Here is a 112,206-nt window from a genome sequence, read left to right as displayed (position 1 = left end):
GGTGGGGGCGCATTATTTTTCCAGTTATGAGTAAAGGAGGCGCGCATTATGAAAACCTGCATCAAAGCCCTGCTGTCCTACGCCCTGGCCACCGTATCGGGACTCTGCCTGGTCGGCGGCGTCACCATTTTGTCCAGGAGGTAAGCGGTATGGAGGGATTTGCAAATCTGGTGTCCATGCTGGACTACGCGGTCAACACCAGAAGAAAACGCCACATCACCGGCGGGCTCCTGATCAGCGCAGCGCTGCTGTTCGGGGGCCTTGCCATTACCGTCATGAGCACTAAAGACGAAGAGGAGGACTACAATGAGTAAACTTGGCACAGCGCTGGCCTTTCTCGCAGGCGCCGCACTGGGGGGCGTTTCCGCATGGTATGTCGCCAAGACGCGGTACGACGAGCTTTCCGAGCAGGAGATTGACTCCGCCAAGCAGGCCTTTTATGCCAGGGAGCAGCAGCTGAAGGAGGAGATCGCCGCTCTGAAGGAGCATCTGGCCAAAGAGGACGAGCCGGAGGAGGCGCCCAAAACGGTTTTGGCGGCCAACAAGAACCAGGAGAAGGGCGACATCAACGACTACGCCAAGATGGTCAGCCGGGTTGGATATTCCCGCACCTCGGTGCCCCCGAAGCCGGAGCATGAGGTGGAGGCCCCCTATGTCATCTCCCCGGGGGAATTTGGGGAGATGGATGGCTACACCCAGATCAGCCTGACCTATTTTGACGACGGCATCCTTTCCGATGAGAACGGGGTCATCATCGACGAGCCGAAGGATATTGTTGGGGACGCTCTGAACCACTTCGGGGAGTACGAGGAGGATTCCGTCTTTGTCCGGAGCGACCCCAAGCGGTGCGACTACGAGATCCTGCGGGACCTGCGCAGCTACGCGGAGTTCCGATCCACCCTTCCTCCGAAAATTTGAAAGGGAGGTCTGACGCTTGACCCGGGATGAACTGATTGACCAGTATTTTGACTGGATGTATCAGCTCGTGGTCGACGACCGATATTCTAACAAGTCCTATCGTAAGCTGTTTGCGCGGCTTTACGATACGGAATTCACCTATACGATTCCGATGGACGGCAACCGGGCCGAAGACGGCATCGACCTTAGATATCGGTTCGGTCGCGAGCAATTATATTCTGACGCCATGGTCGCGTCCTGCCTGGACGACCGCCCGTGCAGCATTCTGGAAATGATGATCGCCCTCGCCATCCGCTGCGAGGAGCACATCATGGACGACCCCGACGCCGGAGACCGGACGGGGCAGTGGTTCTGGAGTATGCTGGTGAGCCTGGGGCTCGGCTCCATGGACGACCGGAAGTTTGACCGATATTTTGTTGATCAGACGCTGGAGCGGTTCCTGGAACGCGGGTACGGACGCAACGGCGAAGGCGGGCTCTTTACCGTGGACAACGGCCGCGACATGCGGAACACGGAAATCTGGTATCAGATGAACTATTACCTGCGCGAAATCATCAGGGAGGGAGGCATTTAGCATGAGTAAAAAGGGAAAATTCGTGGATATCTGCACGCTGGAGGACTTGACGGCCCTGGTAAACCACAACTTCCAGGCCTTTGAGAAGCGGGTGGCCAAGCTGAGCCGTAAAAGCAGCATGTTGACCGTGCTCGCCGTTGCCGCAGTTGTGGGCGTTTACGCCCTGGCGGCGGAGAACCGGAAGCGGGAGGAACAGGTCTACCAGCTTTCGGTCCGTGTGAAAAAGCTGGAGTATGATAAAGGAGAGTAAGTGACCCGATGCTGGACTTCTTGATGATTTCAACGCGCAGCGGGAAACGCGGCATCATCGAGATCTATCCCAAGTTTATCATCAAGAAAAGTAGCGACCTCATGATCAGAGGCGGCGACTTCTATGCAATCTGGATTGACGAACGGGGTATGTGGTCGACTGATGAACAGGACGCGGTCGACTTGATCGACCGTGAGCTGGACCGATACGCAGAAGAAAACCGCACGCGCTTTGACGGCAACATTCGCGTCCTCCATATGTGGGACGCGGAAACTGGCATGATCGACACCTGGCACAAGTATTGCCAGAAGCAGATGAAAGACCAGTTCCATATGCTCGATGAAAAGCTGATATTCTCCAACACGAAAGTGACCAAGCGCGACTACGCCAGCAAGTCCCTCCCCTACCCCCTGGAGCCGGGGGAGACTCCGGCGTGGGAGCGTCTGGTCTCCACATTATATTCTCCCGAGGAGCGGCACAAGATCGAGTGGTGCATCGGGGCTATCGTTACCGGGGAGTCCAAGAAGCTGCAAAAGTTTCTGGTCTTCTACGGAGCGGTGGGCACCGGAAAGAGCACCATCATCAATGTGATCATGCAGCTCTTCGAGGGATACCACACCAGCTTCAGCGCCAAGGACCTGGGCTCCTCCAGCAACGCCTTTGCTCTGGAGGCCTTCCGCGCCAATCCGCTGGTGGCCATTCAGCATGACGGCGACCTCTCCCGCATCGAGGACAACACCCGCATCAATTCGCTGGTGTCCCACGAGATGATGACTGTCAACGAAAAGTTCCGCTCCGCCTACTCCAACCGCTTTAAGAGCTTCCTCATCATGGGAACCAACAAGCCGGTCAAGATTACGGACGCGAAATCCGGCGTCATCCGAAGGCTGATCGACGTGACGCCCACCGGGGACAAGGTTCCGCCGGACGAGTACCGGAGGCTGACCCGGCAAATCCCCTTCGAGCTGGGCGGCATTGCCTATCACTGTCAGGAGGTCTATCTGGAGGACCCGGACTACTACAACGATTATATTCCCATCGCCATGATGGGGGCCTCCAATGACTTTTATAACTTCATCGTGGACTCCTATCATGTGTTCAAACGGGACGATGGCGTGTCCCTGAAGTCGGCCTGGGAGATGTATAAGGTCTACTGCGAGGACGCCAAGGTGCCCTACCCCGTCTCCCGCATGATATTTAAGGAGGAGCTGAAGAACTACTTCCGGTGTTACGAGGAGCGGTTCAGCATGGGGGACGGGTCCCGCGTTCGGAACTATTACAGCGGGTTTCGGACGGAAAAATTTGAGGAACAGGCGCCGGAGGACAAGCCGGTGTCGCCCCCTCACCCCACCATCGACTTTGTGGAGGGGCAGGCTTCGGCGTTTGACAAGGACTGCGCCGACTGCCCCGCCCAGTATGCAGGCGGAGAAGGCACGCCCCGTAACAAATGGGAGCGTGTCCGGACAAAGCTGTCCGCCCTGGACACCAGCAAGCTGCACTACGTCAAGCTCCCGGAAAACCACATCGTCATCGACTTTGATATTCCGGACGAGCAGGGCCAGAAGTCCTTTGAGCGGAATCTGGCCGAGGCGAGCAAGTGGCCGGCCACTTATGCGGAGGTAAGCAAGAGTGGCTGCGGCATCCACCTGCATTATATTTATTCCGGAGACCCGGCGCGGCTCAGCCGGATTTACGACGACCACATCGAGGTCAAGGTCTTTACCGGCAACAGCTCCCTGCGCCGCAAGCTCTCCAAATGCAACAACCTGCCTATCGCTACGATAAGCTCTGGATTACCGTTGAAAGGAGAAAACAATGTGGTAAATTCCAAAGTCATTCAAAGCGAAAAAGGGCTTAGAGTTCAGATCAAGCGAAACCTCAATAAGGAAATCCATCCGGCTACTAAGCCCTCTATCGACTTTATCCACAAGATTCTGACGGACGCCTATGAGAGCGGTATGCCCTACGACGTCACCGATATGCGCAACGCGGTCCTGGCCTTCGCCGCCAACAGCACCAACCAGGCGGAATACTGCATCAAGCTGGTGAATAAGATGCCCTTCAAATCCGCCGAGGACGGGCAGGGGGTGAAAAACGACGAGGCCAAGCTGGTCTTTTATGATGTAGAGGTATTCCCCAATCTGTTCCTGGTGAACTGGAAGATCGAAGGCCCCGGTCAAACCGTGGTCCGGATGATCAACCCCAAGCCCACGGAGATCGAGGAGCTGATGAAGTTCCGTTTGGTGGGGTTCAACTGCCGCCGGTACGACAATCATATTTTGTACGCCCGGCTGATGGGTTACACCAACGAGCAGCTCTACAACCTGTCCCAGAAGATCATCAACAGCGAGAAGAAGGCCCGAAGCGCCAACTGCTTCTTTGGGGAGGCCTACAACGTCTCTTATACGGACGTGTATGACTTCTGCTCGGTCAAGCAGAGCCTGAAGAAATGGGAGATCGAGCTGGGTCTTCATCACCAGGAGCTGGGTCTTCCCTGGGACCGGCCGGTTCCGGAGGAGATGTGGCAGAAGGTCGCGGAATACTGCGACAACGATGTCATTGCTACCGAGGCCGTCTTTAATGCCCGGAAAGCCGACTTTGTGGCCCGGGAGATCCTGGCGGACGTGGCCGGGATGACGGTGAATGACACCACCAACTCCCTCACCACCAGAATTATATTTGGCGGCAACAAGCGCCCCCAGGACCGGTTTAATTATCGAAACATGGGCGACACGACGCAGATCCATGATCCAAACCGGGACCTGCCCTTTACCATGGGAGAACCCGAGTTCGACGAGTTCACCGCCTTTGACAAAAAGGGACGCCCCATCTTCCCCGGATACAAATTCGAGGGCGGGAAGTCCCTCTATCGCGGTGAGGAGGTTGGCGAGGGCGGCTACGTCTATGCCGAGCCGGGTATGTACGGCGACATCGCCCTGCTGGACATTGCCTCCATGCACCCCTCCAGCATCATCGCGGAGGAGCTGTTCGGCCCCGAGTACACCAAGCGGTTCCAGGAGATCAAGGACGCCCGTGTGGAGATCAAACACAAGAACTTTGAGAAGGCCCGGAAGATGCTGAACGGCGCACTGGCCAAGTATCTGACGGATGAGGGTTCGGCAGACGCTCTGGCCCAGGCACTGAAAATCGCCATCAACTCGGTCTATGGCCTGACCTCGGCCAACTTCGAGAATCCCTTCCGGGACAACCGGAACAAAGACAATATCGTCGCCAAGCGCGGAGCCCTGTTTATGGTCAACCTCAAGCACGAGGTCCAGAAACGGGGCTTTACTGTTGCCCACATCAAGACGGACTCCATCAAAATCCCGGACGCAACGCCGGCCATCATCGACTTTGTGATGAAGTACGGTGAGAAGTACGGCTATACCTTTGAGCACGAGGCTACCTACGACCGGATGTGCCTGGTGAACAACGCCGTTTACATCGCCAAGTACGCCACGGCGGAGAAATGCCAGCTGGCTTACGGCTATGTGCCCGGTGATATTCGGAAACACCCCGGCGAATGGAACGCCACCGGCACCCAGTTCCAGATCCCCTACGTGTTCAAGAAGCTGTTCTCCAGGGAAGAGATCGTGTTCGAGGATATGTGCGAGACCAAGTCGGTCACCACCGCGCTGTACCTGGATACGAACGAGACCCTGCCGGATGTATCCGAGTATGAGAAAGAGCTTGAAACACTGCGGAAAAAATGGCCGGACAAAGAGGGACAGTACCCCATGGATTATGACGAGGTCGTTGCGGATCTGAAAGCCAAAATCGAACCGGGCCACAATTATATTTTCATCGGCAAGGTTGGCTCCTTTTGTCCTATGAAACCCGGCTGCAACGGCGGTCTGCTGCTGCGGGAGGTCGTGGACAAAAAGACCGGCGAAAAGAGCTATGCCTCTGCTGGCGGGGCCAAGGGCTACCGTTGGCTGGAGTCCGAGATGGTCAAGCATCTGGGTAAGGAAGACGGCATCGACCGGGGGTACTACGATGCCATGGTGGACGCCGCCGTTGCGGATATTTCCCAATACGGAGACTTCGAGTGGTTCGTATCCGACGACCCCTATGTGAAAGCGGACGATGACACGCCACCCTGGTTCGGCCCCGGGGAGCCCTATGGCGATGACGCTACCGCCTTTGATGTGAGGTGAAGACGATGAGCATCGTGCTGATTATATTCTGGTTCGACGTTCTGGCTGCGTTCATTTGCGCCGCCACCAAGCGGTTCTTCCTATGCGGCGTCAATGTCGTGTTGGCGGTTTTGCTGGCTTTCATAGCCATGGTTTATGAGGGCCGTCTACTGAACCGCGTCAAGAAGCTGGAAGAGGAAGTCGCATTGCTCCGCAGGGGCACGATTATCTGCGAACACCTTTCCCAAATCAACGATAAATAAAGGAGAGTTTTATTATGGCTAATCCCAGAGTGAATGAGAACCTTGTGATCGAGAACGCCCGCCTGCTCTTCCGGAACTTCTCCGGCAGAGAGAGCAAGTACAACCGCGCCGGACAGCGGAACTTCTGCGTCTACATCGAAGATGCCGCAGACGCCCAGAAGCTGATCGATGACGGCTGGAATGTCCGTGTTCGTCCGCCCCGTGAGGACGGCGAGGAGCCCCGCTATTATATTCAGGTGGCGGTCAGCTTTGAGAACATTCCGCCCACGGTCTACATGATTACCAAGCGCAAGAAGGTAAAGCTGGATGAGGAGTCCATCGACACCCTCGACTTCGCGGAGATCCGCAATGTGGACCTGACCATCCGCCCCTACAACTGGGTGATTCAGGAGGGCACCAAGAACGAGAAGAGCGGCGTTAAGGCCTACCTGCGTTCGCTGTACGTGGTCATCGAAGAGGATGAGTTCGCCGAGAAGTACGCCGGCGACGAGTATCCGGAGGAGTAAGACCAATGTGGGGGCGTCGGTGAATAAGGAGATAGCCGGCGCCCTCTCCTATTTTTGAAAGGAGAAAAACCATGGCAAATGAGGTAAATTGCCGCATGATATTTAAGGAGGGTGTGGAATGAAGCCATTCTGGAAAAATTCCCGGAAGAAGAAAACGAAGAACCCTTCCACGCCTCCCCAGCAGAAACCGAGAACACGGGCAAAACCGAAGTCCATGGAGGAACCGTGGAAACCTCCCATGGCTGTTCCGCCCAAAGCGATTGGGCAAGAAAGAACACCCATCACACAGATGCTGGAATCGGCTCGTCCCGTCCGGAAAGAGTACATTCCAGCCAGGCCGTCGACGCGAAAGAGCGAGTATTATCACGAGTTTCGCTCCAATTTTCAGCAGCTGCTTTCTCCAAAATGTCGCCCGATTGATATTTGGAGGGATTTCATCGTCATGGTGGCCTGCGCAATGTCCAATACCGTGGATAAAGCCCATTATGATGAGCGGGAGAAACGGTATCTGGAAATCATCAACAAATACGAAGAATCTCAGCAGCATATTTTCCCCAAACTCTATGCCGCTGTGGTCCTGGCTCTGGATGAAAACCCGGAACAGGACTTTCTCGGCGAGATGTTTATGGATCTGCACCTCGACTATGAGGAGCTGAAACAGATATTTACGCCATACCACGTGTGCCAACTGATGGCGGACATCACGATGGACGACCTTGTTGAGCAGATTGACAAGCAGGGCTATGTTTCCATCAATGACTGCTGCTGTGGAGCAGGAGCAAATCTAATTGCCGCAATCAATTCCGCCCGACGCAAATTGGAAGATGCGGGCCTGAACTTTCAGAACCACATTCTGATCATCGGACAGGACATCGAGGAACTGGTGGCACTGATGTGTTATATTCAGATCTCCCTGCTCGGGGTCGCTGGCTATATCAAGGTCGGAAACGCCCTTACGAAGCCAATGACCCCTGGCGACAGCATGGAAAATTACTGGTTCACGCCCATGTATTTCTCTGATGTATGGCACACAAGAAGAACCATTCGGACGTTTATAGATTTGTTTAAGGAGGATGCAACATGAATAAATGGCCAAGATGCAAGGACTGCGTGCGCGACAATTATCTTAGAGCACCCGTCTGTCAAACCTGCGTTGCTGGAAGCAACTTTCTGCCCCGGGGGCGCAGCAAGATTTACTACGAGTCTGTCCAGGAGATGAATCAGCCGCCGGCAGCTTATCGCGCTATGGTTCAGGCCTTGCGGAGGTTTGACGATAGCGCCCTTGTCCCGGAGATTCTGGACGTGATGTTCAACGAGCCTGCCACTATCGTCTTCTGGGCCGACGGCACCAAGACTGTGGTCAAAGCCGTTTACGACGAGTTCGATCCGGAGAAGGGGCTTGCTATGGCGATTGCGAAGAAAGCTCTCGGCAACAAGGGCAACTACTACAATGTCATTGCAAAGTGGACGGACGAGTATCTTGAGAAAGAGGATAAGTGATGCCCCGTGGCCATCCAGTTATATGACTACCAGCTCGAAGCGCTGAATCGGATGAAAAACGGCTGTATCCTCTGCGGCGGGGTTGGTTCGGGGAAGTCCCGGACCGGCCTCGCTTATTACTATGTGCAAGAGGGCGGCAAAGTGGGTACGGACGATTATATTCCGATGAAGAATCCCAGAGACCTCTACATCATCACCACTGCACGAAAACGGGACACCTGTGAATGGCAGGGCGATTTGGCTCCGTTCCTGCTCTCCCCCACTCTGGAGGCCAACTACTACAAAAACAAAGTGGTCATCGACTCCTGGAACAACATCGGTAAGTACGTTGACATCAAGGATGCCTTCTTTATCTTTGATGAACAGCGGGTGGTGGGGTATGGCGCCTGGACCAAGGCGTTCCTCAAAATCGTAAAGTCGAATGACTGGCTTCTGCTCTCGGCCACGCCTGGCGATACCTGGCAGGATTATATTCCGGTCTTCATCGCCAACGGGTTCTACCGCAACAAGACCGACTTTGTGGACCAGCATGTGATCTACGATTGGAGGGCCAAATACCCGAAGGTTGATGGCTACCGCAATACCGGAAGGCTAATCCGGCTTCGGGACAGGATTCTGGTCAACATGGATTTCAAGCGGCAGACAGTATCCCATCATGAGGACATCCGGGTTTCGTATGATATTTCCAGGTATAAGGACATCATGCGGACGCGATGGAATCCCTGGGAGGACAGGCCCATTGAAACCGCAGCCGAACTCTGCATGGCGCTTCGCCGGGTGACCAATTCGGATGAATCCCGGTCTGTTGCGATACTGGAAATCATGGAGGACCATCCCAGGGCCATCATCTTTTACAGCTACGACTATGAGCTGGATATTTTGCGTTCACTCGGGTATCCGGAGGGTACGGAGGTTGCGGAGTGGAACGGTCACAAGCACCAGGAAATCCCTACCGGAAAAAAGTGGGTGTACCTCGTCCAGTACACCGCCGGCTGTGAGGGTTGGAACTGCATTACCACGGACACCATTATATTCTACTCGCAGCAGTATTCCTACAAGGTTGCCACGCAGGCGGCCGGACGGATTGACCGGCTGAACACACCCTACCGGGATCTCAACTACTACCACCTGAAGAGCTTTTCCGGGATTGACCTCGCCATCAGCAAGGCTCTGTCCAAGAAGAAGAACTTCAATGAGGGCAAGTTTGTCGGTTGGGCCACAAAGCCGTTGGAGGTGAACCCCAAGAGTCATGAACAGGAAAGACGTCGCAGAGCTGCTTAACCGCAGGCGGAGACAAATTCTCGTTCACAGCATCATTTATTACAAAATGGATGATAACCTCATTTCGGATAGCACCTGGTCGGCATGGGCTACGGAGCTGGAAGAGCTTCAGAAGAAGTACCCCGACATCGCCGCCAAGGTTCCCTATGCAGAAGAATTCAAAGACTTCGACCACTCGACTGGTATGAACCTGCCTTTGGATGACCCCTGGGCAGTCAATAAGGCCCGACAGCTGCTTGCGATGAAGGACAGAGGATTCTGCATCCAATGTGAGCAGCTTGAAATTAAACTCTAAAAGAAGAAAGACGATGAATGACGAAATTAAATTTGCGTCAGACCATAGCGATGTTGAAAGTCGCGTTTTCGCTTTTCGCAGTTGCATGGAGCCTGCTCTGCATCTGTTTCCGGAGAGCATCGTTGAGAGGTTGAAAGGAGGCGGCTTCTTTACGGCCCCGGCCAGCACCAAATACCATGGAGCATACGAGGGCGGTCTGTTCGAGCACAGTCTGAATGTGACCATCTCTCTGGTAGAGCTCACAAAGCGGAATGGCCTGCTGTGGGGACGCCCGGAATCGCCTTACATCATCGGCATGTTCCATGATATTTGCAAGCAGGATCAATACCGGCATCCGGTTGACGCGACTTTCTATGGTGGCAGTGCCCCGATCCCTCTTGTTGATGAAAGCGAGTGGGAGTACGACCCCGATGCGGTTCTCAAAGGGCACGGGGAGAAGTCGGTGATGCTGCTTTCTCAGCATTTGTCCCTTACCATGGAAGAAATCCTGTGCATCCGTTATCACATGGGCGCCTTTGTAGACCAGAAGGAATGGAATGACTACACAAGAGCTGTTCACATGTGCCCGAACATCCTCTGGACGCATACTGCCAACATGATCGCGGCGCACATCCTGGAAATTGACAAGTGACCTTACCTTATTATATTCTACTAGGGTTGAGCAAAACTCCATTTCGCTTATAGAGAGGCACAATATACGGTGTAGAAAATCGCACACAGTTTCTATATATTGCGTTAGCGTTTTATAAAACACGAGTTTTGCTCATCCCTATATTCTACTGAACAAGAGGTGAAAGTACATGCTCGGAGCAATTATCGGCGACATTGTCGGTTCCCGTTTTGAACGGCATAACCACAAGTCAAAGGATTTTGAACTGTTCACGGACCAATGCGGGTTTACGGATGATACCGCCATGACGGTTGCCATTGCGAAGGCTCTGCTGGAATGCAACGGCGACTATACTGATCTCAGCAATCATGCTATTCGGTGTATGCAGGAGATTGGGCAAAAGTATCCTAACGCCGGGTACGGACAGATATTCTACCTCTGGCTTCACCATAAGAACCCGGGGCCCTACCGGAGCTACGGAAACGGCTCCGCCATGCGGGTAAGCCCGGTGGCTTATGTTGCCAAAACGGAAAAAGAATGTATCCAACTTGCCAAAGCAGTAACGCAGGTCAGTCACGATCATCCAGAGGGGATAAAAGGCGCGGAGGCTGCGGCTTTGGCTACTTGGGGTGCACTGAATGGCGCGACAAAAAGCATGATCCAAAAGCGAATCGAAGATCAATATTATATTCTGGACTTCGCAATCGACGAGATCCGCCCAAAGTACCGCTTTGACGCAAGCTGCCAGGGATCTGTCCCTCAAGCAATCGAGGCATTTTTGGAGTCGGAAAATTTTGAAGATACCATCCGCATCGCGGTCTCCCTCGGTGGGGACAGCGACACGATCGCGGCCATTGCCGGCGGGATCGCGGGAGCCTATTACGGCGTCCCGAACGACCTTAGACTGAAAGCAATAGAGTATCTGCCGGCAGAGTTCATTGATATTCTGGAAGACTTTGAGAAAAACTATTGTTGAAACGCAAATCGGGGCCACCCTCATCTTTGGGGGTGGTCTTTTCTTATTATTAGGAGGCACTGCCAATGGATAAAAAGCAGCTACAAGAGTTTATCAGCGCCATTGGGTCGATTGCGGAAACGGCCCTTCTCTTTTATCGGAGCACCCTGGCGGCGAAAGCAACCCCGGAAGAGGCTATGCGGTTGACCCAGGCCTTTATCGCGGCCATATTTTACGGCAACAAAAACAGCAGCTCCACTCCGGAGCAATGAAAGGAGAACATTATGACGATTCAGGGGTGGGTTCTCTTTGGGATTCTTGCTCTCTTTATTCTTTCGTTTGGCATCTTTGGCGCAATTATATTTGAAAAGATTGTCTGGAAGGTCTTCAGCGTTGTAGCAGCCATGCTCCTTATCATCGGACTCTTTGCCGGGATGCGCTGGTATTATCAGAATACCGCCAGCGGTCAACGGGCAATGACTGACCAGAAAAGTGAACTGGACAACGGGCTCGAACGGACGGTGACGATTTATACGGCAGATGGTGAGATCATTGCACAGTACACTGGGAAAATTGACATTGAGGGCAATGACGGCGGCTACGTCCTCTTTGACTATGAGGGGAAGCGCTACACCTACTATAACTGCTTTGTGGAGTCTATTGCGGACATTAAGTAGGGTACGGACGAAAAATTATATTTAAGAGGTAAGACTATGGCTGGATTGAATTGTGAAATCAGATGGGAAACCCGGCTCTGTGAGGTAGATGGCGAGCTTGGATATTTCCATTGCTGGGAGCATTGGTCCAATGTGATAGATGCGAGTCCGCTGCGGGGTGGTCACCCTGGAGGCCAGATTGGGCAGGTCTACGGTATCGTCGAGTTTACGGACGGCGTCCGGAGGGTAGACCCGTCGAAGATCAAGTTCTGCGATGAGGAGAATGCCTTGTTGACAGAGATGGCAAAACACCATCAGGAGGGAAACACATGAAAGTTTGTATTTTATCGAATGATGACCCTGCGGCCTTTCAAAGCTCGATCAATGCTTTTATCGCTGACAAAAAGGTCATCGACATCAAGTATCAGAGCATGAACCTGACGCTCAAGTTTACGAATGGGGTTCCTTCGGAATCAATCATCGTGGATCGTGCGCTCATCATCTATGAAGAATGAGCAGATAGCAGCAGTTCGTTGCAAATGCGGACGCCCGGCACATATTTGGCATTCGCGGGATGGATATTTATGCGGGTGCATCAATCCGGACTGCCCCATCTCTTTAGAGAGGTCACGGAAGTCTAGAGCGGAATCGATCCAAAAGTGGAATGCGAAGATGAAAGGAGAATCTCATGAATAACGAATGGCATCCCTGTCGGTATGTTGATTGTAAGTTGGAACATGATGGCTCCTGGGTAGACGGAAAGTGGTATGAATGGGAAGATATTTACGGCAACCGTGAAGTCGCTCGAATGAAACTCGACGCCATGGACCACTTTTATCCTAATACCAAAATCATCAAGGAAGAAAATGTCCGTCGTTACAGAGAGATTATGGAAGGAGAAAACTGATGTTCGTTGTGAGAGACTGGACGCGAAACCCTTCTTACACCATGGTAAGCAACGACGTTAAAGACGTCCGCGATATTGTTATCGGCATTACCGGAGATGAAACGATTGGCGACCATGTGCTTCTTCATCTTGGACATATGATTTTTGGACAATTTTTAGTATGGGGTCCGCTTGTCATTAGGCGCGTTCCGGATGAAGATGCTCAGGCATTATATTTGAAAGGAGAAAACGATGCTGATCATTAAGACAGCGGAAGACCGAGAACGCTGCACGTCTTGTTATGGCAACATCATCGTTGAGTTGACCATGGAAGAAGTCGTTGCCCTGTTCTCAGGAGCAACGCTCGGCGATCCGAACTTTAATGAATATGGGATATTCATTCGATTAGAAGGCTCTACGCCTGTTTGAAAGGAGAAACTAATGGGTATTAAGTTTGAAGGTCAGGTCTTAAAATTTGGCACCGTGGATAAATGCAATAGAAAATTTGCCCCGGACTGCAAGATCACGTTCCCCGAGAAAATCCCGGTAGCCTACAACTTCGATATGGATGAAATAATCGGACATGCTGATATTTCCAAGGTGGAGGACGGACTCAAAGGCGTGGTATCATTGTTCGATACGAATATTCTCCCTGGAAACGAGTATTTCGTTGGCGGATATTATACCAGGATCAAGACGCATGTGGAGGACCATATCACTGTTGTCGATTCTGGTAGGTTGGTCAGTATGAGTATCATTCCGGAGCATAATGTCGCTGATGAAAATTTGAAAGTTAGGAGAGTTGAACCCAATGCTGAAAATTGAAAACACCGAAGTCCTTGGCTGGGAGCACGCTATTCGAGGTATGCGCAATCCGATGAACTCTTGGGAGAAGAGTGATTCCAGTTGGAGATATGTTGCTCCAGCTCAGAGGGAAAGTCATATTCTGGCTTCGTATTTTGATGATTCTGAATTTTGGATCGGCCCTAATGATGCGGATTTGATGAGCCGTCTTCGCAACGCCGGCACCGACCACCGGAAGTTCATGCGGATGATTACGGTCTATGTGGACTTGACGGCTCCGCTGTACTGGTGGAAGGAGTTTGATACTTACAAGGTAGGAACGGTGGCCAATTCTTGCTCCACCATGCACAAAATTGCAGCGAAGGAGTTCACGCTGGAAGATTTCTCGTGTGAGCATTTATTCGATTCCGCGAATGGTGAAGATACGGATTGTTGGACCTATTCCACAGAAGGTATCTGCGAAATTGAACCGATTGATATTCTCAACCTCACCATTGCTATGCTTAATAAGGCCAGAGAATTGTATCTGGATTATCAACAAAAGGCATCTACTGGCGATCAATTTGCTAAAGATCATGTCAAAGAGTATTGGTGGCAGATGATCCAGCTTCTCCCTTCCTCCTACAACCAGCGGCGAACGGTCATGCTCAACTATGAAGTGCTGGCCAACATCTACAAGAGCCGGCGGAACCACAAGCTGGACGAGTGGCACACCTTCTGCGACTGGATTGAGGGTCTGCCGTACAATGAGCTGATTACTGGCCCCAGCTTGAAAGATATCCCCATTAGTAATGAGATCATGGAAGAGGCAAAACGAAGAGTCCATGAGGAACTGAATGCACAGTTCGATCATTTCTGTAAATTACACGAGGGTTAAATGATGAATAAGGAACAGAAGTGGATCGAAAAGCACCCCATAACGTGGCTTTTGATGCAGAAAATAGGGGAGTTTCTGTGGTTCTTTGCCAAGTTCTCTGTCTGTATGCTTTTGTGGTGGGCGATACATCACTGAGGAGTTGCCGCACAGCGAGTTGATTACCAAAGAAGGAGAATGATATTTATGGAAAAGAGTAATTTCATCACCTCTTGGCAGGAGGTTCACACCATCGTGGATGACGCTATGTCGAAGGGGAATCGGTCGGTGTCCATTTATATTTCGCCGGATGGTGGAATGTCCATTAGCGTATCCCCTTGGCCCGATGAGGAGTCACTTCGAGTTGCCTATGAACAGGGCAAAATCTCCTACAATGATTACCGTAAGAGCATTGGACTTTCCCCTGTCAAGACCTAATTGACACTCTTCGGCCAAGCATGGTATCATGAAGTCGAAGATACAGCATCAACTATGCGCAAAAAGTGCAGCTCCTATTATGGAAGGAGGTTGTTAAGCTATGGCTGAACGCAACAATTCTCACCTTCTGGATGGTGGTGATGATCCCATGGGCATGACAGACAACCAGTATAAGGGTATGCTTCTGGACCAGTTGGAAGACTGGCAGGAAGTCCTGGATCTGGCAATCAAGGCCGGGAACACCGAAATCCAGGAAAAGGTTGAGAAACAGATTCGCAAAATCAATGAAAAGCTGAAGTTCTAAACCTCGACCAAAGGGAGAGCCTACGGAAACGTGGGCTCTCTTCTTTTATATTTGAAAGGAGTCGATCAGATGGAAAAAATACTTCGACTAAACGAACAAGATATTGTCCAGGCACTTGCAGACCACTTCAATGTGGATCGCGCCAAAGTAAACCTGACGGTCAAAATTAGGACAGAGGGATACGGCCCGACCGAGCATCAGTTTCCGGAAGTGAGCGCTGATATCAAGGAGGGTTGAGCATGGACATTCCAGGAATACGATGCTTGACCTGCATCCACATCAAAGTTTGCTCGCTGAAACCCACCCTGCTCATGTATGAAATGATGGCGAAAGAAATGGGCATATCTCTGCACTGTCCAAACTATATTGATATTTCACGGCTTCGCCCGGAGAAAGGACAAAAAGATGACGCTTCATGAAAAAGTTGTTCTCTCTGCTTACACCGGCATTTTGATGTGCGACTTTTCCGAAGTGCACAAGTACATCGAAAAACTCCTCGGCAGGCCGGTCTGGACGCATGAACTGGCCAGCGAGGCTCTGTGGTCCGAAATCAAGGAAAAAGCAAAGCCTGATTTTCACAAAATCATCGAGCCATAGGAGGGGTTCCAATGCGAAAGCTCAATTCTGGCGACAAGCTCTATGTTTGCGATCGTAAGCGATGCGGCGACCGGTGTCACTATCCTGATTGCCGGCATACCACTGATATTTCCCATGCAATCAATGCTCCAACCTTCCCCAACGGCTTTGAGAAGGTGGAGCACAACGGCAACGTCTATTTTGTAGAGAGGGAGGATTGATACTTTGACCTTTAAGGAGTTCACAGCCTGTGACGGACGGTGGGGCATGGTAGAGGCAATGGTCTGCATCGACCTGATGGCGGAAATCCGAAAACTATCCTTCTGGAAAAGGGAAAAATTTTGGCGGGAGCTGTATGAAAAGCATGTTTTGGATGAAATTGTCGAGCCGATCAACCAAAAGATCCTCATCGACCAACTCGCCGCCAGAATCCCGCATACTGACCAAGCAACTACACACGAAAAGGAGCATTCTACAATGACCATCAATGAATACCAGGCGCTTGCGCTGCGCACGGAGTCACGCATCACCACCGACCCCGTCCCTTATATTCGCGTTCTGGAAGGGCTTATGGGCCTGAACGGCGAGGCCGGCGAGGCCATTGACCTGATGAAGAAAGTGCTGTTCCAAGGCCACGAGTTCGACCGGGAGCACATGGCCAAAGAGCTGGGCGACATTGCCTGGTATCTGGCTGTCAGCGCAGACGCCATTGGCTACGACCTGGAGAGCATCTTGCAAATGAATGTGGATAAACTCAGGGCACGGTATCCGGACGGTTTCAGCATGGAGCAGAGCCTGCATCGTAGCGCTAATGATATTTAGGAGGTGCCGTCATGAACGTCCAAGATGACTACCTGTTTGTCCGGTTTGACAAATACTGCAAAACCTGCAAGCATGAGAAGCTGGAGGAAAACGAACCGCCCTGCGACGAGTGTCTGGAGCATCCAGTAAACCTGCACTCGCATAAACCTGTTTGTTACGAGGGTACGGATGAGTAAGAAAGACCGTTCCGCAGCATACACCACTTAAAACACAGGAGGGCAATATGGCACAAAAGCGAATCAGGATGGTTCAGCGTGATATTTTGAACGATCGGCTGCGGCTTCTCTACGACGACGGAACGCAAGGTGTTCTGGAGTATGGGGAAGCCGTTTCCCGTTCCAAGGCGCCTGCCATCATCAAACCGAACGACTTTGTTGGGCTGACGCTCAAGCAGGCCAAACTGAAACTTGGCATCAAGAATTGAGGTGCGGCCCGTGAGTTACCAATACGATTTATATTTACAAAAGCACAAGGCCAACGTGAAAAAGGGTTTTGACTGGCTTCAGACCAACATGCCCTGGCTCTTTGAGGGGAAACCGGACGCTGCTTGGCAGACCGAGTTCGAGCATGATGCGTCCAAATCAAAGCCGGATGAGTACGAGGCCTATGACGCTTATTTCTATGGAGGCAACCGCTCCTATGCTGTTGTCCAGGCGTTCCAAAGAGCCTGGCTCCTGCACATCCACCGCAATCCCCATCACTGGCAGCACTGGGTTCTAATCAACGATGACCCCGGTGAAGGCGAAGTCCTGCTGGAGATGCCTTACAATTATATTATTGAGATGATCTGCGACTGGTGGGCCTTCAGCTGGGCGGAAGGTAATCTGAGCGAGATCTTCTCGTGGTATGATGAACATAAGGACTATATCAAACTGAACCCGAAGACCCGCGAAACCGTGGAAGATATTCTCTGGGAACTCCGGGGACGGCTTGGATTTAATGTCCTTGCTCATCATGGCGTCAAAGGTCAGAAGTGGGGCGTTCGTAATGGGCCGCCGTATCCGCTTGATAAAAGCAAGAAGTCTGGTAGAATAGTAACAAAAACCATCAAAGGACATGCTGGACCAACTAAACAGGATGAACCCGACAGTGTCGTTGATCACATTTCTTCTGATGGAAAAGTGAAAACACGCGCATTTTACGATGGTGACGGATGGAAAGTTTCAGAAATACACACGAGCGATCATGGTAATCCCAAACACCATTCGTATGGAAGTCATGGCGAGCACATTCATTATTATGAGTGGGATCGTGAAACCGGAAAACGAATTAGTAGCACTCAGGAAGAGATACCGGAGGATTTAAGGAAGGAGAATGATGATATTTTATGACTTTAGAAGAGTTTGTAGCGATTCTGAGCGATGAGTATGCCACGGCCGAGTTTGAGTACAACGGCAAGCGATGTGGCATCGAGCCAGAAACCAGCGATTCAAATACCACCTATGCGATGTGGTATGGCGAGACCTGGAAAGACTATTCAGACATAGATGACCTTCTTTCGGACGACTTCTTCGATGGACGCTCCCTTCGTGATATTTTCGATTCGGTTGACGTGCAGTTCTAACTCATGATTTAACGAGCATTAGTCTGAACCGGAAGGTGAAAAGGAGTTCACATGGTTAAAAAGTATGACAAAGTCCGCCTGAAGGACGGAAGGACAGCAACCATTGTCGAGGTCTTGGAGGAAGGTGTTGCCTATCTGGCCGATATTGACTTACCCGGTCCTGATTGGGATACGGAGGAGATTCGCCAGGAAGACATCGAAGAGGATTGATATTTGAACGCTATGAAAGTACGCTGGAAAGGCGAAACCGAGTTCCTGATGCTTACACACGATAAAGTTTATACCGTTCTTGGCATGGAAAAGGGTTGGTATAGGCTGGTCGACGACAGCGATGAAGATTATCTGTACCCTCCTGAGAACTTCGAGATCGTGGAAGAGTAATTATATTTATGAGCCTTTAGAGTTCTAAGCCCACAGGAAAGGAGAAAAACTGTGATAACAATTCAAGGGCAATACAACACTGCTATTTGCTACACCAATGAGCTGGAAGGAGCGGCTCGGGAGCAGATTCAAGCTGTTTGTGACCGGCCTGAGTTTGCAGGCTGTAAAATCCGCATTATGCCCGATGTCCATGCGGGTAAAGGCTGTACCATCGGCACCACTATGACCATTCAGGACAAGATCGTCCCAGGTATGGTAGGCGTGGATATTGGCTGTGGTATGGAAACTGTGGAACTGGCCGAACGCGAGATTGACTTCGCCAAGCTGGATGCGCTGATTCGGGAGAAGATTCCCTACGGCCGAGAAATCCGCGATATTCCCCATCCTCTCAATTCGGAAATCGACTTGACCCAGCTCCGTTGTGCCGACCAGGTCAATCTTGACCGAGCAGTTCACAGCATCGGCTCTTTGGGAGGCGGTAACCACTTTATTGAGGTAGACCAAGCCGGGGACGGGCGGCTGTTTCTCGTGATTCACTCCGGGAGCCGACATCTCGGAACGGAAGTGGCCGACTATTATCAAAACGAAGGCCGCCGGGCACTCTGGGGCGGAGCCCGTCATCAGATTCAGGAGACCATTGCCCAGTTGAAAGCGGAGGGGCGTTTCCAGGAAATTCAGAAGACCATTACGGCGCTGAAGAAAGAGCGCGTGTTGGATATTCCGAAAGACCTGGCCTATGTGGAGGGTAAGTTGTTCGACGACTACATCCACGACATGAAGTTGACCCAGCGCTTCGCCGTTCTGAACCGAAAAGCTATGGCGGACATCATCGTGTCCGGGATGGGATTCACGATTACGGACGAATTCACCACCATCCATAATTATATTGATACGGACGCCATGATCCTTCGCAAAGGCTCCGTTTCTGCCAAAGCTGGCGAAAAGCTGCTCATCCCCATTAACATGCGTGACGGAAGCCTGATCTGCATTGGCAAGGGAAATGAAGAGTGGAACTGCTCCGCTCCGCATGGCGCGGGAAGACTGATGAGCCGGCGAGCTGCGCTCAATACGTTGTCTATGGAAACCTTCCGGTCGGAAATGGAAGGCATCTATACGACCTGTGTGGTGCCGGATACATTGGACGAATCTCCCATGGCGTATAAGAGCATGGATGAGATTATCGCACAAATCGGCCCCACAGCGGACATTGTGGAGCGTATTCGCCCGGTCTACAACTTCAAAGCCTCGGATTAAACAAAATACGAAAAAAAAAGAATGCCTCGAATTGTGTAACAGCAGTTCGGGGCATTTATGTTTTCTGGAAAGGGGCGGCATGAAAGGGATTTATCAGAGTGTGCCCGACTGCATCGCTTGTATGAATTTGGGGTGGGCTCCCGAAGGAGCCTGTTCGGGATGCCTCAGATTGGCAAAAGAGCGCGCCGAAGAGGTTGGTATTTTACAGCTCGGCGTTGGTCTCTTCGCAGACAAGGCCGTTATCAAGAAAACGAACGGAGCACTGGCAACCGTTCCGATGAGCGAACTCACCATTATCGATTGATATTTTGAAAAGGAGAAAACACCATGAACGAAATGAATGCAAATGCAGTCGAAACCAAGGAACCCGAGAACGCTACGGCGGCTACCCCTCCGAAGATCATTGCTGTGGACTTCGACGGCTGTCTTGCAGTCAACAAGTGGCCGGAGGTGGGAGAGCCCATCTGGAAGAACATCAATCGGCTGAAAGAGGAGCAGGCCAATGGTACCAAGGTCATCCTCTGGACCAACCGTGTCGGCGAGCCCCTGGAGAAGGCTGTGAGCTTCTGCAAGGAGCATGATATTCACTTGGACGCAGTCAACGAGAACCTGCCCGAGATCATCGAGGCCTTTGGCGGGGACTGTCGGAAGGTCTTTGCCAATGAGTATTGGGATGACCGGGCGATGCTGATGGATGAAGAGGAAAACCGCTGGGCCTCTCAGGAAGTCGAGATGGCCTGTCAGCGGGAAAAAGAGGCTTCGGAGGATACGGATGACTGGGCATATGGCGTGGCCTGCTATAAGAGCGCTCTGAGGGCCTTCGAGTGCCTGTACCGGGATGGTCACAGCGGGTTCAGCATCCAGATCACCAAGAGCATTCTGAACCGTCTGATCGACGGCAAGTGCCTGACGCCCATTGAGGACACTCCTGACATTTGGAGCGACATCACCAGTGAGTGCAACTGGAAAGAAGGATATCAGGAGTACCAGTGCAAGCGCATGTCCTCCCTGTTCAAGGAGGTTGCTCCGGATGGCACAGCCACCTATTCCGATACCGAACGGGTCTGCGGCATAAACATCAATACTCCGAATGCGGCCTTCAGCAATGGCTTTATGACCCGGCTCGTGGATAAGATCTTCCCCATCACCATGCCCTATCTGCCTGCCGGCAAGAAGTATCGCGTGTTTTCGGAGGACTTCCTGGTCGATCCTAAGAACGGCGACTACGATACAGTTGGCTACCATTATATTCTTACGCCCGATGACAAGAAGGTGGAGCTTAACCGCTACTTCAAGGAAGAGGACGGCAAGATGGTCCAGATTGAAAAGGCCGAATATGAGGAGCGGAAGGCGAAGCGGGTGACCAAGAAATGAAAAACGGCTGGGATGATATTCTAAGGTTCATCTTCAACTTGGTCACTGTTCTGGCCATCCTCGGCGTTCTATTCCTTGTAAAACTTCTGTTCGACTTTTTGAGGTGGATTCTATGAAAAATTTCGACACTATGCTGGTGGGATTTGACCACAGCCACGGCGACCCTGCGGTATTGATCGTTGGGAGGAAAGCACCTGGCGATAATGTTCGCATCATCAATCAGTTCCAAGGCAAAGAGGCGGAAGAGCTGTACCGGAAACTGGTCGGAGAGGAGGATAAAAATGATTGAGAAAAGACTGGGTAAAATTGACTTTGTCGAGTTTGGTAGTATGAAAGATTACCCGTTTCAGCTGGGGCTCCAACTCGGTTTCTCGATGTCTGGCAGTGGCGTCATGGATGGTGGCAAATACACTGTAAACATGTCTCCAGACTGCCACTGGGAAATTGGAACTCGTCATACCAATCTTGCGGAATCCCTCGACCGCGTGGCAAAAATCCTCAATGATGCGAAGGTGAATTATATTTCCGAGCTGTTGGGGAAGCCCGTTGAAGTAACTTTGGAAGATGGTATGTTCAAGGAATTCCGGATTCTTACGGAGGTCCTTTGATATTTTGAAGGGAGGACACATGAAACGCATTTACGTTGGCACACTCTTGTGCATTATTTTGTCGTTGGGACTTTTGACCGGATGTGACCAAGGCGTCGCTCGCTCTCTCGGTGGCGATATGACATTAGAACTTGAACCCGGGCAAAAACTGGAGATGATTACCTGGAAAGAGGATTCCTTGTGGTATTTGACCAGACCCATGCGGGATGACGAGGAGCCTGAAACCCACACGTTTCAGCAATCGTCTGAATTCGGCGTGTTTGAGGGGACCGTAACCATCGTCGAATCTGTTGTCGAAGGAGAAAACGCATCATGACTATTTATGTTTCAGGAAGACAATCGGGCAAAACCACATTTCTGATTCGGCAATCCGCAGATACAGGCGCGGTCATTGTGGCGCCGACCTGCCAGATGGCGAGATACATCGATAGTATGGCTCGCGACCTTGGTTTGCAGATTCCTCCGCCCGTTACTGTCGCCGATTGGATTCGAGGCCTGGTTCGTCAGCCTAAAGACCATGACAAAACCTACCTGGTGGATGAGCTGCAAATGGCTCTACATCAACTGAATGTCAAAGCGGCAACGATTGATAAAAATCATGAGGAGATGGTTCGTATGTTTAGAGCAAAGGAAACCTGCTGTACCAGATGCAGCCATAGGGGCGTGTGTCAGTACAAGTCGGAGTATCTGGCGGCACAAACTGCTGTGGATGAGGTAAGCGTCCGCCGACCCTCGAAGGATGACGAGTCTATCAGGAGCATTCGCCTGCATGATATTCCCTGGATCGAGCCGGTGGAGTTGAAATGCACATACTTCCGCCAGGACACAGGGGCAATTCGATAACTACTATTCGGGAGGAATAAACCAATGAACAAAAAAGTGATGCGCCATAAGGCGATCTGCGACGAGCTGAACAGCTTGTACGAACGAAAGAACCATGACTACGGCGACAGCTTCCATCAGACCTTTGTAGAGGAGGGACTGGCTATGACCCGGATTCGGCTGGGAGATAAGTTCTCCCGATTTAAGACCCTCTCCCGCCTCTCTGCAAATGACGCCGGTCAGCAGCAGGTTACGGACGAATCCATTCGGGACACCCTGATGGATCTGGCCAACTACGCCATCATGACCATTCTGGAGATGGATGAGGAGAAAGGGATGGAAACGCCCGACCCCAATGCTGCCTCTATGGCGATTGGTGCTTGCTCAGCCCGCAGTGATATTCGGGCCGGTCTTCGCTGAAACCAACGGAATGATGGGAGACAGCTATGCAGGTCAAGAAAGCCGGAGGAAAGGTGTACGGGGCCGTACTTACCGCAGCGGAGAAGAAAGCCATGGACTTGGAGATCCAGCGGGAGCTGGCAGAGTACGACCGAAAGCATATCGCCGAGATCGACGCGACTATTTTATGGGTGCTGCATGAGCAATTCGGGTTCGGGGCTCAGCGGCTCCGAACTTATTACGACGCCTTCCACGACCGTATCAAAGAATTGGTCAGCCGCTATGAGATGGAGGATCAGGATGATATTTGGCTCTGCACTCAGATGCTGAAGAGAATCGGCGTCGATGTGGAGGCGTGGCACAAGGAGAGTGAGCATGGGACTTGATGATTTTGGAAGAGCAGTACGGAACATCCGCTTAGTCAGGGCACTCCTGCTCTATGACATGGCAAAGGACCTTGATATTTCATCGGCTGAGCTGTCTGCCATCGAGTGCGGGAGAAAACCTGTTCCCGATTGGTTCGTCTCCAAGCTGCAAGAAAAATACGGCATCAGCGACATGCACGCTCAATCGCTTATCAAATTTATGAAGGAACGGGGTGACAGTGATTGTCCTGGAACGACCGAAAAAACGCAGAGGGATATTCTGACCCGACCGCCTATCAGGCCCTGAAGAACATTGAGACCGAGGAGGAACGGTTCCACAAGCTGCTCCATATGATCTTTGATATTTGCGCTTTGTCGGACTTCGAGATCGAGGGGCGGATCGTTCTTGTGGATAAGCGTTCCGGCAAGGTTTGGAGGTGAGTGGAATGGGTCTATCAAGATTGGCGAAGAAATGCCAAGCGTGTCCGTACGTATCCACCTGCGACCATAAGCGAATGGAGGCGCTTGGATATTTACCACTGCCGGAAGCAAATGTCGAAGTGAAGGTAGATTTGTCAGCCACACCAACAGCAGAACTGATTGATCAGTTGAGTCGAGCCGTACAGATTCCAAAACACGCATTACGTGGAGGTGAATGGAATGGGTATGACACTTGAACAGACTTTGGAAACAGTCGCTAAGATACAGAAGGCCTGGGACGCCTTGGCTCTGTCGATATCGGATGCGGCCGAAACATTTGTAAAGATGTGGGAGGAGGTCTTCTCCAGCCCTGATATTTGGCCCGGACGGAAGTCTGTCCCGCCGAAAAAGTACGGCATGTCCCTGCTTAAAAGCGTCCGTACCAGGCGTTTCCGGCTTATCATTACCACCCCATTGCCCCTCGAAACAGGCCTTACCAGCGGCGTTCCTATTGAGAATGAGGCTGGATATTTCTAATCTAAGATGGAAAACGGGCTAACTTAGAATAGAATTCGTCCGTACACGGCTTGAAAATCTCTGCCCAGATGGTCAAAAGCTGCTACTATTACTGTTAGTAGCAGGTCATTTTGCTGGCCACTTTTGGTCTGTAAAACTGGCCATTTGCCCACTTTGGGTTCGGATTTTGCGAAAATTTGGAGGTTGGATAGCCGTGTACGGACGGAAAATTGGTGAAAAACTGGCCATTTGCCCACTTTTTGCCCACTTTTATTTCAAAAGTGGGCAGGCTGAAACCCTTGCGCCCCAAGGGTTTGCGGGTTTTCTGGCCATTTGCCCACTTTTTTTCTTAATTAAATGCGAAAAAAATATTAAAAATTATATATAAGTGGAAGAAAAAAGTGGCCAACTGGCCAGCAAGGGCAAAATAGTGAGTTTTGAGGCTGTTTCGAGCCATTTTCACAAGATGACGTGACTGCAAAGTTCACTCTTCCATTTCACGATGCATTGTGATATACTGAATCCGCCACACAATCGTATAAAGAATTATTCGGCTACGGAGAACACATCTTGGCAACAAGTGTCTTCTCTCTATACTCATGCGCCCGTAGCCGGGTAACGAGATTGTGTGGCAACAATGAGAGATGCGCTTTAGTTGCAGAGTGCGTCTCTTCATTGAGGCGCACTCTTTTATTTTGCCCAAAGGAGGGAAGGCTGATGGGAAGATCTAACAAACCGAATCCCAATATTGGCGGGAAGCTCGGACTTGTCGCCGGAATCGTTAGTGCTGTGACTCCAGTTGCGATTGAGTTTATAGACCGAATCCCCAGAAAAGACGAAACGGAGCCCTCTGAAGAATTGATATCCATGCCGGAGCTCTGTTCCAAAAAGTTCCCTTTGAAACTGGACGAAGCTAAAGAACTTATAGAGGGCCACGGTCTGAAAGCGCTGCCTATCGAAGTTCGCATCAGAGATGCGCATGTTAGATACAAGGATTGTTTTGACCTTCAGGTCGTTGCCTGCAATAAAAAGGCCAACTCAAAACTTAAGCCTGGAGAGGTTGTTATTATCCAGTATGTGACTCGTGAGGTAATCGATGAGAGTCTACGGATATTTGAAGAAGCTGAGCGGCAGAAAGCCGCCTTGAAGCAAGAAAGAGCCGATAGGCGGGCCGAGAAATGGGAGCACATAAAAACCCATGCTGGTGATACTGCCGTCAAAGCAAAGGCCGGCGTTGAGAAGATCATTCATCGAGACAACAAAAAGAAAGAGTTTGACGAGGAGGATTCTTATGAGTAGTGGAAAGAAACGCAGCGGCGGCGGATTGCTGCTGGACCTTATCCTGACCATCTGCACGGGAGGTCTTTGGCTGATTTGGATTCTGATTCGGTATCTGCGGAACAACAGCTGATGGAAAACAAATTGATATTCTGCGTTTAGCCGAGGTGCCTACGGGTGTCTCGGCTGTTTTTGTTTTCGCAGGAAAAACCGTCGCCTTTATGAGGAGGCGATGTTATGAAACCGAACATGAAAGACTCGACCCAACTACTGATAACGTTTACCACTTCGATGGCGGCGGCGATTGGATCATGCGCCGGAGCCACGATTTGGCAATCGTTTGGCAAACCAAAGGTCGAGGAGATTGCCGAGAAGAATAGCAAGCCAAAACGGAAAATAGGATTTAGTATCGATTAAAGATTAGAGCCGCCAGCCGCGGCTCTTTTCTTTTTGCCCAAATTGATATTTTAAGGCTGTTTTTCTTTCCGCGAAAAAAACAGACTCTTTTATGGAGAGGAGAGAGATATGTCGCGCATATCTTGTTCTTTCTATCACTTTTATCGGAAAGGAGGCCGTTCGATGGCCCGAAGCGCAAGACTGGAAAGCGGTTTTCAAGACCGGCTCATCAGCACGCTGAAAGCACGATTCCCTGGCTGCATGATATTTAAGATGGACCAGCGCCAGGGCATTCCCGACCTGTTGATTCTTTACGGCGAGAAATGGGCCTCCCTTGAATGCAAGAGATCTAACAAAGCCAAGAGACAGCCGAACCAGGAATATTACGTTGGGAAGATGAACGAGATGTCGTTCTCCAGATTCATCTCCCCGGAGAACAAGGAGGAAGTGTTGGATGAACTTTGTAAAGCATTCCAACCTTGAGGGTCAACATGCTTTTCTTGGCGCGAGCACCTATCACTGGATCAACTACACGGAAGAGAAGGTGGCCGACGCCTACGCCAAGTATCGTGCGGCCCAGCGCGGCACAGTCCTTCACTCTTTTGCCGCCCAGTGCATCAAGCTGGGTCAGCGGCTACCCAAGTCGCAAAAGACATTGAACATGTATGTCAACGATGCAATCGGTTACAAGATGACGCCGGAACAGATCCTCTACTATTCCCCGAACTGCTTCGGCACCGCTGACGCGATTTCATTTCGAGGCGACATACTCCGGATTCATGATTTGAAAACTGGAGAAAGTCCGACACACATGGAACAGCTGATGATTTATGCGGCGCTCTTTTGCTTGGAGTATAACTACAAGCCGAACGAGATTCAAATGGAGCTTCGTATTTATCAGAATGACGGAATCATTTGTCACCAGCCCACGATCGAAGATATTTTCCCCATCATGGACCGGATCATAACCTTCGATAAAATCATCAACAGTATCAAAGAGGAGGAGTAAGCCATGAACCCCATCGCGGAAGATATTTTGATGCACTATGGCGTCAAGCGGCGCTCTGGGCGCTACCCCTGGGGTTCTGGTGAAAACCCCTATCAGCATGGCGGCGACTTTCTGGCCAGAGTGGAAGAACTCGAAGCCATGGGAAAGAGCCAAAAAGAAATTGCCGAAGAACTGAAGATGTCCACTACTGACCTTCGTATGCAGGTTCGGGTGGCAAAGCATGAGCGACGGGCTCTCCAGGCGGAACGGGCCAAGTCCCTTCGTGAAGAAGGAAAGACTCTCGATGAGATTGCCAAAATCATGGGGTACAACAACGACTCCTCGGTTCGTGCGCTTCTCAATGAAAACACCGCCAGCAACAAGAACAAGGCCCTTGCTACCGCCGAGGCATTGAAGAAAGAGCTGGCAGTAAAAGGGGCTCTTGATGTTGGCGAGGGCGTAGAGCAGCAGCTTGGCGTCTCGAAAGGAGTTCTTCAGGAAGCTCTGTTCATTCTGGAAACGGAAGGCTATAACCGATATGGCGTTGGCGTCCCTCAGGTGAACGACCCCAAGAAGCGGACAATCACTCCGGTTATTTCGGTTCCCGACATCGAGCAGAGAGATGCCTACCAGAACCTCGACATCATCAAGTCGGTGGGCGACTATCACTCTTCGGATGGAGGCGCATCTTGGGATAAGCGCGAGTATCCGGCAAGCATCGATTCAAGCCGAGTCAAGGTGCTCTATGGGGATGAGGGCGGCTCGAACAAGGACGGAGTCATTGAAATTCGTCGTGGCGTTGCAGACCTCGACCTGGGAAACGCTCACTATGCGCAGGTACGCATTCTTGTGGATGGGACGCATTACCTCAAGGGCATGGCCATGTATTCTGATGACATGCCGGAGGGGTGCGACATCGTGTTTAACACGAACAAGCACTCCGGAACGCCCAAGATGGATGTATTCAAAAAGATTCAGGACGACCCCGACAATCCTTTCGGCGCATTCATCAAGGCCAACGGTCAGAGCTACTACCCCGACCCGAATGGCAAGTACACAGACCCGATTACCGGCGAGAAAAAATCTTTGTCGGCCATCAATAAGCTGAAGGAGGAGGGTGACTGGGACAAGATGAGTAAGAACTTGTCCTCCCAGTTCCTATCCAAGCAGCCCATCAAGCTGATCCAGAAGCAGTTGGATTTGACCTATGCCGATGCGGCCGATGAATTCGCCGAGATTTGCTCTCTGAACAACCCGACTATCAAGCGGAAGCTTCTTATGGACTTTGCAGATGAATGCGATTCTGCCGTTGTCCATCTGAAAGCGGCCGCCCTCCCCCGGCAGAGCACACAGGTCATCTTGCCTATCACAGCGATGAAGGAAACGGAAATCTATGCCCCCAACTATCGTAACGGTGAGAAAGTTGTGCTGATCCGCTACCCCCATGGCGGAACCTTTGAAATTCCGGAGTTGACGGTCAACAACAAGAATCAGACGGCCATTTCCGTTCTCGGCAAGAACATCAGGGATGCGGTCGGCATCAATCCAAAGGTGGCAGAACGGCTGTCCGGCGCGGACTTTGATGGCGACCAGGTCGTTGTCATTCCTGTCGGCGGAAAGGTTTCTGTAAAATCTACCCCCGCCCTGGATGGGTTGAAGGATTTTGACCCAAAAACAGAATATTCCACCGAGGGCAAGACTGGCGTCCGGCTCCTATCTAAAGCTGGCACCCAGATTGAGATGGGGAAGATTTCCAACCTCATCACCGACATGACCTTGAAAGGGGCCCCCCAGGAGGAGATTACAAAGGCCGTCAAGCATAGCATGGTCGTCATTGACGCTGCCAAGCATAAGCTCGACTATAAGCGGTCCGAAGTCGAAAACGACATCCCCACCCTCCGTAAACGGTGGCAGGGCTACACAGACCCCGAAACCGGTAAGGAAGTGGGCGGAGCCTCCACCCTACTCTCCAGGCGCAAGCAGACCGTCGAGGTTCCGGAGCGTCAGGGCAGTGGGCGCATTGACCGGGAGACAGGTGAAGTCGTCTATAAGGAGTCTGGTCGAACCTATGTAGACCCTAAGACTGGTAAAACGGTCAAGGCCACAACCAAAATCAAACTATTAGAGGCAACCGATGACGTCCGTAAGCTGTCTTCCGGCACTGTTCAGGAAGATGCCTATGCCGACTATGCCAATCGTATGAAAGCGCTTGCCAACAAGGCGAGACTTGAGTATCTGGATACGCCGACATTAGTACGGAACGCCAGTGCAGCAAAAACCTATGCGCCTGAAGTCGCAAGGCTGACCAGTGCACTGAAGACTGCGCAGCTTAACGCCCCTAAGGAACGTGAGGCCCAGCGCATCGCCAATGCTCAGGTAAAGGCCAAGGTTCAGGCGAACAATGTCACCGACAAAGACGAAATCTCTAAGATTCGTCGTGCGGCGATCAGTGACGCTCGCGTTTCCACTGGCGCAAGCGGAAAAGGAACGCGCATTACGATCTCCGATGGAGAATGGGAAGCAATCCAAGCTGGCGCGATCTCTGATACAACCTTGAAAGAGATTCTTCGTTACTCTGATCCCGATGTCGTCCGAGAGCGCGCAACCCCAAGAGCATCGACGCAGTTGTCTGAAGCTCGTGTCAATCGCATTAAAGCGATGGCCAATTCTGGAAGCACCAACTCCGAAATCGCAGATGCTTTGGGCATTTCGCCTTCTGTCGTTTCCAAGTATCTCAATGAGTAAGAAAGGAAGTGAGAGCGAATGGAAATGTGTATGCTTACTACTACCGATAACCCCTACGACCCTTTTACACAGTATGAAGCGTGGTATCGGTTTGATGAAGACAACGGCTATCATTCCTGCGCTTTCTTAGCGCGCATCGCCCGTACTTCCGATCAGCTTTCTGACAAGGAGAACCAGGAAGAAATCGAGCGAGCAATCAACGACATCATCAAGTACGACCCCCTGGGCATCTATAAAAAGGTTAAGAAGATCGTGCAATCCGAGCCTGCCGTGACCGCATGATGGTAAATCGATGGTAGCCATTGGGAAAGAAACGTTCTCTCATCAGGAGTGCGTTTCTTTTTGTCATTTATGGGACACATTCAACCCACCGGTTGCGGATCACGGCCTCGAACTCATTCAAAGGGTATAGGGGGTCCCTCCGAAATGGTACCCCCTCTGCATCGCACTGGTCTTTGAAAATTCTCCGGGGGATATTTTTGAAAAATGGGTTCGGTTTGGGGCGGCGTTTGAACAAGCCCGCAAGACGAGCACTCACTGGCAAGGACTCTTTTTATCTGGTTGGAACCTCCTTTTTCCTCCAGAGGCATTGCATTACCTCCAATGTCATTTTTCTCCACTTGCCGGCGGATCGTTTGTGCGGGCTTCTTCAAATGCCGCCCTGAACTACCCATAAACACATGGAAAACAAAACAGAAGTTATGGAGAGGGGGCGTCAAGCGTGGCAAAACCCATCAAGTCTTCCGGCAGTCAGGCAGGGAAACGCCGCGCCGCCTTGACGCCGGAGGGCCGCGAGAACCAACTAATCGACCTGGCGGTATCTCTTGTGGAAAAGCGGCTGCTGGAAGGGACCGCCTCCTCTCAGGAGGTCACCACCATCCTGAAGCTGGGGACCACGAGGGCCCGCCTTGAGAATGAGCGGCTGGCCAAGGAGGTGGAGCTGGTCCAGGCCAAGACCGAGGCTTATAAATCCGGAGTCCGGATGGATGAGCTTTACGAGAAGGCCATGGCCGCGTTCAAGCGATACAGCGGACAGGAGGAGGACGAGGATGAGTATTAGGTGCTACTCCGAGCTGATCCAACTCCCCACCTTCCTGGACCGCTATCAGTACCTCCGTCTGGATGGCGTTGTCGGAGAGGAGACCTTCGGCTTTGACCGGTATATGAATCAGGCTTTTTACAAGTCGCCGGAGTGGCGGCGGGTGCGTGACGCGGTGATCGCCCGGGACCTGGGGTGTGATTTGGGTGTGGCCGGACGGGAGATATTCCGCCGTCCCATCATTCACCACATGAACCCCATCAGTCCAAAGGACATCCGGGATCGGGTGGAGATGATCCTCGACCCGGAGTACCTGATCACCACCATCCACGAAACTCATCTGGCCATTCACTACGGCGATGAGAACCTGCTGCTTCCGGAGCCGGTCGTACGAAGGCCCAACGACACCTGCCTCTGGAAAATGTAGAAAAGAGGGACGACACTCCGCCCTTCTTTTCCGGCTTGCTAAGTCTTGATCTTGGCTTTCCCGTGACCGTTGTTCCGCTGGAAATGCGGACTGTGACAACCTTCACGCTTCCGGCCTGACTTTTGGACTTAGCAGCTTTTGCGCTTAACCGTTTCATGTCGTTTCTACCTCCTTTCGCAGGGATGAATCAATCATGTGGCCCAGGAGCGGCATGGAACGGGCGCACCTTATGACAACACAACTTTTCGCTATAAGCAAGGAGGCGGCGCCATGGAAGGTAATCCGGGAAGGGCACCCAGGCTCGTGGGAGTCGTGGTGAACTGCCTCGACCTGACCATCCGTAAAAGCCCCGGCAATGAGGCGGAGGTCACAGGACATCTATCGGTCCTGACCGAAGTTCTGGTCGATATGGACAAGTCAACGGAGGACTTCTACCGGGTGCTCGCCAGAAACGGCGTCGCCGGGTTCTGTCCGAAGAAGTACGTGGCGATCCGCCGGTAAGGAGAGTGCTATGGAGATCACAGAAAGCGTCCTGACATCTGTCAAGAAACTGCTGGGGATCGACGAAGGCTACACGCACTTTGACGCCGACATTGTAATGCACATCAACAGCGTGTTTTCGATTCTGACACAGATGGGGGTCGGGCCGGCAAACGGATTCTCCATTACGGGGAAAGACGAAGGCTGGTCCGATTTCATTTCTGGCGGGGCCGTCCTGCCCCTGGTCAAATCTTATGTCGGCCTGAAGGTGCGCCTGCTGTTTGACCCGCCCCTCAGCTCTGCGGCCGTCGAGTCTATGAACCGGCAGATCAGCGAGTTTGAGTGGCGGCTTTTCGTTGCGGCAGACCCAGTCGAACCCACCAGCGGGAAGGAGGAACTTCAAAATGGAGCATGATGCATTACTGCACTACGGAATCAAAGGAATGAAGTGGGGCGTGCGCCGTTACCAGAACAAGGACGGTTCGCTGACCCCCAAAGGAGAGGCGCGCTACGACCGTGACAAGCGGGAGAACGCGGCCAAGAAGAAGGAAAACCGGATTGACCTCTCCCAGCCTGATCCGAAGCGCTGGGCAAAGGAGGACCTGGAGCGCACCAAGCGCACCGTGGACGCCAGCGCCAACCTGGCCAAGGAGCTGAAGAAGCTGGACGAGAGCACCACTTCCAAGCCGACACCAAAGCGGATGGACCTGTCCAAGATGAGCGACAAGGAGATGCGGGATCAGATTAACCGGGAGCTGCTGGAACGGCAGTATAACCAGCTGTTCGCGGAAGTGCCTGCCGCTCAGGTCTCCAAGGGCCGCGAAGCGCTCAAGACCACGCTGGAAGTTGCCGGCAGCGTTCTGGCCATTGGCAGCAGCGCACTGGGCATCGCGTTGGCCATCAAGGAACTGAAGGGCTGAGGTGAGTCGGTATGGAGCTGCGCCACCACGGCATTTTGGGCCAGAAATGGGGCGTGCGCAACGGCCCGCCCTATCCATTGAGCGGCGGTGACTATACTCCGTCCCAGCGGAAGGCCATTTCCAACAAACGCAAAAGCGGCAACAGCATCTACAACAAGAAGCACTTCGATGAGGTGCTGAAGGTTGATAAGACCACGCTGAGCACGCTGTCCTATGATAAGGACCGGACCAAGAACGCCGATATGTTCTACGCCACCCACCATGCTCTGGATAAACACCAGTACAACGCCCTGTTCAACCGGCCGATTCCCCAGACGGTCTATGATAAGGATGGAAAGGCGATCGGCACAGGTTCGTTCATGAAGTACCGGATCGACAATTCCCTCAAGACCGACCTGAAGGTGGCCAGCGAGGATTCCGGAGCCAAGGTCTTTATGGACCTCTATAAGAAGGACCGGGATTTCTACAACTTTGTCACTGACCGGGAGCGGATGCAGGGGTACTTTGTAAACGACAAGTACAAGTTCAAGGGCTACCGCGAAGCAGCGGCCGTCCTTGGGAAGATGCGGGAGCCGGACTACAAGCCGACCTCCGATGACCTTCAGACCGTGTACCGGATGTTCAACTACGTCATCCCCTATGACGGTCAGGGCGACAGCCGAAAGGGACGCGATATGTATAACCAGCGCACCAAGTTCTTCCATGCGTGCAAGGAGGCCGGTTATGGCGCAGTTCTGGACACGAACGACGCCATATACGGCGGGTTCAAGGCCAAGTCACCCATTATCGTGTTCGATATGGAGCAGGTGGTCCCGAAAGACGTCTACCGCACAAATCTGACGGATCAGAAGTTTTCCACTCTGGTCCTGGTCGGCCGGAAGCTGCTGGGCTTGTAACGGGAGGCGGGTGCGTACATGTTATCCAACACCGCCGTCCCCCGTTATTATGGAGCATTTCGGGACGCCGTTCTCCGAGGGGATATTCACGTCTGCAAGGAAGTGGCGATGGAGATGTGGCGGATCGACCGCCTGATCGAGTCACCGGGATATTACTACGATGACCGGGCGGTGGAGGGATGGATTGAGTTCTGCGAGAACGAGCTGACCCTAACTGATGGCTCCGACCTGCATCTTCTGGATACCTTCAAGCTCTGGGGCGAACAGGTGTTTGGATGGTACTATTTCGACGACCGCTCTGTCTATGTGCCGAACCCGGATGGACGGGGCGGCCGGTATGTGACGAAGCGGGTCAAGCAGCGGCTGACCAAGAAGCAGTACCTCATTGTGGGAAGAGGCGCGGCCAAGTCCCTCTACGACTCCTGCATCCAGGCCTATTTCTGTGTGGTGGACGGCTCGACGACCCATCAGATCACGACGGCCCCCACCATGAAGCAGGCGGAGGAGATCGTCAACCCCATCAAGACCGCCATCACCAGAGCGAGAGGCCCTGTGTTTCAGTTCATGACCGAGGGTTCCTTGCAGAACACCACCGGCTCCAGAGCCAACCGCGTCAAGCTGGCCTCTACAAAGAAGGGGATCGAGAACTTCATCTCCGGCTCCCTGGTGGAGGTCCGTCCCATGTCGGTGGACAAGCTCCAGGGACTCCGCTGCAAAGTGGCCACGGTGGATGAGTGGCTTTCTTCGGCGGACGCCCGGGAGGATGTCATCGGTGCCATTGAGCAGGGCGCATCCAAGCTGGACGACTACCTGATCATCGCCACCAGCTCCGAGGGCACGGTCCGAAACGGAGCGGGCGATACCATCAAAATGGAGCTGATGAACATTCTTCAGGGTATCGGCCCTCCCCAGGAGCACGTGTCCATCTGGTGGTACAAGCTGGACTCCGTGGAAGAGGTCGCCTATCCGGACATGTGGATCAAGGCAAACCCCAATCTGGGAAAGACCGTGACCTACGAGACCTACCAGAAGGACGTTGACCGGGCAGAAACGGCCCCCGCCACCCGCAACGATATGCTGGCAAAGCGGTTCGGGCTGCCCATGGAGGGCTACACCTACTACTTCACCTATGAGGAGACTCTCCCCCATCGCCGGCAGAGATTTTGGCAGATGCCCTGCTCCCTGGGGGCAGACCTTTCCCAGGGCGACGACTTCTGCTCCTTTACCTTCCTGTTTCCTCTTCGGGATGGCTCCTTTGGCGTCAAGACCCGAAACTACATCACATCGCTGACCCTGCACAAGCTGCCGGCGGCCATGCGGGTGAAGTATGAGGACTTCATGGCGGAGGGGAGCCTGATCGTCATGGAGGGTACTGTTCTGGACATGATGCAGGTCTACGATGACCTGGACGAGCACATCATCAACCGGGGCTATGACGTGCGCTGCTTTGGCTACGACCCATACAACGCCCAGGAGTTCATCAAGCGGTGGACAGATGAAAACGGCCCCTTCGGCGTAGAAGTGGTCCGACAGGGTTCCCGGACGGAATCTGTCCCTCTGGGCGAGCTGAAAAAGCTGGCCGGAGAGCGTATGCTGCTCTTTGACGAGGAGCTGCTCACCTTCTCCATGGGAAATTGCATCACCATGGAGGACACCAATGGAAACCGGAAGCTGCTGAAGAAACGGTCCGACCAGAAAATCGACGCTGTGGCGGCCATGATGGATGCGTATGTGGCCTATAAGCACAATCCAGAAGCATTTGAATAAAAAAAAAGGGGGGGTACTATGAAGCCCTATGAAAAGCCTCTCTCCCCGCAGGAGTACCTGATGCACTACGGTGTCAAGGGTATGAAATGGGGCGTAAGACGCTACCAGAACTACGACGGTTCTTACACCCGCAAGGGTCTGGAACGGTATCGCAAAGCGGAGTCGGACTACGAAACCGCTAAGTCGAAAGCAGACGAAACCAGGGCCGCCTACAAATCCGGTCAAGCTACCCGTCAGCAGGTCAAGGATGCCAAGAGCGCTGTTAAGACCGAGAAGCGTAAAATGGAAAACGCTTATGAAAAGCTGAAAACCGACAAACTGGCCGATGAAGGAAAGAAGCTTTACCAGAGTGGAAAAACTATTTCGGGAAACACCCAAGCGACCTATTTGGCCGAGGGCGTTATCATTGCTGGAAGCACCGTGGTGTCCAGACTTCTCGCGAACCAACTGAACAACCAGGAGGTTGCCAATATTGCCGCATCGACCATCGCGATCGGCGGAACGATTGTCAATGGTTTACTGGCGGCAAAGACGAGCAGGGAGAACAAACGGCTGAGAGCGTACTACGCCCACTAAGCGAAGGAGGAAAAGTATGGGTCCTTACGACAAACCTTTTTCTCCCCAAGAATACCTGATGCACTACGGCGTCAAGGGTATGAAATGGGGCGTACGTCGTTACCAGAACAAGGATGGTACATTGACAAAAGCCGGAAAAGAACGGTATAGTCAGAACCAGCAGGACGGGGTTGATTCTTTTCTGAAGAGTGTGGGTTCCAAAAAGGTTTCCGAATTGACCGGTTCTGTAAATGAAGATCTCGCAATCCAGGCGGTTACATATGTTTCCGCATTTGCCGCTGTTCTCGCCGTGAAAGCGGTACAAAACCGAATGCTGCGGAAAGGCCGGATGAAAGAGCTGGATAGGCTCAACCGGGAGAAGGATATTAAAGACTTTGACGAGTGCCCCCGCCTCCCCCGGAAGATGAAAGCGGAAGAGAGCGTCAAAGTAACCAATCCGGATTATCCTGATTTGGGCACCACCATGAATTGCACCTTCTGCACAACCGCCATGGCCCTTCGAGAGAAGGGATATGACGTGCAGGCGACAAAAGTCAGTGATGGATTCTTTTCTGATGACTTTTTCAAAGCCACTTTCAATTCCCCTGAGGTCAAAATGGGAAGGAAAAAGTCGGGGCAAGCCGTTCTCGATACGCTTTCGCAGACCGGCGACGGGTCCTATGGCAATCTGACCGTGGCTTGGAAACTCGGGGGTAAGCATAGTCTTTTCTGGAAGAATGAGGGCGGCAGAACTCGAATCTATGACGGTCAGAGCGGAGAAGAGATTACTCAATCTCCGTCGAAAACCATCACATATAACCGCCTTGATAATTGCGAGCCAACCACCTATGCCTTGGCCGCGGTTGAACGACCTAAAAAGATGTAAAGAGGGAGGATAAACATGACCGTAAAGGAAGCCATTGTTATTTTCGCAAAGCAGTTCCCCGATAAGGCGGTTGTCGGGTATTGGGACAAGCCGAATGGCATCGTTCTTAACACCCAGTCTATCACAGCGGGACTGACAGCCCCTGCCCAGTATCTCGTCACAGACGATGGACAGATTTATGGGACCAACCCCATGAGAAGCAACCTCAGTCCTGGAGACATGAAGAAACTGTAATCCCATGGACCATGCCGCAGACTCTTAACCGGGTCTGCGGATTTTTTATGCCCAAAATTCAACACACAGAGCAACGACATAATTTCATCAAGCGCGGACTGGAGGTGAGAGATTATGGAAATTGCATTTGGTTCCAGGCTGAAACATGCCTGGAACGCTTTTTTGGGTAACGAAACCTTTGGGTTCCGATACCCGCTTGGCCCAAGCTCCTCCTACCGTCCGGACCGGCCCATTTTCAGCCGGGGCAATGAGCGGTCCATCATCACATCGGTCTACAACCGGATCGCGCTGGACGCGTCCTCCATCGCCATCCAGCACGCGAGGCTGGATGAGGACGGGCGGTTTACCGAGGTGATCGACTCCTCGCTGAATTCCTGCTTGTCCCTGGAGGCGAATCTGGACCAGACCGGACGGGCCTTTATCCAGGACGTGGTCATGTCCATGCTGGACGAGGGCTGCGTGGCCATCGTGCCCACGGACACCGATATCGACCCGGAAAACGGCTCCTACAAAATCGAGAAGCTGCGGGTCGGCAAGGTCCTGGAATGGTATCCACAGCACGTAAAGCTGCGGGTCTATAACGAGCAGCGGGGTGAAAAGCAGGACATCATCCTGCCCAAGAGCACAGTGGCCCTGGTGGAGAACCCGTTCTTCGCAATCATGAACGAGCCCAACTCCACCATGCAGCGGCTGATCCGGAAGCTGAACATTCTGGACGCCATCGACGAACAGAGCGGCTCCGGAAAGCTCAATCTGATCATCCAGCTCCCCTACGTCATCAAGACGGAAGCGAGACGTCAACAGGCGGAAAAACGCCGTAGAGATATTGAGGAACAGTTGTCCGGCTCCAAGTATGGCGTCGCTTACACCGACGGCACGGAGCATGTGGTGCAGCTGAACCGGCCCATCGACAACAATCTGATGTCCCAGATTGAATACCTGACGAGTATGCTTTACAGCCAGTTGGGAATCACCCAGGGGATATTGGACGGCACTGCTGATGACCGGACGAAGCTGAACTACGACAACCGGACTATCGAACCCATCCTGTCCGCCATTGTTGACGAAATGAAGAGGAAATTCCTCACCAAAACTGCTCGGTCACAGAAGCAGTCGATCCTGTTCTTCAGAGACCCGTTCAGGCTGGTGCCCATCAACGACATCGCCGAAATTGCCGACAAGATGACTCGCAACGAGATCATGACCTCCAACGAGATCCGGCAGAAGATCGGTATGAAGCCGTCGAAGGACCCCAAGGCGGACGAGCTCCGGAACAGTAACCTAAGCGCCCCGAAAGGGGAGGGCGAACAGCCACCATCTGAATCCGAAGGAGGAAATGTTCAAAATGGATCTGAAGTTTGACTTTAGTGGCTGGGCTACCCGAAACGATCTTGTCTGCGCTGATGGGCGAACCATTCGCCACAACGCATTCGAGCACTGCGACGGGAAGACGGTTCCTCTTGTTTGGAACCACCAGCACAACGAACCCACCAACATCCTGGGCCACGCCCTCTTGGAGAACCGCAAGGACGGCGTCTATGCATACTGCACGTTCAACGAGAGTGAGAGCGGCAAAGCGGCCAAGGAGCTGGTGCAGCACGGGGACATTGTGTCCCTCTCCATCTATGCCAATGGGCTCCGGCAGACGCCGAACAAGGACGTCATGCACGGCGACATCCGCGAGGTCAGCCTGGTAGTGGCCGGTGCGAATCCCGGCGCCTTCATTGACTTCGTGGACATGGCTCATGGGGAAGGCGGTGAGCAGGAGATGATCCTGTCCGCTTACGAGCCTATTTCCCTGTACCGTCCCGATGAGAAGCCCCCGCTGATCCACAAGGCCGATACCAAGGAGAAGCCTGATGACAAGCCCAACGCGGGCGAAGACGGGGACAAACCTAAGGATGGCGATAAGCCCAAGGGCAAAGAGAAGCCCGAGGACGAGGAGACCATCGAGGATGTTGTCAACACCATGAACGAGAAGCAGAAGAAGGTCATGTACGCTCTGATTGCTGCTGCCGCGGAGCAGGTGAACGACAACGCCGAGGATGACGAGGAAGAGGACCCCGATGACCCCGACAACAAATCCGACAAATCTAAGGGAGGAAACAAGACCATGAAGCACAATGTGTTCGACACCGAAGACACTCAGGACACCGTTCTGAGCCACTCCGACTGCGCTGACATTCTTGCTCTGGCCAAGAGCAGCAGCGTGGGCAGCCTTCGGACTGCTCTGAAGATCTACGCTGATCAGAACGAACTCAAGCACGGCATCGACAACATCGAGAGCCTGTTCCCCGACTACAAGGATCTGCGCCCCGGCGCTCCTGAGCGGGTCGCTCGTGACCAGGGCTGGGTGAGCGTTGTCATGCGCAAGGTTCACAAGAGCCCCATCAGCCGCATCCGCACCCGCCAGACGGACACCCGCAAGGACAGTATCCGGGCCCACGGCTATCAGAAGGGCAAGCGTAAGCAGCTCTCCGGCAACATGAACGTCATCACCCGGACCACCGATCCCCAGACCGTGTACCGCACCGATGCCCTGCACCGGGACGACATCATCGACATCACCGATTTCGATGTGGTGGAGTACCAGTACGCCGTTATGCGGGAGAACATCAATGAAGATGTCGCTACCGCCATCATGGTGGGCGATGGCCGTGAGCCGGATGATGAGATGAAGATTTCCGAGGATCACATCCGCTCCATTTGGAACGACAACGACCTCTACACCATCCACTACGACGTGGACATCGAGGCCGCCAAGGCCGAGCTCCAGGGCAGCAAGACCAGCATGAGCTTCGGCGAGAACTATATCTATGCTGAGGCAGTCATCGCCGCCGCCCTCTATGCCCGTGAGAAGTACAAGGGCACCGGCACCCCCGATTTCTTCTGCACGCCCCATATGGTCAACGTGATGCTGCTGGCCCGGGACATGAACGGCCGCCGCATTTACACCTCCAAGGCCGACCTGGCCGCCGCCCTGAATGTGGGCGAGCTCTACACTGCCGAGCAGTTTGAGGGTCTGGTGCGCATGGATGACGAGGGCCACAAGCACAAGCTGCTGGGCATCTTCGTCAACCTGACCGACTACACCGTGGGCTCCACCAAGGGCGGCGAGATCGCCCGGTTCGACCAGTTCGACATCGACTTCAACCAGCAGAAGTACCTGATCGAGACTCGGCTGTCCGGTGCTCTGACCCGCGTCTACTCCGCCATCGCTCTGGAGGAGCCCGTGGCTGCCTTCGCCTCCGGCGGTACTGGCGGCGATGGCGGCGGGGCCGGCACTCCCTGAGGAGAAGATTCAAAATGGCGAAATTTTATGGATCGGTAGGCTATGCTGAGACCCTCCAGACCGCGCCTGGCGTGCATGAGGAGCAGATCGTTGAGTATCCGTACTACGGCGATTTGACCCGGAATGCACGCCAGCTTCAGTCTGGGGAGTCGCTCAACGATGACATCAATGTCGCGAACGAGATCAGCATAGTCGCCGATCCGTTCGCCAGGGAGAATTTCCACAAAATGCGGTATGTGACGTTCATGGGGGCGAAGTGGAAGATTTCAAGGGTCGAGGTAGGTTATCCGCGGCTGATCCTGACCATCGGAGGGCTGTACCATGAATAGGCGTTATGAGCTCCAGGCGGTTCTGGAGGGCATTCTCGGCTCCGGGAATGTGTATTTCCAGCCGCCGGAGAACCTGGAGATGCGGTATGACTGCGTCGTCTATGAGCGGAGCGAAATCGAAACTGTCCACGCGGACAACGCCCCTTATCGCCTGCTGGACCGCTACCAGGTGACGGTCATCTACAAGAACCCGGACAGCGACCTCCCTCACCGCCTCGCCATGCTGCCCATGTGCACCCATGACCGCCATTTTACAGCGGACAACCTGAACCACGATATTTTCAACCTGTACTATTAAAGGAGGAAATCCGAAATGAGTAGAATCGTATGGGACAAGACCGGTGAGCGTTTTTACGAAACCGGTGTTGATCGCGCTGTCCTTTACCCCATCAGCTCCGCCGGCCTTTACAACAAGGGCGTGCCCTGGAACGGCATCACCGGCATCACCGAGAGCCCTTCCGGCGCGGAGCCCAACAACCTCTATGCCGACAACATCAAGTACCTGGTGCTGGTGGGCGCTGAGGACTTCGGTCTGACCGTCGAGTGCTATACCTACCCCGATGAGTGGGAGGAGTGCGACGGCTCCGCCGAGATCGCCCCCGGTGTGGTCGCCGGCCAGCAGAACCGCAAGGTCTTCGGCCTGAGCTACCGCACCAAGCTGGGCAACGATGTGGACGGTCAGGACCACGGCTACAAGCTGCACCTGGTCTACGGCGGCCTGGCCTCTCCCTCTGAGCGGGGCTATCAGACCGTCAACGACTCCCCCGAGCCCATCAACCCCAGCTGGGAGATCACCACCACTCCCGTGGACGTTCCCGGCTACAAGCCCACTGCCCGCCTGATCATCACCTCCACCAAGGTCGATCCCGCCAAGCTGAAGGCCCTGGAGGACATCCTGTATGGCACCGAGGATCAGGACGCCCGCCTGCCTCTGCCTGAGGAGGTCATTCAGCTGCTCAAGCCTTCCGTGGCTGTGACCGCCTCTCCTGAGAGCGCCGACGCCACCCTGTTCGGCAAGAAGGCGTCCGACCTTCAGACCAATGTCGCAGTGGGCGCGGACAGCATCACCGGTACGCTGAAGAACGTGACCGGCTACACCGAGTTCAGCAGCAAGCCCGCCGAGCAGTCCGGCCATTACCTGGCCCTGAAGTTCGACGTGACTCCGGCTGACGCCGTCACCACCGTGGAGCTGGTGGGCGGCACCAAGGGCCCCGTGACCCTGGACGCCGACAAGAACATCGTCCTGCCGATCAAGAACAACACCCAGAGCGTCAAGGTGACCTCCACCAAGGGCGGTTCCTCCGTCACCAAGACCTACGCGCTGACCAACCTGACCCTGGAATCCTAACCACCCCAACCCAAAAGCGGGGCTCTTTCTGATATGTACCCCCTTTACTGGACACCCAGTAGAGGGGGTATTATTATGCGGTACACATATGAGTACAAAAGGAAATGTGTAGAACTGTATCGAGAAGGAAAATGGCCAGAAACGCCGGAAGGTGTTAGCGATAAATCCTTTCGGGATAAAGTGAGACTATGGGTAAGAGCAGAGGATAGCCGCGGTCCAGAAGCACTGAAACACAAAAATTTCAACAGGAACTGGACACCAGAAGAACGGCTGGAACTAGTATCCCAAGTAATGTCCGGAAAATCCTGTGTGTCAGTGGCAATCGAGGCCGGTATTCAAGATAGACTATTGTATCAATGGGTTCAAAACTATAAAACAAAGGGGTATAATGGCCTGGTAGAAATGAAAAAAGGTCGTCCAAGTAAAGGGGTACCCCAAATGAAAAAGGAAGAAGCAAGGCCACTGAATGAATCCGAACGAGAAGAATTGATCCGGCTTCGGGCAGAAAACGAGTATATAAAGGCGGAGAATGAAGTTATAAAAAAGAGATCGCCTTGAGAGAAGAGAGGCACGCAGCGCAACTCAAGGCGAGAAAGCAGCGATCATCAAAGAGCTGCGTGAAAAAGGATACCAATTGAAATATCTGTTGAAATCTATGCAGATGGCACGGTCTACCTATTATTTTGAGTTGAGCAAGGCCGATCAAGTTGCTGTTCGAAACCATTGCTTGGCAGATGAAATCAAAGACATTTTCTCACAGCATAAAGGCCGCTACGGTGTGCGAAGAGTATATCAGGAACTGATAAAGCGCGGCCACAAGGTCAATCATAAGCGGGTACAACGGCTTATGCACACTATGGGGTTGGCAGGAAAGCGCCCAAAGGAAAAGTATCATTCCTACAAGGGCGAGGTCGGCAAGGTTGCTGAGAATATCCTTGACCGGGATTTCAGCACGACAGCTCCTATGCAAAAATGGACTACCGATGTATCTCAGTTCGGTTTTTCGTGGGGGAAGTGTTATCTCTCTCCTATACTCGACATGAACACAAACGAAATCATTTCTTATGATTTATCTCAAAGTGCCAATATGGAACAGATCCAGAGAATGTTGGCCGGCGCCTTTACGAAGTTTCCCTCTGTAGATGGCCTGATCTTTCACTCTGATCAAGGGTGGCAGTACCAGCACGTGTACTTCAGGCAGGCACTTAAAGATCACAAAATCATTCAATCCATGTCAAGGAAGGGCAACTGTTACGACAATTGCATCATGGAGACCTTCTTTGGACGGATGAAAAACGAGATGTTCTACGGGCATGAAAAAGAGTATTCCTCTTTTGAAACATTTGCCAAGGCTGTTGACGGCTACATAAATTACTACAACAACGAAAGAATCCAAGAGAAAACAAAATGGATGCCTCCTACAAAATTCAGAGAGGCATCCATGTGCACCTAATTCAATTTTTTATGTGTCCAGAATTCTGGGTACATATCATTCACCGAGGGCTCCGCTTTCTTTTTATTTTTGAAAGGAGAAAACTGCAATGTTGAAGAAAACCATGACTTACGAGGACTACAACGGTGTTTCCCGCACCGAGGACTTTTACTTCAATCTGACCCCCGCTGAGGTGACGGAGATGGAGCTTTCCGTGGACGGCGGTCTGGTGGAGATGATCAACCGCGTGGTCGCGGCCCAGGACGGAAAGCAGATCATCAACGTATTCAAGGACATCATCCTGCGGGCCTATGGCGAAAAGTCCCCCGACGGCAAGCGTTTCGTCAAGAATCAGGAGATCCGGGACGCCTTCGCCCAGACCAACGCGTACAGCGACCTGTTCATGGAGCTGGCCACCGACGCCAAAGCTGCGGCCGCATTCGTCAACGGCGTCATCCAGCAGCCGAAGAAGGCCCCCGCGCCCGCCCCGCAGAACTGAGTTTGAACAGGGGGACCGGAGATGCTGGAACTTGTGGTGCCTAAATCAGAGCAGTATGACGACGACAGCGGCTGCTTTATTACGACCAAGGAACAGACCCTTCGTCTGGAGCACTCTCTGGTCTCCCTTTCAAAATGGGAGGCAAAGTGGCACAAGCCGTACCTGTCCACCAAGTCGAAGACGGTGGAGGAGCAGATCGACTACGTCCGCTGCATGACCCTGACCCAGAATGTTGACCCCAATGTCTATACCGCCATTACACCCCAGCTGCTGGCGGTGGTCAAGGACTACATCGAGGACTCCATGACGGCCACCACCTTCTCGAAGGAACAGAGAGGCCGCCGGGGGAGGGAAATCGTGACGGCGGAGATCATCTACTACTGGATGATCTCCCACCAAATCCCCTTCGAGTGCCAGAAGTGGCATTTGAACCGGCTGATGACGCTCATCAACGTATGCAGCGCCAAGACTGGCCCGCAGAAGAAGATGAGCCAGAAGGATATTTTCGCACAAAACCGCGCCCTGAACGCGGCGCGAAGGAAGAGAGGAAACACAAGGGGGTGACGCCATGTATGAAGAACGGATCTGGAGATTCCTGAAGGGAAAGCTGCTTTCCGACTGCGGAGCCGCCGGACTGATGGGAAACCTCTACGCCGAAAGCGGGCTGAACCCCGTCAATCTCCAGAACACCCATGAGAGGAAGCTGGGGCTCTCGGACAAGGAATACACCCAGCAGGTGGATTTCGGACTTTACGCTGACTTTGTCCATGACGGAGCGGGTTACGGCCTTGCCCAGTGGACCTTCTGGAGCCGGAAGCAGAACCTGCTGGCCTTTGCCAAAAGCAGGGAGAAGAGCATCGGCGATCTGGAGACGCAGCTGGAGTTCCTGTGGAAGGAGCTGACGGAAAGCTACGCCTCCCTGGCGCAGATGCTGATGTCTGCCAGTTCTGTCCGGGCTGCCTCCGATGCGGTCCTGCTCCAGTTTGAACGCCCGGCCGACCAGAGCGAGACGGCCAAAGCCCGCCGGGCTGCCTACGGGCAGAAGTATTACGACCAATTTGCAGGAAAGGAGGCGGCCGCCATGAGCAACAGTCCATTGGTCTCCTACACAAAGCTGTCCCCTAACCATTCCGGTAGGCGCAAGCACGCCATCGATACCATCTCCATCCACTGTATGGCCGGTGATTTGACGGTGGAGAGCTGCGGAAACCTGTTCGTCAGCCCAAGCCGGAAGGCCAGCAGCAATTACGGGATCGGGAGCGACGGCCGGATCGGACTCTATGTGGAGGAATGCAATCGCTCCTGGTGCACCTCCTCCAGCTCCAACGACAACCGGGCCATTACCATCGAGGTGGCGAACAACGGGGGAGCCAACCAGGGATGGCCGGTATCTGACGCGGCTTATCGGTCCCTGATCGCCCTCCTGGTGGACATCTGCCAGAGAAACGGGATTAAACGGCTGCTCTGGAAGGGGGACAAGTCGCTGATCGGGCAGGTGGATAAGCAGAACATGACCGTCCACCGCTGGTTTGCGGCAAAGGCGTGCCCAGGGGACTGGCTTTACAGCCGCCACGGGCAGATCGCCGATGAGGTAAATGCAAAACTGTCTGAGGAGGACGAGGATATGGACCAGACAAAATTCAATGAGATGTTCTTCGCCGCCATGACGGATTATCTCAAAGGTCTTCAGAACAACAACTGCGGCGACTGGTCCCAGGAAGCGCGGGACTGGTGTATAAGCGTCGGGCTGTTTGCCGGAAACGGAACCGCAGTGGACGGAAAGCCGAACATGATGTGGCCGTCCGGGCTGACCCGCGAACAGGCCGCCCAGCTCTTCTACCGGCTTGCGAAGATGGTGGGGCTTGCGTGATGAGAAATCGTACAAGCCGAACCAGAGGCAAAGCTGGAAGAAAGCCGGACCTGTCGCAGTTTTCAAAATGGATGATCGCCGACATTCGTCCCCTGCTGTGGGTCGTGACTGTCGGCGGTTTTTTACTGGCCTTTTACTGTGTCTACAAGGGATACACCGGCGCACTTCCGTGGATCGGCGCTATGGTGGGGCTCCCCTGGGCGGCCCATGGCATGGTGTGTACCTTCTATCTGAAGCTGTGCGAATCCGACCACCGGGAGGGCGGAATTACCTTTGAGACGGCAAAGGCCGCTAATTTTAACTTAAATGTTTCACAGACGCCGGTAGGCTCCGTAGAGAGCCCGGCAATTTAAGGAGGAGTATCGATGACTGCGGAAATCATTTCCTCGCTGCTGATGCTTGTTGGCGGAATCACCATCCTGACCAACATCATCGTGCAGGTGGTCAAGAGCATCACCTGGGACAAAATTCCCACAAATCTGGTTGCGCTGTTCGTATCGGAGGCGCTGACGCTGGCCCTGGGAGGGGCCTATGCCTCGGTAAAGGGCGTCGACATCGCCTGGTACATGGTGGCGGCCGCCATCGTGGTGGGGCTGATGTCCGCCTATGCGGCCATGTTCGGCTTCGATAAATTCAAGGAAGCCATCGAGGGCTGGAAACAGAAAAGCTGATCTTGAAGGAGGTGGCCGAACGTGATCCATTTCAGACATACGGGGGATTTCTCGAAGCTGACCCGGTTTATGGAACGGGCAAAGGAGGCCGTCCGTCTCGGCGATCTGAACAAGTATGGCCGGGCGGGGGTGGCGGCCCTCTCGTCCGCAACCCCGGTTGACTCCGGAGAAACGGCCGCCTCCTGGTATTACGAGATTACCAACAAGAACAACACCATCACCATCTCGTTTCACAATTCCAACATTCAAAATGGAGTCCCCATCGCCATCCTTCTCCAATACGGGCATGGCACGGGGACCGGAGGCTGGGTACAGGGAAGAGATTACATCAACCCTGCGATCCAGCCTATTTTTGACCAGATAGCAGAATACGCCTGGAAGGAGGTGACTCGGTCATGAGCAGGACGATCGACGAGAGAATCGTTGAAATGCGGTTTGATAACCGGCAGTTCGAGCAGAACGTGCAGACCAGCCTGTCTACGCTGGACAAACTCAAGCGGGGACTGGACCTGGACAACGCCGCCAAGAGCCTTGACGGGCTTGGGGACGCGGCGAAGCGGTGCGACATGTCCGTCCTCGGCAAGTCTGTGGAGACGGTCCAGGCCAAATTTTCGGCGTTCCAGGTCGTCGCCATGACGACTCTTTCCAACATCACCAATTCGGCGGTGAACACGGGAAAGCGGCTCGTGTCCGCCCTGACAATCGACCCCATTAAAACGGGTTTTCAGGAGTATGAGACCCAGATCGGGGCGGTGCAGACCATCCTGGCCAACACCCAGCACGAGGGGACCAACCTCCAGCAGGTGAACCGGGCCCTGGATGAGCTGAATACCTACGCGGATAAGACCATCTACAACTTTACCGAGATGACCCGGAACATCGGCACGTTCACCGCGGCCGGCGTCAACCTGCGGACCTCGGTGGACTCCATCAAGGGTATCGCTAACCTGGCGGCCATTTCGGGCTCCACCTCCCAGCAGGCATCCACAGCCATGTACCAGCTCTCCCAGGCCCTGGCCGCAGGCAAGGTCTCCCTGATGGACTGGAACTCTGTGGTCAACGCCGGTATGGGCGGCAAGGTGTTCCAGGACGCCCTGGTGCGCACCTCCGAGCTGCTGGGCACCGGCGCGCAGAACGCCATCAATATGTACGGCTCCTTCCGGGAGTCCCTCACCAGAGGCGAGTGGCTCACCACAGAGGTGCTTACCGAGACCCTGAAGCAGTTTGCCGGCGCGTACAGCGAGGCCGACCTGATCCAGCAGGGATTCTCGGAGGCCCAGGCCCGGGACATCGCCCAAATGGCGAAGACGGCGGAGGACGCCGCCACCAAGGTCAAGACCTTTACCCAGCTCTGGGACACCCTGAAGGAGAGCGCTCAGTCCGGCTGGACCACCACATGGGAAATCCTGGTTGGCGACTTTGAGGAAGCCAAGGAAGTGCTGACCGAGGTGTCCGACGCCATTGGCGGCGTGATCAGCGAGACCTCCCAGGCGAGAAACGAATTACTCAGCGGCGGTCTCAGCTCCGGCTGGAAGCAGCTGCTGGACCAGGGCATCGCCGATGAGGGCGGGTTCATTGAATCCATCCAGGAGGTGGCCCGAGAGAGCGGCGACGCCTTTGACAAGCTGGTGGCCGACTCGGAGAGCTTCAGTGACGCGCTGAAGCAGGGGCTGACGGACGGGGTCGTATCCTCCGAGACCCTGACGCAGGCGGTCCATAACCTGCGGGAGAAGATGACCGGCATGTCCCAGGAGGAGCGCAAGGCGGCCGGATACACCGCGGAGATGATCGAGCAGATTGAAGCCCTGGACAAGGGACTTCAAAATGGTTCGGTTTCCATGGAGGAGTTTACGGAAAAGATCCTGCGCCCCTCCGGACGGGAAAACCTGATCCAGGCGGTCTGGAATGCGGCTAAGGGCCTGGTCAGCGTCATTACCCCCATCAAGGACGCATTCCGCGAAATCTTTCCGCCCGCAACCGCCGACCAGCTGTACTCTCTTACGGAGACTCTCCGCAGCTTTTCTGAGCGGCTGACCCTCTCCGAGGAGACGGCGGACAAGCTGGGGCGCACCTTCAAGGGGCTTTTCTCAGTGCTGGACCTGGTGCGGCAGGGCGCTCTGGCGATTTTCAACGCTTTGGCGCCTCTGGGCAGCGGAGCCGGTTCCCTGGCTGACGGCATTCTCACCATAACCGCAGGGATCGGAGATTTCCTGGTCGGCATCAACGAGGCGGCCAAGCAGGGAGAGTTCTTTGGAATGGTGGCCCAGACGGTCGCCTCGGCGCTGGAGTTTGTTGTGTCCGGGATCGAGCGACTGACCGGATTTCTCGCCGACGCCTTTGCTGCCCCAGGCCTGGAATCCTTCCAGGCGCTTTTGGGACGCATCCAGACCCGCATTGGGCAGGTCGTCGACGCGGTGAGCGGCCTGGGCGGCGGGGTCAGCGACGCGGCGGACACTATGGATTCCGCCCTGGAGAACAGCAAATTCCTGCAAATGCTCCAGACCATTTTCAACGGCGCAAAGACCCTGGTCTCTGGCATCATCGGCGTATTCGGCGGCCTTGCCGGCGCACTGGTGGAGAGCCTGAGCAACGCGAATTTCAGCGGCGTCATCGACCTGCTGAACGGCGTCTCCCTGGGTGCTATCGCCCTGGGCATTAAGAAGTTCCTGGACTCCTTCCGGGAGGTCACAGACAGCGTCGGCAGCATCAAGGAGGGCGTGATCGGGATTCTGGACGGCGTAAAGGGCTGTTTCCAGGCCTGGCAGAATGACGTCAACGCCAAGGCCCTGCTGAAGATCGCGACCGCTGTCGCGGTGCTGTCCGCATCCATTCTCACTATTTCCCTGATCGACAGCGAAAAGCTGACGGCGTCCCTGGGGGCCATCACGGTGCTCTTTACCGAGCTGATGGCGGCCATGGCGGTGTTCGGAAAGCTGGACCTGAATGTCCGCGGAACAATGAAGCGCTCCACGGCGATGATCGCCCTCTCCTCCTCGGTCCTGATTCTGGCCTCCGCGCTGAAAAGCGTTGCCACGCTGGAACCGGAACAGATGGCGGCGGGGCTTGCGGGCATCGCCGGACTGATGGCCGCCCTGGTGGCAGCCGCGAAGGTGCTGGGCTCCGGCTCAAGCTCCATCATCAAGGGTTCTGCCCAGATGGTGGTCTTTGCCGCGGCAATCAAAATACTAGCCTCGGCCTGCGCCGACCTGGCCCAGCTGGACCTTGCCGGACTGGCAAAGGGTCTGACCGGCGTCGGCGTGCTGCTGGCAGAGGTATCGCTCTTCATGAACGCGGCCAAGTTCAGCGGAAGGTCGGTGGTCACTGCCTCGGGCGTTCTGGTACTGGCCGGCGCTATGAAGGTGCTGGCCTCGGCCTGCAAAGACTTTGCCCAGATGGGCGTTGGCGAGCTGGTCAAGGGGCTGAGCGCCATCGGCGCGGTCCTGCTGGAGATCACGGCCTTTACCAAGCTGGCCGGAAGCGCCAAGGGGCTGATCGCCACCGGAGCCGCCATGATCGAGATTGGCGCGGCCATGAAGATATTTGCCTCCGCTATGGCGGACTTCGGGCGGATGTCTCTGGCAGAGATCGGCAAGGGCTTGCTGGCTATGGGCGGAGCCCTGGCAGAGGTGGCCGTGGCCATGCGCTTTATGCCCCGGAATATGGTAACCATGGGGGCGGGCCTGATCGCGGTGGGAGCCGCGCTGAACATCATTGCCGACGCCATGCGGTCCATGGGCGGCATGAGCTGGGAGTCTGTCGCAAAGAGCCTGGTCACCATGGGCGGGGCTCTGGCGGAGCTGGCTGTGGGGCTGAACTTCATGAACGGCACGTTGAGTGGTTCCGCCGCCATGCTGGTGGCTGCCGCCGCGCTGGCAGTGCTGACGCCGGTGCTGGTTACTCTGGGCAGCATGAGCTGGGAAGCCATTGCCAAGGGGCTGGTCACGGTGGCCGGCGCCTTTGCCGTCATCGGAACGGCCGGTGCACTGCTCACTCCGCTGCTGCCGACGATTCTTGGCCTGGGCGGCGCCTTCGCTCTGATCGGCGTTGGTGTTGCCGGCGTTGGGGCAGGTCTGCTCCTTGTCGGAACCGGCCTATCCGCCATTGCGGTGGGCGTTACGGCCCTGGCAACCTCCCTTGGGGCGGGTGTAGCCATTATCGTGGCCGGCCTGACCTCTATTATCACAGGCATTGCGGCGCTGATCCCGGCCATTGCGGAGAAGCTGGGTGAGGCGGTGGTGGCCTTTGCGCAGGTCATTACGAATGGCGCTCCCGCCATTGGCGAGGCCGTCAAGACCCTTGTCCTCACCATGGTGGACGTTCTGGTGGAGTGTGTCCCGGCCATCGCCGAGGGCGCTCTGGAGCTGGTTGCCGGGGTGCTGGACGCCCTGGTGGCCTATACGCCCCAGATCGTGGACTCCGTCATGCAGTTCCTGATCGCGGTGATCGACGGGCTGGCCCGCAACATGCCCACCCTGATCCAGTCGGTGGTGGACCTGCTGATGTCCTTCTTCTCCGGCATCGTATCGGCGCTGGGAAGCATCGACACCGACGCGCTGCTGAAGGGCATCGCCGGAATCGGCCTGCTGAGCGGCATTATGGTGGCGCTGGGCGCTCTGGCCGGACTGATCCCCTCCGCCATGGTGGGTGTGCTTGGTCTGGGCGTTGTTATCGCAGAGCTGGCCATTGTTCTGGCGGCGGTGGGCGCGCTGGCGCAGATCCCCGGCCTGGAGTGGCTCATCAGCGAGGGTGGTCAGCTCTTGCAGACCATCGGGAACGCCATCGGCGGCTTTATCGGCGGCATCGTGGGTGGATTTATGAGCGGGGTATCCGGTTCCTTCCCCCAGATCGGCATGGACCTGGCCGCCTTTATGACCAACATACAGCCCTTTATCGACGGGGCAAGAGGCATCGACCCGGCCATGCTGGAGGGCGTCAAGGCCCTCACCGGGGCGATCATGCTGATTACGGCGGCCGATTTGCTGGAGGGTCTGACCTCCTGGCTCACCGGCGGCTCGTCCCTTTCCACCTTTGCCGAGGAGCTGGTGCCATTCGGCGAGGCCATGAAGAAATTCTCCCACAGCATTACCGGACTGGACGGCGACCTGGTCAGCACGGCGGCAATCGCTGGAAAGACCCTGGCTGAGATGGCCGCGACCCTGCCCAACAGCGGCGGCATCGCGGGATTCTTTGCCGGAGAGAACGACATGGGGACCTTCGGCGACCAGCTTGTGGGCTTCGGCGGCTCCATGATGAAGTTCGCCGCAAGCATCAAGGGGCTGGACACCGACGCGGTTCAAAATGCTGCCATCGCCGGTAAGGCCATGGCGGAGCTGGCTGCCACCCTCCCCAACACAGGAGGGGCGGTAGGCTTCTTTGCCGGCAACAACGACATGGACGACTTCGGCGAACAGCTCGTACCCTTCGGAGCGGCCATCAAAGCCTATTCCGACGCGGTCAAGGGGCTTGATGTGGAGGCGGTCACCAATTCCGCCATTGCCGGACAGGCCATGTCGGAGCTGGCGGCTACTTTGCCCAACACCGGCGGAGCCGTAGCCTTCTTCGCTGGCGACAACGACCTTGCCACCTTCGGCGAGCAGCTGGTGTCCTTCGGGGCGTCCATCAAAAGCTATGCCCAGGAGGTGACGGGGCTGGATACCGACGCAGTCGCCAGCTCGACGGTCGCCGGACAGACCCTGGTGGAGCTGGCAAACACCTTGCCCAACACCGGGGGCCTGGTGGCCTTCTTCACAGGCGACAACGACCTTGAGACCTTCGGGGAACAGCTGGTGCCCTTCGGGGAGGCGATGAAGGCCTACTCCGACAGCGTGACCGGCATGGACAGCGCAGCCGTAACCGCCTCCGCCACTGCGGCGAAGGCCCTTGCGGAGCTGCAAGCCTCGCTGCCCAATATTGGCGGCGTGGTGGATTTCTTTACCGGCGGCAACGACCTGGAGACCTTCGCAAACGGCCTTCTCCCCTTTGGAGAGGGCATGAAGGCCTATGCCGACGCGGTGAGCGGAATGGACGCGGGGGCGGTTTCCGCCTCTATTATCGCCGCCCAGGCCCTGGCAGAGCTCCAGGCATCTCTTCCCCATGTGGGAGGGGTGATGAGCTTCTTTACCGGGGGCAACGATCTTGGCCTGTTCACAGAGGGGATTCTCTCCTTCGGCGAGGCCATGAATTCCTACGGAAACGCCGTATCCGGCATCGATGCCGGGGCGGTATCCGCCTCCGCTACTGCGGCTCAGGCGCTGTCCCGGCTCCAGGCGTCCCTCCCCAATGTAGGCGGCATCATGGAATTCTTCACCGGCGGGAATGACCTTGGGAAATTTTCCGAGGGCATCATCCCCTTCGGCGAAGCGATGAAAGCCTACGGCGAGTCGGTGGCCGGCATCGACTCCAGCGCGGTAGAGGCCTCTGCCACTGCCGCTCAATCCCTGGCACAGCTCCAGGCGGCCCTTCCCCAGGTGGGCGGGCTTATGGAGTTCTTTACCGGCGGCAATGACCTTGGGGTATTCTCGGAGGGCATCGTGCCCTTTGGGGCCGCTATGAAGTCCTATGCCGAAGCGGTTTCCGGCATCAACGCCGACGCGGTCACGGCCTCCGCTGTGGCGGCCCAGGCGCTGGCACAGCTGCAAACCGACCTGCCCAATGTGGGCGGGGTCATGGCATTCTTCAACGGAGGCAACGACCTTGGAACCTTTGCCGCCGGCATCGTACCCTTCGGCGCGGCCATGAAGTCCTATGGGGATGCCGTGGCCGACATCAACACCGGAGCCATCACCGCCTCGGCCACTGCCGCCCAGTCTCTGGCGCGGCTGCAAGAGGCCCTTCCCCTGGTAGGCGGTGTGATGGAATTCTTCAACGGAAGCCAGGACTTGGCCGCTTTTGCGGCGGGCATCATCCCCTTCGGCGCGGCCATGAAATCCTACGGCGACGCCGTGGCGGATATTCGGCCGGAAGCGGTGGAAAGCTCCGGCTCCGCCGGAATGGCCCTGGTGGAGCTGGCAAAGGCCCTTCCCAACACGGGCGGCCTGCTGTCCTTCTTTACCGGAGGGACCGACCTGGCCACCTTTGGCGATGACCTGACGCTGTTTGGCGCGGACCTTTCCGCCTATGCGGAGGCCATCAGCAATGTGAAGGCGGACGCGGTGACGGCCTCGGCCAACGCAGCGGAAGCGCTCTCCAACCTCGCCTCCGGCCTGCCGGACAGCAGTCTGTTTGACAAGTGGTTCGGCGGAGACCAGACGCTGGCCTCCTTTGGCGGGGATATTTCCAAGTTCGGCGCGGCCATGAAGGACTATTACGGCCAAATCTCCGGCATCGACACCGGGCGGATGGCTGACGTGGTCGCACAGGTGTGGAGCCTGCTGGAGCTGGCTGAGGGGGCCGCAGGGGTCAACACCAGCGGTTTGACCGGCTTTGCCGACAGCATGAGGAAGATGGGAGACGCCGGCATCTCCGGCTTTACCAGCGCTTTCTACAACTGCGGCGACACGGTCAACAAAGCCGTGTCCAGTATGCTGTCCACCGTCAGCGGCGCCGTCCTCTCCAACCTCCCCGTGACAAACGGGGCCATGGAGACGGTGGTCCAGTCGCTGGCGAACATTGTGGACGGGAAGGTCCCGGCCATCCGGACATCGACATCGGATATGATGCGGACCATGGGGGCATCCATCACGGCCCACTCCAGAACGGTGGGGGACGCGATGAGGACGGTGCTCTTCACCGCCGTATCCAACATCAACCGCATGAAGCCGGAGTTCGAGACCGCCGGAAAGAACGCCGGGCAGGGCTTTATCAACGGCATCAACTCCAAGCTGGGCGGCGCAAGGTCCGCCGGCCGAAGCCTGGGCCTGGCCGCTCTGGAAGCGGCAAAGAAGGCGCTGGACAGCCACTCCCCCTCCCGGGAATTCATCCATCTGGGCGAAAACGTGGGCGAGGGTCTGGCCATCGGCGTCAACAACAGCATCGTCCCTGCCGCACAGGCCGCCTCCGGCATGATCGACGAGGTGATCGCCGTCAGCGAGAAGGGCGTCGATGCCTTTGAGGATTGGATCAACGAGAAGCAGTATTACGGCGAGCTGAGCCTGATGGACGAGCTGGCCGGATGGGAAAACCTCCAAAAGAAGTACAGGGCCGGCAGTGAGGAGCGGATGAAGATCGACCGGGAGGTCTATCGGGTTCAAAATGAACTGGTTTCCGCCACCTACCAGGCCTCCCTGGACTGGATCGAGGAGGAGAAGTATTACAAGCGTCTGAGCACCGAGGAGGAGCTGGCCGCCTATGAGCGGATGCAGGCCCGGTATCTGGAGGGCAGCAAGGAACGGATGGAGTTAGACCGGAAGGTCTTCACCCTCCGCAACCAGCTTGTGGACGAGTCCTATCAGAACTCCATGGACTGGATCGAGGAGGAAAAGTATTACAACCGTCTGAGCCTGGCCGACGAGCTGGCCGCCTACAAGCGGGTCCAGAGCCGGTACGCCAAGGGCACCGAGGAGCGGAAGAAGCTGGACCGGGAGGTCTACCGGCTGGAGCAGGAAATCTACGAGGCCCAGCAGCAGTACATCGCCGACGTGCAGAGCGTTCAGGAGTCCGCCAACCAGCGGCGCATCCAGCTGGAGGAGGCCTATGCCAACAAGGTCAAGTCCATCAACGAGCAGCTGGAACGGGACATCGAATCCCTGAACCAGCAGTATCAGGACGCGGTGGAGTCCCGGACCAAGAGCCTGTACCAGTCCTACGGCCTCTTTGATGAGGTCACGAAGAAGGAAGCGGTCAGCAGTGAAACGCTGATGCAGAATCTGGAGGGTCAGGTCCAGGAGTTTGGCGAGTGGCAGGATATTCTGGGTCAGCTCTCCGCCAGGGGCGTTGACTCGGACCTGATCGCGGAGCTTCAGGAGATGGGGCCCTCTGCCATCGAAGAGATCCGGGCGCTGAACTCCATGAGCGACGACGAGCTGGAGAAGTATGTCTCCCTCTGGTCCATCAAGCACGCCCAGGCCCGTGACCAGGCGACCTCGGAACTGGAGGGGCTTCGGGTGGAGACCCAGGAGCAGATCGCGCAGCTCCGGGCGGACGCGGCGGTGGAGCTGGAGGAGTACCGGCTGACCTGGCAGAGCGAAATGGCCCAGCTGGAGGAGGATACCAGCCGTCAGCTGGCCTCCCTCCGGCAGGAATTCTCAGAAAATGTGGGCCTGATCAAGCGGGACACGGAAGCCAAGATGGCGGAAATGACCGAGGCGGCCCGGAAAATCCTGTCGGAAGCCGGGTGGACAGAGACGGGACAGCAAATTCCCGCCGGCCTCGCCCAGGGCGTGGCCCAGTCCAAATCCACCTTTATCGACGAGCTGACCAGCATGGCGCTGGCGGGCGTGGAGGCGGTGAAGAGCACGCTGGAGATCAACTCTCCCTCCCGGGTCTTCCGGGAGCTGGGGTCCTTCACCGGCCTTGGCTTTGTCAGCGGACTGGCCGGCTATGCCGAAAGGTCCTTTGCCGCCGGCGCAGACATGGCGGACTCCGCCGTGGACGGCCTTTCCGGCGCCATTGCCGGACTCCCTGACCTGCTGAGCGGCGAGGCGGAGATGCGGCCCACCATACGCCCGGTGCTGGACCTGTCTGACCTCACCGGGGCCTCGACTCAGATCGACAGCCTGTTCTACCCCCTGCGGTCCATCCGCCTGGCGGGACAGGCCAGCCTGGCGTTCCAAAACGCCTCCGGGGAGAACCGGATGACGGTCAAGGTAGACAACGACGACATCATTGAGGAGCTTCGCACCCTGCGCAGTGAAATGGCAGAGATGACGGAGCGCATGGAGCGGATGCGGGTCGTGCTGGACACCGGCACTCTGGTCGGTGAGATGGCGGGACCCATGGACAACGCCCTTGGACAGAGGGCGACACGGAGAGGAAGGGGGAACTGAGCCGTGTATCATTCCATCACCATTGGCGGGAAAAACACCTGGGATGATTGGCGGCTGGTCCCCGCCTCCCGGCCCGTGTTCAATCCGCCGGCCCAGAAGGTGAAGACGCTGGAAATCCCCGGCGGGGATGGGGTCATCGACTTGTCCCAATCCCTGACCGGGTATCCGGTGTACCAAAACCGGACGGGCTCTATCGAGTTTATCGTGATGAACGACTTCAAGCCCTGGCACATGGCCTATTCCGACATCATGGACTATCTGCACGGGCAGAAGCTGCGGGCAGTGCTGGAGGATGACCCGGAGTATTTTTACGAGGGGCGGTTCACCGTCAACGTCTGGAAGTCGGAGAAGGACTGGTCGCGCATCACCATCGACTATGACGTGGGGCCCTACAAGTGGTCAGTCCTGTCCTCCACGGACGACTGGCTGTGGGACCCCTTCAACTTTCAAAATGGCGTCATCCGCCCCGCCGTGTTCAAGGACATCGCGGTGACGACGGAGGTCCGGGCGGTGAAGCTGGCGGCGCTGCTGTTCGGGCGGGCCCCGGTGTGCCCCGTGTTCCGGGTGAGCAGCTCGGATAAGCGGGGAGTACACATCCGCTTTATCAACCCCACGCTGGGACTGGACGAGACCAAGCTCCTCCCCGACGGGGTCATCCAGTTCCCGGAGTTTGTGTTCTTCGGCGACCTGGGCGCCACGCTGGAGCTGTGGTGCGACACGGGAACGGGGTCCGTCTCCGTGGACTTCAGACAGGGGAGGTTGTGACCCATGTATAGCATTTATGCAGACGGCGTGTGCATTTACAACGACGTCTTTTCCCTGGACAACATGAAGGTGGTCAACCCCAAGCTGACTCTGGAGGACAGCGCCGCCGGGTCTCTGGAGATGACCCTTCCGCCCACCAACGCGGCCTACGACACCATCGTCCGCATGGTCACAGATATTTCCGTGAAGAAGAACGGGGAAGAAGTCTGGGCGGGACGGGCCCTGTCGGAGAGCCGGGACTTCTGGAACAACCGGGTGCTCTACTGCGAGGGGGAGCTGGCCTTCTTCAACGACTCGGTCCAGCCGCCGGCGGAGTATGCCGGGAAATCGGTCCGGGAGTACCTCGACCAGCTCATCGCCGTCCATAACGGGCAGGTGGGTGAGAACCGCCGGTTCGCCATCGGGGCGGTGACGGTGGTGGATGAGGCCTTCCCCACCTATTACACCAACTACGGCAAGACCCTGGAGTCACTCAACGCCCTGGTGGAAGCCTATGGCGGCCATCTCCGGGTGCGCAAGGCGGACGGGGTGCGGTATCTGGACTATCTGAAGGACTACCCGGACACATGCAGCCAGGTGATCCAGTTCGGGTCCAACCTGCTGGACTTTGTCCGGAACTGGGACTCCGCCGAGTACGCCACGGCCATCGTCCCTCTGGGAAACCGGCTGGACGACAGTCCCATCGAGGCGCTGGACGCCTATCTGACGGTGGAGAGCGTGAACGGCGGAAGCCTGTACGTCCAATCAGACGAGGCAGTGACGAGCCATGGCTGGATCGCGAAGACGGTGAACTGGGACGATGTGAGCGACCCCCAGGTGCTGCTGGAGAAGGCCAGGGAGTATCTGGCGGACCTTCAGTTTGACAACCTGGAGCTGGAGCTTTCCGCCCTGGACCTGCACTATCTGGACGTGGAGACTGAGGCGGTGAAGCTGCTGGACGAGATCCGGGTCATCTCCCGTCCCCACGGGCTGGACCGGCTCTTCCCGGTGACCAGGCTGGAGATCCCGCTGGACGCCCCGGAGAACACCCAGTTCAAAATGGGGGATTCGGTACAGGTGAGCCTTACCAGCGTGAGCAACCAGACCAACGCCGCCGTGCTGGACAAGATCGAAAACCTCCCCAAGGCCCACAACATCCTCAAGGAGGCCCAGGAGAACGCCACCCACATCATGAATATGGCCACCACGGGCTACATCACCATCACGAGGGACGAGCACGGCTCGGACACCCTCTATATTTCCAACGTCCGGGACTACACCAAGGCTGACAAGCTCTGGAAGTGGAACATGAACGGCCTGGGCTACTCCAACGACGGGGGAAAGACCTTCGGGCTGGCCATCACCATGGACGGGGCCATCGTGGCCGACTACATCACAGCGGGGGTGCTGAACGGCAACGTGCTCCGGGTGGGCGTCATCCGGGACTACAACTCCAACGTGATCCTGGACCTGGACAAGGGCACCCTGACCATGAAGAAGGGCTCCATCAACATCGGAAACGGAAACTTCACCGTGGACGAGCAGGGTAACCTCTACGCCAGGCGGGGTACCTTCGCGGGGACGCTGGCAGGAGCCAAGGGGACCTTCGGCGGCACAGTGCAGGCGGAGGACTTTTTGGACAAGTACGGCAACAGCATGATGGACCTGGCCAAAGAGAAGTTTACCGCCGGATATCTGGACCTGTACGGCCTGACCGTCACCAACAAGAGCACTGGGGCGGTCACCTTCGCCGTGGGGCCGACGGGCCTTATCACCATCAACGGCCAGGTGACCATGGGGGCCGGGAGCACCATCAACTGGGCCCAGGTGAACAACCAGAACCTCCACTCCAACCCGGCGTACAGCCTGGCGAACAACGCCTATAATCTGGCGGACGACGCCTACTATGAGGCGGAGCTGGCCTACGACCGGGCGAACCGGGCTTACAAGCTGGCCGACTCCATCGAGATGCCGGGGTACATCAAGAGCACCTACATCGACCAGACCACGATCCGTTCCCCGGTCATCGAGGGCGGCGAGTTCTACGGCGAGGAATTCAACATCGTCGCCGGGAGCGACTTCGGAAGCTTCAACCTCTACGGCCCTTTCGGGAGCAGCCGTTACCACATGCTGGCCATCGAATATTTCGAGGGCGACGCCCCTCTCATCAACATTTACAGCCCCTGCGGCGGATACATCACCATTGGCCAGCGACGAAACGGGATCGTCTACTTCGAGGGAATCGTGGATTTCAGCGCCGCAGACGTCCAAGGTCTGGATTTAGGAACAGGAGCATGACACAGCCATGAAGAAAATGTTAAAAAATTCCGAAGTGTTTGAGCGGCTTCACTCACTCAAGCCACTGCTGTCCCGGCGGGATCGGATCGGTTACATCGCCGCCCGGAACTACCGCTTTCTCTCCAACTCCCTGGTGGAATATGAGACCATCCGCCTCAGCCTGATCGAGAAGTACGGAGAGGAAGGGAAGGATGAACGGGGGCAGCCCACCTTTGTCCTCAAAATGGAGTCCCCCAATTTCAAGACGTTCTGTGACGAGCTGGCTCCCTTCAACGAGATGACCCATGAGGTGGAGCTGATGACCGCCAAGTACAGCGAAGCGGAGGGGAACCTGACGGGGGAGGAAATTTTGGCCATCGACTGGATGCTGGAAGATTAGGAGGTGGTCCGATTTGGCCGACATCAGCAGTTTTTTGAAGAAGATTCTGGAGGCGATCTACGGTGAGGAGGTGCGGGGTTCCATCCACGACGCCCTTGCCGCCATGAATAAGGAGTCCTCCAGCGCCATGGAGTTTGCCGCCACGGCCAAGGACTCCGCCAAGGCCTCCGCGGAAAAAGCCAAGAACGAGGCGGACACCGCCAGGCAGAAGGCGGCTGAAGCCCTGGACTCCGCCGGGAAAGCCGCCCAGTCTGAAACCAACGCCAAAGCCTCGGAGACTGCGGCGGAGGGGTACGCGGACCTCGCCGTTGACGCGGCGGAGCGGGCCGGCGCCTCGGAGAAAAATGCCAAGGCCTCAGAGCAGACGGCTCTGCAACAGGCCAGAGAGGCGGAGGAGTCCAAGAACGCCGCTGCTCTCAGCGAGGCCGAAGCCAAGGCGGCAGAAGAGCGGGCTAAGGAGGTCCGCAATCAGGTGGAGACCCTGGGTGCCCAAGCCACGGCAGACGCCGCAGCGGCTCAGGAAGCCAGGACCGCCACGGAGGCGGCGCGGGACGCGGCCAAGGTTAGTGAAACCAACGCAAAGGCCTCGGAGACCAAGGCGGAAGACGCCAAAGCGGGCGCGGAAGCGGCGAAGGAAGCCGCCCTGTCCGCCCAAGAGAGCGCCGAGGAGGACGCCCTGACCGCCGCCCAGTCCAAGGAGGACGCAGAAGCGGCCAGGACAGCCGCGGAACAGGCCAAGGCCGACGCCCTTGACAGCGCCGCAGAGGCCGCCGGAAGCGCAGCCAAAGCGGAGCAGTACAGCGGCAAGCCGCCCAAGCCTCAAAATGGAACCTGGTGGATCTGGGACGCGGAGACAGGGGCCTATTACGACAGCCACATCAGCTGTGAGCTGCAAGGCCCCATCGGCGTGGGCATCCAGGACATCCGGCTGACCAAGGGTGACCACTCGCCGGGCACCACGGATATTTACACGGTGCATATGACAGACGGGTCTACCTACACCATTTCGGTCTACAACGGCCTGAACGGTACGGGCGCCGGCGACGTATTGGGTATCTCCTTCGACCTGGTCATCCCCGCCGAGGGGTGGTCGGAGGGGAGCGTCACCATTGCGGACGAGCGGCTTTTGGCCCTGGGCACCCACAAGTATTTCCTCAGCGCGGACGAAGCCTGTAAGGAGGAGTTCCTCGACTGCAATGTGCAGCCCAAGAACATCACCACCTCGGGCTTTCTCACCCTGACCTGCGACACAGAGCCGGCGGCGGACCTGACGGTCAACCTGATCCGGCTGGAGCTGTCGGGGAACGGGGCCATTCAGTAAGCAAGGAGGCGAAGCCCATGGAGATCGCAGTGAAAGCAACCTATGCCCATCTGGTCAAGGATGAGAGTCTGGTACAGAACTCCGACAAGCTCTATATTGTGGAGTTCCGCTTTGATCAGAGCTGGGATGGTTATGCCAAATCGGCTGTCTTTGAAGCCGGCGGCGTACAGCAGCCGCCTGTGGCGTTGACGGATGACCGATGCATTATTCCGGCTGAGTGTTTGAAACGGGCCGGAATCAATCTCAAAATCGGAGTTTCCGGCATTAAGGATGGGGTTCAGAAAGACACGGTATGGTGTCTGGCCAGCAAGATCATGTACGCGCTTGACCCCACACAACTGATGCCGCCCACCCACATCGATGGAGACGTGAAGGCCCAGATCCTTGAGGTCATCCGGGAAAATACTGCTACAGATGCAGAGGTTCAGGAAGTCCTCGACAATGCATTCCAGTCCTCCTGGATACCTCCCGAAAATCCTGAGGCTCCGGACAATACCGCCACTAACGAAGAGGTGGAGGACATTCTCGATGATGTTTTCGGCGAAGAGCCGTAAACAAATATTTTTAAGGAGGACATATTTATGTCTAAGCACACTACTCTCGAACAGCTGAAGCTTCTGGCTCAGCGCACCAAGGGTGAGATCAGCAAGGTCGAATCCAAGTCCCTGGTAGGCGTTAAGGTCAACGGCGTTGCCCTGGCCATCGCCGACAAGATGGTGGACATTCTGATTGCTTCTGGTGCTACCAACGGCACTCTGTCTGTTGCCGGCAAGGATGTTGCGGTGACGGGTCTGGCGGCCCTGGCCTACAAGGCTCAGATCTCTGAGGCCGATCTGGATACCGCTCTGAAGGCTGTGCTGGACGGCAAGGCTTCCGGCGCCGATCTGGCCACTCTGATCGGTACGGATGCTGGTAAGAGCGCCCGCACCATCGCCAACGAGGAGCTGGCCGCTCAGCTGATCCCCGAGGGCGCCCAGGAGGCCCTGGATACTCTGACTGAGATTGCTCAGTGGATTCAGGATCACCCCAATGACGCTTCCGCGATGAACGCCGCCATCACCAAGCTGAACGGTATCGTTGCCGGTATTGGCGGCGACGAGGACGAGTACGCCACCGTAATGGCCGCCATTGAAGGCAAGATCACCGCCGCGCTGAAGGACATTGCCTCCGGCGCGACCAAGGTGGAGAAGTCCGAGGTCAACGGCAACATCAAGATCAATGGCCAGGAGACCGTGGTCTACACTCACCCTGCCGCTGAGGCGGTCGAAGCCGGCTTCAAGAAGGTCGGTAAGGACAATCAGGGTCATGCGGTCATCGGCGACGATGTGACCAAGGAGGATATCGTTGCTCTCGGTATCCCCGCACAGGACACCACCTATCAGCCTGCTACCAGCCAGGCAAACGGTCTGATGTCCAAGGAGGACAAGGCCAAGCTGGACGGCATTGAGGTTGCGGCCGATGAGGAAGTCAATCAGATGCTGGATAAGGTCTTTGGCGCCGCTGTTGGCGTCTGATAACCGCGGAGGGGGATGGGGCATTCCTGTCCCCCTCTTATTTTTTCGGAAAGGAGCTCTAACATGGCAGAGAACAAAGCCACAACCTTAGAGCAGTTGCGGGCTCTGGCAGAAAGGGGAAAACTCGATACCCTGAACCGCGTCGACCAGCTTTTAGAGTCGATCATTCCTCTGCTGGAGGGTGCACAGCATAGCGGTACTACCGTTACTCTGCCGGCCGAGAACTGGAGCGGCAGAGCTCAGACTGTAAAGGACAACATCCTTTTGGCTGACGAAAAATACTGGTATATTGTGTGCGCTGACGCGGATTGCTTTATGGCAGTCAGCGAGACTGGCGTGAAAGCTGACAATATCACCGTTAACGGTCAGGTCACCTTTCACTGCGAGGTAACTCCAACGGAAAATCTGACCATTTATATTTTGCGACTGGAGGTCGAGCAGAATAATGAGTAATGCAAACGTCGGCAAGGTCTTTAACATGACCGGCGGCAACGGCGGAGGCGGTACTCTGAGGCTGGAGACCCTGACGATTACCAAGCCGCCCCAAAAGACCACCTACAAGTCCGGAGAGTCCTTTGACCCCACGGGCATGGTCGTTACTGCGGGCTATGGGTATGGTCTCACTTCGGACGTGACCGGATATTCCGTGTCTCCCCAAGTCCTTACGGATGGGGTGACGGAGGTGGTTATCACCTATACCGAAGGCCGCATCACCAAGACGGCAAGTGTGCCGGTTACTGTGCAGAAGGTGCTGGTATCCATTGCCGTTACCAACAACCCCTCCAAGATGGTCTATCACTATCTGGAGGAATTTGCCCCTGCGGGAATGGTGGTTACTGCCAAATTCTCGGATGACTCTGCGGAGGAGGTTTCGGGATACACCTATCCCAAGACCGCTTTCTCTACTTTGGGGAGCCGTCCGGTGGAGATCGGTTATACCTATGAGGGTGTGACCAAGACCGCCAGCTTGAATGTTACAGTCAACCCCATTGAGGTGGCTGTCCCTGTTCAAAATGGAGTCCTTACCTATGACGGGACTGGAAAAACTCCGTCCTGGACTGGGTATGATCCGTCGAAGATGACCATTTCCGGCACGACCAACGGCGTGAACGCTGGGTCCTATTCCGCACGGTTTAATCTGTCGTATGGATATCAGTTCCCCGGCGGCTTGGACGAGGTCACGGTTGAGTGGATCATTGACCGGGCGGTCATCGCTTCTCTTCCGGCGCAGAACAATGTACTGGCGGCCAACGGCAAACCGCAGGCTCCCACCTGGGCCAACTACGACATCGGTCAGTTGACCATTGGCGGAGACCGATCTGGAACTGACGCAGGCGATTACAAAGCCACATTTACTCCTACCGCCAACTACAAGTGGTGGGACGGTTCCATTGAGGCCAAGGAGGTCAAGTGGACCATCACCAGCGTTATTGTACCCATTCCTACGCAGAAGGGCTCGCCGACCTATACGGGAGCGCCCCAGACACCGGAATGGGATAACTTTGACCAGGTGAATTCCAAAGTGCAGGTGACCGCACAGACCAATGCCGGCACCCACTCTGCCACATTTATTCTTCTGAATGGCATGTGGTCGGACGGTTCTACGACCAATAAAACCGTTCAGTGGAGCATCGGCCGAGCTTCCATCGCCAAGGTTCCCGCCCAGAGCGGAGCTTTGAAGTATGATGGGGACCCCAAAACTCCGGTGTGGGACGCCAATTATGATCCGAGCAAAATGACGGTATCTGTAGAGGCGAAGGTCAACGCCGGCACAGGGTACACTGCCGCCTTTACACCGGATTCCAACCATCAGTGGTGGGATGGCACGGTGGACGCCAAGACAGCTACCTGGGCTATCGGCAAGGGCGATCAGGTCGTATCTGTAAGTCCGACAAGTGTGACGCTGAATACCGGCGCCCGAAGCGCCAAGTTTACCGTGACCCGAAAGGGCGACGGCGTGATCTCTGCCGTTTCCAATAATGTTGGTGTGGCTACGATCGGTAACATCAATCAGCAGACCGGCGAGGTTACGGTGAACAGTGTAAATAACATCACCGGCACGACTACAATTATTGTTAAAGTAGCTGCGGGAGCCAACTATCTGGCTGGGGCCGATAAGCAGGTAGCAGTCAATGCCCAGTTCGTGACCATCTACGGCGTGGAATGGGACTGGACCAGCAGCGGCCCCACCAAGGGTAAGCGCACCGACGGAGCGGCGGGCTTTGGGGACCCCAACCCGGCGGTGAACAACGGCTCCGGCTCCTCGCCCTTTGACGACTTGTACCCGTGGAAGGACATGACCAAGGTCACCCGGACGGGCGGCGTGATGGTCAAGGAGCCCAAGTATTGGTTCAAATGGACCAAGACCGGGAAGAAGCTGAAGCTCCAGATCGCCGACGGCCCCGTGGAAGGGTTCCATGTTGACCCGGTGAATATGGACCGTGGGGACGGCCTTGGAGAGCTGGACCTCTCCTACATCGCCCGGTATCACTGCGCCAGCGGCACCTACAAGTCGGAGACCAACAAGGCCCAGCAGGTGAACATCACCCGGAGCACGGCACGGACCCAGATCCACAACCTGGGGGCCAACATCTGGCAGCTGGACTTTGCCCAGATGTGGTATGTAAACATGCTGTTTCTGGTGGAGTTCGCGGATTGGAACGGCGAGCGGATCGGCCGGGGCTGCTCGGCCAGCAACTCCAAGGAGAACAACGGGCGTACGGACGCCATGCAGTACCACACCGGTACTACGGCGGCCAATCGGGATACTTACGGTTTTACACAGTACCGGAACATCGAGGGCTGGTGGGACAATGTGTACGACTGGATGGACGGCTGCTATTACAACAGTAACGGCCTGAACGTCATCAAGAACCCCAACCAGTTCAGCGACATCACCAACGGCGTCCTGGTGGGCTTGCCGGTAAGCGGCTACCCGAAGGACTTCGCCATCCCGACCCAAAGCGGGCTGGAGTGGGCGCTGTATCCCTCTGAGGCCGGCGGCAGTACCACCACGTATGTCCCGGATTACTGGTATTTCAGCGGTAGTTACCCGTGCCTGCACCACGGCGGTAGCTATAGCCAGAGCCAGGTTCACGGGCCGTTCTGCGTGAGCTACAACGGTGCGTCGTACGCGAGCTCCGGCATCGGCTGTCGCCTCCAGGAACGCCCGCCGAAGGCGGCGTGACCATTCCCCTGGGGAGGAGGGGGTTTGGGGTGAGGGGACCGCAGTCCCTTCCCCCAAGCTCCAGCCTTCCTCGCATTTCAAAATGGAGCGGAAGGGCTCCTTTTCACCTTAATAAGAACAACATTTGAAACCGCTCTTCTTTGGTAAGAGGAGAGCGCGGGGTCGACTTTGCAGCAGACGATGTCCCGGATAACTGGAATTTCAACGGTAGTAACCCGTGCCTGCACCACGGCGGTAACTATAACCAGAACCAGAATCACGGGCCGTTCTACGTGAACTACAACAGTGCGTCGAACACGAACTCCAACATCGGCTGTCGCCTTCTTGAAGCAGACGCAGGCCATTGGGCCTGTCGGGTATGGCTGAACCTCCTATCGGTAGTCAGGGTTCCTCACCCTTTCTATTACGCAGAGTTGACCGCGCAGCACTTGCTGACGATGAGCCGTCAGGACACAGCCTGGTACACTTCGGGCCGGGTTTCGCCCCGGAACCACCCGCGGCGATGGAACGGCTGTGAGGCTACAAGGAGGATATTATCCCTGATGAAACGAGTGAGAGTTTACCAACAAATCCTTTCGGAAGACAATCTGCGCCTGGCCATCCGGGAAGTCAACCGGGGACACCGGCGCAACGGCGACCACAGCCTGAACAAGAAGGTCCTGGAGATCGAAGCGAATATGGATGAATATGTGGCGGAGCTGCGCAGATTCATCGAGGACCTGGTGAGCGGAGACGCGCATATGCACCCGCCGCTGAAACGGCGGCGCTGGGACCGGAACGCGGACAGCGGAAAGGGCAAATGGCGGGACATCAACGAGCCGCTTTTGTGGCCGGACCAGCATGTCCACCATGCGGTGTTACAGCCCATGATCCCGCACATCATGCGGAGCATGGACAAATACTGCATCGCAAGCGTGCCGGGACGGGGAAATTCCTACGGGGTCAAGGCCATCAAGAAGTGGATGAAGGGAGACGCCGCCGGCACACGGTACGGCGCGGAATGCGACATCTACCACTGCTTTGAGGAGCTGGACCCGCCGTATGTCATCCAGGCACTGAAACGGCTGTTCAAGGACCGGGAGACCCTCTGGCTGTGCGACGCCCTGATGGAATACGGCGTACTGATCGGCGCGTTCTTCTCCGCCTGGTTCCTGCACCTGGTGCTCCAGCCCCTGGACCTGATGATCCACCAAAGGGAGTACGGCGTCAGCCACTACCTGCGGCAGATGGACAACTTCACCATCTTCGCCTCCAGCAAGCGGAAATTGCGGAAGCTGATCCGGGATATTCAGGCGTGGCTGGCCGACGTGGGACTAAAGCTGAAAGACAACTGGCAGGTCTTTCGGATCGGCTTTACCCCAAGGGTAGAGAAGGCCAGAGAGCATCTGCCCGAGGTCAAACGGCGCCGGAGACGGCCGAGGATTCCGTCGGCGCTGGGCTACCGGTTCGGGCACGGTTACACCATCCTCCGAAAGCACAACCTGTTTCGGCTCAAGCAGTCGCTGCATTTATATTACTACCGAAGGGATCGAAATCGGGTCATCTCGTTTAAGCGGGCCTCCGGCCTAATCTCACGGCTTGGGCAGCTCCGAAAGTGCGATTGTCAACGGATTTTGGAGCGGTATTACCAGCCGAAGACCATGTTCGATCTTAAGAAAGTCGTCCGAAAAGAGTGCAGACGGCTTCAGAAATTATATCCGCCATACCAGGCGGCGTGAAAGGAGCGGCACCATGAAAGTACAAGGGATGGTTGACCCCGGCAGTTTTACCGTGGAGCGCATTCCCGGAAGCGGAAGAAGCCTTGTGCGGCTTTTTCAGAACGTGACGCCTGTCCAGACCGAGGACTTCACCGGATATGAGTACGACGAGTACCATGTGGAGGTGGAGACCTGGGACGGCATTGCAGCAAATGTGCGGGAGAACTACGACATTTTCCTGAGAAAGGGAATGGACAATGAGATCGACCGCAGCAATCCGGCACTGTATTCCGCACAAGTGGATACGGATGCCATGAACGTGGACCAGGAATTCCGTCTGACTCTGCTGGAGCTGGGTCTGACGGAGCTGGATATTTAAGAAAGGGGAAAACTGCTATGTTGTACCGAACTTTGAAGCGCATGATCGAGAGAGGCCAGACGGAGGGTATCGAGACGAAGCTCGATATTTTCTATGCCGCCGACAAAATCAGCGAGAGCGAGTATCAGGAACTGCTCGGGATGCTGAGCCCCAAAGCCTAAGCTTTCCAAATTTGCCTGCTTTGAAGGAGGTTGGATGATGGCGGAAGAAAAGAAACCCACCTTTGTCGAGGTGGGTGATCGGTTAACATGATCAGCTATATTGAGTACCTGAACATACCTATCGCTTTAGGTCTGGCTATTATCGGCGTTTTTTTTGATCATGCAGATCGTTAGCGAAATTTTGGAGTTTAAGGGGAAAGTCGTTCCCGAGTTCATTAAGATCAGGAAATATTTTGCTCGGAAGAAGCAGGAACGGCAGACCATGCGAGAAATGTCCGCGACGATTCACGATGTGAAGACCGTGTTGAATAGCGTGGAATCCCATTACAGCGAAGATAATATCGCCAAGCGTGACGCCTGGATGAAATGGGTAAATGATAGAGCAGTGGTGTATGATCAGTCCATTGAGGTTCTGAAAGAAGAAATGGATAAGAACACCGAAATCACCATGTCTCTCTACATTGAAAGCAAGCGCAGTTCGATCATAAGTTTTGCCTCGTACTGCGTTTGCCCCGATAATCCTGTGACCAGGGAGCAGTTTAAGCGAGTCTTTCGGATCTATGCGGAATATGAGGAGATCATCAAAGACAACGATCTTCAAAATGGAGAAGTAGACATCGCTATTCGCATCATTCGAGAAGCGTACGAAAACCACTTGAGAAACGGGTCATTTGTCGAGGATGTGCGTGGATACTGATGCGAGTGGATCTGGCCTCTGCTCCTGTATCTAAAGCGGCAGAACGGTGTAAAAAGAGGTGTAGGAGAGTCGATTATTCCTCGATTACTCCTACACCTTGACCGTTTTCACACCGGAAATACGGGATAATTGGTTTTTATTAATAGTAACTTCCCTGTTATGCACAATTATTACAATAATATTAACAATTTTGTTTTTATATCAATGCGTATAATACCGCCTGCCTTCTTCTTGCATTTTATTGGAATCTGGAGTAAGATATCCTCAATATTTGTGTCTATATCCTGACCTTAGGAGGTTTTTTATCATGCGTGACGGATTTATCAAAGTGGCCGCCGGTACCCCGGAGATCCGGGTGGCCGACTGTGCCTATAACGCCCGGCAGTGCATCGCCCTGATCCGGGAAGCTCAGGGGCAGAGCGTCAAAGTCCTGGCCCTTCCGGAATTATGTCTGACCGGCTATACCTGTGGCGACCTGTTTTTCCAGGACACCCTGCTCCGCGGCGCCGAAGATGCGCTGGGGCAGGTGCTGGAGGCCACCCGTCCCGTGGATATGCTGGTGGCCCTGGGGCTTCCGGTGCGGGCGGAGGGCAAGCTTTACAACTGCGCCGCCGTGCTCTGCCGGGGGAAGCTGCTGGGGCTGATTCCCAAAACCTGCCTGCCCAACTACGGGGAATTCTATGAGAAGCGGTGGTTTGAGCCCGGGCCGGAGGAGGAATTTCTCTCTCTGACCCTGTGCGGACAGGAGGTCTTTCTGGGCAAGCGCCACCTGTTCCGGTGCGACACTCTGCCCGATCTGGTGGTCGGCGTGGAGATTTGCGAGGATCTGTGGTCCTCCGCCCCCCCCTCCGTTTTTCTGGCCCAGTCCGGCGCCACTCTGATCCTAAATCTGTCGGCTTCCAACGAGACGGTGGGCAAGGCGGACTATCGACGGGCTCTGGTTGCCGGTCAGTCCGGGCGTCTGATGTGCGGCTATGTCTACGCCGACGCCGGCGAGGGGGAGTCCACCACCGATCTGGTCTTTGCCGGCCACAATCTGATTGCGGAAAACGGGACCGTCCTGGCGGAGCGCCGCTTTGCGGATGGACTGACTGTCAGCGAGGTGGATGTGGCCCGGATCGCCTTCGAGCGCCGCCGCATCACTACCTTCCCCCCCGCCAGGCAGGAGCGGATGGACTGGTCCGAATTCTCGCTGGAGCCGGTGGAAACCTCCCTCACACGCCCCATTGGGACAAATCCCTTTGTCCCCGACGACAGCGGTGACCGGGACCGGCGCTGCCGGGAGATCCTGCATATCGCCGCTCTAGGCTTAAAAAAGCGGCTGGCTCATACTGGGGCCAAAAGCGCCGTGGTGGGGCTGTCCGGTGGGCTGGACTCTACCTTGGCCCTGCTCATCACCGCCAGGGCCATGGATTTGCTAGGCCGGCCCCGCACGGACATCACCGCTGTCACCATGCCCTGCTTTGGCACCACCAGCCGTACCAAGTCTAACGCCCAGCTGCTGGCCGAGCGAATCGGGACCACATTCCAGACCATCGATATCGGCGAGGCGGTGCGAGTCCACTTCCGGGATATCGGCCAGTCTATGGACGACCTATCCGTCACCTTTGAAAATGGCCAGGCCCGGGAGCGTACCCAGGTTCTGATGGATGTAGCCAACCACCAGGGTGGGCTGGTCATCGGTACAGGCGACCTCTCCGAGCTGGCTCTGGGCTGGGCCACCTACAACGGAGACCATATGTCCATGTACGGCGTGAACGGCTCTATTCCTAAAACTCTGGTACGCCATCTGGTGGCCTACTCCGCAGATACGGCGGAGCCCTCCGACCCCGAACTGGCCGCCGTGCTGCGGGATATCCTGGACACTCCCGTCTCTCCAGAGCTGCTCCCCCCCAAGGAGGGGGAGATCGCCCAACGGACCGAGGATCTGGTTGGACCATACGAGCTGCACGACTTTTTCCTTTACTACGCCGTCCGCTGGGGCTTCTCCCCCCGCAAGGTGTTCCGGCTGGCCTTGTACGCCCTGGGGAACTACTATGACCGGGCGGCCATCCTGAAGTGGCTCCAAAATTTCTACCGCCGCTTCTTTGCCCAGCAGTTCAAACGCTCCTGCCTGCCCGACGGGCCCAAGGTGGGCTCCCTGACTCTGTCTCCCCGTGGAGACTGGCGGATGCCCAGCGACGCGGTGAACTCCCTCTGGATGGAGGAGCTGGATCAGCTTCAAAGCTGACCGGAAATAGGCTATCAGCCGCTTTTGAGACCCAGCCCAGATCCGCCTGCAACAGAAAAGGCAAACCGCGGCCCCGGTGTTTCGGGGCCGCGGTTTTTACTGCAGCACTTCCTTTGTAATCTCTATAAACCGCTCGCCAAAATGGGACAAATATCGGTCCTGACGAAATCCAGCTACCAGCTTGCTGAAGGTGGAGGGGTCCGTGAGGGGAAACAGGTCTACCCCACCCGCCGATGCCGTGGGGGATGGAATGGCCCGTAGAAACAGCTCCGGACAAATGGTAATCCCGATGCCAGATTGCGCCATCGCTAAGGTGGTAACCGTATTTTCTGTTTCCAAAATCAGCTTTGGCTTGAAGTAATACCGGCTGAAATACTGATCAATAATATTCCGTGTCCGGTTTCCCCGCTTAATGAGGATAAAAGGCACCTGCTGGAACGCTCCGATATCCGCTCCCTGTGCAAACTGGGCCCGGACCTCCTCCGCTCGCTCGCCAAATAACTCGTCGGTGAAGGCTCTGGGCACCACCATGACTAATCTTTGCTCCGTCAGAGGTTCGGTTCGCACACCATCCATCATGATGGGCTGAAAGCAGATAATCAGGTCCACTCGGCCGTGGGACAGCTCGTCCTCCAACTGGGTAGAGTTTCCCTCAAAAAGAGAAAATTCCACCAAAGGGAACTCCTGTCGAAATTTTGGCAGGATATCCGGCATAAGCGCCAGACCGCAGGTATGGGAGATCCCGACCCTCAGCATTCCTAAGTAGTGGCGGTTGATATCTCCTACTTTGGTCTGATATTGGCTGTACAGGTCCAGGATCTGGGTAGCCGTTTCCACCAGCAGACCGCCGGCATAAGTCAGAGACAGTTTGGGGGAGCGGGTAAAGAGCTTAACATCCAGTTCCCGCTCCATATTGCTGATGTGATTGGACAAGGACTGTTGGGAGATATACAGCCGCTCTGCGGCCCGAGTAATGTTTAGTTCTTCAGCTACCATCAAAAAATATTTTAGATGCAGAAAATTCATACTTAGCCTCCTTGACTTTGACGGAGTTCCTTCACTTTTTTTGTGGTATGCAACTATTTTATCACAGTCAAACAGTTGTGGCAACCATAACCAAAAAAGTGATATTCTTGGCAAAGATTTTGTGGCATAATAGGGATAGTGAAAAAGGAAATCAACAAAAGGTATGTCCAAACATATTTTTAAGGAAGGATTGATCATTTATGAAGTGCCTCATCATTGACGCAGTCCATAGCTCTATTGCCGAGGAGCTCGGCAAGTACATGCAGGTCGATACGAAGATGCTCCCCACCCAGGAGGAGCTGGTCGCTCTGATCCCTGACTATGACGTACTCATCATGCGGGTGGACCCCGCCATTAACAAGGAGATTTTGGACGCTGCCAAGAATCTAAAGGTCATCGGAGTCTGCTCCGTGGGTCTGAACCACATTGATATGGACACGGCGAAGGAGAAGGGCATCCAGGTCATCAACGCCCCCGGCTTGAACGGAAACGCCGTTGCCGAGCTGACCATTGCCAAAATGCTGGATATCGCGCGTCATACCATCCCTGCCTGCTATGACGTGAAGGTAAACAAGAACTGGGACAAGTATAAGTTCGTAGGCTCTGAGCTGCGTGGCAAGACTCTGGGCGTGCTGGGCTTCGGCCGCATTGGTCAGCGCGTGGGTGAACTGGGCCGTGCCTTCCTGATGAACGTGGTCGCTTATGATCCCTATCTGCCCGCCCATGTGTTTGAGGAGCAGAAGGCCACCAGCATGACCATCGATGAGGTGTTGAAGGTGTCTGATTATGTAACGATTCATATGCCTCTCACCGACGAAACCAAAAATCTGTTCAATGCTAAGTCCATCGCCGAGATGAAGGACGGCGCTGTGGTTCTGAATATGGCTCGCGGCGGCATCGTCAACGAGAAGGATATGTATGAGGCCCTGAAGTCCGGTAAGCTGGGTGGCTACGGCTCGGATGTCATGGAGAACGAGCTGGCTGCTGGCGGTTTGACTGAGGGTGCCGGCTTTGACTCCCCCCTGTTTGAGTGTGATAACTTTATCGTCACCCCCCACCTGGGTGCCCAGACAGTGGACGCCTCCCGTGACATCGGCGCTCACATTATCGCCAAGGTGAAAGAGGCCCTGTCCCTAACCTAATCTTCCCTATTTTATTTAAGCTCTCCGGCCAAGCTGGAGAGCTTATTTTTGCCCTGTTTAGGCGAGCAGCAGCTGCTCACCACCGGGGCTGTTTCAATCTCTGTGTTGTCTTTGTTGAAGTCCTTCAGGTTCCATTGTCTGAGCCTGTTCTGGGTGATCCATCTTGTGACGATCCCTTTCATGAAGCGCCGAAAACCGTCCGCAGTGGGACGGTTTCACGTGATTTCCCAAAATGATATGCAAGGCGACTTTTTAACAAAACACTGGGGCTCCCATATAGGTGGGAGCCCCCTCTTTGTTTCTATCAGACGCACTGTTTATTCCAAAATAGCGCCCCTGTCAGCGGACGACACCAGCTTGGCGTACCGGGCTAGATAGCCGGTCCTGATCTTGGGTTCGGGGCAGGACCACTTGGCCTTCCGGGCAGCCAGCTCCTGGTCAGGCACCTTCAGAGTGATGGAGTGGTTGGGGATATCGATGGCAATTAGGTCCCCCTCCTCCACCAGTCCGATGGGACCACCGCTGGCCGCCTCCGGGGACACATGGCCGATGGAGGCGCCCCGGGTGGCGCCGGAGAAGCGGCCGTCGGTGATGAGAGCCACGTCCTTGTCCAGTCCCATTCCGGCGATGGCGGACGTGGGGTTGAGCATCTCACGCATGCCAGGTCCGCCCTTGGGTCCCTCATAGCGGATGACCACCACGTCCCCGGCCGCGATCTTGCCATCATAGATGGCCCGGATGGCATCGTCCTCACAGTCAAACACCCGGGCGGGGCCTTCATGAACCATCATCTCAGGGGCCACGGCGGACTGCTTCACCACACAGCCGTCGGGGGCCAGGTTGCCCTTCAAGACGGCGATGCCGCCGGTCTTGGAGTAGGGATTGTCAATGGGCCGGATGATTTCGGTATTCCGGTTGACCACACCCGCCAGATTTTCCGCCACTGTCTTGCCGGTGCAGGTCATCAGGCTGGTGTCCAACAGACCGGCTCCGGCCAGCTCCGCCATCACGGCGTAGACGCCCCCTGCCCGCTCCAGATCCTCCATATAGGTGTCCCCGGCGGGAGCCAGATGGCACAGGTTGGGGGTCTTGGAACTGATCTCGTTGGCCATGTCAAAGGACAGCTCAATACCGCACTCGTGTGCGATAGCGGGCAGGTGGAGCATGGTGTTGGTGGAGCAGCCCAAGGCCATGTCGATGGTCTCGGCATTGTGGAAAGCCGCCTCGGTCATAATATCCCGTGGGCGAATGTCCTTGGCTACCAGGTCCATGATCTGCATTCCGGCGTGCTTGGCCAGCCGCAGACGGGCGGACCAAACAGCTGGAATGGTACCGTTGCCCCGCAGTCCCATACCGATGGCCTCGGTCAGACAGTTCATGGAGTTGGCGGTATACATGCCAGAGCAGGAGCCACAGGTGGGACAGGCGTTGTTCTCATACTCCTCCACCCCGGCCTCGTCCAGCTTGCCGGCGTAGTAGGCGCCCACCGCCTCGAACATATGGGACAGGCAGGTGCGGCGTCCGTCATTTAGAGTTCCGGCCAGCATGGGGCCGCCGGACACGAAGATGGTGGGGATATTTACCCGGGCGGCGGCCATAAGCAGGCCGGGCACGTTCTTGTCGCAGTTGGGGATCATCACCAAGCCGTCAAACTGGTGGGCCATAGCCATGGCCTCGGTAGAGTCAGCGATGAGGTCCCGGGTGACCAGGGAGTATTTCATGCCCACATGGCCCATGGCGATGCCGTCACACACGGCAATGGCTGGGAACTCCACTGGAGTTCCCCCGGCGGCCCGGATTCCGGCCTTCGCAGCCTCGGCGATCTTATCCAGGTTCATGTGGCCGGGGACAATCTCATTGTAGGAGCAGACTACGCCGATCAGGGGCCGCTCCAGCTCCTCCTTAGTATAGCCCAGGGCATAGAGCAGAGAGCGGTTCGGGGCGGCAGGCACGCCTTTTTTTACAACATCAGAGCGCATACAGTAAGCCTCCTTAAAAATCAAGCCATCAGTTGTCTGATAACTATTGAATTGTCTGACCATATAGTATATCATGGGGGAAAGGATGTCAAGAGGAGGCGGACACAATGGGCTCAAATTTATCCCAGCAGACTGCAGAACGGCTCTATAACCAGATCGTGGCCGAGGGGCGGCTGTCCCCAGGAGACAAGCTGCCCAACGAGGTAGACCTGTCCCATGAGCTGGGGGTCAGCCGGGCCACCCTGCGGGAAGCCATCCGGGCGCTCACCGTCCAAGGGGTGTTGGAGGTCCAGCGGGGCCGCGGTACCTTTGTGTCCCGGCAGGTGGCTGAGATTGAGGATTTTGGCTTTGGCCGCCTGGAAGAAATCAGGGGCCGACTGCGGGACCTGTTCGAGCTGCGGGCTATCTTTGAGCCCCAGGCCGCCCGTCTGGCCTGCGTCCGGGCCACGGAGCAGGAGCTGGCTGAAATTTTGACCCAGGGAGAGCGGGTGGCTGCCCGCATTCAGGCGGGCGAGGATCGGACCCAGGCCGACCTGGAATTCCACGGGGCCATCGTCCGTGCCACCCACAACGCTTTTATGATGCGCCTGCTGCCCATCATCAGCCAGGCAGTGGAAACGGCCATCGGATCCGCCGGAGAAGGCCAGGAGAATCTGGCCCAGGCCACTCTGCGGGACCACGCCCTGCTGCTGGAGTTTTTTGCCCGAAGGGACGGAGTAGGGGCGGAGCACGCCATGGCCATCCACATGGCTCACGCCATGGACGAGATGGGGTTGGAAGCCGGGCAGCATTCCGGATCCGGGTGTCATAGTTGAGAAAATGAGCGCTTTTTCTTGCCTTTTCAGGAAGAATCGTCTACAATGACTTTGAAATATCCGTATTATGCAGTTTGAAAAAGGAGGAATCCAAATGGCATATTGCAGACATTGCGGCGCTCCCATAGCGGATGGAACCATCACCTGCCCCCAGTGCGGTGCCTCTCAGTCCTCCCTTCCCCCGGTGGTAGACAATGGCGGCCTTGGATGGGGGATCCTGGGCTGCTGTATCCCCATTGTCGGCCTGGTGCTGTGGCTGGTCTGGAAGGACCAGAAGCCCCGGACAGCCAAGGCCGCCGGCATTGGAGCACTGGTCGCTGTGGGCCTTGGCGCGCTGTACTATGTGCTGATATTCATGCTTGGGATTGGGATCGTCCTGGGCAGTTGAAATGCTGGACTGGTTTGACAAGTGGCTGCCAATTCTGTTTGGCTGCCACCAACGGGCAGACCGCTCCTTTCACTTCCACGGAAGACAGTTCCCAATCTGTGCCCGGTGTACCGGTGAGCTTGCAGGCATCCTGGCTAGTGGACTCACCTTTGCCCTCTGGCACCCTGGCTGGAAGCCCGCCCTGCTCTTGCTTGTCCCACTGGTGCTGGACGGCGGACTTCAGGCGCTGACCCCTTATGAGAGCGGCAATGGGCGCAGGCTGGTGACCGGGACGCTCTTTGGATACGGACTGACCTGCCTGTTTTTTCTCTCATCCCTGTGGGTACTGGAATTGGGGATGGCATTTGGGACAGGCTGGATGGACAGATAGGGAAATTGGTGTTTGTAAGAAATGCCAGTTCGATTGGAATAGGAAGTCGGTCATCAATGAAAGAAATCGCAAAAAGGCCCAGAATGGGGATCCTTCTTCTGCTGGCTGGTTGCGCCCTTTTCATCGGAGTATTGGGGTTTCTATTCTTCCGCCCCGTTGAAATTGCAGACGGTCAGAACGGCATTTTAGGCGTGGACGTTCTGTATTTCCCCCAATGGAACGTATCTGACGGGGGAATAAGCTATCAGTCCAGTGCGGAGGAAACGGCCCTTCTGTACCGGGCCTTGTCTGAAACCAAATTCCGCCGCAGGCTGTTTTCTGGCCCCTATACCCCTCCAGAAGAGGCGTCCTACTGTTTTGTGGCCATGACGGGAGAGAGGGAGCATTTTTTCCTGGACCTGTATTGCACGGAGGACAAGGTGACCCTCCAGGTCCAGACCTCCTCCGGAACCTACCAGGCCATTGATCCGGAGAAAATTTATGATGTCCTTGCCCCCCATTTCCCTATAGAATGACCGTCAGGCAATCGCGCTTCCGCACAGCGGTCGTTCCTATCTCTCCCCTTCACAGCAGAGAGCATCACGCAGGCTCAGTGGAGTATAGCCTTTATTCAGGGGGAATTGGCATGAAAAAGTTGTATTATAAGCTTCTATGTCTTGGAAACTGGGGTCTGAGCCTCTATTTACTTCTGATTTCCTTTCACTCTGCGGCTCCCCTGCTTGGAGCGAGCGCATTAGAGCATATTCTTTCCTCCATCTCTTGGTATCTGTTGATACTGCTCATCCTTCTTGGTGTACCTGCGCTGTATTGCTGGTATAAGCTCCGCTCCAGCCGGTCGGATGATATCCGCCTGAGTATGTGAAACGCTCCCAACAGCTCCTAAAAATCGTGATAATCCTGGCTCTTGTATCTGCCTTTGCTATTTTTCTTCTCAGGATAAAGGCGGGAATTTGACCGGGCCGCGTGTATCATACAGCTACAACAAAAAGCCGCCCATGGATGAACCATGGGCGGCTTTTTAATAGACACGATCAATCGGTCACATAGGGCAGCAGAGCGATCTGACGGGCCCGCTTGATGGCCTCGGTCAGCTGACGCTGATGCATAGCGCAGGTGCCGGTGGTGCGGCGGGGCAGGATCTTGGCCCGCTCGGAAGTGAACCGGCGCAGCTTGGCGGCGTCCTTGTAATCGATGCACTCCACCTTGTCCACGCAGAAAGCGCAGACCTTACGGCGCTTGCGGCCGCGGGGAGCTCTGTTATCACGTTCCATAGCCATGGGATTGACCTCCTTTTTACGACCATACATGGTCAAAGTTAGAACGGCAACCGGCCGTCATCATCAGAGAGATCGGCAAACTGGTCCCCGTCCGCGGGCGGAGCGCCATAGCCGGAGTTGGAAGCGGGAGCGGACCAGCCGCCGGCGGCAGAGCCGCCCTGGCTATACCCGGAGGAGAAGCCCCCTCCGTCCCCATCCCGCTTGGAGTCGCCGAAGTAGACCTGGTCGGCCACCACCTCGGCGGAGCGGCGCTTATTGCCGTCCTTATCCGTCCAGTCACGGATCTGCAAACGGCCTTCCACCACGGCCATACGGCCCTTGGTGAAGTAGCGGCTGACGAACTCGCCAGTCTGACGCCAGGCCACCACGTCGATAAAGTCAGTGGTCCGCTCGCCGGTGGACTTGTCCTTGAAATCCCGGTCTACGGCCAGGGAGAAGGAGGCCACGGGCGTGCCAGTCTGGGTGCGCCGAAGCTCGGGGTCACGGGTCAGACGACCCATGATGAAGATTTTGTTGAGCATATCCGCTCCCCCTTACTGGTCTTTGCAGACAATCATGGAGCGCATCACACCATCGGTGATCCGGAAAATACGGTCCAGTTCAGCGGGGATAGCGGCGGCGGCAGTAAAGGTCATCAGGACGTAGTAGCCCTCCATCAGATCGTTGATGGGATAGGCCAGACGGCGCTTGCCCCACTCGTCGATCTCGGACACGGTACCATTGGCCTCGACCACGGCCTTGAACTTTGCCACCAGGGCGGCGATCTGCTCCTCGCTCAGGTCGGGCTGCAGGATATAGACCGCCTCGTAGTTCGCGTTGATTTTTGCCATGTTTTGCACCTCCTTATGGACATATGGCCCCTGAAGTCTTATGCCAGGGGCAAGGATGTTGTCTGACGACATCGGCAGACCTAATTATTATACACGCTGCCGTGTAAATGTCAAGACAAAATACAAATTTTGTCCATAAAAATGCCGCCTTCATGTTCCATAGGCGGCATTTTCCCTACAAACAATGGGGCAAAGGGGATCAGCCCTGCTTTTCCGGGAGAGAATCATCCTCCCGAATCCAGTCCTCCACATGGACCACGGAGTAATCCTTATCTGTGTTGCGGATAACCACCCGGTCGATACCCGCGTTGATGATGGTCCGGCGGCACATGGAGCAGGAAGTGGCGTCATGGAGCAGCTCGCCGGTAGACGCCTCCCGCCCCGCCAGGTAGAGGGTGGAACCCAGGGTGTCCCGCCGGGCAGCGGAGATGATGGCGTTCATCTCCGCATGGACGGAGCGGCACAGCTCATACCGCTGACCAGATGGGATATTCATGGCCTCCCGGGTACAGTAGCCCAAGTCCATACAGTTCTTCCTCCCACGGGGAGCCCCATTGTAGCCCGTGGACACGATCTCGTCATTTTTCACGATGATAGCGCCGTAACACCGGCGCAGGCAGGTGGACCGCTCCAGCACGGTCTCGGCAATGTCCAGATAATAATTTTCCTTATCGATGCGCTTCATACGAGGTCCCCCTGTCCTCTGTTTGGATGGTGACAGTATATCCTATTTTTCGCCCGGACGCAAGAGTCTTCGGCCTGATACTGGGTCGTCAGGCGCAAAAAGGCGCCGGAGGGTGGCAAAGGGCTACGGAATTTACATTTTGTTTACGAATGATGCCTTGACGATTACATGGAGAAAGACTATCATAATATCGTACATTGGCAGGCGGACACGCCTGCCTCCTGTTTCCTAAGGGGGCACACATTTATGATCCGCAACGCGATCCAACGGTTTATGTATGGCCGGTATGGTAACGACCAGCTGAACGTCTTTTTGATTGGCACATATCTTGTCCTATACCTTTTGTTCCTGCTCACCAGGTTCGAGATTCTCTATTGGGTTTGCTGTGTGCTGATAGTATTCTCCCTGTTCCGCCTTCTCTCCCGGAACCTGCCCCGGAGGCGGGAGGAAAACGCGCGGTTTTTGAAGCTGGCCGGTCCAACCATCCAGTGGCTTCGCCTGCGCAGGACCATCGCCCGTGATAAGGAGCATCGGTATTTCAAATGTCCCAACTGTGGACAGCAGCTCCGGGTCCCCCGAGGCAAGGGGAAGATTACAGTCACCTGCCGGGGATGCGGAGCCAGTTTCCAGGAAAAAAGCTGATATAAAGCCGTGGAACTTGAGGGATACCCCTGGTAAGGGCAACAGGATATTCCATCAGAGTGTATTTAAAAAGGGTCATCTGCCTTGATATCAAGGCAGATGACCCTTTTTAAATATCTGATTATTAATGTGGGAATTCAAACTACTGATCTCATTCTTCTAGTAGAAATTCAACCCTCTTTTAAATATTTTGTCTGTCATATAGAGCAGATAAGAACACTTAGGGGTTGGTGTCGATCTGTATATTACTCTTTTTTCTTCGAAGTGCTTTTCCAAATCCGAGTATAGCGCGCATAATAGATACCCACAATTACCGCGCAGAACATAGTCCACAAGGTACCTATACCCTCATGGATAGGGATAAAATAGAACAACCCGGCGCAAATGCCTGCTACACTCACTGTACAGCCTGCAATGGCTTGCGCGGCAGGAGAGGGGCTTTTCCGATAAAATCGCTTTCTCATATCGTTCCCTTTCGCTTGAATAACCCAAAAGCATTCTGTCTCAGCCGGAACACTTTTGTTTTATTTTAATGTCTGATTTCTAAGCTGTCCAGTGGGCAGTTCAGAAATCAGATCACTGGACTTTCCGGCCCGCAGCAGATAGCTGTCGGTTCCATGGTTCAGCAGTTGGACGAGCTGGCGGCTGACCTTCATAGCCTGATCCAAATCCACGCCGGTTTTAATCCCTATTTCATCGCACATGTGGACCACGTCTTCCGTAGCCACGTTGCCTGCTGCACCCGGCACAAAGGGGCAGCCGCCCACGCCTGCAAAAGCGGAATCGTACCGGGTGAAGCCCGCCTGCATTCCAGCCATGATGTTGGCGATCCCCAGCCCCCGGGTATTGTGGAAGTGGAGCCACCAGGCTACCTGGGGATAGGTCTTTGCCATATCGGTACAGATTTGATATACCTGTGTGGGGTAAGCCTGACCAGAGGCGTCGGACAGGGAGATCTCCGTCACGCCCACGGCCAGATAGGCGTCCACAATTTCCTTTACGTCGGACAGAGGGATCTCCCGGTCCCAAGGGGAGCCGAAGGCCATAGAAATCGAGCCGGAGACCTCAATTCCCACAGACCTTGCCGCGTCCATACAGCCGTAGAAACCCTCCACTGTCTCCGCCGGAGTCCGATTTAGGTTGGCCAGATTGTGCGCTTTACTGGCGGAGACATTCAGCTTGACCTTTTTGCAACCGCAGGCGGCGGCCCGCTCCACACCTTTTAAATTAGCGACCAACGCGCGGTACTCCACACCTTCTTTGCGCTTCAAATTTTGAAATACCTCATCGGTATTGGCCATCTGAGGGACCGCTTTAGGGCTCATAAAGGATCCCACTTCAATTACGGAGAAACCTGCTTGTACAACACCTTCGATCAGCACTAACTTTTCCTCTGTGGTCAAAATCCTCTTTTCATTTTGCAGGCCGTCGCGAGGTCCAACTTCACAAATTTTGATTTCTTCCACCAGATTCAATGGCATAGAAACCCTTCCTTATCCTGTATCGTTGTTTTTATCCGTTCATCATATTAGGAATAAATGTAATCAGCTGCGGGAACACAACCAAAATGGCAACATCGACCAGCGTAATTAGGACAAACGGGATAATTTCGCGGATAATCCCCTCTACCTTGGCGTTAGAGGAATTGGCCGCTACATACAGACAAACGCCGACGGGAGGAGTCAGGTTGCCTACGGCTATATTGCAGATTACGGTAACACCAAAGGCAACTGTATCAATTCCGGCTGCCTGAACAATGGGCAGTAGAACAGGGATAAACATAATCTGCATGGCGGTGCCCTCCAGAAAGAATCCCCCGATAAAGAACACCAAGTTGACAATAAACATGACCCAGATTTTATTGCTGACCGAATCACCGAACAGATTTAAAATAACTTGCTGGAAGTTATTGCTCTGCAAAATCCAAGCAAAGAGGCTGGATGTGCCAATGATAAACATGACATTTGAGGCACCAATTATTGATTCCACAAACATCTCTGGGAGGTCCTTTATCCTGATGGTCCGATAGACCACCATCGCAACAATCAAGGTATAAGCCACTGCTGTGATGGCAGATTCAGTAGCGGTTACAATGCCAGTCAGGATGCCACCTACGATAATGACCGGAGCGAAAATCGGAAGCAGGGCATGCCGCAACGTCTTCAGAACCTGGGTAACAGAGAAATGGTTGCAGTGGTTTTTATCATAGCCGCGTACATAGCAGGTGATCCCGCAGACCAGCATAAAAGAAACACCAATCATGATACCGGGGATAATACCACCTAGAAATAGTTTCCCAACTGAAATACCAGTAATACTGGCCAATACAATCATGGGCATACTGGGGGGAATAATGATTCCTAGCGTGCCAGAACTGGCCATCAGGGCCGCGGAGTATTCTCTTGGATAGCCGCTGCGCTCCATACTCGGCACCATAATAGAACTCAAAGCCGCGGTATCGGCGGGAGCGGACCCGGAAATACCGCCCATCAGGATGCCGGTAAGAACACCTACATAGCACAGACCACCGCGCAGCCAGCCAACCAGCGAGTTGGCAAAATCAATCAGTTTTTGGGTAATTCCACTGCGCTCCATAATAGAGCCCACCAGCATAAAGAAGGGAATGCCCATCAGTGTCACACTATTTACGCCGTTAAAGATACGCTGGGGCGCAATCATCAGCGGGACCTCTCCCTGCATAACCAGTTCAGCGATTGCGGACAGCCCCAAAGCTACCGCAATGGGAGTACCAGTAAAGATGACTAGGATCAGGAAGAGAACAATCATCAAAATCAACAGGGTAGAAACCATTATTTGCTGCCCTCCCCCTTCTCCTCGTCACCATACAGGTCGTTTATGATCCCGGCAATACTATAAAATAAGCTGAATGCGCCACACAGAGGAATACAGAGATAAACCAATCCATAAGGGATAGACATAATTGGAGAATACATTCTCATGGTACTGGCAGAGTACTTAAAACCATAAATGGTCAATACCAGAAACAGCAGAATAGTCAAAATCTCACTGATTATGGAAAAAGCCCGTTTCAGCTTGGGCGGATATTTTTCCACCAGAAATTCCACACCTAGATGCTTTTTCCGGTACACACCGATGGCAATTCCCAGAAACATGATCCATGTAAAAATAAATCTACTTCCTTCTTCAATAGACGCGACCGCACCGTTGAGAAAGTTTCTAGAAAATACATTGATTAGGAGAATTACAAGCAGTACGGCAAAACTAACTGTAGCAAAGACAAAAAAAACCTTATAAATGCCGCGGGAGATTTTTTGTAGTTTTCGGTTGAACGAATGCATAAAATATCTCCTTTCGATCTTATTGATTTTCAATTCTAACATTGGGAACCGCGGAGCTTCTGGCCTGAACCAGAAGCTCCGCAATCTGGAAGAAAGGAGCGCACATTAATACTGGAAGTTCTTGATTTGGTCAATCAGATCTGCGCCATAGGTATCAGCGAACTGATCATATACGCTGGCAGTTGCCACACGCCAAGCCTCTTTATCGGGGTTCTCATTAATTGTCGTTCCCTTTTCCTTTAAAAACTCAATCTGTTCAGCCTCGCTCTGGCGAATTCCATTCTTTTCCACCAGGCCTGCGTCCTTTGCAGCCTGCATTACAATTTCTTGGTCCTCATCGGTCAACTTTTCCCAGACATTTCCATTCATCAGCAGGCCCATAACTGTGTAAATGTGGCCATCCAGAACCATATACTTCTGCACTTCGTAAAAGTTATCATCACAGAAAGCAAAAATAGGGCCTTCCTGACCGTCTACAGTATTGTTGGAACAAGCCAGATAGACTTCTTTATAGCCCAACGTAGAAGTAGACGCACCCAGAGCGGCAGCTGTGGCAGCCTGAATGGGGTTATCAGGAATACGAATCAGCTGTCCAGCCATATCCTCGGGACCATTGATTTCTCCCTTGTTAGTTGAGTAATGACGGAAGCCGGAATCCCAGTAATCTAGGATCATAACATGATTGCTGTTCCAGATATTGTCTCGGAAAAGCTGCCCTGGTTCACCTGCAAAGACAGCGTCTACATGGTCACTGTCAATAAAAAGATAAGGCAAGCTAAACACATTAAAATTAGAATCCAGTTTTGCTACTGAGCTGGAGCCTACCAGACAAGCGTCTACTGTGCCCATGGCCACACCCTCAGCCATCTCACCCTCGGTGCCCAGAGCCTCATCAGCAAAGACCTCGACCTGAACCGCCCCCTTGGTATTCTCCTCAACCAGCCGTTCAAACTCAGCCAAGCCAGCATAGAAAAAAGATTCCGCATTGTGGCTGGTACCAACCTTGAACGTCACATAGGTTTCACGGCTTCCATCCGCATTGATAGCAGAGGATGAATTGTTATCGCTGTTATTGTTGTTACCTCCGCAGGCTGTCAGTGACAGTAGAAGGACAGCTGCTAACATTGCGCTTATAGTTTTTTTCATTTTTGCGCTCCTTTCTATCGCATATCTTTTGATTACTTCCATTCCATTGCCGCTTTTACGATGTCTCCAGTGTCAATTCCAAGGCACTGGCGAAGGTAAGCACGATTGCCCACCTCACCAAACCGGTCCCGAATGCCAATGCGGCGCATAGGGGCCGGATAGTTTTCCGCCAGTACCTCAGCTACCGCGCTTCCCAGGCCACCGATAATATTGTGGTTTTCCACTGTAATGATCCCTCTAGTTTCGCGGGCAGCCTGAATGATTGCCTCCTGATCTATCGGCTTAATAGTATGCATATTTAGAACCCGTGCCTCAATCCCATTCTCCTTCAGAATTTGAGCCGCTTCCAGGCACTGAGTCAGCATAATACCGGAAGAAATCAGAGTGACATCACTGCCCTTACGCAGTATATCAGCCCTACCAAGCTGATAGCGGTAGTCATCACCGTAAAAACAAGGAGCCACAGCCCGGTCATAGCGAAGATACACCGGGCCGTCCAGATCCAATAGGGCTGGAATCATCTGACGAAGCTGCATACCATCAAAGGGCTCCACAATGGTAGTATTTGCGATTCCTCGTACAGCGGCAATATCGTCGTAGCTCTGATGGGTCCCGCCATTAATTTCAGCGACAATTCCGGGAGACAGGCCTACCAAAACCGCATTCAGTTTACTATACGCCAGAGAAATCGTCAATTGATCCAAAACCCTGCGCGTCATAAAGGGACCAAACGCATGGACAAATGGACGTTTTCCACTGACAGCCAGCCCGGCCGCCACGCCCACCATGTTGGCTTCCGCAATTCCTACATTAAACGCACGGTCAGGATAGGCCTGTTCAAAGTCCCGTGTACCGGAGATCTGTCGGGAATCTGAGTTGACGATACAGATGCGTTCATCCGCTTTTGCCAAGTCGATCAGGGTATCGCAAAAAATTTTTCTCATTTCAACTTTGCTTTCCATGATTTCACCTCCTGATCACCGTTTACTGCAGGTCCTGCAGAGCATCTTTTAGATCTTCCGCAGTCACCGGCATACTATGGGACTTGGTCGTCCCCTCTATTTTTTTCCAGCCTTTTCCTTTTATGGTGTGGAGCACAATCATATTGGGCTTGTCCATACAGGTTTTTGCCTGCTCAATAGCGTCATAGATGGCCTGGAGGTTATGGCCGTCGATTTCCTGAACGTTCCAGCCAAATGCGCGCCACTTAGCTGCCGCATCAATCATGGAGTTGACCTCATCTACCGGGGCGTCAATCTGTTGGCCGTTCAGGTCTAGAAAGCAGGTCAATGAGCCTAGTTTGGCCTGTGCTGCATACATACCAGCCTCCCAGATCTGGCCTTCCTGACTTTCGCCGTCACCAATGATACAATACACTCTGGCGCCGTTCCCATCGATTCGGTCAGCCAGCGCCATGCCTACGGCGGCAGATAGGCCTTGCCCCAGAGAGCCGGTGGTCATATCAATTCCAGGAGTCAAAAGCCGGTCACAATGACTGGGTAGCATAGTACCTGGCTTATTCAGGGTATATATTTCCTTCCGATCAAAATAACCCTTCATGGCCAGAATGGAATAAACTCCGGGACCTCCATGTCCTTTAGAAAGCACAAAGCGGTCTCTCCCAGGCATTTGGGGATTTTTCGGATCGATATTCATTTCCTCATAATAGAGTACAGTAAGTACGTCCACAATATCCAATGCGCCGCCAACATGACCTTTCCCCAGGCTAGCAATCATTTCCATTGTGGTCCGACGAGCCTCCTTCGCCAGTTCAGTCAGCTCCTGAATACTATGTTGCATCACAAAGCTCCTTTCAACAGTTAGATGACCACAGGAAAATAGTCGGATCACTCCTCATCCATGCCATCTTTATAAAATTTACCGAACAGCTCCTGAAGAGAGGGCATATCCTCGGGGATAGGACGGGCCACCCAAGTGGTATTCATATAGTGTTTCAGGGCAATGTTCTCGGAAACGATGTTGCCGCCCCAGGTCCCGCAGCCCATGGAGGACGTGGGAGGCATACCGTTGGTGGCGGATCCGGCATTACCTTTGTTATTGGGCTGGCGCACCATGATGCGGGAGACAGGGGCCGCCTTGCCCAGACGGTCAATGTGGCCGTCATCCCAAGAGTAAATACCGCAGGAGTGGCCCTTGCCGCCTACTTCGAAGATGGCCCGCATCATGTCCAGGGCATTTTCAAACTCTCCCTCATACTTGAACAAAGCCAGCAGAGTGGTCAGCTTCTCAGAGGAGAAGAAGTATTCTTTGCCAATCTGATCAATACCACCACCCGTGACCATAATAAATTTCCGGTCCTCGGGGATCTCAAACCCGGCAGCCTCAGCCAGCTTCTGAGGGCTGATGGCCACAGTGCCGGGAAGTCGGTGCCCCATCTCGTCCCACATGACACTCTTGAGCTTCTCCGCCTCTTCTTCGTTAGCTAGATAGCCGCCCTCGGCCTTAAGCGCGTCTACCATTTTGTCATAGATAGATTCGTGGATGACCAGGTTTCCGTCACAGGAACAACCGGAACCGAAATCAGAGGTCTTGGAGATGCGGGTGTTCTGCGCTGCCTCACGCTGGCGTTCAGGAGTATCAGCAGTATTATCGATAATCACAGTAGCATTGCCCGCACCGGATCCATAGGCGGGCGTGCCGGAGGAGTAAGCGGACTTGACCATGGGCCGGCCACCGGTGGCGATAACCAAATCGCAGCGTTTCATCAGTTCCTGAGTCAGAGCGATAGAGGGTTGCTGAATACCCTGGATGATGTCGGCAGGGGCGCCCTCACGGAGCAGGACTTCACGAATGATGTCAATACACTTGTTGGTCACCACTTTGGCCCGTGGATGAGGGCTGCAGATGATAACGTCTCGTGCCTTGATAGCGTAGATTACCTGGCCGGCAGGTGTCAGACAAGGATTGGTAGTAGGTACCAGAGAGGCAATTACCCCCACTGGCTTGGCATATTTGACCAGCCCCTTCTCCGGGATTTCTTCAATAGCGCCGACGCTTCTGCTCCGCATACAGTCGCGCAGGATCAGCTTCAGCTTGTTGCGTTTGTTGCGCTTCGTCACCTTATCGCCCAAGTTGGTCTCATCCACGGCCTCATCGCTGAGCTGCGCCCAGACCTTCAGATCATAAAGAGCCGCCGCAACTGCCTGGCACAGGTGATCTACTCTGTCCTGATCGTAAGTCTCAATGATTGCCGCAGCCTTACGGGCTCTGGCAACCATTTCTTCCAACATTTCAATCTGTTCTGTAGTGATCTCTTTTGCCATAGTATTCAACACTCCTTTGATAATTTTGCTGTAAATAACTCTTTTATCTAACCTAAATTTAACATTTAGCACAACCTTATGTCTAATACTTGTTTTGAATTGGATTTATAGAGGAAAATCTATAATTATTTCACCTCTGCCTGTCAGGAGCAGTCCCAACACCAGTGATCTTTAACTACTCTTTGCCTGATCCAAGCTTGACAATTTCCCATCTATCCAATATTCTTTATGTATTAATAGATTCTTTTTATAGAAAGGTGGGTTACTATGACGCTGCTCCAGCTGCAATATTTTCAGGTTTTGTCACACAACCTGCACTATACACGCACTGCTGAGCAGTTGTGTATTTCTCAGCCCAGCTTGAGTTACGCCATCAATGAGTTGGAGAAGGAATTGGGGGTCAAGCTGTTCCAGAAGGAAAACCGGAAGGTTACTCAGACAGTCTATGGGCAGCAGTTTCTTCCCTATGTGGAGCAAGCTCTTACTCTTCTGCAGGACGGTTCTAATGTGCTGCGGCAGATGGCCAACAACGCCCCCCAGATTGTCCGATTAGGATATTTTCACAGCGTTTCCGCCTCCATGATCCCCGCTCTGGTGGACGGATTTTATCAGCAGGAGGAAAACCGCCAGATTCGCTTTCATTTTACAGAAAGCGCTTCCTATGATATCCTGAACCAGATCCGTTCTGGCGCACTGGATCTGGGATTCAGCCTTCATCAGGCCGAGTGGGCGGAGTCGGTAGGGGTTATCCGTCAGCCACTTTATCTGGCAGTCCCCGCCAACCATCCTCTTTCCGGCCACAGTTTTGTTTCCTTTGATGATTTTGCTCACGAGCCGCAGATTATGCTGGAACACAGCAGCAACCTGCGGTCCAATATGGATCAGGTCTTTTCTCAGCATGGGATCATTCCTAATATTGTGTTTGAAGTGCGGGAGTGCAATGCCGCGTTGCAGTATGTCGGGTTGGGATTTGGCGTGTCCGTATTGCCGCAGGTACCGGCCATGGATACGGATAAGGTCTATATCGTTCCTATTTCTGATCAGGAGAAGGAGTTCGTGCGTACCATTTACCTTACCTATCCTAAGATCCATCCCATCTCTCCTGCCGCCCAGAAGGTGCGCGATTATATCATTCAAAATTGCGCGCTCAACACTTGATATTCTGACCCCTATGCCGCCTGCGGGCAGATTTTTTCGACGAGTCACGGAAAGATGGCACTCTCTATCTCCGTCTGAGGAAAAAGAGGACTTTCGGCAATGTTGCCGAAAGTCCTCTTTCTGTATTAAGGTTTATTAAATGTTCAGAAGGAGGATCCATTTGCAAATCGAATCATCTTGAACGCAAAACGTCAACGCAGGAATCCAACTCACTGAGGCACAAATGTCCCACAACAGAGTCATCCGGGTAGCGTCTGCGTTTCCACCTAGGCCCACAAAGCTCCGAAGGGCAAGCTGAAAACCTGTATTCCAAAAGAAAATACTGGAGCAGTACGCCGCTGAACGCTACTTACCCAATCCGAAGTTCTGTGTGGATGATGGATACTCCAGATTCGTTTAACCGCCTGGGCTGAAACCCACTGAACATTGGGGAAAGGTCTCCATATTCGGCGTCCGATACACCGCCATTCATGACAATGTGGATACGGACAGACGCAAGGACTGCACGGCCCATCACATCCGGTCGTGTATATCCTGGATAAGATAGTGCCGGATGAGACACAAAGCATAGCAGAACCCGCATAGACGGAAAAACCTTGTAGATACTTCTGATGTAATATCTGTCGGGGCTCCAGATACCTAAGAAGTTATCCCAACTAAGGGAGTCCCAACAGTCACGCGGCATTTTAATGGAAAAATTTTTCTTAGCGTGAAACAAAACCCTTCTATTTTCGTCTAATAAAGTAGAGGGTATTCCTGCGTAGAGGAGGAAAGAACATTGAAAAGGGCGCTGAAAGGTTTGCTGGCTTCCCTGCTGGTACTGGCCTGCCTGGGGATTGCCGCGGTTGGCGTTTTGCAGGCCACAGGCTGGAACCTGATATGGGGTCAGTATCTCCAAGCTGGTGACGGTTCTCATATTATGATTGACCGGCACGGCGATCCCATCATTTTGGGAGACCGCTCTAGAACCGGGAACCTGTTCCATGGATTAAGGGATGGAGACACGGTACTATTCCTCTGTTCTGACATTCAGGAGAGCTATCCTGCCCGCTCACGGGCCTATTGGTGCTTCCGCCTGGAGCGTGGCACTGCCTCCAATCTCCCAGTGGATACGCTGGGCCAGTTGAAGGAACTGGGCTGGCTGCCAGCTACATTTTAAAAAAAGAGGGCAGGCCCCGGTGGGGCCTGCCCTCTTTTTTTGCCATCACTGAGGCAATACCAGGTCTCCCTCGCGGATCCAGCCGATCTTCCGCAGCATCTCACAGAAGAACCAGGACAGGACGGCAGGGAGAATAAAGCAGATCAGAGCCATACCCAGCCAGTCAAAGGGGGTGATGGCCGCCTTAACTCCGAGAGCCACATCGTTGACCCAGCCCGACCATACGCCGATCTGTCCCACGAAACCGCAGGTCCCCATGCCAGAGGCCACGCCGCCAGCGGGGTCGTTCATCTGGAGGTGAAATACACAGGTGGCGATGGGGCCGGTGATGGCGGAGGCCAGCGTGGGGGGAATCCAGATTCGGGGATTCTTCACGATGTTGGGCATCTGGAGCATAGAGGTACCGATGCCCTGGCTGATCAAACCGCCCCAGCGGTTCTCTTTAAAGGACATGACGGCAAAGCCCACCATCTGGGCACAGCAGCCGGCCACCGCCGCGCCTCCGGCCAGGCCGGTGAGGGTAAAGGCGGCGCAAATAGCGGCGGAAGAGATGGGCAGAGTGAGGGCAATCCCCACCAGTACGGCTACGACAATCCCCATCCAGAAGGGCTGGAGAACAGTAGCGTCCTGGATGAGTTGACCAAAAGCTTTGGCCGCGGCGCCGATGGGCGGGGCGATGAGCAGGGACAGGCCCGCGCCTACGAATACGGTGACGGCGGGGGTGACCAGGATATCCACCTTGGTTTCTTTGGATACCATTTTGCCAATCTCAGCGGCGATGATGGCAATGAACAGAACAGCCAGGGGGCCGCCCGCGCCACCCAGTTTGTTGGCGGACCAGCCCACAGCAGTCAGGGAAAAGAGGACCATCGGATCGGCTTTCAGGGCGTAACCGATGGCCACCGCCATAGCGGGACCGGACATATCAAAGGCAAACTGTCCCACATCCACCAAAAAGGAGAGGGACAACTGCTGGCCCAGGGTCTTGATAATGGTGCCGATGAGCAGGGAGCAGAACAGGCCTTGGGCCATGGCCCCCAGGGCGTCGATACCGTACCGTTTGGCGGATATCTCGATGTTTTTCCGTTTTAGAAACTCTCTCATTCGTAACGCGCCTTTCCAACACAAAATAAAAAAGCTGTACAGGTGTCAAGACACCTGTACAGCCCATTATAGCGCGTGAACTCAGTTTGTCAAGAAAATTCCTTCGGCTGGGGATCCAGGCTTCAGTTCTTTCCCCAGTCCGACCAATCAGTGAGGCACAGGTTCAGATCCACCTTTACCGGGATGCCGGGGACCGTGCCGCTGCTAGAATACTGCCACATATGGTAGTGGTAGCGGAAGCTGGTGGGCACCCAGCCGGTGGTGTAGTGGGCCAGCCAGAAGGGCCAGTCCTGGAGCTGGGCCAGGTCCAGGCCGCCAGCATAGATCTTGGAGGGGCTGCCGTAGGTCATGGGGATATAGCCGGCCTCCTCGATGATGTCACAGAAGACTTTGGCGCATTTGGTCACCGTTTCTCCGTCGGTGTCCTTTGTCCGGGAGTCGGAGTCACTGACCTCCTCCCAGTCGAAGACCACGGGGTAGGTGATATCATAGCCCTCGATCCACTCCAGAAGCTGGAGGGCCTCCTCCCGTGCCTCCTCCTCCGTGGTAGCCTGGGAGAAGAAGTAAACGCCCACTTCCAGGCCGTTCCTCAGGGCATTTTGGATGTTGTAGTCAAAATAGGCGTCCTTGTTGATGCTGCCCACAGTATAACCCCGGTAACCCGCCCGGATCATGGCGAAGTCCACCCCGGCACCGGCCACCTGGGTCCAATCGATCTGCTTCTGGTGAGAGGACACATCCACCCCAATGTAGCTGGGGGCGTCCCCCGTATAGGTCAAAAAGCCGTTCTTGACCACAAATCTGCCGCTGTCATAGTCGTTGCTTGGAATGGGGCCAGGCTCCGTTTCCGGTACATGGATGAAGGACAGGTCGTAATTCATCAGGATGACCGCCCCCTGGGCCCGGGTAGCGGTGCCGGTGGGGTCAAACAGGTTGCCCGGCTTGCCGGAGATGAGACCCACGGACCAGGCCCACTCTACCGCGTCGATGGACCAGCTGGCGATGGATTTCCGGTCCGCGAAGGGGGCGGCCACCTGGGACAGCGGCTCCCCCAAGGTATGCCAAAGGATCACAGCCAGCTGCTCCCGGGTCACCTTGTCGTCGGGACCGAACCGTCCGTCATCATAGCCGGTGACTAGCCCCTCCTGCCAGGCCCAGAGGATGGCGTCGGCATCGGGGTCGTCCAGGTCCACATCGGAGAAGGGACTGGTCAGTGCCTGGTCCTGTTGGTCCAGGTCCTCGTCCTCCTCCGTCCCGCTCTCGAACTCCTCCCGCTCCAGGGACACCTGGGGCCGGTCATAGATCTGATAGAGGGCGGCGGCCACCATGGCACGGGTTAGAGGAGCCTCCGGCAGGAACTCCAGCGCATCGGTGGCCTCCATCATCCCCTTCTCCCAGCAGTACTCCACCGCGGCGGTGTACCAGGAGTTCTCGGGCACGTCGGAGAGCTTCGTCCCGGCTGCTGAGGCGGGCAGAGGCAGGGTCATAGCCACGGCCAGCAGGCCGGCGGCAAGGGATCTCAGAGTCTTGTGTTTCATAGCGTTCCTTTCTGTCTGTCGTAGAGTGTGGTGAGTGTTGGGTTAGGTGCAGTATACTCAGCTTGTCGAAAGAGCCCTCCCGCAAGGAATTCCGGTGCCCGCAGGCGGCGGAATAAATTTTGAGGCCGTCATTTCCGGCCACATACGCATTGGAAATAACACTTTTTGCGGGGGTTGGGCTGGGAATGATTCGGGGCCCACCCTGCGCGCGGCTTTTCTCAAAAAAGTGACTATACCACTTTTCGACAGTCTCAGTATACTACGGCAGAGCCAGGCTCTGCCAATGGTATCTTTTGGATGGAGCTCACCGCTCCAGCAGGATGCCCTGCCGAGCCAGCGCCTCTCGTACCCGCTCATAGGCCCCCTGGTCCGGGCAGGCCAGGGTGTGAAGGTGGATCCCCTCGGTGAGCTGGGAAAGGGGGGCAGCGGCCTGACTCCGGCACCGGGCGATGAACTGCCCCACCTGATACCGGTCGGATAGCTGGAGCGGTCCGGTGAGCTGACCGTAGATCGGATGGTCCACGATGACGTCCAGCACCGTGCAGCCCTGGTCTACCATGGCGTTCAATTCCGCCTCCATGGCCTGTCCGTCGTGCTTCACAGCGATCTGCCGCACCAGGCCGGAAGGCGCGTTCTGTACCATATAGCCTCTTGGGGTGGCGGTGATTCCCTGGCCCCCGGCCCGCAAGATGGCCACATCCCCTACAATGATCTGACGGCTGACCGAAAACTCTCTGGCCAGAGCAGTGGCGCTGACCGGGCTCCGGGCCCGCTCCAGCCGTCGGGCAATGGCCTGTCTTCTCTCCTGGGCGTCCATAGCCCTCCCTCCCCTGTCTTGTCATATGCAGTAAGTATATCACTGAGAGGAGAGGTACGCAACGGCACAGACACAGATTTTTCCGGGAACTTTCCGGGAAACCTTGACTTTTCCGCTTGGAATCCATACAATGGACAAGATAAGTCTTCCAATCTCATATCACGATATAAAAGGACTGAAACGACATGGCTCAGAACCCCAACAAAAAGCAGGTGGAACAGATCACCGACATGGAGGTAGACTTCGCCCAGTGGTACACTGACGTGTGTAAAAAGGCGGAGCTGATCGACTACTCATCCATCAAGGGCATGTTCATCTACCGCCCCTACGGCTACGCCATCTGGGAGAACATCCAGCGAGAGATGGACCGGCGCTTCAAGGAGACCGGGCACGAAAACGTATATCTTCCCATGCTCATCCCCGAATCCCTGCTCCAGAAGGAGAAGGACCATGTGGAGGGCTTCGCTCCTGAGTGCGCCTGGGTGACCATGGGGGGAAGCGAGAAGCTGGAGGAGCGCTACTGCATCCGTCCCACCTCCGAAACCCTGTTCTGTGAGCACTACAAAAATGTCATCCACTCCCACCGGGACCTGCCCAAGCTGTATAACCAGTGGTGCTCCGTCCTACGCTGGGAGAAGACCAGCCGCCCCTTCCTGCGCCACCGGGAGTTCCTGTGGCAGGAGGGCCACACCATGCACGCCACCCCGGAAGAAGCCCGGGAAGAGACCATGCGGATGCTCAACGTATACGCCGACTTTATGGAGAATGTGCTGGCCATGCCTGTGGTCCGGGGCCGTAAGACGGACAAGGAGAAATTCAACGGCGCCGAGGAGACCTACACTGTGGAGTGCATGATGCACGACCGAAAGGCCCTTCAGGCGGGCACCAGCCATTACTTCGGCGACGGCTTCGCCCGTGCCTTTGACATCACCTTCACCGGCAAGGACAACCAGCTCCACTACCCCCACCAGACCAGTTGGGGCGTGTCCACCCGGATGATCGGCGGCATCATCATGACCCATGGCGACAACAACGGTCTGGTCCTGCCCCCCCGCGTCGCCCCCATCCAGGCCATGGTCATCCCCGTAGCCCAGCATAAGGAGGGTGTGCTGGAGGCGGCCAACGCCCTGCTGGACCGGCTGAAGGCCGCCGGCATCCGGGCAGGCCTGGACGACAGTGACCAGTCCATGGGCTGGAAGGCCGCCCAGTACGAGATGAAGGGCGTGCCCCTGCGGGTGGAAATCGGTCCCAAGGATATGGAGAAGGACCAATGCTGCGTCTGCCGCCGGGACTCTGGGGAGAAGGTCTTTGTCCCCTTGGCTCAGTTGGAGGACCAGGTGAAGGAGCTGCTGGACTCGGTCCACGACGGACTATTTGCCCGGGCCCAGAAGAACCTGGAGGACCACACCAAGGTGTGCCACACCCTGGAGGAGGTCAAGGCCTTTATGGAGTCTGAGGGCGGCTTCGCCAAAACCATGTGGTGCGGCGAGCTGGACTGCGAGCTGAAGATGAAGGAACAGGCCGGGGTCAGCTCCCGGTGTATGCCCCTGAAGCAGGAGAAGGTGGGCGACGTATGCGTCTGCTGCGGCAAGCCCGCCAAGCACTCCATCCTCTGGGGCGTGGCCTATTGATCGCTGGCATACAGAAAAACAGGGCCGCCGTTTTTCAGAACGGCGGCCCTATTTTATGCCTTTTGCCCCATGGGGCGCGGTCTGTCCGGCGGACGGAGCTTCAGTTCAGCACGATGGCCTGGACCGCCTCGATGATGTCCACGGCCCCGGAACGGGCCACCAGGGAGACCGGCTCCCCGTCCACCACCGCCAGACAGTGCTCGCCGTCCCAGCGGTACAGCTCCACCGCCACCTGCGGGAATGCGTCGTTGTCCAGATAGACGGTCAGGGCAATCTCCTGCCGCTGGGAAGGCCGCTCGTCAGTAAAGCTGTCGGCACTCAGGCTCTCCAGCGCCTCCTGGAACGCGGAGATATCCACTTCCTCCCCCTGGTAGAGCCAGGTCCGGTCCTCGCCCTCGCCCTGGGCGGTAAGGGTATGGCTGGCCCCCTCCAGAGTAACTTCGATCTGCCAGATATCCCCAAAGTCGGCGGACAGCACCTCCTGGTGCCGCAAGTCATCGTAGGAAGCGGCCATCAGCTCCTGGTAATCCTCCGACGTAATTTGATAGACAATCTGGGAATCTCCCACTCGCAGATAGGCGGTAATCGTCTCCTCTTCCTCCGTTTCCCCGGTATCTGCCGCCTCCTGGGCGGCCAAGCGCTCCTCCGGGTCCCGGCTGATGTGGAGTATAAGAGTACCGGAGGCCTTTTCCTCTGCCCTGTCCTCGGCTGTATAGTCCACGGTCACCGTCAGCTCCGGCTCATCCAGGCCATAACTGGCCAGTTCCTCCTCAGTGGCATGATAGGTCACATAGTTGTTGGGGGCCAAGTAGCTGATATTATGCAGGTAATCCTCTACCCGCCCAGTGTCCAGCGGGAGCGTCTTTCCATCCCGCTGGGTAAAGTAAATGTCCTCCTCGCACCAGCTTGCGGAGTTGTCCTCCTCATAGGTGACTGTATAGTTCTCCACCCCGTCAAACCGCAGCCGGGTCACCTGATCCAGCTCCGGGATGTCGTCGTGGTCTATCATGTCGCGGAGCCCCGCGTCAAACTGGTCCAGGGGGTCGCTGGCGGCCAGATACACCTTTCCATCCCCAATGGACACATATCGCTGGGAATCCATGGCGCTGAAGTCGCCGAGCAGTATCTCGTAGTTGTTCTCACCTGTACCCAGTGTAATGGTGCATACTGGGTCATCCAGGCCGTACTGACTTGGGTCCTCCACCTCCTCAATGACGAAGGCCGCCGCGAAGGATTGGAACGTCTCCAGCAGCTCGCCTACCTTTTCTCCGTCCACGGGGAACGTCTCATCTCCATCATAGAGCCAGTCCCCATCCCGGTGAAACGACAGGGTCTCCCCCTCATAGGTCCAGGAGAGGGTCTGGACCGCGTCACTGTCGATCTCCAGGACGACCTCTCCGCTGGTTTCAATCCGCTCCTGGCGCTCTTGTACCTGGAGGGCGGCAAATGCCGCAACGCAGCACACCGCCAGGACAGCTAGTAAAATCACGATCCGTTTAGACCGGTACATTTTGCGCACGCCTCCTCTTCAAGACCACCCAGATCCCGATGCCCAGATACAGCAGGGGGAACACGCCGATCATCACCACCTGAAGCAGAGAGGACACAGCGTCGTTGATAGTCAGATAATTGTAATTCAGGGATTTGCTCCGGATGGCCATGGCCTCGCTCTCTCCAATCAGAGAGGACACCGCGTTCATCGCCAGGTCCCCGTTGGCCCCGGAGGAATAGGCGTTGTACATATCATCCAGGAACGCAGAGGAGGAAAACCAGATGATCTGACCTCCATTCCCACAGTCGATGGACACCGCCAGAGCAAAGGGGCCGTCGATATCCCCCTCCTCCTTCTCGTAGGTGTCCAGGTCATAACCGGCGGCCTTGCTGAAGGAGGCGGCCGAGGTGGTGAGCAGGGAAGTCACTCCGCTCCCCTCCCCGTCAGCCGACACCGTCAGTCCCTGGGCGATGGGCATGATGGCCAGGTAATTCTCCTCGATCAGCGAATCGGTAATCCCGTGGCTGTTCATGTCGGGCAGCAGGATATAGGGGACCTGGAAGGCGTAGTGCTCCCGGTCACCCTCCACCACTACGCCCTCATTGGGTGTCACACCGTAGCTGGCAATCAGCCCGTACAGCTCATCCAGAGGGTCTTCCTGGGTGGGGCCCGCCATGACCAGCAGCTTGCCGCCGCCGCTGGTATACTCGTCCAGCATCTCCACCTCCTTCTGGGACAGGTCGCTATCCGGGCCGTAGATCATGACACAGCCGGCATCCTCCGGCACCGCGTCCACGGTGAGCAGGGAGAGAGGATTGACCTGGATGTTTTCTTTCTCCAGCTGTTCCTGGAAGGTGGCGGGCAGCTCCGCCTCCCCGTGTCCCTCCAGTAGATAGAGCTGGGGCAGCTCCTCCGCGGTCACATAGTCGATGGCGGAGGTGATGGCCCCCTCACCGTCAAAGGAGGTATTGTAGGAGTAAGAGTATATGTCCGCCTCCTGGATATAGATATCGTTGTAGCTGATATAGCGGCTCCGATCCCCACACTCCACGATCAGGCTGTTGTTAGTCACCGTCTCGTCGGTGTACTGCTGGGCGAAGGTGGGGAATACGTCCGGGTTCTTTTTCACGACCTGGATATGGTCAGAGAGGCTTTCGTACTTATTGAGCAGGTTTTCGATTACGTCGTCCTCTTTCCCCGACTGGACCACCCAGTAGATCGTTACATCCTCCTCCAGCGCGTTGACCACCACCTTGGTGTTGCTAGTGATGGAGTAGAGCTTGGTGGCGCTCATGTCGTACTTGGTCAGGTTGGAGGGGAGGGCGGAGACAAAGACATTGACTGCCACCAGAATGGCCAGCACCACCGCGGTGACGACAATGGAATAGGCGCCGCCCCGAAAGGCGTTCTGGTTTCCCTTTCTCTGTGGGGCCGATTGGAAAAGTTTTGGCTTGCGCATCAGTTATACCTCCTCTTCTCCAGGGACTGGACCGACAGGAACAGGAAAAATACGATCACAGCAGCATAGTAGACAATGGCTGTCATATCGAAAACTCCGTTGACAAAGACATAGAAGCGTTCGAACAGTGACAGCTGTGTCATGATCTTGGGGAGCAGACCCTCAAAGGAGGCCGCATCCATCTGATAGGCGACCACGGTGACCGCCAGAAGGAGAAAGCTGACGCCGTAAGCCAGCGTCTCATTTTTGGTGAGGTATCTTATGATCCCCCACAGGGCCAGGATCAGTACACAAATGGCCACCATAGACCCGAATGCGGTGGAGGACACATACTCAGACAGGCTCACGCTATAATAGTTGAACAGGATGACCGCAATGCCGATGCCGGCGGCAAAGCCCTGGTTATCCGTAAGGGAGGAGAGGAACATCCCCAGTGCGATCAGCGCGGCCCCCAGGACCAAAAAGGCCAGGATAGAGCCGTAGGAGGTGGGCAGGTATACGTCCCCGTATTGGGAGAAGATCAGCGGGTACAGGGAAATCAGACACAGGGGGACGGCATAGACCACCAGCAGAGCCAGATACTTGCCCAGGACCACCTGCACCGTGGTAATGGGCAGGGAGTAAAGCAGCTGATCCGTCTTTTGTCTGCGCTCCTCCGCAATGACCCGCATGGTCAGGATAGGCACGATGACCACGAAGATCAGACAGCCATAGCTGAGTACGAACTCAAAATTGCTGACCGCGGCCTGAATGTTGTAGCGCAGAGCGCCCAACCCAATAAAGGCCAACAGAAAAGCGCCGAAGATATAGGCTGTCAGCGAGTGAAAATAGTTCTTCAGCTCATGTTTCCATACTGCTATCATCCCTGCTCCACCTCCCCTTCCGCTCCATTTTCATCATGAGGAGATGCCTCCGTTAGCTCCAGGAACACGTCCTCTAGGCTGGCTTTTTTCAGGCTCATCTCCAGCAGGGGGATTCTCCTGTCGGCAAAGGCAAAAAAGATAGCCCTAGATGCCTCGTGGATGCGCTCCAGCCCGGTGTGGATGCAGGCTGTGACCAAGCCCTGCTCTCCCTCTCTCCAGTCGATGTCCGTAATTCCGGGAACCCCAGACAGGGCGGCCTTGACCTCGTCCTCGGGCGCCTCCGCCGTGATGGTGATCTCGTTTGGCGTCATCAGAGTACGCTCCAGGTGTTCCGGAGTGTCGAAGGCCACCAGCTTTCCGTGGGCGATCATGATGATCTGGTCACAGATGGTCTGGACCTCGGAAAGGATGTGAGAGCTGAAGATCACCGTGTGGGTCCGTCCCAGCTCACGGATCAGGTCGCGGATCTCAATGATTTGGAGCGGATCCAGCCCCACCGTGGGCTCATCCAGGACAATGACCTGCGGGTTTCCCAGCAGCGCCTGGGCAATACCCACCCGCTGCCGGTAGCCCTTGGACAGAGCGGAGATCCGGCGGCCCCTCATCTGCTCTATTCCAGTCTGCTCCATGACCTCCTCTATTTGGTTCTTCAGCTCCAGACCATGCAGCCCTTTGGCCTCCCCCACGAAACGCAGGTACTCCTCCGGGGTTTCGTTCATATACAGAGGCGGCTGCTCCGGCAGATAGCCAATGAGCCGTTTGGCCTGATTCGGCTGCTCAAAAATGTCGTATCCTCCGATTCTCACATGACCCTCCGTCGCTGACAGGCAGCCGGTCATCATGTTCATCGTAGTAGACTTCCCAGCTCCGTTGGGCCCCAGGAATCCATAGATCTGTCCGCTCTCGATCCTAATGCTTAGATCAGAAACCGCGGTGATATCCCCATATCGTTTGGTGAGATGTTCGATCTCGATCAAGGACGTTTCCTCCTTTTCTTTCAATGGAGCCATTATAAAGACAGAACTTAAAACCAAGTTAAAAAAGGTCCGCCGCCTTTTTTAAGTAGATTTTGAGTTTGACTTTTACAATGGCAGGCAGAAACCCGCCTACACGGCGGGCTGACAGGAGGTATGAAAAATTGAAATCGATCTATCGCACGGCATATGTCTTGTTGTTCACATTTTTGCTCTTGTTTTCCGGAGGGTGTACTGATACAGTAGAGGCAGACCATTCCTCCTCATCCTCCGCGCCTCCCCTCGCTTCCTCCGGCGACACCTGGGAAGGAAGCCTTACCATCCTCGCCAGCTTTCAGCGGGAGGACGGCAGTCCCCTGACCGAGCAGTCCATCCGGCTCTCCGCGGGTGACAAAAGCGCGGAATATCCCCTGGATGAGTGGGGGGAGCTGCGGGTTTCCGGCCTTCCGCGGAAAATGACTCTGGAGGTGACCGTTCTGGATAAGGAGTCGGGTCCTCTGGGTACCATCACCATCTCCTTCTCCGAGGGCACTGTCATTGACGCCTCTACCGATCAGGAGGGGGCGGGGTATGTGGTGGTCAAAGAGGACACGGAAGCGGTTGATCTGCTCTTTGTCCTCTGTGACGATGGCTCCATCCAATGTGATCTGGACCTGGGCCGGGACATCGCCTGACTGGACAGCATGCGCAGGGGGATGGCCGCTCCGCATCGAGGTAATTTAGCCGTGGAGCGTATCACTTTGGGCTTTTCTGCCCAAAAGGAGGGATCTGAATGCGGATCTTGGTCGCCGATGATGAAACAGAGATGACAGACGTTCTGGAGGCTCTCTTGAGTCGGGAGCACTATGCGGTGGATATCGTCCATGACGGGCAGGACGCCTTGGACTATGGGCTGACCGGGAATTACGACTGTCTGGTCCTGGATATCATGATGCCGAAGCTGGATGGGCTCCAGGTCCTCCGGGCACTCCGGGACCGGGGCATCTCAACTCCTGTACTCCTACTTACCGCGAAAAGTCAAGTGGCCGACCGGATTGCCGGATTGGACAGCGGTGCGGACGACTATCTCCCCAAGCCCTTTCACCCCGGCGAGTTTACGGCCAGGGTGCGGGCTCTGACCCGCCGGGGCACGGAGTACACCCCCGACCTGCTCTCCGCTGGGAACATCACCCTGGACCGCACCACCTTCGAGCTGCGCCGCGGTCCCTCCTCCATCCGTCTGGGCAGCAAGGAATTCCAGATGCTTGAGCTTCTGATGTGTCATATCGGTTGCCCCATCTCCACAGAGCGGTTCATGGAGCGGATCTGGGGCTATGACAGCGAGGCGGAGATCAATGTGGTCTGGGCCTATATCTCCTATCTTCGGCGGAAGCTGGAGTCTCTGGGCGCTAATGTCCGCATCGTAGCCCGCCGTGGGCAGGGATACCTGCTGGAGGAGATCTCATGATCCGCTCTTTGCGCCGGAGGTTCCTCCTCATCGCCATGCTCTCTCTGCTGGGGACGCTGGCCGTCCTGTGCACTGCCATTGGCCTTGGCGCCCACTACACCGCCACGAGCCGGGCGGACCGCGCCATCACACTGCTTTATGAGAACGACGGCGTATTCCCTGCCCCGGCGGAGACTCACGACCCGGCTGCGGCCTTTGGGTTCCACATTACCCAGGAGACTCCCTTCGAGACCCGCTATTTCATCGTGGAATTGACCGCCGACCAGGAAGTACGGGGCGTCGATATCGACCATATCGCCGCCGTCGACCGACAGGCCGTAGTAGAGAGCATCAACGAGATCCTCTCCTCTGACCGGCCTCGGGGCTATGCCAACTACTACCGCTATGGCATATTTCATCATGAGGATGGAGGAAGCACTATTGTCGTGCTGGACTGCTTTCTCCAGCTCCAGTTCGCCTATAACGCCCTCCGTATCACTGTCATCGTGGCCATCTCCTGCGCCGTAATCGTCTTTCTGCTGCTGATGCTACTGTCCAAACGAGCGGTGAGACCCTTCGTGGAGAATCTGGAGCGGCAGAAACGGTTTGTCACCGACGCCTCCCATGAGCTGAAAACGCCGCTGGCTATTCTGGCGGCGGACGTGGAGCTGCTGCGTCAGCCGAATACCGAACAAAAGTGGATCGACAGCGCCCAGGCACAGATTACCCGGATGGACAAGCTGATTAAAAACTTGGTGGAATTGGCCCGGACAGAGGAAACCATAGAGGACAGCGCCGTTACCTCCTTTTCTCTCAGCGAGGTGGCTCAGGCCAGCGCAGAAGGCTTTCAGCCGCTGGCAGAGGCGGAGGGCAAACGCCTGGAGGCCCACATCCCACCCGCTGTCGAGCTCCGTGGGGTGCAGGAAAATATGTTTCGTCTGTTTTCCATTCTGCTGGACAACGCGGTCAAATACTGTGATCCAGGGGGAACGATCCGTCTCTCCCTGGGCCAGCGGGGACGGAATATATATCTCTCTGTCTCCAACCCCTGCGCGGGGGCGGATACCGCCCAGTTGCCCCGCTGGTTCGACCGCTTTTACCGGGCGGACTCCTCCCGCGCCCGCGCTACCGGCGGCTATGGGATCGGCCTGTCCACTGCGAGGGCAATCGTGTCCCGGCACCGCGGCCGGATTACCAACCGCTGTGAAAACGGCCAAGTCACTTTCTCTGTCGTGATCCCACAGTTTCCAAAGGTTAGAAAAAGCGCAGTACATAGATGAGCATCTGCTCTCCGAGACATAAGGAACAGGGACTTTGATATGCGTGACATATGTATTTTAGGGCGCAGAAACAGTATCACGCCCTCCGGTGGGGCAAGGGCCACATCGGAGGGCGTGAAGGCCATATTTTACGTTTTCTTTCTCAAGTCAGTTGGCATCCATTTTTATCACTAAACATAACTTATATCCTCTCCATTTCAGCAATACCAAGCTCCTCCATGGTATGTGCATCTTGACCGCATCAAGACGACAAATGCATGGAGTATGCGAAACGCTATGATGCTGCCCCTAGAGATCACGATAGTTCTTCTCTATCAATGGAAGTTATCTTTAGCGTATTGAAGCAGTTCCTCCCTGAAGTCAGGGTGAGCAATAGCGGCCATGGCAGCGGCTCTCTCGCCTAAAGACAGGCCATGCAGATGGGCCACGCCGTACTCAGTAGCCACACACTCAACCATGGTGCGGGGGACAGATATGGTGCTGCCCCCCGGAATGGTGGGAACAATGTTGGATCTCAGATTGCCCTCCTTGTCCCTCCTGGAGGAATTGATGCAGATATAGCCCCGTCCGCCCCTGGAGCGGAAGGCGCCCTCCAGAAAGTCCATCTGGCCGCCTATGCCGGACAGCTGCCTGCTGCCTGCCGATTCGGCGTTCTCCTGTCCCATCAAGTCCAGCTGAACACCTCCATTGATGCTGATGAAATTGCTCATCTTCCCCATGCGTTCCGGGGAATGGACATGGTCCACATCGCCGGGATAGAACAGCTCCGGCTCATTTTCCAGCCAGTCATACAGCTCCTGAGAGCCCATCGCCAGGTTCCAGGTAGAGTAACCGGCATCCACCTCCTTGCGGGCGTTGGTCAGCTTTCCCGCCTTGTGGATCGCCAGGAAGGCATCGCTGATAGTGCCTGTCCAGCAGCCCAGGTCCTTCAGGTCGGATTCCGCCAGCATCTTGGCCACAGTGAAGGGAACGCCGCCTACGCCCAGCCCCAGCACGGCCCCGTCCGGGATCTCCGCCACCACATTGCGGGCAATCTGGATATCTACCGGCGAGGGGTCCTTATAGGTACGCAGAGGCAGCGGTTCATGGACCCCCTCCACGACATACGTGGCTTCCAACAGGTGGACGCGGTGGGAGCCGTTGACCCCCTGAAGCTTGGGCAGCCGCTCATTGATCTCAAAGATCACCGTACGCGCGTTTTCAAAAATCGTCCGCCAGGCATAGTTGGAAATTCCCAGGCCGCAGTAGCCGTCCCCATCCGGTTTGGACACAGGGACGAAGGCCACATCGACCCTGATATAGCTCCGGTAGAGCTCCGGCAGGGCCCGGAGCATCATAGGCAGAAACTTCACCAGCCCTCTGCTCTGCAGCTTCCGCTCATAGTCCCCGATATGCCAGCTGTAGTAGGTGAACGCGGACTGCTCCGGGTCGCGCTCCACCACCTCGATCCGGGGCCGGATCACCAGGCCGCCCCGGATCTTGACGTCTTTCAGCTCCTCTTTTCTCGCCGCAAGCGCCCGGTCCATCAGTTCGGGAAAGCCCGCGCCAAAGCCGTAATCTACCCAGTCGCCGGATCGAACCGCTTTTGCCGCCACTTCGGGAGTAACAAATTTACTCATATAGTTTTGTACCATCTTTTCTCTCCTTCCAAAATATACATCGCAATATTTCTGAAGCGCCTCATGAGCCTCGATACTCTCCTTGATCCTCATATCATTATGGTCCAAACATTCTGCCCCCTGTTGTCCCATTTAAGTATAATCAATCTGTCAAGCTCTTTGCTGCCCATGCCTGCCTCAGAAATATTTTTACCTATTTTTCAACAAACACCATTCATTTCTCTAACGCGGAAAAGTCCGGCTAACATGAAGCCGGACTTTTCCGTAAAGTACCCAGACAGAAGAAATTGGGGAACTATTATGGTCAAGAATACTCTAATATTGATAAAAGAGATCAGTCCGCCCAAATTTCCTCATCAGTGGGGATGTACATATCAGGGACCTTATAGGAAATGCGGCTCACATTCATCAGGTGGGTGAACCACAGGTTCTCGCTGATGGCGTTGTTGCCCCAGGTGCCGCAGCCCAGCGTGGTGGTGGGATTCAGACCGTTGTCCATAGCGCCGCCCAGAGCGGTGCCGCCTACCTGATTGACTGCATAGCGGGACACGTTGACGACGGTGGGAACAGCCTCGATATGCTCGGTGTTGTTGGAGTGGATGACCACGCTGTGGCCCATGCCCTCCATCTCCAGGTTGGCCCGGGCGATCTCCATGCACTCCTCCCAGGTGTCGTAGGTGAAGAGCGCCAGCATGGGGAACAGCTTCTCCTTCGCCAGGACCTCCTGACGGGCATAGCCCTTGGTGCAGCATACCAGGACCTTGGTATCCTCAGGGATCCCCTCCAGACCGGCCAAATCAGCCATCTGCTGGATCGTGGTGCCAGTCCACTCCTTGTTGAACACGCCGTCGGGGAAAGCGCTGTTGCGGACCTTGTCGGCATCGGCCTGGTTGTCAATGTAGTAAGCGCCATTCGCTCTCAGCGCGGCCACCATCTCATCTACCTTATCCTTGGGACAGATCACGTTCTGCTCACAGGTACACAGAACGCCATTGTCAAAAGTGCGGCCTGCGATGACCATCTTGGCTACCTCGTCATAGTCCACATCCCGGTCCACCAGGACCTGAACATTGCCCTGGCCGACACCCAAAGCCGGTTTCCCGGAGGAGTAAGCCACCTTTACCAGGCCTGGGCCGCCAGTGCAGATGCACAGATCCACGGTCTTCATCAGGCCGGCGGACAGCTCCATAGTAGGTTCTTTAATAATCTGGATCAGGTTCTTGGGCATACCCAGCTTATCCAGCGCCTCGTTCATCAGCTCAACCGCCCGGACGCCGACGCCCTTCGCGCGGGGATGGGGGCAGATAATGACGGCGTTGCCGCACTTCAGAGCGCACATGGAGTTGTGCATGGGGTTGATGACGGGGTTGGTGGTAGCGGTGACGCAGCCCACTACGCCGATGGGCTTGGCGACCTTCATAATACCGTTGACCTCGTCCCGCTCAATGATCCCGCGGCTCTTCTGGTCCTTCATGCGCCACCAGGTGCTCTTGGATTTGTTCTTGCACTTGGCGATCTTGCTGTCCACGCGCCCCATCCGGGTCTCTTCCACCGCCATCTTGGCCAGNCGCGGCGTCTACCAGCGACTGCAGATATTCCTGTGTATCCACGATAGTGACCTCCTAATTGTATCCTATAATCAGTTTCTCAGCCCTTCAGTGCCGCGGCAATGGACTCATCAATAATCTGGAACACGGTATCCAGAGTGGCCTCATCCACATTCAGCGGGGGGATCAGGCGGATGTTGTTGTGGTCGGCGCCGCAGTTGAGCAGCAGCAGGTCACGTTTCAAAGCCTCAGCCTGGACGGCGGCGCACAGGGCCCCGTCGGGAGCGTTGTCCTCAGGCTTAACGAACTCGATGGCGTTCATCAGGCCCAGGCCGCGCACATCCCCAATGACATCGTACTTCTTCTGCAGGTCATAGAACTTGCCGCGGACAACTTCGCCCATCTTCTTCACATTCTCAAGGACGCCGCCCTCATACAGCTCTTCCAGAACCGCCAGGGAGGCCGCGCAGGAAACGGGGTTGCCGCCGTAGGTTCCGCCGTGAGCACCCTTGGCCCACTTGTCCATGATCTCCTTCTTGCCAAAGACAGCGGACAGGGGCAGGCCGCCAGCGATGGCCTTCGCGGAGGTAAAAATGTCAGGCTCTACGCCCAGAGTCTGCCAGGCATACAGGTTGCCAGTGCGGCCAAAGCCCGTCTGGACTTCGTCAAAGATCAGCATGATGCCGTGTTTGTCACACAGCTCACGGACATACTTCAGCCACTCCACTGGGGGGACCACATAGCCGCCCTCGCCCTGAACAGGCTCCATCATGATCGCCGCTACCATAGAGGGATCCACGATCTTCTTGAAGATCTCATCAAACTGAGTGAAATACTCCTTGGGGCACTTGCCGTCCTCCATCTTGTAGGGAGTCCGGAACAGATAGGGATACTCGGCAAAGTAGACGCTGGGCATCATGGGCTCGTAGTTCTTGCGGTAGGCAGCGTTGGAAGTGGTAATAGTCGCGGTTGCCATGGTACGGCCGTGGAAGGCGTTTTTCATGGAGATGATGACAGGACGCTGGGTTGCGTACTTCGCCAGCTTCATGGCGCCCTCGTTGGCCTCAGCTCCGGAGTTGGAGAAATACACCTTGTACTTATTGCCGGTCTTCTCCACCAGCTTCTCCATCAAAGTAGTATAGGGCTCATAGTACAGAATGTTATGTCCGGCGTGGATCAGAGTATGCAGCTGCTTCTCAGCGGCAGCGATCACCTTGGGGTGGCAGTGGCCGAGGGCGTTCGTGGCAATACCGGATGCCATATCCAGAATCTTCCGGCCATCCTCCGTATACAGATAACAGCCTTCTCCCCTTACAACACAGGGCGTTGTCTCTGCGTGCATCGCCATTGGGGGCAGGAGTACCTTGCTTCTCTCATGCTGAGTCATAAGAAATTCCTCCTAAAAATATTTTTGAATAAAATCATTATCTAGGTCATCAACCATTGATCATTTCTACAATACCTTGTGTAAAGAATGGAACATAAGTTGTTAGCATCAAAACAACTAGCAACGCACCAATGAACCACAATACATACTTTAGCATAGCCTCTATCTTTACACCAGAAATGGATGTAGCCACAAATAGGTTAGAGCCATAAGGGGGTGTCACAAAACCAATTGCCAAGTTCATGGTGAGCACCACACCGAACTGAACGGCTGATAGTCCACATTCCAATGCAACAGGTAGGAGAATCGGTGACAAAATGATAGTCGCAGGGATATTATCCATCAAGCATCCCACAAATAGAAGGAACACATTGATAATCAGCATCAAAATAATAGGATTGCTGGTTAAGCTTGTCAAAAACGCCGCAATTAAAACTGGAATTTGCTTCAATGACAGGTAACTTGCAAATGCAGTCGCAGTACCAACCATAAAAACAATATTACCATTTAACCGTACGCTATCTACAAATGCAGCATAGAGCTGTTTCAGTGTCATTTCACGATAAATTACTACACTTGCAAAAATAGAATATACCACCGCAACGACAGCCGCTTCTGTTGGCGTAAAAATACCCGCATAAATTCCACCCAAAATAATAACAGGTGCCAACAATGCCCAAAAGGCGTCTTTAAAAGAAATCCAGACATCTCTTCCCGTCGGTTTTGAACTCGCCCCTTGGTAACCATATTTTTTACTCATCACTACACAGGCAATCATAATCGCAATTCCCATCATGATGCCTGGCAGAAAACCCGCAATAAACATATCACCAATGGATGTACCGGTCACGACACCATAGATAACAAAGGGAACGGACGGGGGGATAATAACGCCAATGGATCCGGCAGAGGCTGCCAAAGCAGCGCTGAACGGACGTGGATACCCCTTCTTCTCCATCTCAGGAATCATGATGGCACCAACGGCAGAACAGGTAGCCATAGCCGAACCAGAAATCGCCGCAAAAAACATACAAGCTGCGGTTGTCACTAAGCTCAGTCCACCAGTAATCCACCCTATACAAGTATCCGCAAAGTTAACGATTCTTTTTGCGACACCGCCCGTACTCATCAAATTGCCAGCCAGGATAAAAAAGGGAATCGCCATCAGCGAAAAGGAATTCACTCCACTAACACAATTCTGTGTAATCATCGCTAACGGAGTATTCGTAAAACCGGCTAAAACCACCAAGGTAGCTAACGCGATAGAATAGCCAATTGGCACACCAATGAATACCGTTATCAGAAAGACTCCGAACAGAACTAGAATTTGCATCTCCATAAATCTAAGTCCTCCTTATACTGATCCGTCAGCCAATTGCCCGCGACCCATTATCTTCATGATGTCTTCGGCAATCTGTGCTATAACCCGGATACTCAGCATTCCTTGGCTCACAGGCATAACCAAATAAACCACCCAAACTTTCAGCCACGGAATAGACGAAGCCACTTTTCCGCGTTGCATCATGGACTGAACCACTTCCAGACCATTAAATGTAAAAAACAGGCAGATCCCCAGCCACATCAGTTTCACTACGATATCCAAAACTAACTTTGCTTTACCTTTAACCCGGCCACTGATAATCTCAATACACAAGTGATCTCTTGCCGCAAAGTCAGTGCCCATCCATATCATCCAAACAAAGAGATACTTACAGCCTTCTTCACTCCAAGAAATCGAGTTGTTAAACACATATCGAGCAATTACCTGTACAAAAATTACAACTACACAAACTGCTAATGTAGCTACCAAAAAAACTTCTTCCAGTTTATTGATTCTATGTGTTATTTTTTTTAAACCATTCATATCGTTTTCCTTTTTACCCATTTTAGTGTATGTATTCTCCGGAATTTCTATCATCCAGAGAATACATCACTCTTTTATTTATTACATATCTAAAAACACTAATTCAAGTTCACAAAGTTTAACGATACTTGCTCAAGGCTTCCCATGCTTCAGGGAAGTTTGCCTCTGCTTCCTCATACAACGGAGTCAGTGCCTCGCGGAACGCTTCTTTCTTGTCATCTTCCAAATAGTTTACTGCACAACCGCTTTCTTCCCACTTAGCAATATACTCTCCGTCTTCGCTGACCTCTGTATTGCGTTGCCAATCTTCCATATAGGTACGGATACCTGTATCAAAAATCTCTCTTTCCTCATCTGTCAAACTTTCATAAAAAGCACGGTTACAGATGATTGCATTCATATCATATACATGCTCAGTTACACTGAAATATTTCTGCACTTCGTTAAACCCAGAAGTATAAGCAATAGCGGCTCCATTTTCCTGACCATCGATAGTTCCCTGCTGAAGTCCGGTAAAGACCTCATTGAAACCCATCGGGGTAGCGTTAGCACCCAGAGCATTCATCCACTTAATATATGTACTGCTGTTCATTACGCGCATCTTAATTCCTTTGAGATCCTCGATACAAGTAATCGGGCGCACATTATTTGACATATTACGGGTACCATTGGAATTGAAGCCAACGCAGATATATTCTGTGCCATCCAAAGTACTCTTTAGATAGTCTCCCAGCTCACCATCAGCAGCCTCAAACGCATCTTCAACAGAGTCATACAAATAGGGGAGGTTCAACACACCCCAATCTGCCGCATAGGTTTCCAAAGAGGCCACAGAAGGCGTCATCAATGTAACGGTGCCATACGCACACATTTCCAGCATATCCTCATCGCCACCAAGAACACTGTTGGGCTGGATATTTACAGTCATGCTACCCCCAGATTCTTTTTCGATATAATCTTTAAACTGAAGAGATGCACGATTTATATTATGGTCTTCGGCATACACATGTCCCAGGACAATTTCCTTTGCACTTCCAGCAGCGCCGTTTCCCCCAGCATTGGAAACAGATCCGTCTTTGCTCCCGCAAGAAATCAATAAACCTGTGGTTAAAGCAAGAATCAGCGCACAACTCAGTCTTTTTTTCATTTTAATCATTCTCCTTTTTCTCAAATTTGATTCCCTATTTGACCATGTATTTTACTATTTGGCTTATCCACCCCTATCTAATTCATATTTATTATCACATAAGCTACCACACTACATCGCGTATATTGGCATATCATCAGATAATAAATATTATTTTTTTTATATCAATAAAATTACAATTTTTGTTAACCTTTTTAGACTATATTTTTATAAACGTAAGTTCTTCTAATTATCTGTAAAGCCATAATTCATTTAATTAAGAAAATTTTCCTTTTTACCAAACTGATGGCAGGTGAAAAGAGCCAGATATCCAAAATGTTTAAGAACATAATTGCGTCGAAACATACAATAGTTTAACCGTAAAAAAGAAGATCTGTGTAAAAAACAGTCAAACCAGATAAAGAGCACCGCCCTGTACTGACGATTAGTCAGGGCAACGCCCTAGAAGGGAATTCCAACAATATTCAGAACCATTAAAGGCTATCAGGAACAGACTGAGCATTCGACTTAGTCGTTTGCGAAAGATTTTTATTTTATGGACTCTTTTTTATTTATCCTATGTCCCCCATTCTGGGCTGCGCCTCTTGGTTCTGGCTATAACATGAATTGTATTCTCACACCGTGAGAATACAATGATGGCGCCATCATTGTATTCTCACACCGTGAGAATACAATGATGGCGCCATCATTGCGCTTGCTATTCATAAGATATTTACATTATAATTATACAAAGCGACAATGTCAATAAAATTTATCGTCTAAAATATATATAATTTAGATAAATCCAAATCAATTATATCTCCTGCGCCCTAAGGGCATCCAGTGGATATCCACTAGAACGAGAGTGAGTACATGGTCACACCGCAAGGCGAGACGCGGAGCATGACAGAACCTGCGTAGACAAAAAAGTCCTCGGCAGATACCGCCAAAGCAGTATCTGCCGAGGTTATCAGGCGCCTAAAAAATTACCCCTATTAAGGGGATATCAAATATCCCAGCTCCCTATGCTCTCATCCGCTAGATTTCAATACGCCTTCACCATACCTCCATCCATCAGCAGGGTCTGTCCAGTGAGATAGGTATTGGCCTCAGAGCACAGGAATGCGGCCATACGCCCATACTCCTCAGGCCGACCATACCGGCCAAGGGGAATGTCGTGGAATGCCTTATGCTGGAGCTCCTCCACCGACAATCCTTCCTTCTGAGCCCGGATCTGGTCCAGCTGGTCGATGCGGGCAGTTCCCACCCGGCCGGGACCGATAACATTGACCAGAATGTTGTCCGGCCCCAGCTCCTGACTCAGGGTCTTGGCCAGCCCTACCACCCCCATACGGAAGGTGTTGGACAGGATCAAATCGTTCAGCGCCGCCTTCACAGAGGAGGATGTAGAGCACAGGATACGGCCCCCTCCATTGGCCCTCATATAAGGCAAAACAGCACGGATCGTCCGGATATAGCTGAGTAGGCACAGCTCATAGGCATCCTGCCAAGCCTGGTCATCAAAGGAGTCAAAGGGGCCCGGTTTGGGACCTCCGCTGTTGTTCACCAGGGCAAAGATAGGACCGCATTTCTCCACTGTGGTCTGGACCAGCTCCTGGATATACCGGGGATCGGTGATAGACCCGGCCAGATATTTCGGCTCGTTTCCAGTGGCGTTCAGGATATCCTGCTGTGCCCTTTTCAGCTGCTCCTCAGAGCGACCGCAGAGCATGACCCGGGCTCCTTCCCGTGCCAGTTCCATTGCGATAGCCTTCCCCAATCCGCTGCTGGAGGCCAAAACCAACGCACTCTTATTCTTCAGTCCCAATTCCATGGTCCGTCCATCCTTTCCATCTTAAGCACCCAAAAGGGGCGGGCCGCCCGGCCGTCGCGTGTGACGACCGAGGCGGCCCTAAAAGTCAGCGATATTACTTCTTGATGCCCCG

General features: G+C 54.8%; 132 protein-coding genes (1 of these 132 only partly in view). 105 read left to right on the top strand and 27 right to left on the bottom strand.

The window, feature by feature from the left end; all coding sequences use genetic code 11:
• From OCV64_RS10170 to OCV64_RS09715, 92 genes are all read left to right on the top strand, one after another.
• Positions 1-34, top strand: the 3' end of a protein-coding gene (locus tag OCV64_RS10170; RefSeq protein WP_242622441.1) for a cell wall hydrolase. 545 nt of this gene lie to the left of the window's left edge; only the last 34 of its 579 coding nucleotides appear in the window; its start codon lies off the left edge, out of view; its stop codon occupies positions 32-34.
• 115 nt (positions 35-149) lie between these two features.
• Positions 150-314 carry a hypothetical protein gene (locus OCV64_RS10165; protein ID WP_024723720.1) on the top strand — a complete coding sequence of 55 codons (165 nt, stop codon included), beginning with the start codon at positions 150-152 and terminating at the stop codon, positions 312-314.
• Positions 307-918, top strand: a complete 612-nt coding sequence (locus OCV64_RS10160; protein ID WP_262669933.1) for a hypothetical protein — start codon at positions 307-309, stop codon at positions 916-918. The genes OCV64_RS10165 and OCV64_RS10160 overlap by 8 nt, the downstream gene beginning before the upstream one ends.
• 16 nt (positions 919-934) lie before the next feature.
• On the top strand, positions 935-1,492 hold the full coding sequence (locus tag OCV64_RS10155; RefSeq protein ID WP_024723718.1) for a hypothetical protein: 558 nt from the start codon (positions 935-937) through the stop codon (positions 1,490-1,492).
• Position 1,493: 1 nt separating this feature from the next.
• A complete protein-coding gene (locus OCV64_RS10150; protein ID WP_119345237.1) occupies positions 1,494-1,742 on the top strand; it encodes a hypothetical protein in 249 nt (82 codons plus the stop codon).
• Positions 1,743-1,750: 8 nt separating this feature from the next.
• Complete coding sequence (locus OCV64_RS10145; protein ID WP_262669932.1) at positions 1,751-5,899, top strand: DUF5906 domain-containing protein; 4,149 nt, start codon at positions 1,751-1,753, stop codon at positions 5,897-5,899.
• A 5-nt stretch (positions 5,900-5,904) separates the two neighbouring features.
• Positions 5,905-6,141: a hypothetical protein gene (locus OCV64_RS10140; RefSeq protein ID WP_195308500.1), complete on the top strand. Its 237-nt coding sequence runs from the start codon at positions 5,905-5,907 to the stop codon at positions 6,139-6,141.
• A 14-nt stretch (positions 6,142-6,155) separates the two neighbouring features.
• Positions 6,156-6,647, top strand: coding sequence for a hypothetical protein (locus OCV64_RS10135; RefSeq protein ID WP_024723714.1), 492 nt, complete (start codon positions 6,156-6,158; stop codon positions 6,645-6,647).
• Positions 6,648-6,758: 111 nt separating this feature from the next.
• A complete protein-coding gene (locus OCV64_RS10130; RefSeq protein WP_262669931.1) occupies positions 6,759-7,067 on the top strand; it encodes a hypothetical protein in 309 nt (102 codons plus the stop codon).
• A gap of 22 nt (positions 7,068-7,089) precedes the next feature.
• On the top strand, positions 7,090-7,731 hold the full coding sequence (locus tag OCV64_RS10125; protein ID WP_262669930.1) for an N-6 DNA methylase: 642 nt from the start codon (positions 7,090-7,092) through the stop codon (positions 7,729-7,731).
• Complete coding sequence (locus tag OCV64_RS10120; RefSeq protein WP_262669929.1) at positions 7,728-8,147, top strand: hypothetical protein; 420 nt, start codon at positions 7,728-7,730, stop codon at positions 8,145-8,147. Before OCV64_RS10125 ends, OCV64_RS10120 begins: the two co-directional genes overlap by 4 nt.
• Before the next feature lie 6 nt (positions 8,148-8,153).
• Positions 8,154-9,428: a DEAD/DEAH box helicase family protein gene (locus OCV64_RS10115; protein WP_262669928.1), complete on the top strand. Its 1,275-nt coding sequence runs from the start codon at positions 8,154-8,156 to the stop codon at positions 9,426-9,428.
• The gene (locus OCV64_RS10110; protein WP_243260597.1) at positions 9,397-9,723 is read left to right on the top strand and encodes a DNA ligase LigA-related protein; all 327 of its coding nucleotides are present in this window, start codon (positions 9,397-9,399) and stop codon (positions 9,721-9,723) included. The genes OCV64_RS10115 and OCV64_RS10110 overlap by 32 nt, the downstream gene beginning before the upstream one ends.
• A 13-nt stretch (positions 9,724-9,736) precedes the next feature.
• Positions 9,737-10,354 (top strand): hypothetical protein, encoded by a 618-nt coding sequence (locus OCV64_RS10105; protein ID WP_262669927.1) that lies wholly within the window; start codon positions 9,737-9,739, stop codon positions 10,352-10,354.
• Positions 10,355-10,523: 169 nt separating this feature from the next.
• A complete protein-coding gene (locus OCV64_RS10100) occupies positions 10,524-11,309 on the top strand; it encodes an ADP-ribosylglycohydrolase family protein (protein WP_262669926.1) in 786 nt (261 codons plus the stop codon).
• 65 nt (positions 11,310-11,374) lie between these two features.
• Positions 11,375-11,560, top strand: coding sequence for a hypothetical protein (locus OCV64_RS10095; protein ID WP_130849648.1), 186 nt, complete (start codon positions 11,375-11,377; stop codon positions 11,558-11,560).
• A 12-nt stretch (positions 11,561-11,572) separates the two neighbouring features.
• Positions 11,573-11,965 carry a phage holin family protein gene (locus tag OCV64_RS10090; protein ID WP_262669925.1) on the top strand — a complete coding sequence of 131 codons (393 nt, stop codon included), beginning with the start codon at positions 11,573-11,575 and terminating at the stop codon, positions 11,963-11,965.
• 36 nt (positions 11,966-12,001) lie between these two features.
• A complete protein-coding gene (locus tag OCV64_RS10085; protein ID WP_195308494.1) occupies positions 12,002-12,277 on the top strand; it encodes a hypothetical protein in 276 nt (91 codons plus the stop codon).
• Positions 12,274-12,459, top strand: a complete 186-nt coding sequence (locus tag OCV64_RS10080) for a hypothetical protein (protein WP_024723704.1) — start codon at positions 12,274-12,276, stop codon at positions 12,457-12,459. Before OCV64_RS10085 ends, OCV64_RS10080 begins: the two co-directional genes overlap by 4 nt.
• Before the next feature lie 173 nt (positions 12,460-12,632).
• Positions 12,633-12,851 carry a hypothetical protein gene (locus tag OCV64_RS10075; RefSeq protein WP_195384229.1) on the top strand — a complete coding sequence of 73 codons (219 nt, stop codon included), beginning with the start codon at positions 12,633-12,635 and terminating at the stop codon, positions 12,849-12,851.
• Positions 12,851-13,096: a hypothetical protein gene (locus tag OCV64_RS10070; protein ID WP_262669924.1), complete on the top strand. Its 246-nt coding sequence runs from the start codon at positions 12,851-12,853 to the stop codon at positions 13,094-13,096. The genes OCV64_RS10075 and OCV64_RS10070 overlap by 1 nt, the downstream gene beginning before the upstream one ends.
• A complete protein-coding gene (locus OCV64_RS10065) occupies positions 13,083-13,259 on the top strand; it encodes a hypothetical protein (RefSeq protein ID WP_155857021.1) in 177 nt (58 codons plus the stop codon). The genes OCV64_RS10070 and OCV64_RS10065 overlap by 14 nt, the downstream gene beginning before the upstream one ends.
• Before the next feature lie 12 nt (positions 13,260-13,271).
• Positions 13,272-13,655 (top strand): hypothetical protein, encoded by a 384-nt coding sequence (locus tag OCV64_RS10060; protein ID WP_195308491.1) that lies wholly within the window; start codon positions 13,272-13,274, stop codon positions 13,653-13,655.
• On the top strand, positions 13,642-14,511 hold the full coding sequence (locus OCV64_RS10055) for a hypothetical protein (RefSeq protein WP_243260595.1): 870 nt from the start codon (positions 13,642-13,644) through the stop codon (positions 14,509-14,511). The genes OCV64_RS10060 and OCV64_RS10055 overlap by 14 nt, the downstream gene beginning before the upstream one ends.
• 183 nt (positions 14,512-14,694) lie before the next feature.
• Complete coding sequence (locus OCV64_RS10050) at positions 14,695-14,925, top strand: hypothetical protein (protein WP_195308490.1); 231 nt, start codon at positions 14,695-14,697, stop codon at positions 14,923-14,925.
• A gap of 100 nt (positions 14,926-15,025) precedes the next feature.
• Positions 15,026-15,229, top strand: coding sequence for a hypothetical protein (locus OCV64_RS10045; RefSeq protein WP_009258481.1), 204 nt, complete (start codon positions 15,026-15,028; stop codon positions 15,227-15,229).
• A gap of 69 nt (positions 15,230-15,298) precedes the next feature.
• Positions 15,299-15,466, top strand: coding sequence for a hypothetical protein (locus OCV64_RS10040; protein ID WP_195308489.1), 168 nt, complete (start codon positions 15,299-15,301; stop codon positions 15,464-15,466).
• Positions 15,467-15,468: 2 nt separating this feature from the next.
• A complete protein-coding gene (locus OCV64_RS10035; protein WP_130849654.1) occupies positions 15,469-15,648 on the top strand; it encodes a hypothetical protein in 180 nt (59 codons plus the stop codon).
• The gene (locus tag OCV64_RS10030) at positions 15,635-15,826 is read left to right on the top strand and encodes a DUF7736 domain-containing protein (protein ID WP_024723697.1); all 192 of its coding nucleotides are present in this window, start codon (positions 15,635-15,637) and stop codon (positions 15,824-15,826) included. The genes OCV64_RS10035 and OCV64_RS10030 overlap by 14 nt, the downstream gene beginning before the upstream one ends.
• A gap of 11 nt (positions 15,827-15,837) precedes the next feature.
• Positions 15,838-16,026 (top strand): hypothetical protein, encoded by a 189-nt coding sequence (locus OCV64_RS10025; RefSeq protein WP_195308488.1) that lies wholly within the window; start codon positions 15,838-15,840, stop codon positions 16,024-16,026.
• 4 nt (positions 16,027-16,030) lie between these two features.
• On the top strand, positions 16,031-16,627 hold the full coding sequence (locus OCV64_RS10020) for a nucleoside triphosphate pyrophosphohydrolase family protein (protein WP_243260593.1): 597 nt from the start codon (positions 16,031-16,033) through the stop codon (positions 16,625-16,627).
• Positions 16,628-16,638: 11 nt separating this feature from the next.
• On the top strand, positions 16,639-16,803 hold the full coding sequence (locus OCV64_RS10015) for a hypothetical protein (RefSeq protein ID WP_195308487.1): 165 nt from the start codon (positions 16,639-16,641) through the stop codon (positions 16,801-16,803).
• Between the two features lie 47 nt (positions 16,804-16,850).
• Positions 16,851-17,051: a hypothetical protein gene (locus OCV64_RS10010; RefSeq protein WP_024723694.1), complete on the top strand. Its 201-nt coding sequence runs from the start codon at positions 16,851-16,853 to the stop codon at positions 17,049-17,051.
• Between the two features lie 10 nt (positions 17,052-17,061).
• Positions 17,062-17,958 carry a DUF5662 family protein gene (locus tag OCV64_RS10005; RefSeq protein WP_262669923.1) on the top strand — a complete coding sequence of 299 codons (897 nt, stop codon included), beginning with the start codon at positions 17,062-17,064 and terminating at the stop codon, positions 17,956-17,958.
• On the top strand, positions 17,955-18,191 hold the full coding sequence (locus OCV64_RS10000; protein ID WP_195308486.1) for a hypothetical protein: 237 nt from the start codon (positions 17,955-17,957) through the stop codon (positions 18,189-18,191). The genes OCV64_RS10005 and OCV64_RS10000 overlap by 4 nt, the downstream gene beginning before the upstream one ends.
• Before the next feature lie 51 nt (positions 18,192-18,242).
• Positions 18,243-18,401 (top strand): hypothetical protein, encoded by a 159-nt coding sequence (locus OCV64_RS09995; protein WP_165449860.1) that lies wholly within the window; start codon positions 18,243-18,245, stop codon positions 18,399-18,401.
• A gap of 3 nt (positions 18,402-18,404) precedes the next feature.
• Positions 18,405-18,572 carry a hypothetical protein gene (locus OCV64_RS09990; RefSeq protein WP_195308526.1) on the top strand — a complete coding sequence of 56 codons (168 nt, stop codon included), beginning with the start codon at positions 18,405-18,407 and terminating at the stop codon, positions 18,570-18,572.
• 51 nt (positions 18,573-18,623) lie between these two features.
• Positions 18,624-19,826: an RtcB family protein gene (locus tag OCV64_RS09985; RefSeq protein ID WP_195308485.1), complete on the top strand. Its 1,203-nt coding sequence runs from the start codon at positions 18,624-18,626 to the stop codon at positions 19,824-19,826.
• A 169-nt stretch (positions 19,827-19,995) separates the two neighbouring features.
• Positions 19,996-20,130 (top strand): hypothetical protein, encoded by a 135-nt coding sequence (locus tag OCV64_RS09980; protein WP_262669922.1) that lies wholly within the window; start codon positions 19,996-19,998, stop codon positions 20,128-20,130.
• A gap of 23 nt (positions 20,131-20,153) precedes the next feature.
• Positions 20,154-21,200 carry a hypothetical protein gene (locus tag OCV64_RS09975; protein WP_262669920.1) on the top strand — a complete coding sequence of 349 codons (1,047 nt, stop codon included), beginning with the start codon at positions 20,154-20,156 and terminating at the stop codon, positions 21,198-21,200.
• A gap of 112 nt (positions 21,201-21,312) precedes the next feature.
• Positions 21,313-21,489, top strand: coding sequence for a hypothetical protein (locus tag OCV64_RS09970; protein WP_195308482.1), 177 nt, complete (start codon positions 21,313-21,315; stop codon positions 21,487-21,489).
• Positions 21,482-21,808 carry a hypothetical protein gene (locus OCV64_RS09965; RefSeq protein ID WP_130849660.1) on the top strand — a complete coding sequence of 109 codons (327 nt, stop codon included), beginning with the start codon at positions 21,482-21,484 and terminating at the stop codon, positions 21,806-21,808. Before OCV64_RS09970 ends, OCV64_RS09965 begins: the two co-directional genes overlap by 8 nt.
• Before the next feature lie 19 nt (positions 21,809-21,827).
• Entirely contained in the window at positions 21,828-22,124 is a 297-nt protein-coding gene (locus OCV64_RS09960) for a hypothetical protein (protein ID WP_130849661.1), read from the top strand.
• Positions 22,121-22,651, top strand: coding sequence for a hypothetical protein (locus tag OCV64_RS09955; protein ID WP_195308481.1), 531 nt, complete (start codon positions 22,121-22,123; stop codon positions 22,649-22,651). The genes OCV64_RS09960 and OCV64_RS09955 overlap by 4 nt, the downstream gene beginning before the upstream one ends.
• 24 nt (positions 22,652-22,675) lie before the next feature.
• Entirely contained in the window at positions 22,676-23,050 is a 375-nt protein-coding gene (locus tag OCV64_RS09950; protein ID WP_024723685.1) for a nucleotide modification associated domain-containing protein, read from the top strand.
• 26 nt (positions 23,051-23,076) lie between these two features.
• Complete coding sequence (locus OCV64_RS09945) at positions 23,077-23,415, top strand: hypothetical protein (protein ID WP_024723684.1); 339 nt, start codon at positions 23,077-23,079, stop codon at positions 23,413-23,415.
• 222 nt (positions 23,416-23,637) lie between these two features.
• Positions 23,638-23,835, top strand: a complete 198-nt coding sequence (locus tag OCV64_RS09940; RefSeq protein WP_024723682.1) for a hypothetical protein — start codon at positions 23,638-23,640, stop codon at positions 23,833-23,835.
• A 219-nt stretch (positions 23,836-24,054) separates the two neighbouring features.
• On the top strand, positions 24,055-24,351 hold the full coding sequence (locus tag OCV64_RS09935) for a hypothetical protein (protein ID WP_262669919.1): 297 nt from the start codon (positions 24,055-24,057) through the stop codon (positions 24,349-24,351).
• Positions 24,352-24,544: 193 nt separating this feature from the next.
• On the top strand, positions 24,545-24,718 hold the full coding sequence (locus tag OCV64_RS09930) for a hypothetical protein (RefSeq protein WP_262669918.1): 174 nt from the start codon (positions 24,545-24,547) through the stop codon (positions 24,716-24,718).
• 329 nt (positions 24,719-25,047) lie between these two features.
• Positions 25,048-25,629, top strand: coding sequence for a hypothetical protein (locus tag OCV64_RS09925; RefSeq protein ID WP_195308477.1), 582 nt, complete (start codon positions 25,048-25,050; stop codon positions 25,627-25,629).
• A 216-nt stretch (positions 25,630-25,845) separates the two neighbouring features.
• Entirely contained in the window at positions 25,846-26,025 is a 180-nt protein-coding gene (locus OCV64_RS09920; RefSeq protein ID WP_024723680.1) for a hypothetical protein, read from the top strand.
• Positions 26,026-26,187: 162 nt separating this feature from the next.
• Entirely contained in the window at positions 26,188-26,487 is a 300-nt protein-coding gene (locus OCV64_RS09915; protein WP_034565728.1) for a hypothetical protein, read from the top strand.
• On the top strand, positions 26,459-27,013 hold the full coding sequence (locus OCV64_RS09910; RefSeq protein ID WP_195308475.1) for a DUF2800 domain-containing protein: 555 nt from the start codon (positions 26,459-26,461) through the stop codon (positions 27,011-27,013). The genes OCV64_RS09915 and OCV64_RS09910 overlap by 29 nt, the downstream gene beginning before the upstream one ends.
• Before the next feature lie 3 nt (positions 27,014-27,016).
• Complete coding sequence (locus OCV64_RS09905) at positions 27,017-29,737, top strand: winged helix-turn-helix transcriptional regulator (protein ID WP_195308474.1); 2,721 nt, start codon at positions 27,017-27,019, stop codon at positions 29,735-29,737.
• Between the two features lie 18 nt (positions 29,738-29,755).
• Positions 29,756-30,019, top strand: a complete 264-nt coding sequence (locus OCV64_RS09900) for a hypothetical protein (protein WP_024723676.1) — start codon at positions 29,756-29,758, stop codon at positions 30,017-30,019.
• Between the two features lie 439 nt (positions 30,020-30,458).
• Positions 30,459-30,797, top strand: a complete 339-nt coding sequence (locus OCV64_RS09895) for a hypothetical protein (protein ID WP_024723675.1) — start codon at positions 30,459-30,461, stop codon at positions 30,795-30,797.
• Complete coding sequence (locus tag OCV64_RS09890; protein ID WP_130849667.1) at positions 30,787-31,203, top strand: hypothetical protein; 417 nt, start codon at positions 30,787-30,789, stop codon at positions 31,201-31,203. The genes OCV64_RS09895 and OCV64_RS09890 overlap by 11 nt, the downstream gene beginning before the upstream one ends.
• A gap of 270 nt (positions 31,204-31,473) precedes the next feature.
• On the top strand, positions 31,474-31,704 hold the full coding sequence (locus OCV64_RS09885; protein WP_130849668.1) for an SH3 domain-containing protein: 231 nt from the start codon (positions 31,474-31,476) through the stop codon (positions 31,702-31,704).
• 10 nt (positions 31,705-31,714) lie between these two features.
• A complete protein-coding gene (locus OCV64_RS09880) occupies positions 31,715-32,098 on the top strand; it encodes a phage head-tail connector protein (RefSeq protein ID WP_130849669.1) in 384 nt (127 codons plus the stop codon).
• Positions 32,088-32,603, top strand: a complete 516-nt coding sequence (locus OCV64_RS09875) for a DUF7211 domain-containing protein (RefSeq protein WP_024723671.1) — start codon at positions 32,088-32,090, stop codon at positions 32,601-32,603. The genes OCV64_RS09880 and OCV64_RS09875 overlap by 11 nt, the downstream gene beginning before the upstream one ends.
• Before the next feature lie 11 nt (positions 32,604-32,614).
• Complete coding sequence (locus tag OCV64_RS09870; protein ID WP_130849670.1) at positions 32,615-33,499, top strand: hypothetical protein; 885 nt, start codon at positions 32,615-32,617, stop codon at positions 33,497-33,499.
• A gap of 18 nt (positions 33,500-33,517) precedes the next feature.
• The gene (locus OCV64_RS09865) at positions 33,518-35,266 is read left to right on the top strand and encodes a terminase TerL endonuclease subunit (protein ID WP_119345247.1); all 1,749 of its coding nucleotides are present in this window, start codon (positions 33,518-33,520) and stop codon (positions 35,264-35,266) included.
• 18 nt (positions 35,267-35,284) lie between these two features.
• Positions 35,285-35,842 carry a DUF7211 domain-containing protein gene (locus OCV64_RS09860; protein WP_119345248.1) on the top strand — a complete coding sequence of 186 codons (558 nt, stop codon included), beginning with the start codon at positions 35,285-35,287 and terminating at the stop codon, positions 35,840-35,842.
• Between the two features lie 16 nt (positions 35,843-35,858).
• Complete coding sequence (locus OCV64_RS09855) at positions 35,859-36,707, top strand: DUF7211 domain-containing protein (RefSeq protein ID WP_262669917.1); 849 nt, start codon at positions 35,859-35,861, stop codon at positions 36,705-36,707.
• A 15-nt stretch (positions 36,708-36,722) separates the two neighbouring features.
• Positions 36,723-36,941 carry a hypothetical protein gene (locus OCV64_RS09850; RefSeq protein WP_024723666.1) on the top strand — a complete coding sequence of 73 codons (219 nt, stop codon included), beginning with the start codon at positions 36,723-36,725 and terminating at the stop codon, positions 36,939-36,941.
• Between the two features lie 114 nt (positions 36,942-37,055).
• Positions 37,056-38,303, top strand: a complete 1,248-nt coding sequence (locus OCV64_RS09845; RefSeq protein WP_024723665.1) for a phage portal protein — start codon at positions 37,056-37,058, stop codon at positions 38,301-38,303.
• A complete protein-coding gene (locus tag OCV64_RS09840; RefSeq protein WP_262669916.1) occupies positions 38,287-40,233 on the top strand; it encodes an HK97 family phage prohead protease in 1,947 nt (648 codons plus the stop codon). The genes OCV64_RS09845 and OCV64_RS09840 overlap by 17 nt, the downstream gene beginning before the upstream one ends.
• 14 nt (positions 40,234-40,247) lie before the next feature.
• The gene (locus OCV64_RS09835; protein ID WP_262669915.1) at positions 40,248-40,562 is read left to right on the top strand and encodes a DUF7253 family protein; all 315 of its coding nucleotides are present in this window, start codon (positions 40,248-40,250) and stop codon (positions 40,560-40,562) included.
• Positions 40,555-40,860: a hypothetical protein gene (locus tag OCV64_RS09830; RefSeq protein ID WP_262669914.1), complete on the top strand. Its 306-nt coding sequence runs from the start codon at positions 40,555-40,557 to the stop codon at positions 40,858-40,860. The genes OCV64_RS09835 and OCV64_RS09830 overlap by 8 nt, the downstream gene beginning before the upstream one ends.
• A 15-nt stretch (positions 40,861-40,875) precedes the next feature.
• The gene (locus OCV64_RS09825) at positions 40,876-41,910 is read left to right on the top strand and encodes a hypothetical protein (RefSeq protein WP_262669913.1); all 1,035 of its coding nucleotides are present in this window, start codon (positions 40,876-40,878) and stop codon (positions 41,908-41,910) included.
• A 75-nt stretch (positions 41,911-41,985) separates the two neighbouring features.
• The gene (locus OCV64_RS09820; protein WP_049893317.1) at positions 41,986-42,468 is read left to right on the top strand and encodes a helix-turn-helix domain-containing protein; all 483 of its coding nucleotides are present in this window, start codon (positions 41,986-41,988) and stop codon (positions 42,466-42,468) included.
• Positions 42,469-42,511: 43 nt separating this feature from the next.
• Positions 42,512-43,363, top strand: coding sequence for an IS3 family transposase (locus tag OCV64_RS09815; protein WP_117460204.1), 852 nt, complete (start codon positions 42,512-42,514; stop codon positions 43,361-43,363).
• A gap of 88 nt (positions 43,364-43,451) precedes the next feature.
• Entirely contained in the window at positions 43,452-43,841 is a 390-nt protein-coding gene (locus OCV64_RS09810) for a hypothetical protein (protein WP_256182415.1), read from the top strand.
• A 21-nt stretch (positions 43,842-43,862) separates the two neighbouring features.
• The gene (locus tag OCV64_RS09805) at positions 43,863-44,405 is read left to right on the top strand and encodes a hypothetical protein (protein ID WP_024723660.1); all 543 of its coding nucleotides are present in this window, start codon (positions 43,863-43,865) and stop codon (positions 44,403-44,405) included.
• 4 nt (positions 44,406-44,409) lie between these two features.
• Positions 44,410-45,711, top strand: a complete 1,302-nt coding sequence (locus OCV64_RS09800) for a phage tail tip lysozyme (protein ID WP_262669912.1) — start codon at positions 44,410-44,412, stop codon at positions 45,709-45,711.
• Positions 45,711-46,064, top strand: a complete 354-nt coding sequence (locus OCV64_RS09795) for a hypothetical protein (RefSeq protein WP_262669911.1) — start codon at positions 45,711-45,713, stop codon at positions 46,062-46,064. The genes OCV64_RS09800 and OCV64_RS09795 overlap by 1 nt, the downstream gene beginning before the upstream one ends.
• A gap of 12 nt (positions 46,065-46,076) precedes the next feature.
• The gene (locus OCV64_RS09790) at positions 46,077-46,382 is read left to right on the top strand and encodes a hypothetical protein (protein WP_262669910.1); all 306 of its coding nucleotides are present in this window, start codon (positions 46,077-46,079) and stop codon (positions 46,380-46,382) included.
• A 21-nt stretch (positions 46,383-46,403) separates the two neighbouring features.
• Complete coding sequence (locus tag OCV64_RS09785) at positions 46,404-46,781, top strand: HK97 gp10 family phage protein (RefSeq protein WP_024723656.1); 378 nt, start codon at positions 46,404-46,406, stop codon at positions 46,779-46,781.
• A complete protein-coding gene (locus OCV64_RS09780) occupies positions 46,778-56,305 on the top strand; it encodes a tape measure protein (protein ID WP_262669909.1) in 9,528 nt (3,175 codons plus the stop codon). The genes OCV64_RS09785 and OCV64_RS09780 overlap by 4 nt, the downstream gene beginning before the upstream one ends.
• 3 nt (positions 56,306-56,308) lie before the next feature.
• The gene (locus tag OCV64_RS09775; RefSeq protein ID WP_130849677.1) at positions 56,309-57,070 is read left to right on the top strand and encodes a phage tail family protein; all 762 of its coding nucleotides are present in this window, start codon (positions 56,309-56,311) and stop codon (positions 57,068-57,070) included.
• A 3-nt stretch (positions 57,071-57,073) separates the two neighbouring features.
• Positions 57,074-59,347 carry a phage tail protein gene (locus tag OCV64_RS09770; RefSeq protein ID WP_262669908.1) on the top strand — a complete coding sequence of 758 codons (2,274 nt, stop codon included), beginning with the start codon at positions 57,074-57,076 and terminating at the stop codon, positions 59,345-59,347.
• A gap of 7 nt (positions 59,348-59,354) precedes the next feature.
• Complete coding sequence (locus OCV64_RS09765) at positions 59,355-59,726, top strand: hypothetical protein (protein WP_024723652.1); 372 nt, start codon at positions 59,355-59,357, stop codon at positions 59,724-59,726.
• Between the two features lie 13 nt (positions 59,727-59,739).
• Entirely contained in the window at positions 59,740-61,047 is a 1,308-nt protein-coding gene (locus OCV64_RS09760; RefSeq protein ID WP_262669907.1) for a hypothetical protein, read from the top strand.
• A gap of 17 nt (positions 61,048-61,064) precedes the next feature.
• Positions 61,065-61,601 (top strand): hypothetical protein, encoded by a 537-nt coding sequence (locus tag OCV64_RS09755; protein WP_024723650.1) that lies wholly within the window; start codon positions 61,065-61,067, stop codon positions 61,599-61,601.
• 27 nt (positions 61,602-61,628) lie between these two features.
• Positions 61,629-62,561: a hypothetical protein gene (locus tag OCV64_RS09750; protein ID WP_262669906.1), complete on the top strand. Its 933-nt coding sequence runs from the start codon at positions 61,629-61,631 to the stop codon at positions 62,559-62,561.
• A 63-nt stretch (positions 62,562-62,624) separates the two neighbouring features.
• A complete protein-coding gene (locus OCV64_RS09745; protein ID WP_024723648.1) occupies positions 62,625-63,014 on the top strand; it encodes a hypothetical protein in 390 nt (129 codons plus the stop codon).
• The gene (locus tag OCV64_RS09740) at positions 63,007-65,748 is read left to right on the top strand and encodes a bacterial Ig-like domain-containing protein (RefSeq protein WP_262669905.1); all 2,742 of its coding nucleotides are present in this window, start codon (positions 63,007-63,009) and stop codon (positions 65,746-65,748) included. Before OCV64_RS09745 ends, OCV64_RS09740 begins: the two co-directional genes overlap by 8 nt.
• Positions 65,749-66,290: 542 nt before the next feature.
• Positions 66,291-67,466, top strand: a complete 1,176-nt coding sequence (locus OCV64_RS09735) for an RNA-directed DNA polymerase (protein ID WP_262669904.1) — start codon at positions 66,291-66,293, stop codon at positions 67,464-67,466.
• 13 nt (positions 67,467-67,479) lie between these two features.
• Positions 67,480-67,824, top strand: coding sequence for a hypothetical protein (locus OCV64_RS09730; RefSeq protein ID WP_195308536.1), 345 nt, complete (start codon positions 67,480-67,482; stop codon positions 67,822-67,824).
• A gap of 17 nt (positions 67,825-67,841) precedes the next feature.
• On the top strand, positions 67,842-67,985 hold the full coding sequence (locus tag OCV64_RS09725) for a hypothetical protein (RefSeq protein WP_172592644.1): 144 nt from the start codon (positions 67,842-67,844) through the stop codon (positions 67,983-67,985).
• A 154-nt stretch (positions 67,986-68,139) separates the two neighbouring features.
• Positions 68,140-68,682, top strand: coding sequence for a hypothetical protein (locus OCV64_RS09720; RefSeq protein WP_262669903.1), 543 nt, complete (start codon positions 68,140-68,142; stop codon positions 68,680-68,682).
• A 307-nt stretch (positions 68,683-68,989) separates the two neighbouring features.
• Positions 68,990-70,912, top strand: coding sequence for an NAD(+) synthase (locus tag OCV64_RS09715; RefSeq protein WP_262669902.1), 1,923 nt, complete (start codon positions 68,990-68,992; stop codon positions 70,910-70,912).
• A gap of 96 nt (positions 70,913-71,008) precedes the next feature.
• On the opposite strand, the gene OCV64_RS09710 is transcribed toward OCV64_RS09715, so the two are convergent.
• Entirely contained in the window at positions 71,009-71,938 is a 930-nt protein-coding gene (locus OCV64_RS09710; protein WP_186853155.1) for a LysR family transcriptional regulator, read from the bottom strand.
• Positions 71,939-72,138: 200 nt separating this feature from the next.
• Here OCV64_RS09710 and OCV64_RS09705 point away from each other — a divergent pair, with 200 nt between their 5' ends.
• Positions 72,139-73,080: a D-2-hydroxyacid dehydrogenase gene (locus OCV64_RS09705; RefSeq protein ID WP_147571100.1), complete on the top strand. Its 942-nt coding sequence runs from the start codon at positions 72,139-72,141 to the stop codon at positions 73,078-73,080.
• A gap of 317 nt (positions 73,081-73,397) precedes the next feature.
• On the opposite strand, the gene ilvD is transcribed toward OCV64_RS09705, so the two are convergent.
• Positions 73,398-75,059 carry a dihydroxy-acid dehydratase gene (gene ilvD / locus OCV64_RS09700; protein ID WP_262669901.1) on the bottom strand — a complete coding sequence of 554 codons (1,662 nt, stop codon included), beginning with the start codon at positions 75,057-75,059 and terminating at the stop codon, positions 73,398-73,400.
• 107 nt (positions 75,060-75,166) lie between these two features.
• On the opposite strand from ilvD, the gene OCV64_RS09695 reads away from it, so the two are divergent.
• The 5 genes from OCV64_RS09695 (at position 75,167) to OCV64_RS09675 (ending at position 77,494) form a co-directional block, all read left to right on the top strand.
• Positions 75,167-75,874 carry a FadR/GntR family transcriptional regulator gene (locus tag OCV64_RS09695; RefSeq protein WP_186853156.1) on the top strand — a complete coding sequence of 236 codons (708 nt, stop codon included), beginning with the start codon at positions 75,167-75,169 and terminating at the stop codon, positions 75,872-75,874.
• 94 nt (positions 75,875-75,968) lie between these two features.
• Complete coding sequence (locus OCV64_RS09690; RefSeq protein ID WP_147571103.1) at positions 75,969-76,262, top strand: zinc-ribbon domain-containing protein; 294 nt, start codon at positions 75,969-75,971, stop codon at positions 76,260-76,262.
• Between the two features lies 1 nt (position 76,263).
• Complete coding sequence (locus tag OCV64_RS09685) at positions 76,264-76,632, top strand: DUF2085 domain-containing protein (protein ID WP_147571104.1); 369 nt, start codon at positions 76,264-76,266, stop codon at positions 76,630-76,632.
• A gap of 56 nt (positions 76,633-76,688) precedes the next feature.
• Positions 76,689-77,147 (top strand): hypothetical protein, encoded by a 459-nt coding sequence (locus tag OCV64_RS09680; RefSeq protein ID WP_262669900.1) that lies wholly within the window; start codon positions 76,689-76,691, stop codon positions 77,145-77,147.
• A 110-nt stretch (positions 77,148-77,257) separates the two neighbouring features.
• Positions 77,258-77,494, top strand: a complete 237-nt coding sequence (locus OCV64_RS09675; RefSeq protein ID WP_262669899.1) for a hypothetical protein — start codon at positions 77,258-77,260, stop codon at positions 77,492-77,494.
• A 169-nt stretch (positions 77,495-77,663) separates the two neighbouring features.
• Here the strand turns inward: OCV64_RS09675 and rpsR are convergent, their stop codons facing one another.
• The 4 genes from rpsR to OCV64_RS09655 all read right to left on the bottom strand — a co-directional run bounded on the left by rpsR (position 77,664) and on the right by OCV64_RS09655 (position 79,424).
• Positions 77,664-77,903, bottom strand: coding sequence for a 30S ribosomal protein S18 (rpsR, locus tag OCV64_RS09670; RefSeq protein ID WP_374740045.1), 240 nt, complete (start codon positions 77,901-77,903; stop codon positions 77,664-77,666).
• Between the two features lie 44 nt (positions 77,904-77,947).
• The gene (locus tag OCV64_RS09665) at positions 77,948-78,430 is read right to left on the bottom strand and encodes a single-stranded DNA-binding protein (RefSeq protein ID WP_147571107.1); all 483 of its coding nucleotides are present in this window, start codon (positions 78,428-78,430) and stop codon (positions 77,948-77,950) included.
• Positions 78,431-78,442: 12 nt separating this feature from the next.
• Positions 78,443-78,739: a 30S ribosomal protein S6 gene (rpsF, locus tag OCV64_RS09660; protein ID WP_147571108.1), complete on the bottom strand. Its 297-nt coding sequence runs from the start codon at positions 78,737-78,739 to the stop codon at positions 78,443-78,445.
• A 199-nt stretch (positions 78,740-78,938) separates the two neighbouring features.
• Positions 78,939-79,424 carry a deoxycytidylate deaminase gene (locus OCV64_RS09655; RefSeq protein ID WP_147571109.1) on the bottom strand — a complete coding sequence of 162 codons (486 nt, stop codon included), beginning with the start codon at positions 79,422-79,424 and terminating at the stop codon, positions 78,939-78,941.
• A 246-nt stretch (positions 79,425-79,670) separates the two neighbouring features.
• On the opposite strand from OCV64_RS09655, the gene OCV64_RS09650 reads away from it, so the two are divergent.
• The gene (locus OCV64_RS09650; protein WP_147571110.1) at positions 79,671-80,066 is read left to right on the top strand and encodes a hypothetical protein; all 396 of its coding nucleotides are present in this window, start codon (positions 79,671-79,673) and stop codon (positions 80,064-80,066) included.
• Positions 80,067-80,590: 524 nt separating this feature from the next.
• Here the strand turns inward: OCV64_RS09650 and OCV64_RS09645 are convergent.
• The 7 genes from OCV64_RS09645 to OCV64_RS09615 form a co-directional block, all read right to left on the bottom strand.
• The gene (locus tag OCV64_RS09645) at positions 80,591-81,547 is read right to left on the bottom strand and encodes a hydroxymethylglutaryl-CoA lyase (protein ID WP_240286646.1); all 957 of its coding nucleotides are present in this window, start codon (positions 81,545-81,547) and stop codon (positions 80,591-80,593) included.
• 31 nt (positions 81,548-81,578) lie between these two features.
• Positions 81,579-82,877 carry a TRAP transporter large permease gene (locus OCV64_RS09640; protein WP_186853161.1) on the bottom strand — a complete coding sequence of 433 codons (1,299 nt, stop codon included), beginning with the start codon at positions 82,875-82,877 and terminating at the stop codon, positions 81,579-81,581.
• Complete coding sequence (locus OCV64_RS09635; protein ID WP_186853162.1) at positions 82,877-83,386, bottom strand: TRAP transporter small permease; 510 nt, start codon at positions 83,384-83,386, stop codon at positions 82,877-82,879. Before OCV64_RS09635 ends, OCV64_RS09640 begins: the two co-directional genes overlap by 1 nt.
• A 105-nt stretch (positions 83,387-83,491) precedes the next feature.
• Positions 83,492-84,574 (bottom strand): TRAP transporter substrate-binding protein, encoded by a 1,083-nt coding sequence (locus tag OCV64_RS09630; protein ID WP_262669898.1) that lies wholly within the window; start codon positions 84,572-84,574, stop codon positions 83,492-83,494.
• A complete protein-coding gene (locus OCV64_RS09625; protein ID WP_186853164.1) occupies positions 84,565-85,494 on the bottom strand; it encodes a transketolase family protein in 930 nt (309 codons plus the stop codon). Before OCV64_RS09625 ends, OCV64_RS09630 begins: the two co-directional genes overlap by 10 nt.
• A 22-nt stretch (positions 85,495-85,516) precedes the next feature.
• On the bottom strand, positions 85,517-86,332 hold the full coding sequence (locus OCV64_RS09620) for a transketolase (RefSeq protein WP_186853165.1): 816 nt from the start codon (positions 86,330-86,332) through the stop codon (positions 85,517-85,519).
• Positions 86,333-86,379: 47 nt separating this feature from the next.
• Positions 86,380-87,816, bottom strand: a complete 1,437-nt coding sequence (locus tag OCV64_RS09615) for an aldehyde dehydrogenase family protein (RefSeq protein ID WP_186853166.1) — start codon at positions 87,814-87,816, stop codon at positions 86,380-86,382.
• 267 nt (positions 87,817-88,083) lie between these two features.
• Between OCV64_RS09615 and OCV64_RS09610 the strand changes: the two genes are divergently transcribed.
• Complete coding sequence (locus OCV64_RS09610) at positions 88,084-88,974, top strand: LysR family transcriptional regulator (protein ID WP_147571114.1); 891 nt, start codon at positions 88,084-88,086, stop codon at positions 88,972-88,974.
• A 778-nt stretch (positions 88,975-89,752) separates the two neighbouring features.
• Positions 89,753-90,133: a hypothetical protein gene (locus OCV64_RS09605; protein ID WP_147571115.1), complete on the top strand. Its 381-nt coding sequence runs from the start codon at positions 89,753-89,755 to the stop codon at positions 90,131-90,133.
• 45 nt (positions 90,134-90,178) lie between these two features.
• On the opposite strand, the gene OCV64_RS09600 is transcribed toward OCV64_RS09605, so the two are convergent.
• The 3 genes from OCV64_RS09600 to OCV64_RS09590 all read right to left on the bottom strand — a co-directional run bounded on the left by OCV64_RS09600 (position 90,179) and on the right by OCV64_RS09590 (position 93,592).
• On the bottom strand, positions 90,179-91,237 hold the full coding sequence (locus tag OCV64_RS09600) for a PTS transporter subunit IIC (protein ID WP_186853167.1): 1,059 nt from the start codon (positions 91,235-91,237) through the stop codon (positions 90,179-90,181).
• A 122-nt stretch (positions 91,238-91,359) separates the two neighbouring features.
• Positions 91,360-92,775 (bottom strand): GH25 family lysozyme, encoded by a 1,416-nt coding sequence (locus tag OCV64_RS09595; protein WP_147571117.1) that lies wholly within the window; start codon positions 92,773-92,775, stop codon positions 91,360-91,362.
• Between the two features lie 304 nt (positions 92,776-93,079).
• Positions 93,080-93,592, bottom strand: a complete 513-nt coding sequence (locus OCV64_RS09590; protein ID WP_147571118.1) for a transcription repressor NadR — start codon at positions 93,590-93,592, stop codon at positions 93,080-93,082.
• Between the two features lie 185 nt (positions 93,593-93,777).
• Between OCV64_RS09590 and proS the strand changes: the two genes are divergently transcribed.
• Positions 93,778-95,223 carry a proline--tRNA ligase gene (proS, locus tag OCV64_RS09585; protein ID WP_186853168.1) on the top strand — a complete coding sequence of 482 codons (1,446 nt, stop codon included), beginning with the start codon at positions 93,778-93,780 and terminating at the stop codon, positions 95,221-95,223.
• Between the two features lie 100 nt (positions 95,224-95,323).
• On the opposite strand, the gene OCV64_RS09580 is transcribed toward proS, so the two are convergent.
• The 4 genes from OCV64_RS09580 to OCV64_RS09565 are packed head-to-tail and all read right to left on the bottom strand — an operon-like array spanning position 95,324 to position 100,014.
• Positions 95,324-96,733: a DUF4340 domain-containing protein gene (locus OCV64_RS09580; protein ID WP_262669897.1), complete on the bottom strand. Its 1,410-nt coding sequence runs from the start codon at positions 96,731-96,733 to the stop codon at positions 95,324-95,326.
• The gene (locus OCV64_RS09575; protein ID WP_262669896.1) at positions 96,720-98,174 is read right to left on the bottom strand and encodes a GldG family protein; all 1,455 of its coding nucleotides are present in this window, start codon (positions 98,172-98,174) and stop codon (positions 96,720-96,722) included. Before OCV64_RS09575 ends, OCV64_RS09580 begins: the two co-directional genes overlap by 14 nt.
• Positions 98,174-99,037: an ABC transporter permease gene (locus OCV64_RS09570; RefSeq protein ID WP_147571122.1), complete on the bottom strand. Its 864-nt coding sequence runs from the start codon at positions 99,035-99,037 to the stop codon at positions 98,174-98,176. Before OCV64_RS09570 ends, OCV64_RS09575 begins: the two co-directional genes overlap by 1 nt.
• Positions 99,034-100,014 carry an ABC transporter ATP-binding protein gene (locus OCV64_RS09565; protein ID WP_262669895.1) on the bottom strand — a complete coding sequence of 327 codons (981 nt, stop codon included), beginning with the start codon at positions 100,012-100,014 and terminating at the stop codon, positions 99,034-99,036. The genes OCV64_RS09570 and OCV64_RS09565 overlap by 4 nt, the downstream gene beginning before the upstream one ends.
• 161 nt (positions 100,015-100,175) lie before the next feature.
• On the opposite strand from OCV64_RS09565, the gene OCV64_RS09560 reads away from it, so the two are divergent.
• The 3 genes from OCV64_RS09560 (at position 100,176) to OCV64_RS09550 (ending at position 102,717) form a co-directional block, all read left to right on the top strand.
• On the top strand, positions 100,176-100,685 hold the full coding sequence (locus tag OCV64_RS09560; protein ID WP_262669894.1) for a hypothetical protein: 510 nt from the start codon (positions 100,176-100,178) through the stop codon (positions 100,683-100,685).
• A 98-nt stretch (positions 100,686-100,783) separates the two neighbouring features.
• Complete coding sequence (locus OCV64_RS09555; RefSeq protein WP_147571125.1) at positions 100,784-101,458, top strand: response regulator transcription factor; 675 nt, start codon at positions 100,784-100,786, stop codon at positions 101,456-101,458.
• Positions 101,455-102,717: a sensor histidine kinase gene (locus OCV64_RS09550; protein ID WP_147571126.1), complete on the top strand. Its 1,263-nt coding sequence runs from the start codon at positions 101,455-101,457 to the stop codon at positions 102,715-102,717. The genes OCV64_RS09555 and OCV64_RS09550 overlap by 4 nt, the downstream gene beginning before the upstream one ends.
• A 314-nt stretch (positions 102,718-103,031) precedes the next feature.
• On the opposite strand, the gene OCV64_RS09545 is transcribed toward OCV64_RS09550, so the two are convergent.
• The 7 genes from OCV64_RS09545 to OCV64_RS09515 all read right to left on the bottom strand — a co-directional run bounded on the left by OCV64_RS09545 (position 103,032) and on the right by OCV64_RS09515 (position 112,094).
• Entirely contained in the window at positions 103,032-104,351 is a 1,320-nt protein-coding gene (locus OCV64_RS09545; protein WP_262669893.1) for an acetyl-CoA hydrolase/transferase family protein, read from the bottom strand.
• Between the two features lie 319 nt (positions 104,352-104,670).
• Positions 104,671-105,873: an aldehyde dehydrogenase family protein gene (locus OCV64_RS09540; protein WP_262669892.1), complete on the bottom strand. Its 1,203-nt coding sequence runs from the start codon at positions 105,871-105,873 to the stop codon at positions 104,671-104,673.
• 110 nt (positions 105,874-105,983) lie between these two features.
• Complete coding sequence (locus tag OCV64_RS09535; RefSeq protein WP_240286626.1) at positions 105,984-107,270, bottom strand: aminotransferase class III-fold pyridoxal phosphate-dependent enzyme; 1,287 nt, start codon at positions 107,268-107,270, stop codon at positions 105,984-105,986.
• Positions 107,271-107,319: 49 nt separating this feature from the next.
• Positions 107,320-108,609, bottom strand: coding sequence for a TRAP transporter large permease (locus OCV64_RS09530; protein WP_374740895.1), 1,290 nt, complete (start codon positions 108,607-108,609; stop codon positions 107,320-107,322).
• A gap of 15 nt (positions 108,610-108,624) precedes the next feature.
• Positions 108,625-109,134, bottom strand: coding sequence for a TRAP transporter small permease (locus tag OCV64_RS09525; RefSeq protein WP_262669891.1), 510 nt, complete (start codon positions 109,132-109,134; stop codon positions 108,625-108,627).
• A 118-nt stretch (positions 109,135-109,252) separates the two neighbouring features.
• On the bottom strand, positions 109,253-110,281 hold the full coding sequence (locus OCV64_RS09520) for a TRAP transporter substrate-binding protein (RefSeq protein WP_186853517.1): 1,029 nt from the start codon (positions 110,279-110,281) through the stop codon (positions 109,253-109,255).
• 1,024 nt (positions 110,282-111,305) lie between these two features.
• Positions 111,306-112,094 carry an SDR family oxidoreductase gene (locus OCV64_RS09515; RefSeq protein WP_262669890.1) on the bottom strand — a complete coding sequence of 263 codons (789 nt, stop codon included), beginning with the start codon at positions 112,092-112,094 and terminating at the stop codon, positions 111,306-111,308.
• Positions 112,095-112,206: the final 112 nt, after the last annotated feature.

It is taken from the genome of Muriventricola aceti (genome assembly GCF_025567565.1).
Lineage (GTDB): Bacteria > Bacillota > Clostridia > Oscillospirales > Oscillospiraceae > Lawsonibacter > Lawsonibacter aceti.
This window is presented reverse-complemented; position numbering and strand designations above follow the sequence as displayed.

Coding starts and splice junctions, on each gene's coding strand:
- OCV64_RS09945 (WP_024723684.1), top strand. CDS start 23,077: ATGCAGGTCAAGAAAGCCGGAGGAAAGGTGTACGGGGCCGTACTTACC.
- OCV64_RS10095 (WP_130849648.1), top strand. CDS start 11,375: ATGGATAAAAAGCAGCTACAAGAGTTTATCAGCGCCATTGGGTCGATT.
- OCV64_RS09975 (WP_262669920.1), top strand. CDS start 20,154: ATGAACGAAATGAATGCAAATGCAGTCGAAACCAAGGAACCCGAGAAC.
- OCV64_RS10050 (WP_195308490.1), top strand. CDS start 14,695: ATGGAAAAGAGTAATTTCATCACCTCTTGGCAGGAGGTTCACACCATC.
- OCV64_RS09740 (WP_262669905.1), top strand. CDS start 63,007: ATGAGTAATGCAAACGTCGGCAAGGTCTTTAACATGACCGGCGGCAAC.
- OCV64_RS10040 (WP_195308489.1), top strand. CDS start 15,299: ATGGAAAAAATACTTCGACTAAACGAACAAGATATTGTCCAGGCACTT.
- OCV64_RS09745 (WP_024723648.1), top strand. CDS start 62,625: ATGGCAGAGAACAAAGCCACAACCTTAGAGCAGTTGCGGGCTCTGGCA.
- OCV64_RS09755 (WP_024723650.1), top strand. CDS start 61,065: ATGGAGATCGCAGTGAAAGCAACCTATGCCCATCTGGTCAAGGATGAG.
- OCV64_RS09615 (WP_186853166.1), bottom strand. CDS start 87,816: ATGGCAAAAGAGATCACTACAGAACAGATTGAAATGTTGGAAGAAATG.
- OCV64_RS09925 (WP_195308477.1), top strand. CDS start 25,048: ATGGGAAGATCTAACAAACCGAATCCCAATATTGGCGGGAAGCTCGGA.
- OCV64_RS10150 (WP_119345237.1), top strand. CDS start 1,494: ATGAGTAAAAAGGGAAAATTCGTGGATATCTGCACGCTGGAGGACTTG.
- OCV64_RS09550 (WP_147571126.1), top strand. CDS start 101,455: ATGATCCGCTCTTTGCGCCGGAGGTTCCTCCTCATCGCCATGCTCTCT.
- OCV64_RS09850 (WP_024723666.1), top strand. CDS start 36,723: ATGACCGTAAAGGAAGCCATTGTTATTTTCGCAAAGCAGTTCCCCGAT.
- OCV64_RS10065 (WP_155857021.1), top strand. CDS start 13,083: ATGCTGATCATTAAGACAGCGGAAGACCGAGAACGCTGCACGTCTTGT.
- OCV64_RS09765 (WP_024723652.1), top strand. CDS start 59,355: ATGAAGAAAATGTTAAAAAATTCCGAAGTGTTTGAGCGGCTTCACTCA.
- OCV64_RS09680 (WP_262669900.1), top strand. CDS start 76,689: ATGAAAGAAATCGCAAAAAGGCCCAGAATGGGGATCCTTCTTCTGCTG.
- OCV64_RS09830 (WP_262669914.1), top strand. CDS start 40,555: ATGAATAGGCGTTATGAGCTCCAGGCGGTTCTGGAGGGCATTCTCGGC.
- OCV64_RS09665 (WP_147571107.1), bottom strand. CDS start 78,430: ATGCTCAACAAAATCTTCATCATGGGTCGTCTGACCCGTGACCCCGAG.
- OCV64_RS09570 (WP_147571122.1), bottom strand. CDS start 99,037: ATGATAGCAGTATGGAAACATGAGCTGAAGAACTATTTTCACTCGCTG.
- OCV64_RS09620 (WP_186853165.1), bottom strand. CDS start 86,332: ATGCAACATAGTATTCAGGAGCTGACTGAACTGGCGAAGGAGGCTCGT.
- OCV64_RS10015 (WP_195308487.1), top strand. CDS start 16,639: ATGAACGTCCAAGATGACTACCTGTTTGTCCGGTTTGACAAATACTGC.
- OCV64_RS10165 (WP_024723720.1), top strand. CDS start 150: ATGGAGGGATTTGCAAATCTGGTGTCCATGCTGGACTACGCGGTCAAC.
- OCV64_RS09735 (WP_262669904.1), top strand. CDS start 66,291: ATGAAACGAGTGAGAGTTTACCAACAAATCCTTTCGGAAGACAATCTG.
- OCV64_RS10140 (WP_195308500.1), top strand. CDS start 5,905: ATGAGCATCGTGCTGATTATATTCTGGTTCGACGTTCTGGCTGCGTTC.
- OCV64_RS10070 (WP_262669924.1), top strand. CDS start 12,851: ATGTTCGTTGTGAGAGACTGGACGCGAAACCCTTCTTACACCATGGTA.
- OCV64_RS10090 (WP_262669925.1), top strand. CDS start 11,573: ATGACGATTCAGGGGTGGGTTCTCTTTGGGATTCTTGCTCTCTTTATT.
- OCV64_RS09835 (WP_262669915.1), top strand. CDS start 40,248: ATGGCGAAATTTTATGGATCGGTAGGCTATGCTGAGACCCTCCAGACC.
- OCV64_RS09840 (WP_262669916.1), top strand. CDS start 38,287: ATGGATCTGAAGTTTGACTTTAGTGGCTGGGCTACCCGAAACGATCTT.
- OCV64_RS09880 (WP_130849669.1), top strand. CDS start 31,715: ATGGAGATCACAGAAAGCGTCCTGACATCTGTCAAGAAACTGCTGGGG.
- OCV64_RS09695 (WP_186853156.1), top strand. CDS start 75,167: ATGGGCTCAAATTTATCCCAGCAGACTGCAGAACGGCTCTATAACCAG.
- OCV64_RS09900 (WP_024723676.1), top strand. CDS start 29,756: ATGGAAATGTGTATGCTTACTACTACCGATAACCCCTACGACCCTTTT.
- OCV64_RS09710 (WP_186853155.1), bottom strand. CDS start 71,938: ATGAATTTTCTGCATCTAAAATATTTTTTGATGGTAGCTGAAGAACTA.
- OCV64_RS09655 (WP_147571109.1), bottom strand. CDS start 79,424: ATGAAGCGCATCGATAAGGAAAATTATTATCTGGACATTGCCGAGACC.
- OCV64_RS09650 (WP_147571110.1), top strand. CDS start 79,671: ATGATCCGCAACGCGATCCAACGGTTTATGTATGGCCGGTATGGTAAC.
- OCV64_RS09805 (WP_024723660.1), top strand. CDS start 43,863: ATGCTGGAACTTGTGGTGCCTAAATCAGAGCAGTATGACGACGACAGC.
- OCV64_RS09810 (WP_256182415.1), top strand. CDS start 43,452: ATGTTGAAGAAAACCATGACTTACGAGGACTACAACGGTGTTTCCCGC.
- OCV64_RS10135 (WP_024723714.1), top strand. CDS start 6,156: ATGGCTAATCCCAGAGTGAATGAGAACCTTGTGATCGAGAACGCCCGC.
- OCV64_RS09535 (WP_240286626.1), bottom strand. CDS start 107,270: ATGACTCAGCATGAGAGAAGCAAGGTACTCCTGCCCCCAATGGCGATG.
- OCV64_RS09685 (WP_147571104.1), top strand. CDS start 76,264: ATGCTGGACTGGTTTGACAAGTGGCTGCCAATTCTGTTTGGCTGCCAC.
- OCV64_RS10145 (WP_262669932.1), top strand. CDS start 1,751: ATGCTGGACTTCTTGATGATTTCAACGCGCAGCGGGAAACGCGGCATC.
- OCV64_RS09580 (WP_262669897.1), bottom strand. CDS start 96,733: ATGTACCGGTCTAAACGGATCGTGATTTTACTAGCTGTCCTGGCGGTG.
- OCV64_RS09795 (WP_262669911.1), top strand. CDS start 45,711: ATGAGAAATCGTACAAGCCGAACCAGAGGCAAAGCTGGAAGAAAGCCG.
- OCV64_RS10105 (WP_262669927.1), top strand. CDS start 9,737: ATGAATGACGAAATTAAATTTGCGTCAGACCATAGCGATGTTGAAAGT.
- OCV64_RS09675 (WP_262669899.1), top strand. CDS start 77,258: ATGAAAAAGTTGTATTATAAGCTTCTATGTCTTGGAAACTGGGGTCTG.
- OCV64_RS09790 (WP_262669910.1), top strand. CDS start 46,077: ATGACTGCGGAAATCATTTCCTCGCTGCTGATGCTTGTTGGCGGAATC.
- OCV64_RS09690 (WP_147571103.1), top strand. CDS start 75,969: ATGGCATATTGCAGACATTGCGGCGCTCCCATAGCGGATGGAACCATC.
- OCV64_RS09825 (WP_262669913.1), top strand. CDS start 40,876: ATGAGTAGAATCGTATGGGACAAGACCGGTGAGCGTTTTTACGAAACC.
- OCV64_RS09705 (WP_147571100.1), top strand. CDS start 72,139: ATGAAGTGCCTCATCATTGACGCAGTCCATAGCTCTATTGCCGAGGAG.
- OCV64_RS09515 (WP_262669890.1), bottom strand. CDS start 112,094: ATGGAATTGGGACTGAAGAATAAGAGTGCGTTGGTTTTGGCCTCCAGC.
- OCV64_RS09635 (WP_186853162.1), bottom strand. CDS start 83,386: ATGCATTCGTTCAACCGAAAACTACAAAAAATCTCCCGCGGCATTTAT.
- OCV64_RS09865 (WP_119345247.1), top strand. CDS start 33,518: ATGTTATCCAACACCGCCGTCCCCCGTTATTATGGAGCATTTCGGGAC.
- OCV64_RS10035 (WP_130849654.1), top strand. CDS start 15,469: ATGGACATTCCAGGAATACGATGCTTGACCTGCATCCACATCAAAGTT.
- OCV64_RS09770 (WP_262669908.1), top strand. CDS start 57,074: ATGTATAGCATTTATGCAGACGGCGTGTGCATTTACAACGACGTCTTT.
- OCV64_RS09915 (WP_034565728.1), top strand. CDS start 26,188: ATGGCCCGAAGCGCAAGACTGGAAAGCGGTTTTCAAGACCGGCTCATC.
- OCV64_RS09610 (WP_147571114.1), top strand. CDS start 88,084: ATGACGCTGCTCCAGCTGCAATATTTTCAGGTTTTGTCACACAACCTG.
- OCV64_RS09730 (WP_195308536.1), top strand. CDS start 67,480: ATGAAAGTACAAGGGATGGTTGACCCCGGCAGTTTTACCGTGGAGCGC.
- OCV64_RS09910 (WP_195308475.1), top strand. CDS start 26,459: ATGAACTTTGTAAAGCATTCCAACCTTGAGGGTCAACATGCTTTTCTT.
- OCV64_RS09590 (WP_147571118.1), bottom strand. CDS start 93,592: ATGGACGCCCAGGAGAGAAGACAGGCCATTGCCCGACGGCTGGAGCGG.
- rpsF (WP_147571108.1), bottom strand. CDS start 78,739: ATGGCAAAAATCAACGCGAACTACGAGGCGGTCTATATCCTGCAGCCC.
- OCV64_RS09905 (WP_195308474.1), top strand. CDS start 27,017: ATGAACCCCATCGCGGAAGATATTTTGATGCACTATGGCGTCAAGCGG.
- OCV64_RS09875 (WP_024723671.1), top strand. CDS start 32,088: ATGGAGCATGATGCATTACTGCACTACGGAATCAAAGGAATGAAGTGG.
- OCV64_RS09595 (WP_147571117.1), bottom strand. CDS start 92,775: ATGAAACACAAGACTCTGAGATCCCTTGCCGCCGGCCTGCTGGCCGTG.
- OCV64_RS09545 (WP_262669893.1), bottom strand. CDS start 104,351: ATGGTACAAAACTATATGAGTAAATTTGTTACTCCCGAAGTGGCGGCA.
- OCV64_RS09920 (WP_024723680.1), top strand. CDS start 25,846: ATGAAACCGAACATGAAAGACTCGACCCAACTACTGATAACGTTTACC.
- OCV64_RS09525 (WP_262669891.1), bottom strand. CDS start 109,134: ATGAATGGTTTAAAAAAAATAACACATAGAATCAATAAACTGGAAGAA.
- OCV64_RS10100 (WP_262669926.1), top strand. CDS start 10,524: ATGCTCGGAGCAATTATCGGCGACATTGTCGGTTCCCGTTTTGAACGG.
- OCV64_RS10160 (WP_262669933.1), top strand. CDS start 307: ATGAGTAAACTTGGCACAGCGCTGGCCTTTCTCGCAGGCGCCGCACTG.
- OCV64_RS10125 (WP_262669930.1), top strand. CDS start 7,090: ATGGTGGCCTGCGCAATGTCCAATACCGTGGATAAAGCCCATTATGAT.
- OCV64_RS09885 (WP_130849668.1), top strand. CDS start 31,474: ATGGAAGGTAATCCGGGAAGGGCACCCAGGCTCGTGGGAGTCGTGGTG.
- OCV64_RS10085 (WP_195308494.1), top strand. CDS start 12,002: ATGGCTGGATTGAATTGTGAAATCAGATGGGAAACCCGGCTCTGTGAG.
- OCV64_RS09890 (WP_130849667.1), top strand. CDS start 30,787: ATGAGTATTAGGTGCTACTCCGAGCTGATCCAACTCCCCACCTTCCTG.
- OCV64_RS09955 (WP_195308481.1), top strand. CDS start 22,121: ATGACTATTTATGTTTCAGGAAGACAATCGGGCAAAACCACATTTCTG.
- OCV64_RS10045 (WP_009258481.1), top strand. CDS start 15,026: ATGGCTGAACGCAACAATTCTCACCTTCTGGATGGTGGTGATGATCCC.
- OCV64_RS09625 (WP_186853164.1), bottom strand. CDS start 85,494: ATGGAAAGCAAAGTTGAAATGAGAAAAATTTTTTGCGATACCCTGATC.
- OCV64_RS09820 (WP_049893317.1), top strand. CDS start 41,986: ATGCGGTACACATATGAGTACAAAAGGAAATGTGTAGAACTGTATCGA.
- OCV64_RS10010 (WP_024723694.1), top strand. CDS start 16,851: ATGGCACAAAAGCGAATCAGGATGGTTCAGCGTGATATTTTGAACGAT.
- OCV64_RS09935 (WP_262669919.1), top strand. CDS start 24,055: ATGGGTATGACACTTGAACAGACTTTGGAAACAGTCGCTAAGATACAG.
- OCV64_RS09540 (WP_262669892.1), bottom strand. CDS start 105,873: ATGGGGCGCGTGGACAGCAAGATCGCCAAGTGCAAGAACAAATCCAAG.
- proS (WP_186853168.1), top strand. CDS start 93,778: ATGGCTCAGAACCCCAACAAAAAGCAGGTGGAACAGATCACCGACATG.
- OCV64_RS09640 (WP_186853161.1), bottom strand. CDS start 82,877: ATGGTTTCTACCCTGTTGATTTTGATGATTGTTCTCTTCCTGATCCTA.
- OCV64_RS09630 (WP_262669898.1), bottom strand. CDS start 84,574: ATGGAAGTAATCAAAAGATATGCGATAGAAAGGAGCGCAAAAATGAAA.
- OCV64_RS09780 (WP_262669909.1), top strand. CDS start 46,778: ATGAGCAGGACGATCGACGAGAGAATCGTTGAAATGCGGTTTGATAAC.
- OCV64_RS09645 (WP_240286646.1), bottom strand. CDS start 81,547: ATGCCATTGAATCTGGTGGAAGAAATCAAAATTTGTGAAGTTGGACCT.
- OCV64_RS09800 (WP_262669912.1), top strand. CDS start 44,410: ATGTATGAAGAACGGATCTGGAGATTCCTGAAGGGAAAGCTGCTTTCC.
- OCV64_RS10110 (WP_243260597.1), top strand. CDS start 9,397: ATGAACAGGAAAGACGTCGCAGAGCTGCTTAACCGCAGGCGGAGACAA.
- OCV64_RS09855 (WP_262669917.1), top strand. CDS start 35,859: ATGGGTCCTTACGACAAACCTTTTTCTCCCCAAGAATACCTGATGCAC.
- OCV64_RS10055 (WP_243260595.1), top strand. CDS start 13,642: ATGCTGAAAATTGAAAACACCGAAGTCCTTGGCTGGGAGCACGCTATT.
- OCV64_RS09860 (WP_119345248.1), top strand. CDS start 35,285: ATGAAGCCCTATGAAAAGCCTCTCTCCCCGCAGGAGTACCTGATGCAC.
- OCV64_RS09715 (WP_262669902.1), top strand. CDS start 68,990: ATGCGTGACGGATTTATCAAAGTGGCCGCCGGTACCCCGGAGATCCGG.
- OCV64_RS09600 (WP_186853167.1), bottom strand. CDS start 91,237: ATGAGAGAGTTTCTAAAACGGAAAAACATCGAGATATCCGCCAAACGG.
- OCV64_RS09950 (WP_024723685.1), top strand. CDS start 22,676: ATGAACAAAAAAGTGATGCGCCATAAGGCGATCTGCGACGAGCTGAAC.
- OCV64_RS09995 (WP_165449860.1), top strand. CDS start 18,243: ATGGTTAAAAAGTATGACAAAGTCCGCCTGAAGGACGGAAGGACAGCA.
- OCV64_RS09555 (WP_147571125.1), top strand. CDS start 100,784: ATGCGGATCTTGGTCGCCGATGATGAAACAGAGATGACAGACGTTCTG.
- ilvD (WP_262669901.1), bottom strand. CDS start 75,059: ATGCGCTCTGATGTTGTAAAAAAAGGCGTGCCTGCCGCCCCGAACCGC.
- OCV64_RS09960 (WP_130849661.1), top strand. CDS start 21,828: ATGAAACGCATTTACGTTGGCACACTCTTGTGCATTATTTTGTCGTTG.
- OCV64_RS09750 (WP_262669906.1), top strand. CDS start 61,629: ATGTCTAAGCACACTACTCTCGAACAGCTGAAGCTTCTGGCTCAGCGC.
- OCV64_RS10075 (WP_195384229.1), top strand. CDS start 12,633: ATGAATAACGAATGGCATCCCTGTCGGTATGTTGATTGTAAGTTGGAA.
- OCV64_RS09965 (WP_130849660.1), top strand. CDS start 21,482: ATGATTGAGAAAAGACTGGGTAAAATTGACTTTGTCGAGTTTGGTAGT.
- OCV64_RS10030 (WP_024723697.1), top strand. CDS start 15,635: ATGACGCTTCATGAAAAAGTTGTTCTCTCTGCTTACACCGGCATTTTG.
- OCV64_RS09970 (WP_195308482.1), top strand. CDS start 21,313: ATGAAAAATTTCGACACTATGCTGGTGGGATTTGACCACAGCCACGGC.
- OCV64_RS10025 (WP_195308488.1), top strand. CDS start 15,838: ATGCGAAAGCTCAATTCTGGCGACAAGCTCTATGTTTGCGATCGTAAG.
- OCV64_RS09575 (WP_262669896.1), bottom strand. CDS start 98,174: ATGCGCAAGCCAAAACTTTTCCAATCGGCCCCACAGAGAAAGGGAAAC.
- OCV64_RS09845 (WP_024723665.1), top strand. CDS start 37,056: ATGGAAATTGCATTTGGTTCCAGGCTGAAACATGCCTGGAACGCTTTT.
- OCV64_RS10080 (WP_024723704.1), top strand. CDS start 12,274: ATGAAAGTTTGTATTTTATCGAATGATGACCCTGCGGCCTTTCAAAGC.
- OCV64_RS10120 (WP_262669929.1), top strand. CDS start 7,728: ATGAATAAATGGCCAAGATGCAAGGACTGCGTGCGCGACAATTATCTT.
- OCV64_RS09530 (WP_374740895.1), bottom strand. CDS start 108,609: ATGGAGATGCAAATTCTAGTTCTGTTCGGAGTCTTTCTGATAACGGTA.
- OCV64_RS09725 (WP_172592644.1), top strand. CDS start 67,842: ATGTTGTACCGAACTTTGAAGCGCATGATCGAGAGAGGCCAGACGGAG.
- OCV64_RS10060 (WP_195308491.1), top strand. CDS start 13,272: ATGGGTATTAAGTTTGAAGGTCAGGTCTTAAAATTTGGCACCGTGGAT.
- OCV64_RS10000 (WP_195308486.1), top strand. CDS start 17,955: ATGACTTTAGAAGAGTTTGTAGCGATTCTGAGCGATGAGTATGCCACG.
- OCV64_RS09520 (WP_186853517.1), bottom strand. CDS start 110,281: ATGAAAAAAAGACTGAGTTGTGCGCTGATTCTTGCTTTAACCACAGGT.
- rpsR (WP_374740045.1), bottom strand. CDS start 77,903: ATGGAACGTGATAACAGAGCTCCCCGCGGCCGCAAGCGCCGTAAGGTC.
- OCV64_RS09870 (WP_130849670.1), top strand. CDS start 32,615: ATGGAGCTGCGCCACCACGGCATTTTGGGCCAGAAATGGGGCGTGCGC.